The organism is Mycolicibacterium sediminis, assembly GCF_010731735.1.
Taxonomy (GTDB): Bacteria; Actinomycetota; Actinomycetes; order Mycobacteriales; family Mycobacteriaceae; genus Mycobacterium; species Mycobacterium sediminis.
Genome location: NZ_AP022588.1, coordinates 1816237 through 1931083, shown reverse-complemented (window position 1 = coordinate 1931083; position 114847 = coordinate 1816237). Strand labels below are relative to the sequence as shown.

Annotated in this window: 105 protein-coding genes and 1 tRNA gene (2 of these 106 running past the window's edge); 44 read left to right on the top strand and 62 right to left on the bottom strand. The window is 70.3% G+C overall.

Annotation, left to right across the window (positions count from 1 at the left end; genetic code table 11):
* A protein-coding gene (locus G6N64_RS09235; RefSeq protein WP_246231060.1) for an ArnT family glycosyltransferase crosses the window boundary here: on the top strand, positions 1-535 show its end. 1148 nt of this gene lie to the left of the window's left edge; the window shows 535 of its 1683 coding nt (coding positions 1149-1683); its start codon lies beyond the left edge, outside the window; the stop codon is at positions 533-535.
* On the opposite strand, the gene fgd is transcribed toward G6N64_RS09235, so the two are convergent.
* The gene (gene fgd / locus G6N64_RS09230) at positions 532-1542 is read right to left on the bottom strand and encodes a glucose-6-phosphate dehydrogenase (coenzyme-F420) (RefSeq protein ID WP_163796625.1); all 1011 of its coding nucleotides are present in this window, start codon (positions 1540-1542) and stop codon (positions 532-534) included. The genes G6N64_RS09235 and fgd overlap by 4 nt on opposite strands.
* A gap of 60 nt (positions 1543-1602) precedes the next feature.
* Between fgd and G6N64_RS09225 the strand changes: the two genes are divergently transcribed.
* Together G6N64_RS09225 and G6N64_RS09220 are read left to right on the top strand one after the other, a co-directional pair.
* Positions 1603-2331 (top strand): MBL fold metallo-hydrolase, encoded by a 729-nt coding sequence (locus G6N64_RS09225; protein ID WP_163796624.1) that lies wholly within the window; start codon positions 1603-1605, stop codon positions 2329-2331.
* Positions 2332-2333: 2 nt separating this feature from the next.
* On the top strand, positions 2334-3068 hold the full coding sequence (locus tag G6N64_RS09220) for a class I SAM-dependent methyltransferase (protein WP_163801545.1): 735 nt from the start codon (positions 2334-2336) through the stop codon (positions 3066-3068).
* Here G6N64_RS09220 and G6N64_RS09215 read toward each other — a convergent pair.
* The 5 genes from G6N64_RS09215 to G6N64_RS09195 are packed head-to-tail and all read right to left on the bottom strand — an operon-like array spanning position 3065 to position 6311.
* On the bottom strand, positions 3065-3358 hold the full coding sequence (locus G6N64_RS09215) for a hypothetical protein (protein WP_308206592.1): 294 nt from the start codon (positions 3356-3358) through the stop codon (positions 3065-3067). The two genes, G6N64_RS09220 and G6N64_RS09215, sit on opposite strands and share 4 nt — an antisense overlap.
* Before the next feature lie 10 nt (positions 3359-3368).
* Positions 3369-3797, bottom strand: a complete 429-nt coding sequence (locus tag G6N64_RS09210; protein ID WP_163796623.1) for an LLM class flavin-dependent oxidoreductase — start codon at positions 3795-3797, stop codon at positions 3369-3371.
* Positions 3794-4909 (bottom strand): LLM class flavin-dependent oxidoreductase, encoded by a 1116-nt coding sequence (locus tag G6N64_RS09205; protein WP_163796622.1) that lies wholly within the window; start codon positions 4907-4909, stop codon positions 3794-3796. The genes G6N64_RS09210 and G6N64_RS09205 overlap by 4 nt, the downstream gene beginning before the upstream one ends.
* Positions 4906-5823 (bottom strand): LLM class oxidoreductase, encoded by a 918-nt coding sequence (locus G6N64_RS09200; RefSeq protein WP_163796621.1) that lies wholly within the window; start codon positions 5821-5823, stop codon positions 4906-4908. The genes G6N64_RS09205 and G6N64_RS09200 overlap by 4 nt, the downstream gene beginning before the upstream one ends.
* On the bottom strand, positions 5820-6311 hold the full coding sequence (locus G6N64_RS09195) for a GNAT family N-acetyltransferase (protein ID WP_163796620.1): 492 nt from the start codon (positions 6309-6311) through the stop codon (positions 5820-5822). The genes G6N64_RS09200 and G6N64_RS09195 overlap by 4 nt, the downstream gene beginning before the upstream one ends.
* Before the next feature lie 147 nt (positions 6312-6458).
* Here G6N64_RS09195 and G6N64_RS09190 point away from each other — a divergent pair, with 147 nt between their 5' ends.
* Positions 6459-7313, top strand: coding sequence for an SDR family oxidoreductase (locus G6N64_RS09190; protein WP_163796619.1), 855 nt, complete (start codon positions 6459-6461; stop codon positions 7311-7313).
* On the opposite strand, the gene G6N64_RS09185 is transcribed toward G6N64_RS09190, so the two are convergent.
* Genes G6N64_RS09185 through G6N64_RS09160 form a run of 6 tightly spaced genes read right to left on the bottom strand, consistent with a single transcriptional unit; the run spans position 7310 to position 11242 of the window.
* Positions 7310-7702 carry a hypothetical protein gene (locus tag G6N64_RS09185; RefSeq protein ID WP_163796618.1) on the bottom strand — a complete coding sequence of 131 codons (393 nt, stop codon included), beginning with the start codon at positions 7700-7702 and terminating at the stop codon, positions 7310-7312. The two genes, G6N64_RS09190 and G6N64_RS09185, sit on opposite strands and share 4 nt — an antisense overlap.
* A 2-nt stretch (positions 7703-7704) precedes the next feature.
* The gene (locus G6N64_RS09180; RefSeq protein ID WP_163796617.1) at positions 7705-8931 is read right to left on the bottom strand and encodes an O-succinylhomoserine sulfhydrylase; all 1227 of its coding nucleotides are present in this window, start codon (positions 8929-8931) and stop codon (positions 7705-7707) included.
* Positions 8928-9341 carry a rhodanese-like domain-containing protein gene (locus tag G6N64_RS09175; protein WP_163796616.1) on the bottom strand — a complete coding sequence of 138 codons (414 nt, stop codon included), beginning with the start codon at positions 9339-9341 and terminating at the stop codon, positions 8928-8930. Before G6N64_RS09175 ends, G6N64_RS09180 begins: the two co-directional genes overlap by 4 nt.
* A gap of 19 nt (positions 9342-9360) precedes the next feature.
* Positions 9361-9822, bottom strand: coding sequence for an Rv0361 family membrane protein (locus G6N64_RS09170; protein ID WP_163796615.1), 462 nt, complete (start codon positions 9820-9822; stop codon positions 9361-9363).
* Complete coding sequence (locus tag G6N64_RS09165) at positions 9819-10898, bottom strand: ATP-grasp domain-containing protein (protein WP_163796614.1); 1080 nt, start codon at positions 10896-10898, stop codon at positions 9819-9821. Before G6N64_RS09165 ends, G6N64_RS09170 begins: the two co-directional genes overlap by 4 nt.
* A 23-nt stretch (positions 10899-10921) precedes the next feature.
* The gene (locus G6N64_RS09160; RefSeq protein ID WP_163796613.1) at positions 10922-11242 is read right to left on the bottom strand and encodes a UBP-type zinc finger domain-containing protein; all 321 of its coding nucleotides are present in this window, start codon (positions 11240-11242) and stop codon (positions 10922-10924) included.
* A 48-nt stretch (positions 11243-11290) separates the two neighbouring features.
* On the opposite strand from G6N64_RS09160, the gene G6N64_RS09155 reads away from it, so the two are divergent.
* Positions 11291-12883 carry a Na+/H+ antiporter gene (locus G6N64_RS09155; protein WP_163796612.1) on the top strand — a complete coding sequence of 531 codons (1593 nt, stop codon included), beginning with the start codon at positions 11291-11293 and terminating at the stop codon, positions 12881-12883.
* On the opposite strand, the gene G6N64_RS09150 is transcribed toward G6N64_RS09155, so the two are convergent.
* A complete protein-coding gene (locus G6N64_RS09150) occupies positions 12870-13388 on the bottom strand; it encodes a MarR family winged helix-turn-helix transcriptional regulator (protein ID WP_163796611.1) in 519 nt (172 codons plus the stop codon). The genes G6N64_RS09155 and G6N64_RS09150 overlap by 14 nt on opposite strands.
* 100 nt (positions 13389-13488) lie before the next feature.
* On the opposite strand from G6N64_RS09150, the gene G6N64_RS09145 reads away from it, so the two are divergent.
* Together G6N64_RS09145 and G6N64_RS09140 are read left to right on the top strand one after the other, a co-directional pair.
* The gene (locus tag G6N64_RS09145; protein ID WP_163796610.1) at positions 13489-15513 is read left to right on the top strand and encodes an MMPL family transporter; all 2025 of its coding nucleotides are present in this window, start codon (positions 13489-13491) and stop codon (positions 15511-15513) included.
* 9 nt (positions 15514-15522) lie between these two features.
* Complete coding sequence (locus tag G6N64_RS09140; protein WP_163796609.1) at positions 15523-16326, top strand: alpha/beta fold hydrolase; 804 nt, start codon at positions 15523-15525, stop codon at positions 16324-16326.
* On the opposite strand, the gene G6N64_RS09135 is transcribed toward G6N64_RS09140, so the two are convergent.
* Positions 16316-16594: a hypothetical protein gene (locus G6N64_RS09135; RefSeq protein WP_163794985.1), complete on the bottom strand. Its 279-nt coding sequence runs from the start codon at positions 16592-16594 to the stop codon at positions 16316-16318. The genes G6N64_RS09140 and G6N64_RS09135 overlap by 11 nt on opposite strands.
* Before the next feature lie 78 nt (positions 16595-16672).
* On the opposite strand from G6N64_RS09135, the gene G6N64_RS09130 reads away from it, so the two are divergent.
* Complete coding sequence (locus tag G6N64_RS09130) at positions 16673-17878, top strand: cytochrome P450 (protein ID WP_163796608.1); 1206 nt, start codon at positions 16673-16675, stop codon at positions 17876-17878.
* Positions 17879-17885: 7 nt separating this feature from the next.
* Positions 17886-18077: a ferredoxin gene (locus G6N64_RS09125; protein WP_163796607.1), complete on the top strand. Its 192-nt coding sequence runs from the start codon at positions 17886-17888 to the stop codon at positions 18075-18077.
* Here the strand turns inward: G6N64_RS09125 and G6N64_RS09120 are convergent.
* From G6N64_RS09120 to G6N64_RS09110, 3 genes are read right to left on the bottom strand one after another with little or no spacing between them, the layout of a single operon-like run.
* A complete protein-coding gene (locus tag G6N64_RS09120; RefSeq protein ID WP_163796606.1) occupies positions 18037-18705 on the bottom strand; it encodes a hypothetical protein in 669 nt (222 codons plus the stop codon). The two genes, G6N64_RS09125 and G6N64_RS09120, sit on opposite strands and share 41 nt — an antisense overlap.
* Before the next feature lie 18 nt (positions 18706-18723).
* The gene (locus G6N64_RS09115) at positions 18724-19347 is read right to left on the bottom strand and encodes a PaaI family thioesterase (protein ID WP_246231059.1); all 624 of its coding nucleotides are present in this window, start codon (positions 19345-19347) and stop codon (positions 18724-18726) included.
* Positions 19344-20639 (bottom strand): adenylosuccinate synthase, encoded by a 1296-nt coding sequence (locus G6N64_RS09110; RefSeq protein ID WP_163796605.1) that lies wholly within the window; start codon positions 20637-20639, stop codon positions 19344-19346. Before G6N64_RS09110 ends, G6N64_RS09115 begins: the two co-directional genes overlap by 4 nt.
* Before the next feature lie 68 nt (positions 20640-20707).
* Here G6N64_RS09110 and G6N64_RS09105 point away from each other — a divergent pair, with 68 nt between their 5' ends.
* The 3 genes from G6N64_RS09105 to G6N64_RS09095 are packed head-to-tail and all read left to right on the top strand — an operon-like array spanning position 20708 to position 23090.
* Positions 20708-21346: a peptidase M50 gene (locus G6N64_RS09105; RefSeq protein WP_163796604.1), complete on the top strand. Its 639-nt coding sequence runs from the start codon at positions 20708-20710 to the stop codon at positions 21344-21346.
* 14 nt (positions 21347-21360) lie between these two features.
* Positions 21361-22152, top strand: coding sequence for a site-2 protease family protein (locus tag G6N64_RS09100; RefSeq protein ID WP_163796603.1), 792 nt, complete (start codon positions 21361-21363; stop codon positions 22150-22152).
* Between the two features lie 44 nt (positions 22153-22196).
* Positions 22197-23090, top strand: a complete 894-nt coding sequence (locus tag G6N64_RS09095; RefSeq protein ID WP_163796602.1) for a cation diffusion facilitator family transporter — start codon at positions 22197-22199, stop codon at positions 23088-23090.
* On the opposite strand, the gene G6N64_RS09090 is transcribed toward G6N64_RS09095, so the two are convergent.
* Positions 23087-23503, bottom strand: coding sequence for a DUF3151 domain-containing protein (locus G6N64_RS09090; protein WP_163796601.1), 417 nt, complete (start codon positions 23501-23503; stop codon positions 23087-23089). The two genes, G6N64_RS09095 and G6N64_RS09090, sit on opposite strands and share 4 nt — an antisense overlap.
* A gap of 67 nt (positions 23504-23570) precedes the next feature.
* Between G6N64_RS09090 and G6N64_RS09085 the strand changes: the two genes are divergently transcribed.
* Positions 23571-24341: an Rv0361 family membrane protein gene (locus G6N64_RS09085; RefSeq protein WP_163796600.1), complete on the top strand. Its 771-nt coding sequence runs from the start codon at positions 23571-23573 to the stop codon at positions 24339-24341.
* 10 nt (positions 24342-24351) lie between these two features.
* On the opposite strand, the gene fbaA is transcribed toward G6N64_RS09085, so the two are convergent.
* From fbaA to G6N64_RS09070, 3 genes are all read right to left on the bottom strand, one after another.
* Positions 24352-25389: a class II fructose-bisphosphate aldolase gene (fbaA, locus tag G6N64_RS09080; protein ID WP_163796599.1), complete on the bottom strand. Its 1038-nt coding sequence runs from the start codon at positions 25387-25389 to the stop codon at positions 24352-24354.
* Between the two features lie 84 nt (positions 25390-25473).
* Positions 25474-25869, bottom strand: coding sequence for an ester cyclase (locus G6N64_RS09075; RefSeq protein WP_163796598.1), 396 nt, complete (start codon positions 25867-25869; stop codon positions 25474-25476).
* Positions 25869-26882, bottom strand: coding sequence for an alcohol dehydrogenase catalytic domain-containing protein (locus tag G6N64_RS09070; protein ID WP_163796597.1), 1014 nt, complete (start codon positions 26880-26882; stop codon positions 25869-25871). The genes G6N64_RS09075 and G6N64_RS09070 overlap by 1 nt, the downstream gene beginning before the upstream one ends.
* A gap of 99 nt (positions 26883-26981) precedes the next feature.
* On the opposite strand from G6N64_RS09070, the gene G6N64_RS09065 reads away from it, so the two are divergent.
* The gene (locus G6N64_RS09065; protein ID WP_163796596.1) at positions 26982-27674 is read left to right on the top strand and encodes a VTT domain-containing protein; all 693 of its coding nucleotides are present in this window, start codon (positions 26982-26984) and stop codon (positions 27672-27674) included.
* Here the strand turns inward: G6N64_RS09065 and G6N64_RS09060 are convergent.
* From G6N64_RS09060 to G6N64_RS09050, 3 genes are read right to left on the bottom strand one after another with little or no spacing between them, the layout of a single operon-like run.
* Positions 27671-28579 (bottom strand): LLM class F420-dependent oxidoreductase, encoded by a 909-nt coding sequence (locus G6N64_RS09060; RefSeq protein WP_163796595.1) that lies wholly within the window; start codon positions 28577-28579, stop codon positions 27671-27673. The two genes, G6N64_RS09065 and G6N64_RS09060, sit on opposite strands and share 4 nt — an antisense overlap.
* Before the next feature lie 19 nt (positions 28580-28598).
* Complete coding sequence (locus G6N64_RS09055; protein WP_246231218.1) at positions 28599-29624, bottom strand: NAD(P)H-dependent amine dehydrogenase family protein; 1026 nt, start codon at positions 29622-29624, stop codon at positions 28599-28601.
* A 53-nt stretch (positions 29625-29677) separates the two neighbouring features.
* Positions 29678-30715: a Rieske 2Fe-2S domain-containing protein gene (locus G6N64_RS09050; RefSeq protein WP_163796593.1), complete on the bottom strand. Its 1038-nt coding sequence runs from the start codon at positions 30713-30715 to the stop codon at positions 29678-29680.
* A 106-nt stretch (positions 30716-30821) separates the two neighbouring features.
* On the opposite strand from G6N64_RS09050, the gene G6N64_RS09045 reads away from it, so the two are divergent.
* On the top strand, positions 30822-31382 hold the full coding sequence (locus G6N64_RS09045) for a TetR/AcrR family transcriptional regulator (protein WP_163801542.1): 561 nt from the start codon (positions 30822-30824) through the stop codon (positions 31380-31382).
* Here the strand turns inward: G6N64_RS09045 and nhaA are convergent.
* From nhaA to ttfA, 7 genes are read right to left on the bottom strand one after another with little or no spacing between them, the layout of a single operon-like run.
* A complete protein-coding gene (gene nhaA, locus G6N64_RS09040) occupies positions 31374-33197 on the bottom strand; it encodes a Na+/H+ antiporter NhaA (RefSeq protein ID WP_163796592.1) in 1824 nt (607 codons plus the stop codon). The two genes, G6N64_RS09045 and nhaA, sit on opposite strands and share 9 nt — an antisense overlap.
* A complete protein-coding gene (locus G6N64_RS09035; protein WP_163796591.1) occupies positions 33194-35146 on the bottom strand; it encodes an acetoacetate--CoA ligase in 1953 nt (650 codons plus the stop codon). Before G6N64_RS09035 ends, nhaA begins: the two co-directional genes overlap by 4 nt.
* Positions 35143-36267 (bottom strand): glycoside hydrolase family 76 protein, encoded by a 1125-nt coding sequence (locus G6N64_RS09030; protein WP_163796590.1) that lies wholly within the window; start codon positions 36265-36267, stop codon positions 35143-35145. Before G6N64_RS09030 ends, G6N64_RS09035 begins: the two co-directional genes overlap by 4 nt.
* A gap of 15 nt (positions 36268-36282) precedes the next feature.
* Positions 36283-36936, bottom strand: a complete 654-nt coding sequence (locus tag G6N64_RS09025) for a TrmH family RNA methyltransferase (RefSeq protein WP_163796589.1) — start codon at positions 36934-36936, stop codon at positions 36283-36285.
* Positions 36929-37822, bottom strand: coding sequence for a putative periplasmic lipoprotein (locus G6N64_RS09020; RefSeq protein WP_163796588.1), 894 nt, complete (start codon positions 37820-37822; stop codon positions 36929-36931). Before G6N64_RS09020 ends, G6N64_RS09025 begins: the two co-directional genes overlap by 8 nt.
* Positions 37819-38595 carry an SDR family NAD(P)-dependent oxidoreductase gene (locus tag G6N64_RS09015; RefSeq protein WP_163796587.1) on the bottom strand — a complete coding sequence of 259 codons (777 nt, stop codon included), beginning with the start codon at positions 38593-38595 and terminating at the stop codon, positions 37819-37821. Before G6N64_RS09015 ends, G6N64_RS09020 begins: the two co-directional genes overlap by 4 nt.
* Positions 38596-38612: 17 nt before the next feature.
* Positions 38613-39419, bottom strand: a complete 807-nt coding sequence (gene ttfA, locus G6N64_RS09010; protein WP_163796586.1) for a trehalose monomycolate transport factor TtfA — start codon at positions 39417-39419, stop codon at positions 38613-38615.
* Between the two features lie 108 nt (positions 39420-39527).
* Here ttfA and G6N64_RS09005 point away from each other — a divergent pair, with 108 nt between their 5' ends.
* On the top strand, positions 39528-40205 hold the full coding sequence (locus G6N64_RS09005) for an SDR family NAD(P)-dependent oxidoreductase (protein WP_163796585.1): 678 nt from the start codon (positions 39528-39530) through the stop codon (positions 40203-40205).
* 87 nt (positions 40206-40292) lie between these two features.
* On the opposite strand, the gene clpB is transcribed toward G6N64_RS09005, so the two are convergent.
* Positions 40293-42839, bottom strand: a complete 2547-nt coding sequence (clpB, locus tag G6N64_RS09000; protein WP_163796584.1) for an ATP-dependent chaperone ClpB — start codon at positions 42837-42839, stop codon at positions 40293-40295.
* A gap of 136 nt (positions 42840-42975) precedes the next feature.
* Here clpB and G6N64_RS08995 point away from each other — a divergent pair, with 136 nt between their 5' ends.
* On the top strand, positions 42976-43422 hold the full coding sequence (locus G6N64_RS08995) for a nuclear transport factor 2 family protein (RefSeq protein WP_163796583.1): 447 nt from the start codon (positions 42976-42978) through the stop codon (positions 43420-43422).
* Between the two features lie 9 nt (positions 43423-43431).
* On the opposite strand, the gene G6N64_RS08990 is transcribed toward G6N64_RS08995, so the two are convergent.
* Together G6N64_RS08990 and G6N64_RS08985 are read right to left on the bottom strand one after the other, a co-directional pair.
* Positions 43432-43827 (bottom strand): hypothetical protein, encoded by a 396-nt coding sequence (locus G6N64_RS08990; RefSeq protein WP_163796582.1) that lies wholly within the window; start codon positions 43825-43827, stop codon positions 43432-43434.
* A complete protein-coding gene (locus tag G6N64_RS08985) occupies positions 43824-44255 on the bottom strand; it encodes a hypothetical protein (RefSeq protein WP_163796581.1) in 432 nt (143 codons plus the stop codon). The genes G6N64_RS08990 and G6N64_RS08985 overlap by 4 nt, the downstream gene beginning before the upstream one ends.
* 112 nt (positions 44256-44367) lie before the next feature.
* Between G6N64_RS08985 and G6N64_RS08980 the strand changes: the two genes are divergently transcribed.
* From G6N64_RS08980 to G6N64_RS08970, 3 genes are read left to right on the top strand one after another with little or no spacing between them, the layout of a single operon-like run.
* Entirely contained in the window at positions 44368-45636 is a 1269-nt protein-coding gene (locus G6N64_RS08980; RefSeq protein ID WP_163796580.1) for an EspA/EspE family type VII secretion system effector, read from the top strand.
* A gap of 17 nt (positions 45637-45653) precedes the next feature.
* Positions 45654-45968, top strand: a complete 315-nt coding sequence (locus tag G6N64_RS08975; RefSeq protein ID WP_163796579.1) for an ESX-1 secretion-associated protein — start codon at positions 45654-45656, stop codon at positions 45966-45968.
* Positions 45965-46480, top strand: a complete 516-nt coding sequence (locus G6N64_RS08970; RefSeq protein WP_246231057.1) for a hypothetical protein — start codon at positions 45965-45967, stop codon at positions 46478-46480. Before G6N64_RS08975 ends, G6N64_RS08970 begins: the two co-directional genes overlap by 4 nt.
* A gap of 6 nt (positions 46481-46486) precedes the next feature.
* Here G6N64_RS08970 and G6N64_RS08965 read toward each other — a convergent pair whose 3' ends face one another.
* The gene (locus G6N64_RS08965; protein ID WP_163796578.1) at positions 46487-47431 is read right to left on the bottom strand and encodes a putative antibiotic biosynthesis monooxygenase; all 945 of its coding nucleotides are present in this window, start codon (positions 47429-47431) and stop codon (positions 46487-46489) included.
* 19 nt (positions 47432-47450) lie between these two features.
* The gene (locus G6N64_RS08960; RefSeq protein WP_163796577.1) at positions 47451-48848 is read right to left on the bottom strand and encodes an amidohydrolase family protein; all 1398 of its coding nucleotides are present in this window, start codon (positions 48846-48848) and stop codon (positions 47451-47453) included.
* Positions 48849-49136: 288 nt separating this feature from the next.
* Here G6N64_RS08960 and G6N64_RS08955 point away from each other — a divergent pair, with 288 nt between their 5' ends.
* The 3 genes from G6N64_RS08955 to G6N64_RS08945 are packed head-to-tail and all read left to right on the top strand — an operon-like array spanning position 49137 to position 51889.
* Positions 49137-49787, top strand: a complete 651-nt coding sequence (locus G6N64_RS08955; protein WP_163796576.1) for a GAP family protein — start codon at positions 49137-49139, stop codon at positions 49785-49787.
* A gap of 15 nt (positions 49788-49802) precedes the next feature.
* Positions 49803-50969, top strand: coding sequence for an FAD-binding oxidoreductase (locus tag G6N64_RS08950; RefSeq protein WP_163796575.1), 1167 nt, complete (start codon positions 49803-49805; stop codon positions 50967-50969).
* A 17-nt stretch (positions 50970-50986) separates the two neighbouring features.
* A complete protein-coding gene (locus G6N64_RS08945) occupies positions 50987-51889 on the top strand; it encodes an aldose 1-epimerase (RefSeq protein ID WP_163796574.1) in 903 nt (300 codons plus the stop codon).
* On the opposite strand, the gene G6N64_RS08940 is transcribed toward G6N64_RS08945, so the two are convergent.
* From G6N64_RS08940 to dnaK, 4 genes are all read right to left on the bottom strand, one after another.
* Entirely contained in the window at positions 51882-52268 is a 387-nt protein-coding gene (locus G6N64_RS08940) for a heat shock protein transcriptional repressor HspR (RefSeq protein WP_163796573.1), read from the bottom strand. The two genes, G6N64_RS08945 and G6N64_RS08940, sit on opposite strands and share 8 nt — an antisense overlap.
* Positions 52268-53452, bottom strand: coding sequence for a molecular chaperone DnaJ (gene dnaJ / locus G6N64_RS08935; protein ID WP_163796572.1), 1185 nt, complete (start codon positions 53450-53452; stop codon positions 52268-52270). Before dnaJ ends, G6N64_RS08940 begins: the two co-directional genes overlap by 1 nt.
* A gap of 184 nt (positions 53453-53636) precedes the next feature.
* A complete protein-coding gene (gene grpE, locus G6N64_RS08930) occupies positions 53637-54185 on the bottom strand; it encodes a nucleotide exchange factor GrpE (protein ID WP_246231055.1) in 549 nt (182 codons plus the stop codon).
* 41 nt (positions 54186-54226) lie between these two features.
* A complete protein-coding gene (dnaK, locus tag G6N64_RS08925; RefSeq protein WP_163796570.1) occupies positions 54227-56086 on the bottom strand; it encodes a molecular chaperone DnaK in 1860 nt (619 codons plus the stop codon).
* Between the two features lie 220 nt (positions 56087-56306).
* On the opposite strand from dnaK, the gene G6N64_RS08920 reads away from it, so the two are divergent.
* Together G6N64_RS08920 and G6N64_RS08915 are read left to right on the top strand one after the other, a co-directional pair.
* Positions 56307-57149 carry an arginase family protein gene (locus G6N64_RS08920; RefSeq protein WP_163796569.1) on the top strand — a complete coding sequence of 281 codons (843 nt, stop codon included), beginning with the start codon at positions 56307-56309 and terminating at the stop codon, positions 57147-57149.
* Between the two features lie 163 nt (positions 57150-57312).
* The gene (locus G6N64_RS08915; RefSeq protein ID WP_246231054.1) at positions 57313-58737 is read left to right on the top strand and encodes an HNH endonuclease signature motif containing protein; all 1425 of its coding nucleotides are present in this window, start codon (positions 57313-57315) and stop codon (positions 58735-58737) included.
* Here the strand turns inward: G6N64_RS08915 and G6N64_RS08910 are convergent.
* Together G6N64_RS08910 and G6N64_RS08905 are read right to left on the bottom strand one after the other, a co-directional pair.
* Complete coding sequence (locus G6N64_RS08910) at positions 58734-59285, bottom strand: hypothetical protein (RefSeq protein ID WP_163796568.1); 552 nt, start codon at positions 59283-59285, stop codon at positions 58734-58736. The genes G6N64_RS08915 and G6N64_RS08910 overlap by 4 nt on opposite strands.
* 44 nt (positions 59286-59329) lie before the next feature.
* Complete coding sequence (locus tag G6N64_RS08905; RefSeq protein ID WP_163796567.1) at positions 59330-60157, bottom strand: alpha/beta hydrolase family protein; 828 nt, start codon at positions 60155-60157, stop codon at positions 59330-59332.
* Positions 60158-60243: 86 nt separating this feature from the next.
* Between G6N64_RS08905 and G6N64_RS08900 the strand changes: the two genes are divergently transcribed.
* From G6N64_RS08900 to G6N64_RS08865, 8 genes are all read left to right on the top strand, one after another.
* Entirely contained in the window at positions 60244-60786 is a 543-nt protein-coding gene (locus G6N64_RS08900) for a hypothetical protein (protein WP_163796566.1), read from the top strand.
* Positions 60787-60839: 53 nt separating this feature from the next.
* A complete protein-coding gene (locus G6N64_RS08895) occupies positions 60840-62216 on the top strand; it encodes a mycothione reductase (RefSeq protein WP_163796565.1) in 1377 nt (458 codons plus the stop codon).
* Positions 62213-63640 (top strand): glucose-6-phosphate dehydrogenase, encoded by a 1428-nt coding sequence (gene zwf / locus G6N64_RS08890; RefSeq protein WP_163796564.1) that lies wholly within the window; start codon positions 62213-62215, stop codon positions 63638-63640. The genes G6N64_RS08895 and zwf overlap by 4 nt, the downstream gene beginning before the upstream one ends.
* Positions 63630-65453, top strand: coding sequence for a glycoside hydrolase family 15 protein (locus G6N64_RS08885; RefSeq protein WP_163796563.1), 1824 nt, complete (start codon positions 63630-63632; stop codon positions 65451-65453). The genes zwf and G6N64_RS08885 overlap by 11 nt, the downstream gene beginning before the upstream one ends.
* Before the next feature lie 2 nt (positions 65454-65455).
* Positions 65456-66079, top strand: a complete 624-nt coding sequence (locus G6N64_RS08880; protein WP_163796562.1) for a TIGR03085 family metal-binding protein — start codon at positions 65456-65458, stop codon at positions 66077-66079.
* A 66-nt stretch (positions 66080-66145) separates the two neighbouring features.
* Positions 66146-67078, top strand: a complete 933-nt coding sequence (locus tag G6N64_RS08875) for an LLM class F420-dependent oxidoreductase (RefSeq protein ID WP_163796561.1) — start codon at positions 66146-66148, stop codon at positions 67076-67078.
* A gap of 39 nt (positions 67079-67117) precedes the next feature.
* Positions 67118-67567 carry a hypothetical protein gene (locus G6N64_RS08870; protein WP_163796560.1) on the top strand — a complete coding sequence of 150 codons (450 nt, stop codon included), beginning with the start codon at positions 67118-67120 and terminating at the stop codon, positions 67565-67567.
* A gap of 37 nt (positions 67568-67604) precedes the next feature.
* On the top strand, positions 67605-68162 hold the full coding sequence (locus G6N64_RS08865) for a hypothetical protein (protein ID WP_163796559.1): 558 nt from the start codon (positions 67605-67607) through the stop codon (positions 68160-68162).
* Here G6N64_RS08865 and G6N64_RS08860 read toward each other — a convergent pair.
* The 4 genes from G6N64_RS08860 to G6N64_RS08845 all read right to left on the bottom strand — a co-directional run bounded on the left by G6N64_RS08860 (position 68159) and on the right by G6N64_RS08845 (position 73476).
* Complete coding sequence (locus G6N64_RS08860) at positions 68159-69664, bottom strand: dynamin family protein (RefSeq protein ID WP_163796558.1); 1506 nt, start codon at positions 69662-69664, stop codon at positions 68159-68161. The two genes, G6N64_RS08865 and G6N64_RS08860, sit on opposite strands and share 4 nt — an antisense overlap.
* Positions 69665-69705: 41 nt before the next feature.
* Complete coding sequence (locus G6N64_RS08855; protein ID WP_163796557.1) at positions 69706-71547, bottom strand: dynamin-like GTPase family protein; 1842 nt, start codon at positions 71545-71547, stop codon at positions 69706-69708.
* Positions 71548-71633: 86 nt separating this feature from the next.
* A complete protein-coding gene (locus G6N64_RS08850) occupies positions 71634-72680 on the bottom strand; it encodes an IniB N-terminal domain-containing protein (RefSeq protein ID WP_163796556.1) in 1047 nt (348 codons plus the stop codon).
* A 268-nt stretch (positions 72681-72948) separates the two neighbouring features.
* On the bottom strand, positions 72949-73476 hold the full coding sequence (locus G6N64_RS08845; protein ID WP_163796555.1) for an Rv0340 family IniB-related protein: 528 nt from the start codon (positions 73474-73476) through the stop codon (positions 72949-72951).
* Positions 73477-73727: 251 nt separating this feature from the next.
* On the opposite strand from G6N64_RS08845, the gene G6N64_RS08840 reads away from it, so the two are divergent.
* The 4 genes from G6N64_RS08840 (at position 73728) to G6N64_RS08825 (ending at position 83003) form a co-directional block, all read left to right on the top strand.
* Positions 73728-75716 carry an Hsp70 family protein gene (locus G6N64_RS08840; RefSeq protein ID WP_163796554.1) on the top strand — a complete coding sequence of 663 codons (1989 nt, stop codon included), beginning with the start codon at positions 73728-73730 and terminating at the stop codon, positions 75714-75716.
* 10 nt (positions 75717-75726) lie between these two features.
* On the top strand, positions 75727-78213 hold the full coding sequence (gene iniR / locus G6N64_RS08835) for an isoniazid response ATPase/transcriptional regulator IniR (RefSeq protein ID WP_163796553.1): 2487 nt from the start codon (positions 75727-75729) through the stop codon (positions 78211-78213).
* Positions 78214-78533: 320 nt separating this feature from the next.
* Positions 78534-81695, top strand: a complete 3162-nt coding sequence (locus G6N64_RS08830; RefSeq protein WP_246231217.1) for a heterodisulfide reductase-related iron-sulfur binding cluster — start codon at positions 78534-78536, stop codon at positions 81693-81695.
* Positions 81696-81713: 18 nt separating this feature from the next.
* A complete protein-coding gene (locus tag G6N64_RS08825) occupies positions 81714-83003 on the top strand; it encodes a pyridoxal phosphate-dependent aminotransferase (RefSeq protein ID WP_163796551.1) in 1290 nt (429 codons plus the stop codon).
* Positions 83004-83006: 3 nt separating this feature from the next.
* Here G6N64_RS08825 and G6N64_RS30825 read toward each other — a convergent pair whose 3' ends face one another.
* Complete coding sequence (locus G6N64_RS30825; protein ID WP_163796550.1) at positions 83007-83660, bottom strand: DUF4304 domain-containing protein; 654 nt, start codon at positions 83658-83660, stop codon at positions 83007-83009.
* A gap of 147 nt (positions 83661-83807) precedes the next feature.
* Between G6N64_RS30825 and G6N64_RS08815 the strand changes: the two genes are divergently transcribed.
* Complete coding sequence (locus G6N64_RS08815; RefSeq protein ID WP_163796549.1) at positions 83808-85205, top strand: HNH endonuclease signature motif containing protein; 1398 nt, start codon at positions 83808-83810, stop codon at positions 85203-85205.
* 36 nt (positions 85206-85241) lie between these two features.
* Here G6N64_RS08815 and G6N64_RS08810 read toward each other — a convergent pair whose 3' ends face one another.
* Positions 85242-85811, bottom strand: a complete 570-nt coding sequence (locus G6N64_RS08810) for a hypothetical protein (protein WP_163796548.1) — start codon at positions 85809-85811, stop codon at positions 85242-85244.
* 104 nt (positions 85812-85915) lie between these two features.
* On the opposite strand from G6N64_RS08810, the gene G6N64_RS08805 reads away from it, so the two are divergent.
* Positions 85916-87181, top strand: a complete 1266-nt coding sequence (locus G6N64_RS08805) for a YibE/F family protein (RefSeq protein WP_163796547.1) — start codon at positions 85916-85918, stop codon at positions 87179-87181.
* Here the strand turns inward: G6N64_RS08805 and rfbA are convergent.
* The 9 genes from rfbA to G6N64_RS08760 all read right to left on the bottom strand — a co-directional run bounded on the left by rfbA (position 87135) and on the right by G6N64_RS08760 (position 96566).
* The gene (gene rfbA / locus G6N64_RS08800) at positions 87135-87998 is read right to left on the bottom strand and encodes a glucose-1-phosphate thymidylyltransferase RfbA (protein ID WP_163796546.1); all 864 of its coding nucleotides are present in this window, start codon (positions 87996-87998) and stop codon (positions 87135-87137) included. The genes G6N64_RS08805 and rfbA overlap by 47 nt on opposite strands.
* A gap of 9 nt (positions 87999-88007) precedes the next feature.
* The gene (locus G6N64_RS08795) at positions 88008-88769 is read right to left on the bottom strand and encodes a maleylpyruvate isomerase family mycothiol-dependent enzyme (protein ID WP_163796545.1); all 762 of its coding nucleotides are present in this window, start codon (positions 88767-88769) and stop codon (positions 88008-88010) included.
* Position 88770: 1 nt separating this feature from the next.
* Complete coding sequence (locus G6N64_RS08790; RefSeq protein WP_163796544.1) at positions 88771-90090, bottom strand: cytochrome P450; 1320 nt, start codon at positions 90088-90090, stop codon at positions 88771-88773.
* Positions 90087-90413, bottom strand: a complete 327-nt coding sequence (locus G6N64_RS08785; protein WP_163796543.1) for a DUF1330 domain-containing protein — start codon at positions 90411-90413, stop codon at positions 90087-90089. The genes G6N64_RS08790 and G6N64_RS08785 overlap by 4 nt, the downstream gene beginning before the upstream one ends.
* A gap of 10 nt (positions 90414-90423) precedes the next feature.
* A complete protein-coding gene (locus G6N64_RS08780; RefSeq protein WP_163796542.1) occupies positions 90424-91764 on the bottom strand; it encodes a UDP-glucose dehydrogenase family protein in 1341 nt (446 codons plus the stop codon).
* A 101-nt stretch (positions 91765-91865) separates the two neighbouring features.
* Positions 91866-93554 carry a DUF7159 family protein gene (locus G6N64_RS08775; RefSeq protein ID WP_163796541.1) on the bottom strand — a complete coding sequence of 563 codons (1689 nt, stop codon included), beginning with the start codon at positions 93552-93554 and terminating at the stop codon, positions 91866-91868.
* A gap of 192 nt (positions 93555-93746) precedes the next feature.
* Positions 93747-95063 (bottom strand): ammonium transporter, encoded by a 1317-nt coding sequence (locus G6N64_RS08770; protein ID WP_163796540.1) that lies wholly within the window; start codon positions 95061-95063, stop codon positions 93747-93749.
* 147 nt (positions 95064-95210) lie between these two features.
* Positions 95211-95780, bottom strand: a complete 570-nt coding sequence (gene dcd / locus G6N64_RS08765; protein WP_163796539.1) for a dCTP deaminase — start codon at positions 95778-95780, stop codon at positions 95211-95213.
* Positions 95781-95798: 18 nt separating this feature from the next.
* Positions 95799-96566, bottom strand: a complete 768-nt coding sequence (locus G6N64_RS08760; RefSeq protein ID WP_163796538.1) for a DUF2127 domain-containing protein — start codon at positions 96564-96566, stop codon at positions 95799-95801.
* Between the two features lie 86 nt (positions 96567-96652).
* On the opposite strand from G6N64_RS08760, the gene G6N64_RS08755 reads away from it, so the two are divergent.
* Together G6N64_RS08755 and G6N64_RS08750 are read left to right on the top strand one after the other, a co-directional pair.
* A tRNA-Gly gene (locus G6N64_RS08755) sits at positions 96653-96726 on the top strand.
* Between the two features lie 67 nt (positions 96727-96793).
* Positions 96794-98323, top strand: a complete 1530-nt coding sequence (locus G6N64_RS08750; RefSeq protein WP_163796537.1) for a serine hydrolase domain-containing protein — start codon at positions 96794-96796, stop codon at positions 98321-98323.
* A gap of 16 nt (positions 98324-98339) precedes the next feature.
* Here G6N64_RS08750 and G6N64_RS30475 read toward each other — a convergent pair whose 3' ends face one another.
* Together G6N64_RS30475 and G6N64_RS08740 are read right to left on the bottom strand one after the other, a co-directional pair.
* On the bottom strand, positions 98340-100949 hold the full coding sequence (locus G6N64_RS30475) for a LuxR family transcriptional regulator (protein ID WP_276017745.1): 2610 nt from the start codon (positions 100947-100949) through the stop codon (positions 98340-98342).
* Between the two features lie 400 nt (positions 100950-101349).
* On the bottom strand, positions 101350-101574 hold the full coding sequence (locus tag G6N64_RS08740; RefSeq protein ID WP_163796536.1) for a hypothetical protein: 225 nt from the start codon (positions 101572-101574) through the stop codon (positions 101350-101352).
* Between the two features lie 169 nt (positions 101575-101743).
* Here G6N64_RS08740 and G6N64_RS30470 point away from each other — a divergent pair, with 169 nt between their 5' ends.
* From G6N64_RS30470 to G6N64_RS08725, 3 genes are all read left to right on the top strand, one after another.
* On the top strand, positions 101744-106498 hold the full coding sequence (locus tag G6N64_RS30470; protein WP_163796535.1) for a PE family protein: 4755 nt from the start codon (positions 101744-101746) through the stop codon (positions 106496-106498).
* Positions 106499-106590: 92 nt separating this feature from the next.
* Complete coding sequence (locus G6N64_RS08730; RefSeq protein WP_163796534.1) at positions 106591-107691, top strand: ferritin-like domain-containing protein; 1101 nt, start codon at positions 106591-106593, stop codon at positions 107689-107691.
* A 266-nt stretch (positions 107692-107957) separates the two neighbouring features.
* Positions 107958-110984: a collagen-like protein gene (locus G6N64_RS08725; protein ID WP_163796533.1), complete on the top strand. Its 3027-nt coding sequence runs from the start codon at positions 107958-107960 to the stop codon at positions 110982-110984.
* Between the two features lie 9 nt (positions 110985-110993).
* Here G6N64_RS08725 and G6N64_RS08720 read toward each other — a convergent pair whose 3' ends face one another.
* The 3 genes from G6N64_RS08720 to G6N64_RS08710 all read right to left on the bottom strand — a co-directional run.
* Entirely contained in the window at positions 110994-111872 is an 879-nt protein-coding gene (locus G6N64_RS08720) for a glycoside hydrolase family 16 protein (RefSeq protein WP_163796532.1), read from the bottom strand.
* A gap of 88 nt (positions 111873-111960) precedes the next feature.
* The gene (locus G6N64_RS08715) at positions 111961-112419 is read right to left on the bottom strand and encodes a DUF5078 domain-containing protein (RefSeq protein ID WP_163801538.1); all 459 of its coding nucleotides are present in this window, start codon (positions 112417-112419) and stop codon (positions 111961-111963) included.
* Between the two features lie 32 nt (positions 112420-112451).
* Positions 112452-114847, bottom strand: the 3' portion of a protein-coding gene (locus G6N64_RS08710) for an MMPL/RND family transporter (RefSeq protein WP_163796531.1). It continues 511 nt past the right edge of the window; the window shows 2396 of its 2907 coding nt (coding positions 512-2907); its start codon lies beyond the right edge, outside the window — the gene reads right to left on this strand; its stop codon occupies positions 112452-112454.

Sequence of the window (114847 nt, the reverse complement as noted above, 5' to 3'; positions counted from 1 at the left end):
CCGGCGGCTCGGCGCCGGGCTGCTTACCGCGTCGCTGCTCGTCGGCGCACCGGTCACCGTGTACGCGATGTCCGATCAGCGAATCGGCAACCAGCAGTTGCAGTTCGGGCTCGCGTCCCTGGTCGATCCGCACGGCCGTCCGGCCGGCGAACAGTGGTACCGGCGGCTGATGGTCAACGACCGTTCGCTGGCCGACTACTTCGACCGTCGGAACCTGCCCGACGGATCGGTGCTCATGGACACGTTCAACACCTGGGGCATCTGGCTGTCGTCGGACCGCCCGCGACAATTCGTCATCACGAGCGACTACGACTTCACCGCGGTGATGAACCGGCCGTACGACTTCGGCGTGCGCTACGTCGTAGCGAGCAACCCCGCCATCAGCGACGCCGATGCACTGAACGTGCGCTATCCCAGCCTGTGGAACGACGGCGCCGGGCTCGGCACGCTGGTGCACTCCGTGTTCGGCGCCACCGGCGACGAACGCTTCCGCGTCTACCGGATCACCGGTCGGCCGGTCCCTCCGGCGAGCTAGCCCAGCTTGCGCAGGCGCGGCTCGAGGTCGCGCTGGAACAGCTCGAGGAACCGGCGCTGATCGTGGCCCGGCGCGTGGAACACGAGGTGGTTCAGACCCCAGTCGACGTAGTCCTTGACCTTCTCGACGGCCTCGTCGGGATCGGACGCCACGATCCAGCGCTTGGCGACCTGCTCGATGGGCAGCTCGTCGGCCGCCTTCTCCATCTCGAGCGGATCGTGGATGTTCGTCTTCTGCTCGGAGGTCAGCGACAACGGCGCCCAGAATCGGGTGTTCTCCAGCGCCGCCTCGGGATCGGTGTCGTAGGAGATCTTGATCTCGATCATCCGGTCGATGGCGTCGGGCGCCTTGCCCGCGGCCTCCTCGCCCTCCTTGACCGCGGGAATGAGCTTGTCCTTGTACAGCTCCTCACCCTTGCCGGAGGTGCAGATGAACCCGTCACCCGCGCGGCCGGCGTACTTGGCCACCTGCGGCCCGCCCGCGGCGATGTAGATCGGGATCCCGCCCTCGGGCACGTCGTAGATCGAGGCGCCCTTCGTCTTGTAGTACTCGCCGTCGAAGTCGACCCGGTCGCCGAGCCACAGCTCGCGCATCAGCCGCACCGACTCGCGCAGCCGCGCGTAGCGCTCCTTGAACTCCGGCCACTCCCCCTCGTAGCCGGTGGCGATCTCGTTGAGCGACTCGCCGGTGCCCACGCCGAGGAAGATCCGGTCGGGGTACAGGCAGCCCATCGTCGCGAACGCCTGCGCGATCACCGCGGGGTTGTAGCGGAACGTCGGGGTCAGCACCGAGGTGCCGAGCACCAGCCGCTTGGTCCGCTCGCCGACGGCGGTCATCCAGGCCAGCGAGAACGGCGCGTGGCCGCCCTCGTGACGCCACGGCTGGAAGTGATCACTGACCGTCGCACTGTCCATGCCGTGCGCCTCGGCCTCCACGGCCAGCTCGACGAGCTCACGCGGGGCGAACTGCTCCGCCGACGCCTTGTATCCCAATTTGAGTTCAGCCACGCTTCTTTTCTACTCCTGACGTGACCGGGATATTCCACCCGTCTCGATACACTCTCTTCCATGGCGGCCCTGACAGCCATCACCGATTCCGTGCACTTCGCCCAGACCGACCTGGTCAACTGGACGCTCGTCACCGATGGCAGTGGTGTGGTGATCATCGACGCCGGATTCCCGGGTCAACGCGACGAAGTCGTCGAGTCGGTGCGTGAACTCGGCTTCGGCATCGACGACATCCATGCGATCCTGCTGACCCATGCCCACGTCGACCACATGGGTTCGGCGATCTGGTTCGCGAAAACCCATGGCGCACCGGTGTTCTGCCATGCCGCCGAGGTGGGTCACGCGCATCGCGAGTACCTCGAGCAGGTCTCGCTGGTGGACCTCGCGCTGAAGATGTGGCAGCCCCGCTACGCGCTGTGGTCGGCGACGATCGGGCGCAAGGGCGCGCTGGTACGCGACGGCATCCCCACCACGCACGCGCTCACCGAGGAGGTCGCCGCGGCGCTGCCCGGCACCCCGATGGCGATTCCCACGCCGGGCCACACCGGCGGGCACTGCTCGTACGTGGTCGACGGGATCCTGGTCAGCGGCGACGCGATGGTCACCGGACACCCGGTGTCGACGCGCACCGGCCCACAACTGCTGCCCGGCCTGTTCAACCACGACCAGGCGGCGAGCGTGCGCAGTCTCGCCGCACTCGGCCTACTCGACACCGACGTCGTACTGCCCGGTCACGGACCGGTGTGGCGGGGTCCCATCCGCGAGGCGGCCGAGCAGGCCGCGCGGTGACGTTGCACGACGACCGCAGGCGCGCCAGTTCGTTCGGAGCGGCCGCCGCGCAATACGACCGGTTCCGCCCGACCTACCCGGAGGACCTGATCGCCGGTCTGGTCCCGGGACGGGGGTCGACGGTGCTCGACGTCGGCGCGGGGACCGGCATCGCCTCGAAGCAACTGGCCGACGCGGGCGCCGACGTGGTGGCCGTGGAACCCGATCCGGAGATGGCTGCGGTCGCCGCGGCCAAGGGCCTCACCGTGGACGTCGCGACGTTCGAGGACTGGGAGCCGGCGGGCCGGACCTTCGACCTGGTGGTCTTCGCGCAGTCGTTCCACTGGGTGGAGCCGGGGTCGGCGCTGACCAAGGTCGCCGGTCTGCTGACCGACGGTGGCCGGCTGGCGCTGCTGTGGAACCGGATCGTCCAGGTCCGCCCGTCCCTCGAGGACTTCGACGCCGCCTACGCGGGCATCGTCGACGACTGGCGCCGGCCGTCGGAGGGCATCGAGCGCTCCGAGCGGCTGAGCACGCTGCTCGACGAGGCAGGCTTCGTGAACGAGCGGCAGTCCTACGGCGAGGACCTGCACTACTCGACCGGCGACTGGATCGACATGGTCACCACCTACTCGGCCGTGCTGACGCTGGAGGCCGACGCCCGCGAGCTGCTGCGGGCCCGCCTGCGCGAGTGCATCGGTGACGGCGGCGTGGACGCGACCAACGACGCGCTCGCGGTGGTGTGCCCGCGTCGCTAGGTGAGGACCTCGATGCCCAGCAGGAAGATCGAGGTCAGGCACAGGCCGCAGGACACGGTGATCGCGGGCATCAGGATCATCGAGTCGAGTTCCACGTCGTCGAGGGCGTCCTCGGCGACCCGGCCGAACAGCACCCGCCCGACGACGTTGCCGCGCAGCGCGCGCACGGCACGTTCGACCGCCGAGGTGTTGCGGTAGCGACCCAGCAGCGCGCGGAACGCGAAGCCGCCGACGAACACCAGCACGGCGGCGAGCAGCAACAGCCACCCCACCACCAGTTGCGTCAGCACACGAAGGAATCTAGAGGCCGAGCCGCTCCTCGTCGAACACGACGGCGGGCCGCTCCCGTGGGCCGGCGGGCAGTGTCGGCATTCCGCTGACCTCGAAGTGAGGGCCGCGATGGTCGATCCGCCGGATGGTCGACGGCGCCGTCCCGTGCACCCAGCCCGACCACAGCGCCTCGACGACGGCGGCGAACTCCTCGGCGCGCCCGTGCGGCCCGCCGTGCAGCAGGACGCCGGCGCGCCCGGCCGACAGGTGGTCGAGCGTGGCGAGGCGACGGGCCACGGTGAACGGCGCCGCGGTGGCCACGTCGACCTCGATCATCAGACCGACGCGGTCGGTGACGCCGGCCAGCGCGGCAAGGGTCATCGCGTCACCCACCAGGTAGTCGACGCCGGACAGGTCGGCCACGCGGGTGGACGGGGTGACCCGCACCGCGACGCTCACCCGATGCCCCAGCGTTCGGCGATCAGTCGATGCGAGCGCAGCCGGTCGGCGTGATCGTGCGTGACGGAGGTGATCACCAGCTCGTCGGCGTCGGTGACGCGCCGCAGCGCGTCGAGCCGGTGGGCCACCTCGTCGGGATCGCCCACGAATTGCGTTGCGGTACGGTCCCGCACCGCCTCGGCCTGCTCGGGCGAGAGCGGCTCGAAGGAGTCGGGGTCGGGGTAGGGCACCGCACCGCCCTCGGCGCGGATGGCGTACACCCACCGGCCGAAGCTCGATGCGAGGTGCACCGCCGTGTCGTGGTCGTCGGCCACCAGGACGTCGGCGGACACCACGACGTAGGGCTCCGGCAGCGCCGCCGACGGCCGGAAGGCGTTCCGGTAGGCCTCGACGGCGTCGAGCGCGGTCGCCGGGGTGATGTGGTAGCTCGCCACGAACGGCAGCCCGCGACTGCCGGCGACCTCGGCGCTCTGCCCCTTGCTGCTGCCGAACACCCACGGCCGCAACGGCGCACGCTCACCGGGCACCACGTGGGTCTCGTGACCATCGGCGGTGAAGGTGCCGTCCAGCATGGCCAGGATGTCGTCGACCTGGGTGGCGAAGTCCGGCGTCTTGGCCTCGGGCTGCTGCAGGACGCCCATGCGCGCCTTGAGGACCGGGTTGCGCATCAGGGTGCGGATGTCGAACGGGGCGGGCACCACGACGCCGTCTATTTCGAGCCACTCCGTGCGCCGTGCGGGAGGCGGCGGCTTGCGGTCGTCGTTCGCCTCGCGGCGCCGTTGACCGGACCGGCCGACGCCGAGGTCGATGCGACCCGGGTGGAACGCGTCGAGGATGCCGAAGCTCTCGACCGTCGCCACCGCGGTGGTGTGGCCGAGCTGCACGGCAGCCGCACCCACGTGGATCCGCTCGGTGGCCGAGGCGATGTGTCCGATCAGCACCGCGGGCGACGACCCCGCGACCGCGACGAAGTGGTGTTCGGCGACCCAGTAGCGCGAGAACCCCCAGCGCTCGGCATGCCGGGCGAGATCGACCGTGTTGCGCAGCGCGGTCGCCGCGTCGGCGCCCTCGCTGATCGGCGAGAGGTCGAGGATGGACAACGGCACGGTCATGGCGCCCCCTGGTGGACTAGTCGCTGACGGAGGGTCTGGGACTCGGAGTAGTTCGAGCGGAATCGGCCGGCGGAGCGCAGCAGCGGCGTCACCTCGTCGACGATGAACGGCACGTCGACGACGTTCACCGACGGCCGGAGCCGGAACCCGTCGACGCCGAGCCGGTTCCACCGAAGCATCAGGTCGACGAGTTCCGCTGCATCACCGTCGAACACGTAGGCGTCCGACCGTTCGTCGAGGACGTGCGTGGACGACACGAAGACGTCGGCGTACACCCGGACGCCGCCACCCGAGTCGGCGACCTCGCCGAGGATGGTCGACACCGCACCGTCGTCACGCGGTGTCACGAACACCAGATCGGCAGCGTGCGAGGCGAACTCGTACACCCGCCGATTGTGCGCCAGCGCGGCGACGACCGGGCGCGGGCATTCGGCGCGAACCTCCGCCACGACGTCGGACGCAGGCGTGAACGGGTCCCCGGTCGACGGTGGCCTGCCGAAGAGGGCCGCCTCGTACGCGGTCGTGCTGATGCGCGGCTGCCAGCCGGACCGACCGCCCGACAGCTCGTCGAGCGCGGCGACCGCGGCGGCGATCTCCGGAGCCGGGGTGTGGGTGACCGTCGCGACCGGCACCAGTCCGAGGTGGGTGGTGGCAGTCACGACGCGCGCGGCGACGAGGAACGCGTCGGGCCGCCCGGCGAGCCACCGGGGATCGACCTCCGGCCTGCGGCGGCGCTGCGGGGTGAGTCCGTCGTCGAACGTCACGAAGTCGAGCAGCCCACGCTCCGCGGTGGCGGCGAGGCCGGCCCAGTAGCCGCCGTCGAGAACCGACGCGCCGGCCGGCGAGTGACGCCACGCCTCCGGATGCCAGCCGAGCCCCTCGAGCGCGACCGAGACCGGCAGGTGCGCGGTCACGCCAGGTCCTTGAGGAAGGCGACCGGGTAGACCTCGCCGCCGTCGGCCTCCAGCGGTTCCGCCAGCCGTCGGTACCCGGTGGCCAAGTACAGCGCCTCGGCCTCGGGCTGCTTGTCGCCGGTGGTCAGGTAGATCCGGCGGTAGCCGAGGGCGACGATCTCGGCCTCCAGCACGGCCAGCGTGGCCCGGCCGTGTCCGCGCCGCCGGTGTGCGCTGTCGGTCCAGATGCGCTTGAGTTCCGCGGTCCGGTCGTCGAACCTGCGGAACGCTCCCCCGGTGACCGGGACGCCGTCGACGTGGCCGATCACCATGCCGCCGCCGGGCGGGGCGAACTCGTCGGCCGGGTAGCCGCGCAGCCACCGGCCCACCCGTTCCACGGTGCTCCCGTAGCGGGTCGCGTACTCCACGGCCAGCTCGGCGAGCAGCGGCGCGGCCAGGGGATCGTCCTGACCGACCGCCACGAAGGTGGCCTCTCGACTGCTCGTCATCACCTCCGTTCGTACCCGCACGACGGGTCCAACGCGAGCCCGCGCGGCGCATTCCTGATCACGGACTTCCACTCGTGGTGATCCGAAGGCCGCCCCGGCCGGCGACGCACTACCGAACCAAACTTGACACGTGTAAAGTTTGGCGCCATGGACAACATCAGGGGCAAGACCATCGCGATCACCGGCGCCGCGCGAGGCATCGGCCACGCCACCGCCAAGGCCCTGCTGGGCCGCGGCGCACGGGTGGTCATCGGCGACCGCGACGTGGCGGTCCTCGAGTCGGCGGTCACCGAACTCGGCCGGTACGGACAGGTCACCGGCTACCCACTCGACGTGACCGACCGCGAGTCGTTCGAGGTGTTCCTCGACAAGGCCCGCACCGACGGCGCCGGTCACATCGACGTGCTGATCAACAACGCGGGCGTCATGCCCATCGGCCCGTTCCTCGAGCAGAGTGAGCAGTCCATCCGCTCCTCGATCGAGGTCAACTTCTACGGTGTGCTCGCCGGCTGTCAGCTGGTGCTGCCCGAGATGGTCAAGCGCCGCCGCGGCCACGTCATCAACATCGCCTCGATGTCCGGCATGATCCCCGTGCCCGGTCAGGTGGTCTACGTCGGCGCGAAGTTCGCCGTCGTCGGACTCTCCGTGGCGCTGGCCGACGAGATGGCCCCGCACGGCGTCGAGGTGTCGGTGGTCATGCCGCCGTTCACCAACACGGCGCTGGTCTCCGGCACCAAGGAGACCGCGGGCACCAAACCCGTTGAGCCCGAAGTGATCGCCGCCGCGATCCTCAAGACGCTCGACAAGCCCAAGACACAGGTGTCGGTGCCGGCGCCGCTACGGTTCACCGCCGCCGCGGCGTCCATGCTCGGCCCGCGCGGCCGCCGCTGGATGAACAGGAAGCTCGGCCTCGACAACGTGTTCCTCGAGTTCGACCAGGCCGCACGCAAGAGCTACGAGGACCGGGCGCAGGCTTCCCTCGGCGTCGTCGAGAAGAACTAGAAGCCCTGCGGGAGCGGATCTCCCGCGCGGAAGGCCTCGAGGTCCGCGAGGCCTTCCGTCAGCTCCGCCATCGTGAACTGATAGATCTCACCGTCGGGCGTCGAGCCGACCAGAATCACCTGCGGCGCAGCGGGATCGGTGACGACGACCCGGGTGACCGGCTCGATCGCCTCGTCGTCGAACTCGGCCGCCGACGGCGGGTAGACCCACGTCACGAACTCGTCGCCGGAGAACTCCTCGTCATACTCCCAGCCCCGCCTGCTGAGCAGATCGTCGAGTTCGGTGACGGCCGCCAGGTCGGCGTGCACCTCCGGCGGCATCCACCTGTCGTTGCGGGTGGACACCCGCTTCTTGCGCCGAGCCTTCTTGGCCGCCGAAGCCTTCGACACGGCTAGCCGAGCGCCCGGTCGAGGTCGGCGATGAGGTCCTCGGTGCCCTCGAGCCCGATCGAAACCCGCACCACGCCGTCACCGAGGCCGATCGCAGCACGTCCCTCCGGGCCCATCGCGCGGTGGGTGGTGGTGGCCGGGTGGGTGATCAGCGACTTGGCGTCCCCGAGGTTGTTCGAGATGTCGATGACGCGGAGCCCGTCGAGAACCTCGAAGGCGCGGGCCTTCGTTCCGCCCGTGAGTTCGAACGTGACGACCGTTCCGCCGCCGCTCATCTGGCGCTTCGCGAGGTCGTACTGCGGGTGCGACTCGAGGAACGGGTACTTCACCCAGCTCACCCCCGGGTGCCCCTCGAGGAACTCGGCGACGCGGTGGGCGGACCGGTTGGAGTAGTCGACGCGGATGGCCAGCGTCTCGAGACCCTTGAGCAGAGTCCACGCGTTGAAGGCGCTGATCGCCGGTCCGGTGTGGCGCATCAGCTTCTGCACCGGGCCGTCGATGAACTCCTCGTCACCGAGGATGGCGCCGCCGAGCACGCGGCCCTGACCGTCGATGTGCTTGGTCCCGGAGTAGATCACCACGTCGGCGCCCAGCGGGATGCCCTGCTGCAGCAGCGGAGTCGCGAAGACGTTGTCCAGCACCACCTTCGCCCCCGCCGCGTGGGCGAGGTCGCACACCGCGGCGATGTCGACGAGTGACTGCATCGGGTTCGACGGCGTCTCGAAGAAGACGGCCTGCGTCGGGACCGAGAGCGCCTCCTCCCACTGCGCGAGGTCCTCGCCGTCGACGAAGACGACCTCGACCCCCCAGCGCGGCAGGATCTCGCTGCAGACGACGAAGCACGAGCCGAACAGACTGCGCGCGGCCACCAGTCGGTCACCCGCGGCCAGCAGCGCGCCGAGCGCGGTGAAGACCGCGGCCATGCCGGTCGCCGTGGCGAAGGCGGCGGGAGCACCCTCGATCAGACGCAGACGCTCCTCGAACATCGAGATCGTGGGGTTGCCGTAGCGGGAGTAGACGTACCGGTCGATCTCGCCGGTGAACGCCTTCTCGGCATCGCCCGCCGTCTCGTAGACGTACCCCGACGTCAGGTACAGCGCCTCGGACGTCTCCTCGAAGTTGGACCGCAGCAGACCGCCGCGCACGCCGATCGTGGCCTGGCTGACGCCGTCGGGCAGGGGTGCCGGGATACGGACGGACGGCACCTGTCCCTTCTCGTCGGCGCTCACGACTGCCTCCACGGCAGCCCGACGGCCTTCCAGCCGGTGGCGCCGCGGTGCCCGTCGGGGCCGACGTCACCCTCGAACCCGTCGAGCACGTTGAACGAGGGCAGGATTCCCGCCTCGGTCGCCGCCTCGGCAGCGCCGATGGATCGGTTGCCGGAACGGCAGAGGAAGACGACGGGACGCTCACCGGGCGTCACGCCGGACGCCACCAGGTCGTCGACGAAGCCGTCGTTGTGGGTGCCGTCGGTGCGGTTCCACTCGACGTACACGACGTCCCTGTCGAGCGAGGAGGTGTCGGCCACTCCGACGAAGCGCCACTCGGCTTCGGTCCGACAGTCGACGAGCACGGCCTCGGGGTTGTCGACCAACACCTTCCACGCCTCTTCCGGCGTGATGTCTCCCGCGTAGCTCACGTTCGCGAGTCTCCCATACCTAGCTGGGGCCCGGCGAGCACACCTTCCAGGCTCCGTCCTCGCGGACCAGGGCCAGGTCGACGCTCACGGTGTCGTCCGGCGTCTTGTCGAAGTGGTAGGTCACCGAGGCGGTCGCGTCGTCGCCGGTGATCGCTACCTCGCCGATGCCGTCGACGTAGCGCTCGCCGTTCTCGGCCACCGAAGCACGCTGTCCGGCAATGACTCCCGACTCGTCGCCGTCCTGCGCGCGGCAGGTGTAGAGCCGGAAGTCGGCGTAGTCGTCGCGCTGCAGGGCGTCGTTCTGGGCGACCACCGCGCGGCCGACCTCCTGCTCCGGCGTCGGCCCTTCGTCGGACCCGGAGTTGAACACGACGATTCCGATCACCACGAGGCTGATGATTGCCAGCGCACCGAGGAACGGTGCGATCGTGGGCCGGTCGGCGGCCGGCTCCGTGGCGTCCGGATCGTCTGGCTCGGTCATGGCACCCGCAGAACGCTCGACACCCGGTGCGCCCGGTCGCGGGCCCGCACGACGTCGGGTGCCGTCGCCACCGCGACCGCCGCGCCGTCGACGAGCCGGACGTCGCTCTCGGGCACCGCCAGCGCCTCGTTCAGCATGCCGGGGGCAGCGCCGTCGCGGTCGATGACCTCGGCCGCCGCGGGCGAAATCATGATCGTGTCGATCGACAGGCCGAGGATGGCGCGGGCGTGCAGTTCGAACTGCGACAGCCGTTGCGAGCGCAGCGTCACCAGACCGACCGCCTCGGGCCGGGGGCGGACGTGCGAGAAGTAGACCTCGTCGCCCGACACCAACAGGTCGACGCCGAACAGGCCGCGTCCGCCGAGGGAGTTGACGATGCGGGCGGCGATCGAGCGGGCGGCGTCGAGTGCGGCGGGCGCCATGTGGTGCGGCTGCCACGCCTCGAGCGGCCCGCCGTCGGTGCGCCGGTGACCGATCGGCTCGCAGAAGTGCACCGCGGGGCCCGTCGGGCCGATGGTCCGCACGGTCAGCAGCGTCACCTCGTCGTCGATGTCGACGACGGTCTCCGCGATCACGCGCCCGGGTCCCCCCGCGGCGTCCGACGTGGCCAGCTGCCAGGCGGCGCCCACGTCGTCGGGCCGGGTGAGGATCGACCGGCCGCCGGCGGCGTCGCCCGCGACCGGCGAGACGACGAGTGGGAACCCCGCGTGCTCGGCCACCGCGTCGAGTTCCTCGGCCGACCCCGCGAACCAGAACGGGACGGTCGGCAGGCCGAGTTCGTCGGCCGCCAGCTTGCGCAGGCCCTCCCGGTCGAGCGAGAGGCGCGCGCTGCGGGGGGTGGGGAACACCTCGACTCCGTCGCGTTCGGCGGCGGCGATCAGCACGTCGGCGGGCACCTGCGGGGAGTCGGCCACCACGAAGTCGTGGCCGTCGTGGGACGTGTCGGCGGGGTCCACCGTCGTGACCACCGCACCCAGCCGTTCGAAGGCGAGCGCGAGGTCGCCGCCCGGCACGGCAGAGCCCAGCAGCAGCACGCTGGGTCCTCCGGCGGGCCGGCTCGCGGTCGTTTCACTCATCGCCTGTCCACCCTGCCAGACGCTCAGGACGGTCCGGAGTCGACCAGCATGTCGAGGTAGCACCACCGCCACGTCTCACCCGGCTCGACCGACCGCATGACCGCATGGTCGGTGTCGTGGAAGTGCGCGGTGGCATGCTTGTGCGGGCTCGAGTCGCAACAGGCGACGTGCCCGCACGTCAGGCACATCCGAAGGTGCGCCCAGATGGTCTCGCCCAGAACGGCGCAATCCTGGCACCGACCGGGGCTCTGCGGTTCCGGGTCGGTGCCTGCTACGGCGGCGGCGAGGTGCTCGCACGTGCTGGGCGGGGAATTCGTGTCGCGTTGCCGCGTTCTCCTCCGCATGCTGATCAGGATAGGGCGGGACGCGGCCGCCCGGGGAGGTGACGAGTCGTGAGTGCGTCGCTGCTCGCCGTTCTGGTGGTGTCGGTGCTGCTCGCCGCCATCGCCCGCCGCTACGACGTGTCCGCGCCCCTGGCGCTGGTGCTCGCCGGGCTGGCGGCGGGGACCATCCCCGGCCTGAGCGGCATCGAACTCGAGCCGGAACTGGTGCTGTTCGTGATCCTGCCGCCGCTGCTGTGGTCGGCGGGGCTGGAGAGCAGTTACGTCGCACTGCGCCGCAACGCCCGGCCGATCGGCCTGCTGGCGGTGGGCCTGCCGCTGGCCACGACGTTCGCGGTGGGGGTGGTGGCGTTCCACACCGTGCCCGAACTGACGGTCGCCGCCGCGCTGACGCTGGGCGCCATCGTCGCGCCGCCGGACGCGGTGTCCGCCGCGGCGATCGGTCGCAGGCTGGGGCTGCCGCGTCAGGTCATGACCCTGCTGGGTGGGGAGAGCCTGCTCAACGACGCGACGGCGCTGACGGCGTACAAGGTCGCGCTCGCCGCCGCGATCGGGACCGCCGCCACCTGGGGCAGCGGCCTGGGCACGTTCGCGCTGGCCGCCGCGGGCGGCGTGGCCGTCGGCGGCGCGATCGGCTGGCTCATCGACTACGTCCGGACGTGGCTCGACGACCCGCTCGTCGAGAGCGCCATCGGCCTCGTCGCGCCGTTCATCATCTACTTCGTGGCCGAGGAGGTGCACGGCTCGGGCGTGATCGCGGTGGTGGTCGCCGCGCTGCTGCTCGGGCAGCGCTCGGTGCGCGCGACCTACGCCACGCGGCTGCAGGACACTGCGGTGTGGAAGGCGGTCCAGCTGGTGCTGGAGTCGTTCGCCTTCCTGCTGATCGGGCTGCAACTGCCCACGGTCGTGTCCGAACTGGCCGGGATCCGGGCGTCGACGTTGGCGATCGCGTCGGCCGCCGTGTTGGCGACGGTGATCGGGATCCGCATCGCGTGGGTGTTCGCGTTCGCCTACCTGCCGCGCCTGCTGTCGCGCCGCATCCGCGAGGAGGAGCCGCGCCCGACGCCCGCGCAGGTCTTCGTCGTCGCGTGGGCCGGGATGCGCGGGGTGGTGTCGCTGGCCGCCGCCTTCGCGGTGCCGACGACCACGCTGAGCGGCGAGGAGTTTCCCGGCAGACCGCAGCTGGTGTTCCTCACGTTCGTCGTCGTGGTCGGCACGCTGCTGCTGCACGGGCTCACGCTGCCCTGGATCATCAAGGTCCTCGACGTGCCGAGCGACGACCTGCACCGCGACGCGCTCGAGACTGCGGCAGCGCAGACCAAGGCGGCGCGGGCCGCCGCGCAGCGGCTCGACGACATGGTCGCCGAGCAGAAACCGGGGTCTATCTCCGAGTACACGCCGAAGGTGCTGCGCGCGTGGAACGAACGCCGCAGCCAGGCCGCGTGGGAGGAACTGGGCCGCAGCGACGAGGAGATCGGGCACGAGAGCCCGGCCGCGACGTTCCGCAGGCTGCGGCTGGGCATGCTGGCGGCCGAGCGCGAGGAGTTCATCAGGCAGCGCGACGCCGGGACGATCGACGACGAGGTCCTGCGGACCGTGCTGCGGGGACTCGATCTGGAGGAGGCCGCGCTCAACCGCGACTGACGGTGTCCACCCCGATGTCGGCGGGCATCTCGGCGCGGAACGCCCGCATGCCGTCGACGAGTGCGCCGAAGACCCGGTGCGCGGCCTCGAGGTCCTCGTCGGGCACGTGCGCCATCGAGGTGTGGGTGTGGTCGGCGAGGCTCGTGAAGAATCCGCGTGCCACCTCCATGCCGTGGTCGGCGTAGCGCAGGATCACCTTGCGGCGGTCGGACGGATCGACCTCGCGGCGCAGGTGCCCGGTCTCGGTCATCCGCTCGACCAGGTACGTGATCGCGGCGCCGGACAGGCCCATCTGCCTGCGCAGGTCCCCCGCCGTCATCCGGACCTCGGCCGTCTCGGCGATCATGACGAACAGCAGAGCGCGAAACTCGTTCGGCGACAAGTCATTCTGATCGGCGAAGGAACGCGCCACCCAGTCCGATTCGGACGACAGCTCCCGCAGGTCGCCGGCGATGCGCCGTTCCAGCTCACCCCGGGACGAGCTGGGTGGCGTCGGGTCGGACATCGTGGCAATTCCTTTGGCAGAGTTGGCGCTCGAAGCATAGTGCCAGAGCCTGGGGACGCCCCGGGTTGATTTCTATTTAGAAAACTGAAATATTCGTCGGGTGAGCAGACGCACCTCCTGGGTCGTGGCCGCGATCGTCCTGCTCGGGTCCGTCGCCGCCCTCCTCCTGATCGGCAGTTCGGCGTCGGCGGAACAGTCCCCCGTCGCGGTACCGGCGACCTCGGAGTCCGCCCGTGCCGACGCCACCCGCTCGGCGTTCCCGCAGGGCGACGCCGTGCCCGCCGTCGTCATAGCCACCCGCACCGACTCCGGCGCGCTGACACCAGGCGACCTCGCAGCCGTCGACGCGGCCACGGCACGGGCGCTGACGGCGGCGGACGCGGCCCCGTCCGGGCCACCCGTCATCGTCTCCGACGATGGTCGGGCCGCGGTGGCGACCGTGCCACTGCGCGGTGACCTGTCGGGCTTCGCCCTCGGCGACGCGGTGTCGTCGATCAGGTCGGCGGTGACCGATGGACTGCCCGGGGATCTGCGGGCCGAGGTCACCGGCGGCCCGGCGTTCGGTGCGGACATCGCGGACTCGTTCAGCGGCGCCAACGTCACCCTGCTCGCCGTCACCGCGTTCGTCGTCGCGCTGCTGCTGATCGTCACGTACCGGTCGCCCGTGCTGTGGCTGGTGCCGCTGATCGTCATCGCCCTCGCCGACCGGGTCGGGTCGGTGGTCGGCGCGGCCATCGCCACCGCCGTGGGTACCAGTCCGGACGGATCGACGGGCGGCATCACCAGCGTGCTGGTGTTCGGCGCGGGCACGAACTATGCGCTGCTGCTCATCTCGCGCTACCGCGAGGAACTGGGCGGCGGAGCGGACGCTGGACTGGCGCTGCGGACGGCCCTGCGCCGTGCCGGGCCCGCCATCGTCGCGAGCAACGCGACGGTCGTGCTGGCCCTGCTGACGCTGCTGCTGGCGACGTCGCCGAGTACCCGCAGCCTCGGCGTCCAAGCGGCCGCCGGCCTCGTCGTCGCCGCCGTGTTCGTGCTGCTGGTGCTGCCACCGGCGCTGGGACTGTTCGGGATCCGGCTGTTCTGGCCGTTCGTGCCGAAGGCCGGCGCGCCACCGTTGACCACGACGGGTGCGTGGCACCGCATCGCCTCGGGCGTGGCGAGGCGTCCGGCACTGGTGTCGGCGGCGGCCGTCGCGGTCCTGCTGGCGTTGAGCGCGGGACTGCTCGCGACGCCCATCGGGTTGTCGCAGACCGAGCAGTTCCGGGTTCGGGCCGAGTCCGTCACGGGCTTCGAGACCCTGGCCGAGCACTTCCCCAGCGGCGTCACCGGACCCACCCGCGTGGTCTCGGCGACGTCCGCCGACGCCGCAGTGGCCCAGGCGATCACCGGAACCCCCGGCGTCGTCTCCGCCACCCCGAACGGCACGTCACCCTCGGGCCTGACGCAGTGGTCGGTGGTGCTCGACGCCGCGCCCGCGTCCGACGGTGCGCTAACCACGGTCGGCGCGCTGCGCGACTCGGTGCACGCCGCCGACCCCGACGCGCTGATCGGCGGACCGGACGCCACCGCCGTCGACGCGAAGGCCGCCGCGCGGCACGATCTGAGCGTCGTCGTGCCGGCGGTCCTGGTCGTGGTGCTCGCCGTGCTGTACGTCCTGCTGCGGGCGGCGCTGGCACCGCTGGTCCTGGTCGGGGTCACGGTGCTGAGCGCACTGGCCGCGCTGGGCCTCGGCGGCTGGGTAAGCGTGCACGCCTTCGGTTTTCCCGCCCTGGACAACGCGACGCCGCTGTTCGCGTTCCTGTTCCTGGTGGCGCTCGGCGTGGACTACACGATCTTCCTGGTCACCCGCGCCCGCGAGGAGACCCCAGAGCACGGCACCCGCGAGGGCATCGTGCGCGCCGTGTCGGCCACCGGTGCGGTGATCACCAGCGCGGGAATCGTTCTGGCAGCGGTGTTCTGCGTGCTGGGCGTCCTCCCGCTGATCGTGCTCACGCAGATCGGCATCATCGTCGGCCTCGGCATCCTGCTCGACACGTTCGTCGTGCGAACGGTGATCATCCCGGCGCTGTTCACGCTGATCGGTCCGCGGATCTGGTGGCCCGCGCTGAAGCCCGACCGCTAGATTCACCCCATGGACCACGTCGTCGACACCGTGCTCGGTCGCATCCGGGTTCAGACGGAGGGCACCGGCGAGGCGATCCTGTTCTGGCCCAGCCTGCTGATGACGGGCGACATGTGGGCGGCTCAGGCCGAGTACTTCGGCGGCGACCACCGCGTCGTCCTCGTCGACCCGCCGGGACACGGTGGAAGTGATTCCCTGTCAGCTCATTTCACGTTCGACGACTGCGCCCGGGTCATCGTCGACGTGCTGGACGCGCTCGGCATCGACCGCACGCACGTCGTCGGCAATTCGTGGGGCGGCATGATCGGCGGCACGTTCGCCGCCCGCCACCCCGACCGCATCGGCCGGGCCGTACTGATGAACTGCACCGCGTCACCGGCGGGCCCGTGGCAGAAAGTCGAGTACGGCGCACTGCTGCGCGCCGCGCGGGCCGTGGGCGGCATCCGGCCGCCACTGACGCGGTCGGTGCTCAAGGCCTTCCTCGGCCCCACCACGTTCGCGACGCGTCCCTCGGTGGTCGACGCCGTGCGGTCGTCGGTTCAGGCCGTCGACGTGACCTCGAGCGCGTGGGCGGTGCGCAGCGTCGTACCGCGACGACCGGACCAGCGCGGTCTGCTGGCGTCGGTGCGGACGCCGGTGCTGGTGGTGGCCGGCGCCGAGGACGCGACGTTCCCGGTCGACGAGACGCGCGCCATGGCCGACGCCATCCCGGGATCGCGGTTCGTGGTGCTGGACGGCGTCGCCCACCTCGCCGCGCTGGAGAATCCGGCGCTGGTGAACTCGCTCGTCGCGGACTTCCTCGCTAGGGGCTGACGGTCGGGCTGTGGCCCACCGACGACCGCGGCACCCTACGGGGCGGATTGTTCTGCGCGAACCCGGTGCACGTGCCCAGGTGTCCGCCGACGCAGGGCACGCCGTTCATCGTGGGAACCGGACCGCCGGACACGATGGTCGGCGCGCCGTTGTAGGCGTGGTCGTCGGTCGCCGAGGCGATCGGCGCGGCAGTCGACGCGACGAAAGACACTGCGGCGCAACCGGCTATCGCGAGCCGGGCGAGCCATCGGTGGTGGTGGGTCGTCACGGGACCTCCTTCGCGGTCACCACCGACGATACGCGGCCATTTCGGCCGCCCGGGAAATCCGTCGGTACCGTCGATGGCATGACCCATGCCCCGCCCCAACCGCCGGTGCACATGCGCCGCGACGGGTTCGACCCGACGCGCGAACTCGGCGAGATCCGCGACACCGTCGGCGTCCAGGACGTGGTGAACGCGTTCGGGATGAAGGTCTACCTGATCACCCGTCACGACGACGTGCGGGAGATGCTGTCGGACCACGAACGGTTCTCCAACGGTCGCCCGCCCGGCTTCGTCGTCCCCGGTGCGCCGCAGGCCACCGAGGAGGAGCAGGCCAGCGCCCGGGCAGGCAACCTGCTGGGCCTCGACCCGCCCGAACACCAGCGGCTCCGCCGGATGCTGACCCCGGAGTTCAACTTCCGCCGCATCAAGCGGATGGAACCCCGCATCACCCAGATCGTCACCGAGCACCTCGACGCCATGGAGCGCCGCGGCGCGCCCGCCGACCTGGTCGAGCAGTTCGCGCTGCCCATCCCGTCGCTGGTGATCTGCGAGCTGCTCGGCGTGCCGTACGAGGACCGCGCCGACTTCCAGGAGCGTTCCGGACGGCAACTGGACCTGTCGCTGCCGATGCCCGAACGGATGGAACTCGCCCGGGCGGGCCGGGAGTACATGCTCTCGCTCGTCTCGCGGGCCCGGGCGCATCCCGGTGAGGACATCCTCGGCATGCTGGTCCGCGAGCACGGCGACGAGCTGACCGACGACGAACTCGTCGGCATCGCGGGCCTGCTGCTGCTCGCCGGGCACGAGACCACCTCGAACATGCTGGGCCTCGGCACCCTGGCCCTGCTGCGGCATCCCGACCAGCTCGCCGCCGTGCGCGACGATCCCGACGCCGTCGGTCCCGCTGTCGAGGAACTGCTGCGGTGGCTGTCGATCGTGCAGACGTCCATCCCGCGGATCACCACCACCGACGTCGAGATCGGGGGTGTCGAGATCCCCGGCGGCCAGCTCGTCTTCGGCTCGCTACCCGCCGCCAACCGCGACCCCGGGTTCACGGCCTCGCCCGACACCCTCGACATCACCCGCGGCGCGCCGGGTCACCTGGCGTTCGGCCACGGCGTCCACCACTGCCTGGGTGCGCCGCTGGCCCGCATGGAGATGCGGATCGCGTGGCCCGCGCTGTTCCGCCGGTTCCCGAACCTGGCGCTCGCGGAGGACTGGGCGGACGTCGAGTTCCGCTCATTCCACTTCATCTACGGGCTACGTTCGTTGAACGTGAGGTGGTGAGGTCCAGATGAAGGTGATCGCCGACCGTGACGCGTGCATCGCGTCCGGAAACTGCATGATGGTGTCCGAGGAACTGTTCGACGCCGACGACGACGGCGTGGTGGTGGTGCGCACCGACGACGTTCCGGCGGACGAGGAGGACCACGCCCGCGAGGCCGTCACGATCTGTCCGGCGGCGGCCCTTCGGATCGCCGACTGAGGATCGTCAGGCTCACCACCAGCACCCAGATCGGGAACACCAGCGTGATCCACAGGCTGACGTCGCTGGCGATCAGCACGCTGACCGACGCGACGTAGCTGGCCACGACCAGCCAGGTGGGCATCAGCCGCGTCTTCAGCCAGATGGTCGCTAGCGACATCATGAACACCGCGGCCATCCGCAGCGCGTAGGTGTTGCTCAGGGTCGTGACCATCGTCTGCCCGAACGCCGCGAGTTCGGCCGACGGTGCGTCGTCGCCCGCACGCTTGCCTGCCGCCAGACCCTTGCCGACCGCTGCGGCGGCGAACATCATCGCCAGGAACAGCAGCCCGCTACCGAGGAACACCGAGCTGAAGAACTTGTCCTCAAGCACGCCGAAGCCGTCGCGGACCACTCCGATGAACCACAGGAACGTGATGCCGGCGAACGGCATCAGGATCGTGGCCCACCGGATCATGTCGGCGTGGCCGTCCGCCCACTGCGTGCCGTGCTCGGCGCCGTCGGGCAGCGCCAGCCGGATCAGCACGAGCACGGTACCGAAGATCAGCGCGAACAGGACGCCCGCCACGGCGGCCGCGCGCGGCGTCTTGAGGCGCTGGAGGTGCCGGTCGACGCTCTGCTCGGTCATGAGGTCAGGGTTGCACAATCAGGGCTGACCGGGCAGCAGCCGGATCATCAGGCCGTTCGCCTCGGCTAGCAGTGCGCCGTCGGGATCGCGCAGCTCGGCGTTGACGAACGCCTTGCGGCCGTCGACCTCGCGGATCCAGCCGCGCGCGGTGAGCTTGGTGTCGATCGGCGTCACCTTGCGGTAGTCGACGTGCAGGAAGCCGGTCCGGCTGATCGGGCGGCCGCCGGCGTGGATCACCATGCCGAACACCGAGTCGAACAGCAGGGGCAGCACGCCACCGTGCACGGCGTAGTTGCCGCCGACGTGGAAGCGGCTGAACGGCACGGTGAGTTCGACGCCGTCGGGCGCCATCTTCGTCACCCGGAACGGCGGCATGAGCAGGTTTCCCGCGCCCGGCATCGACGGCATCCGGCCCGCGGGCGCGGCACCCTCGTCGGCCACCGACGGCTCGAGCAGTGCGACGAGTTCGGCGACCCGCTCGGCGGCCTCGACCCACGTGTCGCTGTCCGGGTCGGCCGACACGGCGAGGTCCTGCAGGCGTCGCATCCCCGTCACGAACGGCTCGAAACCCGGTCCGGGATCGGCGGATTCGAAGACCGGGAAGCCGCCGTGCTTCTCGTATTCGGGATCCGTGTCGGTCACCGGGGAGCCAGGATGTCTCGTCGCACGATCGTCTGATCACGGCCGGGACCGACGCCGATGCACGACACGTGTGCGCCGCTGAGTTCCTCGAGGCGCAGGACGTAGTCGCGGGCCTTGGCGGGCAGGTCGTCGAACTCGCGGGCGTCGGAGATGTCCTCCCACCACCCGGGCAGTTCCTCGTAGACCGGCTCGGCGCGCGCGATGTCGCTCTGCGTCATCGGCATCTCGCTGGTGCGCTTGCCGTCGACGGTGTAGCCGACGCACACCGGCACCGTCTCCAGGCTGGACAGCACGTCGAGCTTGGTGAGGAAGTAGTCGGTGATGCCGTTGGTCCGGGTCGCGTACCGCGCGATCACCGCGTCGAACCAGCCGCAGCGGCGCGGCCGTCCGGTGGTGACGCCGACCTCGCCGCCGGTCTTCGCGAGGTAGGCGCCGTGCTCGTCGAACAGCTCGGTCGGGAACGGACCCGAGCCGACCCGCGTGGTGTACGCCTTGAGGATGCCGAGCACGGTCGTGATGCGGGTGGGCCCGATGCCGGAGCCCACCGACGCGCCACCCGCGGTCGGGTTCGACGACGTGACGAATGGATACGTGCCGTGGTCGACGTCGAGCAACGTGCCCTGCGAGCCTTCCAGCAGCACGGTCTGACCGTCCTCGAGTGCCTCGTTGAGGATCAGCCGGGCGTCGGCGATGCGGTGCTTGAACCCCTCGGCCTGTTCGAGCAGCGCGGCCACCACGTCCGCGGGCTCGAGAGCCTTGCGGTTGTAGATCTTGACCAGCACCTGGTTCTTGAACTCCAGCGCGGCCTCGATCTTCTGGGTCAGCGCGTCGGGGTCCAGCACGTCGGCGGCACGGATGCCGAGGCGCGCCACCTTGTCCTGGTAGCAGGGACCGATGCCGCGACCGGTCGTGCCGATCTTCTTGTTGCCCAAATAGCGCTCGGTGACCTTGTCGATCGCCACGTGGTACGGCATCAGCAGGTGCGCGTCGGCGGAGATCAGCAGGCGGGAGGTGTCGACGTTGCGATCCTCGAGCCCCTTCAGCTCGGCGAGCAGCACACCCGGGTCGACGACGACGCCGTTGCCGATCACGTTGGTGACGCCGGGGGTCAAGATCCCCGACGGGATGAGGTGCAGGGCGAAGTTCTCCCCTGACGGGAGCACGACCGTATGGCCGGCGTTGTTGCCGCCCTGGTAGCGGACGACCCACTGGACGCGCCCACCGAGTAGATCGGTGGCCTTTCCCTTGCCCTCGTCGCCCCACTGGGCGCCGATGAGGACGATTGCCGGCATCGCGATTCTCCTGCTTATTGTGTTGCAGCCGGTGCATGACCCTATCCCAGCTTTGACGAGGAGCCCTCGTGACCGCCCCCGACCTCGTCGTGTTGCGCTTCGGCGAGCACCGGGTGCCGCGCGGCCTGGCGGGTCTGGAGGTCCACGACGTGACCGCGCCGACCGACGTCGACGCCCCGTCTGCGGGTCGCCTGATCGTCGTCGGCGGTGACGGCGACCTGGCCACGGTGCTGACGCGGCTGCTGCGCACCGAGCGCCTCGACGTCGAGGTGGCGTACGTCCCGCGACGACGGACGGCGGCGACCCGCGCCTACGGTCTGCCCACCGGGACGCGCGCCGTGCGGGCGGCCAGGACCGGTACGGCGACGACCCTGCCGCTGATTCGCGACGACACCGGGCGGGTGCTGGTCGGCGTCGGCCTGTGGGTGGGCGAGACCGGCGACCTGCGGGGCGAGGCGGTCGTCGACGACACCACGCTGTTCGACGGGACCGTCGCCGCCGTGCGGATCGAACCGACCGGGACGATGCCGGGCCTGCGTGCGGCGGTGGCGCCCGGGCGGTTGCGGCCGCGCCGCTGGATCTCGGGCCGCGCCGCGCAGCTCGGCAGCCCCGGCGCAGTGGTGGTGCGCGACGGCGAGCCGGCGCCGAGGGCCCTGCGGCGGTCCACGTTCTACCGGCACGTGACGGGGTGGGCGGCCGTCCGGTAGGTACCTTTGCTGGAGTGAGCATTCGTCCCCTCCGGCAGTCGGTGCGGCCCAGTCCGGTCTTCCTGGCGATCGTCGCGATCACGGCCGCCGGCGGTGCGATCGCCTGGTTCGCGCCCATCGGGGCCGATGGCCGCCCGCCCGCGATCGCCTACGCCGGCGTGTTCGTCTTCGTGCTCTTCGGCTGGCTGGTGTCGCTGTGCCTGCACGAGTTCGGCCACGCCTACACCGCGTGGCGGTACGGCGACCACGACGTCGAGGTCCGCGGCTACCTGACGCTGAACCCGCTGAAGTACTCGAACCCGATGCTGTCGCTCGGCCTGCCGGTGCTGTTCATCGCGCTGGGCGGGATCGGCCTGCCGGGCGGCGCCGTGTACGTGCGCACGTCGTGGATGACGCCGCGCCAGCGCACGACGGTGAGCCTCGCGGGTCCGTTCGCCAACGTGGTGCTGGCGATCGTGCTGCTGATCGCCGTCCGCGTCCTATACGACCCCGCCCACCTGGCGTTCTGGGCGGCCGTCGCGTTCCTCGGCTTCCTGCAGGTGACGGCGGTGATCCTCAACCTGCTCCCGATCCCCGGGCTGGACGGCTACGGCGCACTCGAGCCGCACCTGGCCTACGAGACGCAGCGCAAGCTGGACCCGGTCAAGGGGTGGGGATTCCTGATCCTGCTGCTGCTGCTCATCGTGCCGACGCTCAACCAGGTCTTCTTCTCGGTCGTCTACTCGGCGTTCGACCTGTCGGGCGTCTCGAGCCAGCTGGTCGCGATCGGCAGCGCGCTGACCCGGTTCTGGTCCGCCTGGCTGTAGGGGACGCCTTGCGATATATGCGCGATTACGCATAGATTGCACGCATGGGTGCGGGACACGATCACAGTCACGGCGGCGGGGACGTCCGCGTCGGCCGGATGCTCGCCGGCGCGGCGATCCTCGCGGTCTTCTTCGTCGTCGAGCTGACCACCGCGCTGCTGATCAACTCGATCGCGCTGCTGGCCGACGCCGGACACATGCTCACCGACCTGGTGGCGATGTTCATGGGCCTGACGGCAGTGCTGCTGGCGCGGCACGGCCCCGCGTCGGCGTCACGAACCTACGGGTGGCACCGCGCCGAGGTCTTCACCGCCGTCGCCAACGCCGTCCTGCTGCTCGGCGTCGCGGGCTTCATCCTCTACGAGGCGTTCGAGCGCCTGGGTGACGCACCGGACGTGCCGGGCGTGCCGATGATCGCCGTGGCGTTGGCGGGCATGCTCGCCAACGTCGTCGTCATGCTCCTGCTGCGGTCGTCGTCGGAGAGCAGCCTCGCGGTCAAGGGCGCCTACATGGAGGTCGTCGCCGACACCGTCGGCAGCGTCGGCGTGCTGATCGCCGGCATCGTCACCGTGACCACGCAGTGGCCCTACGCCGACGTCGTCGTCGCGGTCCTGGTGGCGCTGTGGGTACTGCCACGGGCCTTCTCGCTGGCGCGCTCGGCGCTGCGGATCCTGTCCGAGTCGTCCCCGAGCCACATCGACGTCGACGAGCTACGCGGCGCGCTGGCCGCCGTGGACGGCGTCACCGGCGTGCACGACCTGCACGTGTGGACGCTGGTGCCCGGCCGCGACATGGCGACCGCGCACGTCACCTGTTCCGGGAACTCGGCCCAGGTGTTGGAGCAGACCCGCGCGGTGCTGGCGGCACGCGGCCTCGAACACGCGACCGTCCAGGTCGAGGCACCCGAGAACGCCGCCGACTGCGACGGGAACTGCTAGCGCGGGAACAGGTGGACGCGCGCTTCCGGATCGCAGTCGTCGAGCAGATCGAGGCAGCGCTGGTACTCCTCGGTCTCGCCGATGGTGTCCGCCGCCCGGGCCAGCGCCGCGACGCACCGCAGGAACCCGCGGTTGGGCTCGTGGGCGTAGGGCACCGGGCCGAAGCCCTTCCACCCGTTGCGGCGCAACTGGTCCAGCCCGCGGTGATATCCGGTGCGCGCGTAGGCGTAGGCGGTGATCGCACGGTCGTCGTCGAGGGCGTCCTCGGCGAGCGATGCCCAGGCCACCGACGCCGACGGGTGCGCGGCCGCGACGATCGCGGGGTTCTCCCCCGCGGCGAGCGCCTCCTCCGCCTCGGTGTCCCCCGGCAGCAGCACCGGGTCCGGGCCCAGCAGATCTCCCATACGCGTCATGGGCCTATTGTGCCGTGCGGGCTGGATAAGCTCGTGTCTGACCGTCGCGAAGAGGAGTGGGACGCACATGTCGAAGCCATCTGGGCCCGACGACGACCAGCAGTCGGAGGCCTTGACGGAGGTGTTCGCGCCCGCCGATCCGTCGGCCGCGACACCCGAGGGTGACGACGCGGGCACCGACCCTCGGGAACGTCGCTTCACCGCACCCTCGCCGTCCGATGCGGGCGCGACTCAGGTGATCGGGCACGTTCCCGAGCCCGCCACCGAGGTGTTCAAGGCCGCCCCCGCCTCCGACGCCGCCGCCGCGGGCGCGTTCACCGAGCCGATCGCCCATCAGGGCTCCGCCCCTGGGCCACAGGTCATTCCGGGCCGTGACGGCACCAAGGCGCCGCGCAGCCGTCGCAGCTGGGGCTGGGTCATCGCCGTGGTGCTGGTCATCGCCGCCGTGGTCGCCGTCGCCATCCTCGGCACCATCCTGCTCACCCGCGACGACGAGCCCGTCGTGTCCCAGGAGGAACTGGTCCGCTCGACGATCCAGAACTTCGACACCGCGATCCAGAAGGGCGACCTCGCGGCGCTGCGCAGCATCACGTGCGGCGACACCGCCGTCAGCTACGTCGACTACGACGACGCGCAGTGGAAGGACATCCACGCCAAGGTGGCCGCCGCCCGCCAGTACCCGGTGGTGGCCAGCGTCGACCAGGTGGTGGTCAACGGCTCGCACGCCGAGGCCAACGTGACCTCGTTCATGGCCTTCGACCCGGCCACCCGGTCGACGCGGAGCTTCGACCTCGAGTTCCGCGACGACCAGTGGAAGATCTGCCAGGCGCCGCAGTAGCTCCCGGGGCCTAGCTCCCGGAGATGCTCTTCCCGGCGCTGTGCAGGTCGTTGCAGGCCTCGACGACGCGCTCGGTCATGCCGGCCTCGGCCTTCTTGAGGTAGCTACGCGGGTCGTAGACCTTCTTGTTGCCGACCTCGCCGTCGATCTTCAGCACGCCGTCGTAGTTCGAGAACATGTGCGCGGCGAGTGGCCGGGTGAACGCGTACTGGGTGTCGGTGTCGACGTTCATCTTCACGACGCCGTAGTTCAGCGAGTCCTCGATCTCCGACTTGAGCGAGCCCGATCCGCCGTGGAAGACGAAGTCGAAGGGCTTGCTGCCCTCTGCCAGGCCGAGCTTGGCCGTCGCGACCTTCTGGCCCTGGTCGAGGACCTCGGGGCGGAGCTTGACGTTGCCCGGCTTGTAGACGCCGTGCACGTTGCCGAACGTCGCGGCCAGCAGGTACTTGCCGTGCTCGCCGTGGCCCAGCGCGTCGATGGTCTTCTCGAAGTCCTCGGGGGTGGTGTAGAGCTTGTCGTTGATCTCGGCCTCGACACCGTCCTCTTCGCCGCCGACCACGCCGATCTCGATCTCGAGGATGATCTTCGCCTCGGCCGCCAACTTCAACAGCTCCTTGGCGATCTCCAGGTTTTCGTCGATCGGCACCGCGGAGCCGTCCCACATGTGCGACTGGAACAGCGGGTCGCGGCCGTTCTTCACCCGGTCGGCGGAGATGGCGAGCAGCGGGCGCACGTAGGAGTCCAGCTTGTCCTTGGGGCAGTGGTCGGTGTGCAGGGCCACCGAGATCGGGTACTTCGCCGCGACGACGTGTGCGAACTCGGCGAGCGCGACGGCTCCGGTCACCATGTCCTTGATGCCGAGGCCCGAGCCGAATTCCGCACCGCCGGTGGAGAACTGGATGATGCCATCGCTGCCCGCGTCGGCGAAGCCCTTGATGGCGGCGTTGATGCTCTCCGAGCCGACACAGTTGATGGCCGGGAACGCGTACGCGTTCTCCTTTGCTCGGCCGAGCATCTCGGCGTAGACCTCGGGCGTGGCGATGGGCATGGCGTTGCTCCTCCTGGCGTTACGGCGTCGAGACGTGTCCATGCCAGTATCGCAAGAAGCTTCCCGCGGCGGCAGTCGGATGCGTCAGGGTGCCATCTGGGCCGCGACCGCGCGCGTGTCCAGCATCGAGGACACCGCGACGATCCGCCGGTCGCGAAACGTGTAGAACGCGTGCTCGGCGAACGTGATCGACGTCCCCGTCGGCGCGAAGCCCAGGAACGGCCGTTCCGGGGTGCACCGGAAGATCAGTCGGCATGCCACGACGTCGCCCTCGGCCACGATGCGGTCCGCGACGAACCGCAGGTCGGGGATCGTCCGCACGTCCCCCTCCAGCATCGCCCGGTAGCCGCTCAACCGGAGCGGTCGATCGTTGTGGACGACGTCGTCGTCGACGAAATCGCCGAGTGCGTCCCACCGCCGCTCGTTGAGGCAGTCGAGGTAGCGCCGGTACGCGGCGGTGAGACAACGAGTTTCGGGCACTAGACGGTGAGCACCATTCGGTAGCGGGCCTTGCCGGTGTCCATCGCCTCGTAGGCCGCGGCGGCCTCGGCCAGTGGACGCTCCTCGATCATCGCCCGCACCCCGGTCTGCAGCGCGAAGTGCATGGTCTCCTCGACGTCGCGCGACGTCCCGGACGGGTGACCGACCACCGACAGGCCGGAGTTGATCAGATCCAGCGGGCTGATGGGCAGGTTGTCGGGTGTGACGCCGATGATGACCAGTTCGCCCTCCGGGCCCAGCCCGCCGACCGTCGCCGCCATGGCGTCCGAGTTGGCCGCGGTCGCGAGCACCACCCGCGCACCGCCCAGATCCCGCAGCGCGGCGGCCGGGTCGGACGCGTTCGAGTCGACGTAGTGGTGGGCGCCCAGCTTCCTGGCGTCCTCCTCCTTGCCCGGGCCGCGGGCGATCGCGACGGTCTCGAAGCCCATCGCACGGGCGAACTGCACGCCGAGGTGTCCGAGTCCACCGACACCGAGGACCGCGACGAGGTCGCCGGCCTTGGCGCGGGTGTTGCGCAGCCCGTTGAAGGTCGTCACGCCGGCGCAACCCATCGGCGCGGCCTCGCTGAACGACAGTCCCTCGGGGATGCGGGCCAGCGCGGTCGCGGGCGCGGTGAACGACTCGGCATACCCGCCGGCGTAGCTCAGGCTGGGGATCTGCCCGCGCTCGCACTGCATGAAGTAGCCCTGCCGACAGGGGACGCACCGGTTGCAGTTGCCACCGAACCAGCCCACGGCGACGCGGTCACCGACGGCGAAGTCCTCGACGCCGTCGCCGACCTCGGCGATGGTGCCCGCCACCTCGTGGCCGGGGGTGATGGGCCACGACAAACCGGGGAAGCCGCCGTTGACGAAGGCGTGGTCGGTGCCGCACACGCCGCACGCAGCGACGGCGATGCGCACGTGATCCCGCGGCGGGGACGTGGTCTCGACGTCGGTGAGGGTCAGCGCGGCGCCGGCGGACGGGACGTGAACTGCACGGTGAGTGGCCATCAGCCGACGATAACCGTGCAGGCCCGTGCATGTATGCCTGCTGGCTGGAAGACCTCACCTGTGAGGGTGCTCGACGTTGCGCCGGTATCTTGGTCTGCCATGACCACCACCACGCTCGCGTTGCTGCCGGACTACATGGATCCGCTGAACCTCATCGGATACTTCGGCACCTGGGCGCTCGTCGGTCTGCTGGTCGTGGTGTTCGTCGAGTCCGGCGTGCTGTTCCCGATCCTGCCCGGCGACTCGCTGCTGTTCGTGGCGGGCATGTTGGCGGCCGGCCACGCCGCCCAGGACGTGGCGGCCTCGGCCAACTTCCAGCTCTGGCAGTTGCTGGTGTTCATTCCGCTGGCGGCGATCCTGGGTGGTCAGGTGGGCTACTGGATCGGCCGCAGCATCGGCACCTCGATGTTCAAGCCCAACGCGCGCTTCCTCAAGCAGAAGTACCTCGACGAGGCGCACCTCTTCTTCGAGCAGCGCGGCCCGTTCGCAATCGTCCTGGCGCGCTTCGTGCCGATCGTCCGCACGCTGGCGCCGATCACCGCGGGCGCGGCGAAGATGAACTACGGCGCGTTCGCGTTCTGGAACATCCTCGGCGCCGTCGTGTGGGGTGTCGGGCTGACGCTGCTCGGCTTCTGGCTGGGCAGCTTCGAGATCGTCCAGAAGCTCCTCGAGCCGATCTTCATCCTGATCGTGCTGCTGTCGGTGCTGCCGATCCTCATCGAGTGGCTCAAACGCCGCCGCGAGGCCCGCCGCAACGGTGCGCTGCCCGGCGAGCCCGCGCCCGAGGTCTAGACGAGGTCCATCTCGGAGGCGAGTTCGCGCAGCGCGGGCCGCGGGTCGGCCATGGGGTCGTCGCCGAGCACCTGCAGCACCACGTGGTCGGCGCCCGCATCGAGGTGCGCCTTCACCGATGCCGCCGCGGCGGGCACCGACCCCATCCCGACGATCGCCTTCGCCAGCTTGTCGGAGCCGCCGTGCACCAGGTCGGACTCCTCGAAGCCCTGCCGCAGCCAGGAGTTCCGGTAGTTGGGCAGCCCGCTGTAGACGTTGAGGTGCTGATGCGCCCACTGCAACTGCTCCTCCGGCGACCCGCCGACGGTGACGGCCTGCTCGGACACGATCCACTTGTCCGGGCCGAGGATGTCGCGGGTGACGCGCGTCTGCTCGGGCAGCACCAGGTAGGGATGGGCGCCGTCGGCGTGCGTGCCGGACAGCTCGATCATCTTCGGTCCGAGTGCGGCCAGCAGCCGCACCGGGCGGCCCGAGCCAGGCTCGATGACGTCGGGGACGGCGGCCATCTTCTCGAGGTAGTCGCGCATCGTGGCCAGCGGCTTGGCGTAGGTCTTGCCCATGCCGTGCTCGACCAGCGGGGCGTGGCTGACGCCGAGGCCGAGCATGAACCGGCGCGGGAACAAGGAACTGATCGTGCGCGCACCGGTCTCGGCGGCCGACGGGATGCGCACGTGGATGTTGGCGATGCCGGTGCCGATCACCAGTCGCTCGGTGGCGCTCAGGAAGGCCAGCGACTGCGTCAGGCACTCCTTGCCGGTAACCTCGGGGATGAAAAGCGAACCGAAGCCGAGCGATTCGATCTCCTGCGCCACCTCGATGGCGTTTGGCATCGCCCAGGTCTCGCTGGCCCACCACACGCCGATGCGGCTGGGGAAGTCGATCGGGGGACGGTTCGAGTCGGTCATGCCGTCGACTCTAGGCACCCTAGGTCTTGAAGCGACCGGCGAATCCCCGTAGTGGCACGTCCGCACTGGTCAGCAGACCCGGCGGCGCGGCGACGACGGACCTGATCACGTTGAGCGCGGGCAACCCCGTCACCGTCATGCCGATCGAGGCGAAGCTCGACGGATCGGACAGGTCCACCCCGGGCTTCGGGAAGATCATGTGCTTGTTGTAGATGCAGGGATCACCCTTGATCTGAGTGATGTAGCAGCCCTTGATGTCCCAGCTGGGATCGGTGTGTGGGGTCATCTGCCATTCCAGGTGCGTCTCGACGCGGGGGACGCCGTCGACCATGCCCTGGTACTTGAGGTAGTTGCCGCCGAGCGATCCCTTGGGCAGCGTGTACCAGCCGAGGTCGACGTCCTTGGTGCAGGCGCCGAGTTCGTAGCTGAACGTGACCTCGTCGAGCACGAGGTCGAAGCAGTCGGCCATCATCAGCACGCTGTCGGCGAAGACTCGGGTGTACTTCTCCAGCTTGCCGGGGATCGACGGGTCGTCGACGGGCAGTCCGTACCCCACCTCGATCCACGTGTCCTTGCTGTGATGGCAGGACACGTCGACGGACTCGATGGTGGTGACGTTCTCGATCTCGGCGACGTCGGCCGAGCAGGCGACCCCGAGGATCTGGTTGACGCCGGGGTTCATGCCGGTGCCGTAGAACGTGGATCCGCCGGCCGCGCAGGCCTCGGCCAGTAGCTGGGAGACCGGCTTGCCCGACGGGTGCGGGTGGTTGGTGTCGCGGTGCCACCCGGTGATCCAGTCGGCGGTGGTGACGACGTCGATGCCCGCCTCGAGGACCCGGACGTAGAGGTCCTCGTCGGGGAACACGCCGTGGAACGTCAGCACGTCGGGCTTCGCGGCGACGATCTCCTCGACCGACCCGGTGGCGACGACGCCGATCGGATCGATGCCGACGAGTTCGCCTGCGTCGCGGCCGATCTTGTCGGCCGAATAGCAGTGCAGCCCCACGAGTTCGAGGTCGGGATGCGCGCCGATGCGCTTGATCATCTCTGACCCGACGTTGCCGGTGGCGACCTGGAAGACGCGGATCGGTGTGGAAGTCACTGCTGTGGAACCCCTCTGGTGTCGAGTGCTGCCAGGTCCGCGGCGCTGCCGCCGCGGCCGTCGGGATAGAACTGCATGGCCCATCTGCGGATGGCGGTGAAGCCCTCGTACTCGGACGTCGCCAGCGCCGGCGGGTCGGAGTACCGCTGGTGACTCCAGATGTGGACGTCTTGGGCGAACTGCCGGATCACCTCGTCGCCGAACTCGGTAGCCTTCGTCTCGTGCCTCGGCTCGGACTTGCCGGGTGTGCGGCCGATGTAGACCGAGAAGCGGACGTCGGAGGTGCGCTCGTCAACCGGGGTGATCGCCGAGATGGTCCGGTTGTCGATCATCCCCCAGCTCTTGGTGACCGCGATGCCGAGTCCGCCGTTGATCGCCTCGACGCCGCTGTCGACGTCCTCGATCCGCTGTCCGTCGTCGCCCTCGAAGGTGATCGTGAAGTCCACGTAGGACACGGGTTCGGCGAAGTCATGCCGGGTGAAGACGGGGACGATGGGCGTCTGGTGCACGAACTTGAAGTGGGCGAAGTCGACGCCGTTCTCGAGCACGTACTGCGGATGCAGTTCCAGCGCTTCGCGATACAGCCGCTGCTGCGGGTAGTAGTCGGCCGCGCTGCTGCCGTCGGCGAAGCTCGCGAAGACGTCGGGTGCGTCGAAGAACGGCTCCCGCCCCTCGAGGTCGTGCCAGACGTAGATGGCCTCGTTGCGTTCGGCCACCGGGTAGGTCCGCATCCGCCTGCCGCGGTTGGGCCGGGACTCGTAGGGAATGCACGTGTTTCGGCCCTCGGCGTTCCACTGCCAGCCGTGGAACGGGCACTGGATGACCTCGCCGACGACGTGGCCGCCGAAGCCGAGGTGCGCGCCGAGGTGTTCGCAGTAGGCGTTCATCACGGCCACCCGGCCGGACTCCGAGCGCCATGCCACCATGTCCTCGCCGAAGTACGTCATCGCGTGCACGGCACCGACGGCGACCTGCTCGGACCAGGCGACCTGGAACCAGCCCGTCGGCTTCATCGAGAGTGGCGGTGGAGCCATGTGGACAAGAATCACAGAGGGTTCTACGATTCGTCAAGTGTCCGACCTTCCCGCGCCGACGAGCACTCGACGCACGAACCGGCGCGGCCAGGCCACCCGTGACGTGATGCTCGACGCCGCGCTGCGGACGTTGGCCACCGGCGATGTCGCCGCCGCTTCGGGCAACCGGATCGCCAAGGACGCCGGCGCGACGTGGGGTGCGGTGAAGTACCAGTTCGGCGACGTCGACGGGCTGTGGGCGGCCGTGTTGCGCCGCACCGCCGAGCGCCGCGGCACGATACCGTCGCAGGCCACGCCGGAAGCGCCGCTGCGCGAACGTGTCTCGGCCATCATCGACCTGCTGTTCGACGGCCTCGACGCACCGGACTCGCGCGCCATCGAGACGCTACGCGCCGCGCTCCCGCGCGACGGTGCCGAACTCGAGCGGCTCTACCCGCAGACCTCCGCCGAACTCCGGTCCTGGGGCCGCAGTTGGATCGAGGCCTGCCAGACGGCGTTCGCCGACGTCGACGTCGACCCCGAACGGGTCCGCGAGGTCGCCTCGTTCATCCCCGGTGCGATGCGCGGCCTGGTGTCCGAACGCCAACTCGGTTCGTACTACGACCTTGATCTCGCGCGGAGCGGTCTGACCAACGCGATCGTCACCTACCTGCAGCGCTCACTCTGAGGACTCCAACGCGCGGATCAGGCTCGCGGCGTCGAAGGGACCCTCGTGCCGCCTGCCGTTCACGAAGAACGTCGGCGTCGTGTTGAGGTCCATCAGTTCGGCGTCCTGCGCATCGTCCATCACCCGGTGCAGCACCCGCGGTGAGTGCAGGTCCTCGTCGAACTTCTTGACGTCGCAGCCGACTCCGTCGGCGTAGCGATAGATGTGCTCCCACTCCAGGAAGTCCTGGAACTCGAACATCTTGGCGCCCATCTCGAAGTACTTGCCCTGCAGCCCCGCCGCCTCACCGGCACGCGCGGCGTCCATCGCGTGCGGGTGGACGCGCTCCATCGGGAAGTGCCGCCACACGTAGCGCAACCGGTCGCCGAAGTACTCGCGGACCTCGTCGATCGACCCGGTGGCCCGGCTGCAGAACGGGCACTCGTAGTCGCCGTACTCGACGAGCGTGAGCGATGCGTTCGGGTTGCCGCGCAGGTGGTCTCGGTCCGGGTCGACGTCGCGAACGAGCGTGGCACCCACGGGGATCGGCGGGCTGATCCGGTCGGTGACCCGGAACCAGAGCCAGCCCAGCGCGAATGCCAGCACCGACGCCGCCAGCACGCCGACGCGGGCCTGATCCTGCTTGACCGGGTCGGTGATCGCGATGTCGACGATGAACAGCGAGATGGTGAACCCGATGCCGGACAGCGCGGCGCCGCCGACGATGCGCCGCAGCGTCAGCCCGGGGGCCAACTCGCCGACGCCGGTCGCACGGACCAGTGCCGTGGCCGCGGTGATGCCGACCAGCTTGCCGACGACCAGACCCGCGATCACGCCCCACGTCAATGGCGAGCGCAGCGCATCCGACACCGTGTCGAGGTCGAGGCGCACACCCGCGTTCGCCAGTGCGAAGATCGGCAGCACCACGAACGACACGTACGGCCCGAAGCCGGTCTGCAGCCGTTCGTTGATGGAGATCGACTCGCGCAGGGTACGGGTGGCCGCGCGGGCGTACTCGGAGTTCGGGGACTGCCGGAACGCACGGATCACCTCCGCGGCCTCCTCGACCCGCTCCCGTTCCGGGGTGAACACCGGAATGAGCAGCGCGACGGCCACTCCAGCCAGCGTCGGGTGCACGCCGCCGGAGAACAGCGCCAGCCAGAGACCGAGCGCCAGCACGAAGTAGGCGGGGCCGCGCCCGATGGGCAGCAACCGGACCGCCGCGAGTGCCGCGATCAGCGCCAGCGCGATCAGCAACGGCCAGACCCGGATCTGATCGGAGTAGAACAGCGCGATCGCGAGCAGCGCACCGACGTCGTCGACGACGGCCAGCGTCAGCAGGAAGGTGCGCAGCCGAGTCGGGTACTTGGGCCCGATGATCGCCAGCGCGCCGACGAGGAACGCGGTGTCCGTCGAGATCACCACGCCCCAGGCGCGGGCGTCGTCGCCGCTCGGGTTCAGCACCAGGAACACCACGGCGGGCAGGATCAGGCCTGCGACGGCGGCGAGCACGGGCACGGCGGCACGCGACCGGTCGGTCAGCTCACCGATCGTGAACTGGCTCTTCACCTCCAGCCCCACGATGAAGAAGAAGAACGTCATCAGGCCGTCGTTGACGAGGTGCTTGACGCTCAACTCGGCGTGCATGTCGCCCACGACGAGGCCGACGTGCATGTCCCAGAAGTCGGTGTAGCTCTGCGACCACGGGGAGTTCGCCCACGCGATCGCCAGCACGGTGAACAGCAGCAGCAACGCGGCCGCGGTGTTCTCGCCGCTGCGCGCCGCGGTGGGATCGCGCCCGAACCGGCTCGGCCTCGACTCCGCCTTCTCGCTCACGTCCGGGCGTGCCCCGCGAAGACGTCGAGGAGGTCGGGCCTGTCGACGGCGCTGGGGGTCAGCACGTCGGAGGGCTTGGCGCCCAGCAGTATCCGCTTGATCGGGATCTCCAGGCGCTTACCCGTCATGGTACGCGGGATCCCCGGGACGGCGATGACGTCGTCGGGCACGTGCCGCGGCGACGCGCCGGTCTTGATGGCGGCGACGATCTTCGCGCGCAGGTCGTCGTCGAATTCGACGCCGTCGGCGAGCGCCACGAACAGCGGCATCCAGTAGCCGCCGTCGTCGAGTTCGCAGCCGACCACCAGGCAGTCGGTGACCTCGGCCAGCCCCTCGACGGCGTTGTAGATCTCGGCGCTGCCCATCCGCACGCCCATCCGGTTGAGCGTGGCATCCGAACGGCCATGCACCACAACGGACTTGCGATCGGTGATCGTGAGCCAGTCACCGTGACACCAGACGCCCTCGTATTTGTCGAAGTAGGCGTCGTGATACTTCGCCCCACCCTCGTCGTTCCAGAAGAACACCGGCATCGACGGCATGGGCTTGGTGACGACGAGTTCGCCGGCCTCCTCGGTGACCGACGTGCCGCCGTCCGCCCAGGCCTCGATGGCCGCACCCAGGCACAGCACGTTCAGTTCGCCTGCCCGGATCGGCACCAGCGGGCATCCGCCGATGAAGGCGGTGACGACGTCGGTCCCGCCGCTCGCCGACACGATCGGGATCCGGCGGCCCAGGCCCTCCTGGATCCAGCGGTAGCCCGACGCGGGTAGCGGCGATCCGGTCGAGCCGACCGCGCGCACGGCGTCGAGCGCGAACTCCGTGCCGGGCCGCAGGTCCTCCTTGGCGCACGCCAGCCAATACCCCGCACCGGCACCCAGCACCGTGGTGCCGGTGTCCGCGGCCACCTTCCAAAGGTAGTCGGTGCGGCCATGGGTGGGACTGCCGTCGTAGGTGACGATCGTCGACCCGACGAGCAGGCCGCCGAGCAGCAGGTTCCACATCATCCAGCTGGTGCTCGACTGCCAGAAGAAACGATCCTCGGGGCCGAGGTCCAGATGCAGCGCAAGGTACTTGAGGTGTTCGAGGACCACGCCGCCGTGGCCGTGCACGATGCCCTTCGGCGTGCCGGTGGTGCCCGAGGAGAACAGCACCCACAGCGGATGCTCGAAGGGGACGGGCGTGATCTCCAGCGGCGCATCGTGTTCCAGCACCGTCGACCACGGCGTCACGTCATCCGGCGGCGTCGTGCCCAGCCGCGGCACCAGCACCGTCGCCTTGAGCGTCGGCATCTGGCCGCGGATCTCGGCGAGTTCGGCGCTGCGGTCGATGCGCTTGCCGTTGTAGAAGGATCCGTCGCTCGCGACCAGGACGCTGGGCTCGAGCTGGCCGAGCCGTGCGGTGACGCCGCCGACGGCCAGGTCCTGGTTGCAGACCGCCCACGTCGCGCCGACCGCGGCCGCCCCGAGGAACGCCACGACGGCCTCACCGACGTTGGGCAGGTAGCCGACGACGCGGTCACCGGGTCCGACGTCGTGGGACCGCAGGAACGCCGCGAACGCCGCCGTCTCCCCTCGCAGCCGCTCCCACGACCACTCCGTGACGGCGTCCTCGCCGGCCACCACCATCGCGGGCCGGTCGGCGGTCTCGTGCCGGAACACCTCGGTCGCGTAGTTGAGCGTCGCGCCCGGAAACCATTGCGCGCCAGGCATGTCCGTCGTACCCAGCGCGGTCTCGGGCGTGGACTCCGAGCGGACGTCGAAGAAGTGCCACACCGCGTCCCAGAACCAGCCCGGGTCGCGTACCGACTCCGCCCACAGCGCCTGGTAGTCGGCGAACTCGCCGCGGCCCGTCTCGGCCAGCCACGCCATGAAGCGCGTCAGGTTCGCGCCGTCGATCTCCGCCTGATCGGGTTCCCAGCTTCCCGTCAGCTCATCGGCGAGGGTCATTCGTCGGATTCCTCGTCTTCCTCGTCGCTCAGGGTGTGCGCCGCCTCCATCAGCATCCAGCCGGCCACCTGGACCGACAGGTCGCGCTCGGGGATCGCCGAGGAGTTCACCGCACCCTCGATCGACTCGGCGTCCTTGCCCGCGGCGGTGGGCACGACGGCGGCACGGTCCCAGAACGCGCCGAACAGCGGCAGTCCGTCGACCGTCTGGCGGTAGTCCCACGCCGACCGGGCGGACTTCAGCACCAGGTCCCTGGCGATGGCACGCGTCTCGGTGTCCTCGGCCGACGTCTCCGGCAGCGTCGTGGCGACCAGCGCGAGGTAGCGGGCGGTGATGCCGTGGAACAGACCGCCGTCGCCACCGCCGGCGCTCTGGATGACGCCGTCGGGCGCCATGTGCTCGCGCACCGCGGCGACGAGACGCCGCACCCGCGGGGCGTGCCGCTCGTCCTCGGTGCGTGCGGCCAGTTCGGTCTCGAGGCCGAGGACGACGCCCTGGCAGTACGTGTACTGCGCGCGGACCAGCGAGCCCGCCTTCACGCCGTCGAACACCAGGTGCGTCTCGGGGTCGATCAGCGTCTCGTCGATCCAGTCGGCCATCTGCTGGGCGCGACGCAACCTGTCGTCGTAGCGCGCCAGGAAGATGCCCGCGGGCCCGTTGGCCGGGGCGTTGAAGAACTGGTCCTGCTTGCGCCACGGGATGCCGCCGCCGTCCTCGGGCACCCAGGAGTTGAGGAACTGGTCGGCCAGCGTCGACAGCGCCTTCGGCCGCTCGACCCCTGCGAGTCGGCCCGCGCGCTCCAGCGCCAGCGCCAGCCAGGCCATGTCGTCGTAGTAGTCGTTGGTCCACTTGAGCGTGTTTCGCAGCCGGTGGCCGCGGACCTGGCGCTGGATGCGCTGCAGCCTCTCGGGCTGGGGGTCGCGCACCTGCGCGTCGACCAGGCAGTCCAGCAGGTGGGCCTGCCACCAGTAGTGCCACGTGCCGAACGACTGGTACTTGCGCTCCGACGGCCAGGCGACGACGCCGAGCTGCGTGCCCGGCAGGTGCCACACCTTCCGGAGGTGCCGCGCGGTGATGGCGGCCTCGGCGCTGGCGGCGCGGTTGGCCCAGAGCTGATCCATATCCCCGATCCTGCCTTACCAGGCTCGGCCGAGGTCGGCGTGTCGGGCGATCCACGCGTGCATGGCGATGCCCGCCGCCACCGCCGCGTTCATGCTGCGCGTCGATCCGAACTGGGCGATGGACACCGTCGCGCTGGCCCCGAGGCGTACGTCGTCGGTGATGCCGGGACCTTCCTGACCGAACACCAGCAGGCAGTCGCGCGGCAGTGCGGTGTGCTCCAGCGGCACGGCGCCCGGCACGTTGTCGACCGCGACGACGGTGAGACCGGCGTCGGCCGCGAACCGGAGCAGGTCCGCGGTGGTGTCGTGGTGGGCGAGGCGCTGGTACCGGTCGGTCACCATCGCGCCGCGCCGGTTCCACCGCCGCCGGCCCACGATGTGCACGGTGTCGACGGCGAACGCGTTGGCGGTGCGGACCACGGCGCCGATGTTGGCGTCGTTGCCGAAGTTCTCGATCGCGACGTGCAGCGGGTGACGTCGGGTGTCGATGTCGGCGATGATCGCCTCGCGCGTCCAGTACCGGTAGGCGTCGACGACGTTGCGAGTGTCGCCGTCGCGCAACAGGTCCGGGTCGTAGCGCGCGTCTTCGAGATGTGGGCTGGGCAGGTCACCCGGCCACGGGCCGACGCCCGGCGCGGTCCCCCACTCGGTGGGTCCGGCCTCAGACACTGGGCGTCGTCCACAGTGCGGCGTGCGTGCCCATCACCGACACGGTGGGGTAGAGCAGCGCCGCGTTGATCTCGCCCTGGGTGCACAGCGACGCCTTCACCGCGATCGCCTCGAGCGACGCCTCGGGGAGCACCAGCAGCGACGACCCGTACACCGAGCACGCGTAGGACAGGCCCTTCCCCGGCAGGGTGGGTGCCACCGTGACCATCAGCGGCCCACCGCGGCGGGCCGAGTCGTCGCGGTAACGTGCTGCCAGACCGGTGATCTCGAGTCCGAGCAGCATGTAGCCGTTGCCCTGGAACGCCGTCGGATCACCCAGCGCGGTGGGGTTCAGCTTCCCGCCGTCGGCACGGAACGCGTCGACGGTGGACGTCTGCAGGATCAGTCCGGTGTCGCTGTCGTTGGTGGGCGTCAACCCCACGGGGAACGACGCGGGATAGGCGACGGTGGTGCCCGCGATCCTGTCCTGCGGGGAGTACGCGTAGACGCCGCGCACCTGCGTCTGGTCGCGCAGCGGGCCCAGGCACACCGTGCCGCGCAGCGAGTCGGGCGTGGCCGTTGCGGGGGTGACGTTCAGATCGGTGACGTCGGAGCATCCGCCGATCGCGTTGGCCTCGATGGGGTGGGCGAGCGCGCCGTACAGACCGAGTCGGATGGACTCCGGCTTCGCCCGGGGCGCAGCGGGATCGGTGGGTGCGGCGTCGACGTCGACGAGGACGTAGTCACCCTCGAAGCGCAGGTTCGCCACCGACAGGTTCCAGCCGAGCGTGGCCTGGGACTCCCCCAGCGTCGCCGACTCCACGCCGTAGGGTCCGGAATCCTCCGGGCTGCCCGAGCACGCGGTGAGTACGACAATCGCGAGCAGTGCGACGAGTGCGCGCCTCACGTCCGCCCGCGGCCGCGGCCGACGACCTTGGTCAAGGAGCGCACCACGTTTCGCGGCACGATGCGCCCGCCGGTGGTGAGCACCTTGTACTGCAGACCGGGCACGATCACGACCTCGCCCTTGGCGACGTCGGCCAGGCAGTCGCGGACGACGTCGCCCACCTCGAGCCACAGGATCGACGGCGTGCCGTCCATGTCGATTCCGGCGCGCTCGTGGAACTCGGTGCGCACGAAGCCCGGGCACAGCGCGTGCACGCCGACGCCGGTGCCGTCCAAGCCGTTGGCCAGGCCCTCGGAGAAGGCGACCACCCAGGCCTTGGACGCCGAGTACGTCGACCCGCGACCGGGCAACAGGCCCGCCACGCTCGCGACGTTGATGACGGTGCCCTCGCCCTTGGCGAGCATCGGGGGCAGCGCCGCGTGGGTCAGGTACATCACCGCGGTGACGTTGACGTCGAGCTGGCCCTGCAGGACGTCGAGGTCGGCGGTCCAGAATTCACCCGACGTGCCGAATCCGGCGTTGTTGACCAGGGTTCGCACGCCCCTCGAGAGCCGCTCGGCGACGCGCGCCCGGTCCTCGGCGACGGCGAGGTCGGCGACCAGTACCTCGACCTCGGCACCGGCCTCGTCGCGCAGCTCGGCAGCGAGAGCGTCGAGTCGGCCGACGTCGCGGGCGACCAGGACGAGATCGTGGCCGTCGAGGGCGTAGCGGCGGGCGAACCCTGCGCCGAGTCCGGATGTCGGTCCGGTGATCATCGTGACGGGGCGGGACATGCCCGACAGGGTAGCGGCTAGCGCTGGTGGTGAGCCGACTGGCGGCCGTTGCGCGCGGGCGGACGCTGCTGCGTGTAGCGGCCCACGTCGGCACGCGAGGGCGGCTGGTCGGCGCGGCCCGCGGGGAGTTCGGCGGGCCGGGCCGGCGCGAAGGGCCGACTGGCGGCGGCACCGCGTCGTACGCCTTGGCCGACGGTGGCGCTCTGACCGGGCTGCGGCACGGGCGGGAGCACGCGAAGCAGGTCGTTGAACTGGCGGACCGTCAGCAGACCCTCGTCCCACTGCGCGCGGGTGCTGCCGACCGGCATGGCGACGAGCGTCCAGTTCTGCTCGTTCCACATGATCTCGGCGCAGTCCGGCGCGGCGTGCGCGAACGTGACCATGCGCCGGTCGCACGCGCGGCGGGCGGCGTCGAGGTTGGTGGAGTAGACCATCCGGGGGCCGATCGCACCGAGCAGCCACACGTCGCTCTCGCGGGGTTCCTTGATGTCCTTGAGGCGTACGTCGACGACGACGTTGGTGCCGACCTTGCGGTGCAGCGCGATGACGGTAGCGACGTCCTCGAGGTCGAAGATGAACACGGCCTCGCCGCGGATCTGCCCGAGGACCACGTTCTTGGCGGTCACGTCGCCGACCGTCGACATCACGCCGCGCTTCCAGCGCTTCACGATGTCCGACGACTCGGGCTCGTAGTCGAACCCGTGCGACTTGGCCCAGGACTTGCGGCGACGGCCCAACCCACGACGACGATCGCTGTCGACGTACAGCAGTACGGCCGCACCCACGAAACAGAGTGCGGACAGCGTGAACCAGAGAGGAACCATTGCCACCAGACTACTTGCTCTCGCCGCCGATGCCAGAACGGATACGGGTCACAACCCCGTCACGGGCGGTACGGCCATCCGGACGGCGCGGCCACCGATACTGAGGTGGTGAGCGATCTCGCCGAAAAGGCCTTTCTCGTCGTCGGCGCCAGTGGCGCGCTCGGGTCCCGGGTGGCCCGGTCGCTGGCCGAGCGCGGTGCCGCCGTGACGATCACCGGCCGGTCGGAGGACGCGCTGTCGGAACTGGGCATCGACGGTGCCCACGTCGTCGTCGCGGACCTGCGCGAACCCGACGCCGGTCGCAGCGTGGTGGCGGCCGCGGCCGAGCGGCACGGTCACCTCGACGGCGTGGTGATCGCCGCCGGCGTGGTGGCCTTCGGACCGATCGCCGACATCGACGACGACACCATCGACGACCTGGTGCTCGTCGACTTCATCGCGCCGGTGCGGATCATCCGTGCCGCGCTGCCCGTGCTGCCCGCCGGCGGGGTGATCCTCGGCATCAGCGCGGTGGTCGCGGAGAAGCCGATGGCCAACATGGCCGTGTACTCGGCGGCGAAGGCGGCCACCGCGGCGCTGTTCACGGCCGTGCGCGGCGAGGCGCGGCGCCGCAAGGTGCGCATCGTCGACGTCCGGCCGCCGCACACCGAGACCGGGCTCGCCGGCCGCGCGATCGCGGGCGACCCGCCGAAGCTGCCGACCGGCCTGGACCCCGACGCCGTCGCGACGCGAATCGTCGAGGCCCTGCTCGGCGACGAGACCGACGTCCCCAGCACCGCGTTCTAGCGCCACCCCAGAACGCGAAACTGCGGCCAGATCGCGATCCACTCGGGAATCGCGACCTGACCGCAGTCTCGGCGTACTAGGTACCGATCAGCCCAGGATCAGGCCTTCACCGTCCGGGCTGACGTTGACCGGCACGACGTCGCCGTCGTGGACCTCGCCGGCCAGCAGCAGCCGGGCCAGCTGGTCGCCGATGGCCTGCTGCACCAGTCGGCGCAGCGGGCGGGCACCGTAGAGCGGGTCGAAACCGCGCTCGCCGAGCCACCTCTTCGCCGGTAGCGACACCTCGAGGAGCAACCGGCGCTGCGCCAGCCGCTTCTGCAGCTGATCGAGCTGGATGTCGACGATCCGCACCAGCTCCTCGGGGTTGAGCCCGTCGAAGATCAGCACGTCGTCGAGACGGTTGATGAACTCCGGCTTGAACGCCGATCGCACCGCCGCCATCACCTGCTCATCGCTGCCGCCCGAACCGAGGTTGGACGTCAGGATGAGGATGGTGTTGCGGAAGTCGACCGTGCGGCCCTGACCGTCGGTCAGCCTGCCCTCGTCGAGGACCTGCAGCAGCACGTCGAAGACGTCCGGGTGGGCCTTCTCGACCTCGTCGAACAGCACCACCGAGTACGGCCGGCGACGCACCAGCTCGGTGAGCTGACCGCCCTGGTCGTAGCCGATGTAACCCGGAGGCGCACCGACGAGCCGTGCGACGGAGTGCTTTTCGCCGTACTCGCTCATGTCGATGCGGACCATCGCCCGTTCGTCGTCGAACAGGAAGTCCGCCAGCGCCTTCGCCAGCTCGGTCTTGCCGACGCCGGTGGGGCCGAGGAACAGGAACGAGCCCGTCGGACGGTTCGGGTCGGCGACGCCGGCCCGGCTGCGACGAACCGCGTCGGACACGGCGGCGACGGCCTTGCGCTGGCCGATGACGCGCTTGCCCAGCTCGTCCTCCATGCGCAGCAGCTTGGTGGTCTCGCCCTCGAGCAGCCGTCCGGCCGGGATGCCGGTCCACGCCTCCACCACCTCGGCGATGTCGTCGGGGCCGACCTCCTCCTTCAGCATGACGTTCGCCTGCGCCTGTGCCTGGGGCAGCGCGGCGTCGAGTTGCTTCTCGATCTGCGGGATCCGGCCGTACCGGAGTTCGGCGGCCTTGGCGAGGTCGCCGTCGCGCTCGGCGCGCTCCGACTCGCCGCGCAGGTGGTCGAGCTGCTCCTTGAGGTCGCGGACGACGTCGATGGCGCCCTTCTCGTTCTGCCACCGGGTGGTCAGCTCCGAGAGTTGCTCCTTCTTGTCGGCCAGCTCGGCGCGCAGCTTCTCCAGCCGTTCCTTCGACGCGGCGTCCTCCTCCTTGGCCAGTGCCATCTCCTCGATCTCGAGGCGACGGACCAGACGCTCGACCTCGTCGATCTCGACGGGGCGGGAGTCGATCTCCATGCGCAGCCGCGAGCCGGCCTCGTCGACCAGGTCGATGGCCTTGTCCGGCAGAAAGCGGCTGGTGATGTAGCGGTCGCTCAGCGTGGCGGCGGCCACCAGCGCGGAGTCCGTGATGCGGACACCGTGGTGCACCTCGTACCGCTCCTTGAGGCCGCGCAGGATGCCGACGGTGTCCTCGACGGACGGCTCGCCGACCAGCACCTGCTGGAAGCGGCGCTCCAGGGCGGCGTCCTTCTCGATGTACTTGCGGTACTCCTCGAGCGTGGTCGCACCGACCATGCGCAGCTCGCCGCGGGCCAGCATCGGCTTGATCATGTTGCCCGCGTCCATCGCGCCCTCACCGGAGGCACCGGCGCCGACGATGGTGTGCAACTCGTCGATGAACGTGATGACCTGACCGGCCGAGTTCTTGATGTCGTCGAGCACGGCCTTGAGCCGCTCCTCGAACTCACCGCGGAACTTGGCACCGGCCACCATCGAGCCCATGTCGAGCGAGACGACGGTCTTGTCGCGCAGGCTCTCCGGCACGTCGCCGGCGATGATGCGCTGGGCCAGGCCCTCGACGATCGCGGTCTTGCCGACGCCGGGCTCGCCGATCAGCACGGGGTTGTTCTTGGTGCGGCGGCTCAGGACCTGCACGACGCGACGGATCTCGTTGTCGCGGCCGATGACCGGGTCGAGCTTGCCCTCGCGGGCACGTGCGGTCAGGTCGGTGGAGTACTTCTCCAGCGCCTGATAGGTGCCCTCGGGGTCGGGGCTGGTGACGCGGGCGCTGCCGCGCACCTTGGTGAACGCCTCGCGCATGGCCTGCGGTGACGCACCGGCATTGGTCAGGAGCTTCGCGACGTCGCTGTCACCGGTGGCGAGTCCGACGAGCAGGTGCTCGGTGGAGACGTACTCGTCGTCCATCTCGGTGGCCAGATGCTGCGCCGCGGTGATCGCGGCGAGCGACTCGCGGGACAGCTGCGGTGTCGAGTTGGCGCCGCTTGCGCTGGGCAGCCGTTCGACCAGTCGCTGGACGTCGGCGCGGACCGTCGCGGGATCGACTCCGACCGCCTCGAGCAGCGGCGCGGCGATGCCGTCGTTCTGCGTCAACAGCGCCATCAACAAGTGGGCGGGCCGGATCTCCGGATTGCCTGCGGCGGTAGCCGCCTGCAACGCCGAGGTCAGCGCCGCCTGGGTCTTCGTGGTCGGGTTGAACGAGTCCACGACACCTCCAATTCTCAGCTAGGGGAAAATGCTTCTCGCTGTACACAACGCAGTCAAGGTTGAGTCTGTTCCGCTCAACTCTACCCAATTTCGCCGCTAGGTCACGGCGGCGAGTCCGATACGGGAGGCTGGACCCGTGTCCTACCCGCCCCCACCTCGGCGTCGCAACCGAATCGCCCTGATCGTGACGGGCCTGGCACTCCTCGCCGTGGTCGCGCTGGTGGTGGTCGTCGTCGTCGCGTCTCCGGGCGCGATCACCGGCACCGCCGTCCGCTCCCCCTCGGAGCAACTGACCGACGAGGAACAGATCGAGGCGTCCGTCGAGGCGTTCGAGAAGGCCTGGAACGACGGCGACTTCAGCGCCTTCGACCCCGTCCTGTGCAGCGGCGCCAAGGCGACCGACGAGTTCACCGAGGACGAGTTCCTCGAGGCGAGGGACATGGGCGGGAAATTGAACCTCACCGTCGAGTCGGTGGACGTCGACGGGGACGAGGCGACCGCGGACGTCGCCAACGAAGGCGAGAACAACCAGGACATCACGCTGGTCCGGGAGGACGGCGAGTGGAAGTGGTGCCAGTTCTGAGTGGGCCGGCTAGGTAGGACGACGCGGGGGCGCGGATTGGGCCATCGTCCGCCGGACTGCGTCCAACATGCCCTCGTAGGCGACCAGGCGTCGGTGGAGGTAGTCGCCCGGGACGCTGGGGGGCTTGGCACCGATTCGCGGCGGTCTCATGGCGGCCCGCAGGCCGGCGACCATCAGTTCGCACCGGGCCGCCTCGGCGGCGAGTTCGGCGTAGGGCGCCGCGGCGAGTCGGTCGTAGGGCCACCGCGCCCAGAAGGCCGACGAGTGCGTCAGCAGCAGGGCCGTCTTGGCGTCGCTCGAGGCCGACAGCTGCGGGGCGTACTTGCCCCCCAGGAAGAGAAGAAGCGCGATCACGGCGACGACCACCAGCCCGCCCACGAACATGTAACCGACGACGGCCGTCATCCGACCACCCGGTGTTCACGTGCGGCCGCGGCGTTGAGGGGTCCGAGCAACGTCGAGATGTACGCCCTGACGGCGTTGATCTGCCGGTCGCCCTCGGCTGCGGTGGGTCCCTGGCGTTCGGCGTTGCGGGACTCCAGTGTCAGGACCAGCTGCCAGCAGCCCTGAACCTCCGCCTCCAGCTCGGCATACCCGGCCTGCCAGACGCGGTCCCCCGGCCACCGGGCACGAAAGACCGCCGACGCCTGCGTCTGCCAGGCCACTCCAGCCTCGGACTGCTCGTCGAAGCGGCGGTTCATCCAGCGGGCGAGGACCGCGATCACCACCACCATCACCACCAGGATGATGCCCGCCGCGAGCCACTCCGCGGGGGTGCTGGGCATTCGACGCGACGACGCCAGGGGCGTGGCCGCAGTCATGATCACGGTCATCGCCATGAAGGTTAGCGGTCCCGGCCGGCGCCGCATCGCACGAGAATTCTGGTGCGCGAGCCGGTGCCGAGACGGTTCTATGCTTGTTCGAGCGCTCAGGAGGGGGACGCCCATGGGATTTGGATTGCTCGACGCGATCGGCTCCGTGTTGGCCGGCAAGGGAGTGACCGAGCACATCGTGGGTGCGGCGGGCGGTGACCCCCTCGCGATCATCGGGTTGCAGGCGGACGCCGTGGGCATCGCGCAACAGGTCTTCACCATGATGGGACCGAAGCAGCTCGCGGCCGCGGGAACCCCGATCATCGGAATGGGCCTGCTGGGCATCAACGGCATGCAACTGCTGTGCGGCCTCACCTTCGAGCAGGACCAGGGCGAGAAGTTCGCCAACGGCGCGGCGGCGATGGATCAGGTGGGCAACACCCTCGAGTCCGCGTACCCGCAGGAGTGGGACGGCGACGGGTCCACGGCCTACACCCGGCAGAACACGCTGCAGCAGAACCGCGCCGAGCAGGTGTCGCGCGCCGACGAGGTCATCCAGGGCGTCATCGCCGACGAGGCGGGCCAGGTCAAGACCACCAAGGACGTGTTGGACGTCTCGGCCACCGTGCTCACCGCGATGATCCCCGTCGTACTCGTCACCCGGCTGATTCCGCCACCGCCGATCGTCGGCATTCCCATGGCGGAGGCCATGGAGATCGGCGCCGTGGCGGGCGCGCTTCCGCCCTGCAGCATCGCGATGGGCGTCATGGCCGGCCATGCGACACAGAACGCCTCGAAGATCGCGGCCGCAGCGGCGCAGTACCAGCAGGTCGCAGCAGACGCGCACCCCACCGGCAGCACCGGCGAGTTCAACCCGGATCCGGGTACCGGCCAGCCACCGGCCACGGAGAACCCGCCGGGCTCGTACCCGCCGGGCAGCGTCCCGTCCGGCGGTGGTGGTGGCGGCGCGCCCAGTGGAGGCGGCGGCGCACCCAGCGGCGGGGGCGGCGGCGCACCCAGCGGCGGTGGCGCACCGACCCCGTCGACCACGACGCCGTCCATGCCCACGATGCCCTCCATGCCGACGATGCCCTCGGGCGGCGCGGCCGGCGGCGGTATGCCGGGCGGTGGCACCGGAGGCGGTGCACCCAGCGCCGGCGGTGCCGGAGGCGGCCTGATCTCGGCCATCGCATCGGTCGTCAACACCGCGATCCAGGCGAGCCAGCAGGCCGAGCAGCGGGAGGCCGAGAAGGAGGCCACCGAGGCGGCGAAGGAGCAGGCCTCCGGTCCCGACGCCGAGGCCGCCGGCGGCGCCACGGGACCCGCCGGGTCCGGTGAGCGCGCACCCGTCGGCCCGCCCGTCGAACGGACGCCCGGCGCCCCGACCACTCGATCGCTGTAGGCGAGGACGGATACACGATGACGGACTTGAAGGTCACCACCGCGCACGTGCGGGAACTGTCTGCGCGCCAAGGTGAGGCGGCCGCCCAGGTCGGCGCCGCGGGGTCGGCCACCGACGGAGCCACTCAGAACATGTGGATGAGCCACGGCGTGGTGTGTGCGCCGGCCAACATGGCCGTCGAGGCCGCCAGCGCTGCCCGCAAGGCCGCGTGCCAGGCCATGGCAGGGGTGTCGCAGGACCTGGACCAGAAGCTGACCACCGCCGCGCAGCGCTACGACCAGATCGATCAGGCGAGCCAGGGCAAGCTCGACGGTCAGATGCATCCCCGATGAGCGGCGACGACGATTGGGACGACGACGAGATCCCGTCATTCGATCACGTCCCCCACCTTCAGGACGACGACGACGGCTCGGCGCTCGACGCGTTCGACGGCTTCACGGGCGCCGAGGATCCTCCCGGGGCCAGCGGCGACCTGGACGCGCTGGTCGGGTCCGACGAGGAGGCCGACGAGGAGGAGATCCCGCTCATCTCGGCCACCAATCCGCCCGGGACCGTGACGGTGACCGCCTATCTCAACGGCGTCGTGCACCGGGTCGACCTCGCGCCCAGCGTCGTCAACGCCACCGAAGCTGAACTAGCAGAAGAGATTCGCGTCGTCGCCGACGTCGCGGCGAAGAAGGCGACGTCGGCGATGCACATCCTGAGCGTCGAACTGCTGGCGGCGCAGGGCATCGACCGCGACACCGCGACCGAGTTCATCAGCGAACGCATGCCGTTCGCACAGCCGGCGCAGGCCCGTGCCGCGGAGGCCGACCTGGTGGCCCGGCACGCCGACGGCAGGTAGCGCCGCTCAGGAGTAGTCCCAGTACTGCAACCACGTCACCAGCGCGAAGACCGCAAGCGTCGTGACGTATCCGGCGACCACGATCGCGACACCGCGCACGGTCACGCCCAGGCCCGCGCCGTCGACGGGATCCAGCCACCGCCGCATCGCCCGGACGGCGAACGGCATCAGCACCCACTGCAGCAGTGAGACGCTCAGCACCTGGCTGAGCCAGATGGTCAGCCACGGTCCGGCTCCGAGACCCTCGAACAGCGGGCCGACGAAGCGGGACAACAGCATCACCGTCGGGTACAGCACGAGCAGCACCAGCATCGCGGACTTCCAGCCGGGTGTCAGCCGGGTCTGCCCGTCCTCGACCCGCACGGTCGTTCCGAACGGCGTCGTCTGCGTGAACGTGGAGAAGTCGCGCTCCAACGTCGAGCGCAGGGTCGGCAGCGCGCCCTGGCGCTGCGCCGACTCCATCCACCCGGACAGCTGACGCGCGGTGCGGAACCGGATGACCGACAGCCGCTCCCCGCGGTCGTCGACTGGGAGCACGACGGTGCCCTCGTAGCCGGGGAACCGCGCGCTGATCCGAACCAGCTCGGTTTGTGCAGCGAGAAACTGCGCGTCGCGCTCGGGGGCGACGGGATGTCGGAACGCCGCCACTCCCGGCGGCGTGGCCTGCCCGTCGACCAGGACGAGGTCGGACGAGGCACGCCGGATGCCGCGGGTCTCGCCGTCGGACATCACGGTCCGGCGGGATTCGCCGTCGAGCCACGAATGCAGTTGGGTCTCCGTCGCGAAGCTGACGGCCACCGCCTGCTGCAGGTCCCCGTCCCCGCGCAGCGACGCGACGCAGTCGACGAAACCGGCGTTCCGGGCACCGTCCGCGCGCATCACGTCGACCCAGGGCCCCAGCGCCTCGGGGTCGACGGGTTCGTGCAGCACCGTCACGGCAATGGCGACCACGGCGACCTCCTGACGCCGGCTACAGCGGAGCGAGCCGACGCCCCCGAACGTAGACCTCGGCGATCGAGTTCTCGCGCAGACCCATCAGCAACGCGAACAACGTCTGGTCTCGCGCGAGGTCGGCGTCGTCGGACCGGTATGCGCTGTCCAGCAGGCCCTTCAGCGCGCCGGCCGGTTCGACGACGAGGAAGTCGGCCTCCTTGCCGGTGTCGAAGTTGCCGAAGCGGTTCTCCATGTCGAGGGCGCGGGCACCGGCGAGCGTCCCGACGAAGAGCATCTCCGCCGGATGCATCGAGACGCCGTCGTCGCCGGGCTCGGTGATGTGCTGTTTGAAGGCGTCGCCGAGGACGCGTGGGATCAGCCACTCGTCGCCGCCGCCGAAGTCGGTTCCCGAGGAGACGTTGACGCCCGAGGCGATGGTGCGCTTCCAGGGCATGGTCCCGGAGCCGAGGAACAGCTGCGAGACCGGACAGTGCGAGATCGAGGTGCCGGTCTCGGCCATCCGCTCGAGTTCGACGTCCTGGCAGTGCACGCAGTGCGCGAGGATGGTCCGCCTGCCGAGCAGGCTCTTGCCGCCCACGCGGGAGCCGGGGAGGAACTTGCCGTCGTAGGTGTCGAGGTACGAATCGACCTGGTACACCTCCTTGGTCGTGTCGACCTCGCCGGTGCCGGGCCGGTTGTTCTCGTTGAGGTGGCTGTGCACGTACACGCCGCGATCGCGCACCTCGTCGTACAGCTCGCCGAGGTTTCGCAGCGTCACAGGAGTGACCGACAGCGAGAACCGCGGGACGATCGCGACGTGCAGCAGCGCGGTGTCGACGTCGCCGGTGTCCGCGGCGTGCCACTTCTCGATCTCCTCGCGGGTGAGGCGGATGGCGTCCTCCTCCGACGTCATCAGCGGCTGCGCGGTCTCCCCGCCGACGGTCTGGATGCCGCGGCCGCTGACCACGCGCAGGCCCGCGTCCCTGGTGCGTTCGAACAGTGCGTCCTGCGCATGCGGGAACGCCGAACCGAACACCATGGCCGCCGTCGTGCCCGCCGCGATGCGGCGGTTGCAGAACTCGACCGCGGCCGCAGCCGCGAAGTCGGGATCGGCGAACTTGCTCTCCGACGGGAAGATGCAGAGGTTCAGCCACTCCAGGAGTTGGCCACCGCCGTACGAGTCGCCCGCGAAGGTCTGGGGGAAGTGGACGTGGGTGTCGACGAAGCCCGGCAGCAGGAAGCCTCCTCGGTGGTCGTGCACCGGCGCCGATCCGTGTTCGCTTGGGACCGAATCTCTTTCGCCGCAGTAGACGATCGTGCCGTCGTCATCGACGACGAGCGCTCCGTCGGCGATGGACACCAGCGCGTGGGCCGCCTCCGTCACCAGCGGAGCGCCTGCGACGTGGAAGACGTGCCCGAGATGAACCTCCGTCATGAACTCTGCTCCCTCGTTGACGGTGATGGCTGATAGGACGGCGCGGATCGTCTCGAGGCGCTCGTCGCCCCGGTCAGCAGCGCGAAGGCGGCTGCGCCGCAGACGGCGAAGAGCCAGCGCAGCGTGCTCTGATCATTCTCGGGTAGTACGCCCACCGCCGCAGTGCGGTTCGGCAAAAGCAAGCCGGCCGCGAGATTCGCCTCACCACGTCGACGGAAACATGGGTGGCCAATGTCTTCGGGTGCGCCGACACCCGGCATGCGACCATTGCTTGTTACCTTGACGGCGATGCTCCCCGCACTGATCCCCCTCGCGCTGGTGGTCGCGCTGTCACCGCTGTCGATCATCCCCGCGATCCTGGTGTTGAGCTCCCCCGCGCCCCGGCCGACGGGACTGGCGTTCCTCGCCGGGTGGCTGGTCGGTCTGGCCGTGCTGACGCAGATCTTCGTGGAGATCTCGAGCGTGCTCGGCGGCGGCCTGGACGAACCGCCGCCCTGGGCGTCGTGGGTGCGCATCGTGGCGGGCGGTGCCTTGATCGCGTTCGGGATCTACAAGTGGCTCATCCGCCGTCGGTCGGAGCACTCCCCCAGGTGGATGAGCAGCTTCGCCACGATCACACCGGCCCGGGCGATCCTCACTGCCACTGTCCTCGTCGTGATCAACCCCAAGGTGCTGTTCATGTGCGCCGCGGCCGGTCTGGCCATCGGCACCGAGGGGCTCGGACGCACGGGCGCCGCAGTCGGGGTCGCGTGCTACGTCGCGCTGGCCGCGTCCACCGTGGCGATCCCGATCCTGGCGTACGCGGTGTCCGGTGACCGGCTCGACCGGCCGCTGGACCGCCTCAAACACTGGATGGAGGCCCAGCACGCCGCCCTGGTCGCCGCCATCCTGGTCGTCCTGGGCGCGCTGGTGCTCTACAAGGGGATCCACGGCCTCTAGCTAGAATCCCCCGACGTGGGACTCGACGATCGCGACGCGCTACTGACGCTGCGGGCCGCCCTCGTCCTGGACGGCAGCCCCGGCGGGGTGATCGCCGACTTCTACGGACGCTGGTTCGCGACCGACTACTCGGTGCGCGACCTCTTCCCGCCCGACCTGGTCCGGCAGCGGCAGATGTTCGCACGGGCGCTGTCGTGGGTGCTCGGCGAGATCGCCGAGCAGCGCGCCGAGGAGCCGGTGGCCTTCCTCGCCCAGCTCGGGCGGGACCACCGCAAGTACGGCGTCGTCCAGCACCACTACGACTCCATGAGCGCCGCACTGTTCTGGGCGTTCCGGACGCACTTCCGCGACCGCTGGGACGGTGGGCTCGGCGACACCGCCCGCGACGTCGTCGACCTGATGGTCGGCGTCATGCACGGCGCGGCCGACGCCGAGAAGGGCCCGCCGTACCGCGACGCCACCGTCGTCGAGCACATCCGGGCCACCCGTGACGTCTCGATCACCCGACTACAGCTGGACCGGCCGGTGTTCTACCACCCCGGCCAGTACGTCACCGTCCAGGTGCCGCAGTGGCCGCGCCGCTGGCGGTTCCTGACCCCCTCCATACCGGCCGACCGGGGCGGCGCCATCGAGTTCCACGTCCGGTCGGTGACCGGTGGCATGGTCAGCACCGCCATCGTCGGCGAGACCAAGCCGGGCGACCGCTGGCGCCTGTCGAACCCGCACGGCGGCCTGCACGTCGACCGCAACGGCGGCGACGTGCTGATGGTCGCGGGCAGCAGCGGGCTCACGCCGCTGCGGACGATCATCATGGATCTGCAGCGCTTCGCGGTGAACCCGCGCGTCCACCTGTTCTACGGCGCCACCTACCCGTGCGACCTGTACGACCTGCACACCCTGTGGCAGATCGCGTCGACCAACCCGTGGCTGTCGGTGACGCCGGTGTCGCAGTTCGCGACCAACCCGCCGTGGGCCGTCGACTACCCGGTCGAGCCGCCGCCGCGCGGCCTGCACGTCCGGCAGACCGGGATCCTGGCCGACGTGGTGACCAGCTACGGCAACTGGGGTGACCGGCAGATCTTGATCAGCGGCGGTCCGGCGATGATCGCGGCGACGAAGGCCGCGCTCGTCGCGAAGGGTGCCGACCGCGAGCGCATCCAGCACGATCCGCCCGCCGCCTGAGCGTGTCAGAATCCGGTATGCCCGAGTTGGAATTCATCACGCTGCAGGATCCGTCGTCGTCGCTGACCGCCACGTTCGTGCCCGGCGCCGGCATGATCGGCACCTCCCTGGCCGACGACGGCGTCGAGTACCTGGGGCAGCGTCGCGGCCTGGAGGCCTACGTCACGGCGGGCAAGACGATGGGCATCCCCATCCTCTACCCGTGGGCGAACCGGTTGAGCGGCAACGAGTATCAGGTCGACGGCACGGCGGTGTCGCTCATCCCGGGCAACGGCAACGTCCGCACCGACGAGCATGGCTCGCCGATCCACGGGGTGCTCGCCGCCTACCCGGGCTGGGTGGTCACCGCCCAGTCGGCCAACGCCCTGACGGCGACGCTCGACTTCGGTGCGGATCCGACCCTGCTGGCGTCGTTCCCGTTCCCGCACGTCCTCACCCAGGAGGTCACCCTCGCCGACCGGGTGCTCCGGATCGCGACCACCGTCACGCCCACCACGTCCGCGCGGGTGCCGCTGTGCTTCGGCTACCACCCGTACCTGACGATCCCGGGCGTGCCGCGCGACGAATGGACGCTCACCACGCCGGCGATGCGCCACCTACCGGTGGACGACGTCGGCCTCCCGACCGGGAACCACGAGGCCTGGTCCGGTGGCACCACGTCGCTGGCGGGAACCACCTACGACAACGGCTTCGACGAGGTCCCGCCGGGCGCGGTGTTCACCCTCGCGGGCGGGGACCGGCGCGTCGACGTGACGTATGAAACCGGTTACCCCGCAGCGCAACTGTTCGCGCCGCCAGGGGACGCGCTCGTCGGCATCGAGCCGATGGCCGCCCCCACCGACGCACTGCGACGCGGCGACTACCGGTCGGCGGCGGAGGGGTCGCCCGAGACGGCCCGGTTCTCGATCACCGTCACCTAGCGCGCGGGCCCTTGCGCGGCTGCCAGACGACGAGCGCGGTGCTCTTGGGCACCACCGCCACGTCCCGGCGCTGTGTCGACCGCAGGCGGTCGAGTTCGGCGGCCATCTCGGACATCCGGGACTGCAGCGCCTCGACCTGATTGGTCAGCTCGATGATGCGCTTGATGCCGGCGAGGTTGACGCCCTCGTCCTGCGACAGCCGCTGCACCTCGCGGAGCAGGTCGACGTCGTGCTGCGAATAGCGCCGTCCCCCACCGGAACTGCGCTGCGGACTGACCAGGCCGAGCCGGTCGTAGGTCCGCAGCGTCTGGGCGTGCATGCCGGCCAGTTCGGCGGCCACTGAGATGAGGTACGTGCGGGCGTCGTTCTGCGCACTCATCACGACCCCGCCCATCCGGCCCGGGGATCGAAGCCGCTGGCCCGCTCGGCCGTCGCGTACGCCTCCAGCGCCTCGAGCGCCTCGCCCTCCAGGTTCGGAGGTACCGCGACCTTGACGGTGACCAGCAGGTCGCCGTGGCCGCCGCTGCGCTTCGGGACGCCCCTGCCACGCACGCGCAGGATGCGTCCGTCCGACGTGCCCTTCGGCACCCGGACTCCGACCTTGCCCTCGAGCGTGGGGACGGAAAGCGTTGTGCCGAGCGCCAGTTCGTGGAAGCTCACGGGAACGGTGACGACGAGGTCGTCGCCGTCGCGGCCGAACACCTTGTCGGGACGCACGTGCACGGTGACGTACAGGTCACCGGACGGCGCGCCGCGCAGACCCGCCTCGCCCTGGCCGGCCAGCCGGATGCGCTGACCGTCCTCGACGCCGGGCGGGATCCGGACGTTGATGGTCCGGGTGCGGGTGATCTTGCCTTCGCCGTGACACTCGTCGCACGGGTCGTCGATGATCGACCCGGTGCCGCGGCACTCGGTGCACGGCTCGGAGAAGCCGAACGCACCCTGGTTGCGGCTGATCACGCCGGCGCCGTTGCACGACGGGCAGACCCGCGGGCTGGTGCCGGGGCGCGCACCGCTGCCGTGGCAGTTGGTGCAGGGCGCCGGGCTGGTCAGCCGAAGCGGCATCGCCACGCCCTTGGTGGCCTCGAGGAACGACAGTTCCGTCTCGGTCTCCAGGTCGTTGCCCCGTCGTGGCCGGCTCGGCCGCGCCTGCTGGGCGCCGCGACCGAAGAGGCCGCCGAACAGGTCGCCGATGTTGGCGCCGCCGGTCTGGCCGGCCGCACCGAACAGGTCGCCGAGATTCACCTCGCCGTCGGTGCCGTATCCGCTGCCGAATCCGCCGAAGTTGCCGTCGCCCGGGGTGAACCGGCGATTGAAGCCGCCGCCGGCGAAGAGCCGACGGGTCTCGTCGTACTCCTTGCGCTTGGCGGGGTCGGTCAGCACGTCACGTGCTTCGCCGACCTCCTTGTAGAGTTCGTCGGCCGCGGTGTCACCGGGCTTGCGGTCCGGATGATTCTCCGCGAGAAGCTTCTTCGCCACCCGCTTGATCTCCGCGGTGTCGGCATCGGAGGAGACGCCGAGCACCTTGTAGAAGTCCTTCTCAACCCACTCGCGCTGGGCCATTCCGCGTCACCTCCTTAACCTGCTGCATCAGTTGTGTACCTACTCTTGATCATGAGGCCTCTCGGCCCCTGAAGCGTGCTGGTCGGCGATATCGCGCCGAGTGTCGTGCCGTCGAGCCGTGGGGCGGACGGTGGCGACATCGAACCGGGTCGCCACCGTCCACCACCGTTCGACATCCGTCGGACTAGCCGGCTTCCGATGCCGCGTCGCTGGATTCGGTGTCGTCCACCGAGTCCACGACACCAACCATCGCGTTGCGCAACACGTTGTCGCCGAGCTTGTAGCCCTGGCGCATCACCGTGCCGAGCACCGGATTCGAGCCGTCGCCCTCGTGCTGTACGGCCTCGTGCAGCGACGGATCGAACGGATCCCCCACCACACCGAAGGCGACCAGGCCGAGGCCGTCGAGCGCGGCGGCGAGCTTGTCCGCCACCGGCTTCAAGGGACCGGAGTCCAGGTCACCGTGGCTGTGGGCACGCTCGAGGTCGTCGAGCACGGGCAGCAACTGCATCACGGCAGTCACCTTCCCGCGTTCCGCGGCGACCTGCTTTTCGCGGTCCGAGCGCTTGCGGTAGTTGTCGTACTCGGCCTTGACCCGCTGCAACGTCGCCTTCAGTTCGGCTGCCTCGTCCGTCTCCGGTGCGGCGGGGGCGCCGGGTGCCGACTCCTCGGCACCCGAATCGCGCACCTCACCGGTGTCGGGATCGATTCGCCGCTTGTCAGTGATGGTCACCGGCTCGTCGAGCGGATCTCGCCCTTCGTCAGAGGAACGGGTCACTTGTTCTCCCGGGTGTCATCGTCCTCGACGACCTCGGCGTCGACGACGTTGTCGTCAGCGGAACCGGATGCCTGGCCTCCGTCAGCGCCCTGCTCGGCCTGCGTGGCCTCGTAGATCGCCTGACCGAGCGCCTGGGACTCGACGCCCAGCTTCTCCATCGCGGTCTTGATCGCCGCGATGTCGGAGCCCTCGAGCGCCGACTTGGCTTCGGCGACAGCCGAATCCACCTTGCTCAGCGTCTCCTCGGGAACCTTCGACCCACCCTCGGCCTCGCGCTGCTCCTTGACGAACTTCTCCGTCTGGTAGACCAGCGACTCGGCCTGGTTGCGGACGTCGGCTTCCTCGCGACGCTTGCGGTCGTCCTCGGCGTGCGCCTCGGCGTCCTTGATCATCCGATCGATGTCGTCCTGGGAGAGGCCGGAGCCCTCCTGGATCTTGATCGTGTTCTCCTTGCCGGTGCCCTTGTCCTTCGCCGTGACGTGCACGATGCCGTTCACGTCGATGTCGAAGGTGACCTCGATCTGCGGGACGCCGCGAGGAGCCGGCGGGATGCCGGTCAGCTCGAAGCTGCCGAGCAGCTTGTTGGCCGAGGCGATCTCGCGCTCACCCTGGAAGACCTGGATCTGCACCGACGGCTGATTGTCGTCGGCCGTGGTGAAGGTCTCCGACCGCTTGGTCGGGATGGTGGTGTTGCGCTCGATGAGCTTCGTCATCACGCCGCCCTTGGTCTCGATGCCCAGGCTCAGCGGGGTCACGTCGAGCAGCAGCACGTCCTTGACCTCACCGGCGAGCACACCGGCCTGCAGTGCGGCGCCGACGGCGACGACCTCGTCGGGGTTGACGCCCTTGTTGGGCTCCTTGCCGCCGGTCAGTTCCTTCACCAGTTCGGTGACCGCGGGCATGCGGGTGGAACCACCGACGAGCACCACGTGGTCGATCGCGCCGACCGAGATGCCGGCGTCGGCGATGACCGACTGGAACGGCTTGCGGGTGCGGTCCAGCAGGTCCTGCGTGATGCGCTGGAACTCTGCACGGGTGAGCTGCTCGTCGAGGAACAGCGGATTCTTGTCCGCGTCGACGGTGATGTAGGGCAGGTTGATCGACGTGCTCTGGCCGGAGCTGAGCTCGATCTTGGCCTTCTCGGCGGCTTCGCGGAGCCGCTGCATGGCCATCTTGTCCTTGCCCAGGTCGATGCCCGCGCTGGCGCGGAACTTGTCGACCAGCCAGTCGACGATGCGCTGGTCCCAGTCGTCGCCACCGAGGTGGTTGTCACCCGAGGTGGCGCGAACCTCGACCACGCCGCCGCCGATGTCGAGCAGCGAGACGTCGAACGTGCCGCCACCGAGGTCGAAGACGAGGATCGTCTGGTCCTTGTCGCCCTTGTCCAGGCCGTACGCCAGTGCGGCCGCGGTGGGCTCGTTGACGATGCGCTGCACCTCGAGGCCGGCGATCTGGCCGGCTTCCTTGGTGGCCTGACGCTGGGCGTCGTTGAAGTAGGCGGGGACGGTGATCACCGCGTCGGTGATGTCCTCACCGAGGTAGGCCTCGGCATCGCGCTTCAACTTCATGAGCACGCGCGCACTGATCTCCTGCGGCGTGTAGTTCTTGCCGTCGATCTCCACGGACCAGTCGGTGCCGATCTCGCGCTTCACGGAGCGGATGGTCCGGTCGACGTTGGTCACCGCCTGGTTCTTGGCGGGCTGTCCGACGAGTACCTCGCCGTTGCGCGCGAACGCGACGACCGACGGGGTGGTGCGGGAGCCCTCCGAGTTCGCGACGACGACGGGATCGCCGCCCTCGAGTACCGAGACGACGGAGTTGGTGGTCCCGAGGTCGATTCCGACCGCACGAGCCATAGTGTGTGCCTCCTGTTGTTTCCCTAACAGCGTTAGTTCATGGGTCTGAGTGGACCACGCTCAATCCTGGCCTCAGGCTGTCGCCTTGTCAACCGAGAGTTGAGCCTGTCGCGCTCAAGTGTCAGTGGGTCCAACCGGGGTGGTCCCGGATTCATTCCCCGGTTGCGGCGCCTCTTTAATTCGGGTGCGGCGAGGCCCCGCCGTCCATAACGTCGACGCCATGCTTCGTTCCGCTGAGGTCCTCGTGTTCGTCGGCCCGACCGGCGACCACAACGATCGCGGCATGTCCGGTGCGTCCGTAGTGGGCCGCGCACTGGGACGGCGACTCGACCTCGTGCCCACCGTCCTCGGGACACCGCAGCCCGCCGATTCACAGCCCTGGCAGACGGCGCTGCCGACCGCGCTACCCGGACTGCGAGACCTGCAGCGCGTGCACGCGAACGTCCTTGCCGGCGGGCGGATCCCGGTCTGCGCGCTGTCTCGCTGCGCGGCATCGCTGGCGACCTTGCCCACCATCGCAGAACGTCGCCCGGACGCCTTCGTGGTCTGGTTCGACGCGCACGCCGACCTCAACACTCCCGACACCACGACGACCGGTTACCTCGGCGGTCTCGTCCTGAGTGCGGCCATCGGATGGTGGGACAGCGGGCTCGGCGCAGGCCTGTCACCGGAGCGCGTCGTCCTGGGCGGCAGCCGCGACCTCGACCCACCAGAGCAGTCCCTCGTCGATGCGGGCACCATCGCCCTCGCCGCGGGGCCCTCGATGCACGAACTGTTGGACCTGTACGTGGGCGACCGTCCCGTCTACTTCCACCTCGACTGCGACGTCCTCGAGCCCGGCACGGTACCGACCGACTATCGCGTGCCCGGCGGACTCACCCTCGACGACCTCGCCGACGTGGCGCGACGACTGAGCCGCAACGAGATCGTCGGGATCGAGGTGGCCGAGTTCGAATCTTGGGAGTTCGAGGTGGCGGCCGACGCGGCCGACGTCACCGACTACGCGGGTCCCCTTGTCGACGCGCTCGAGCCCCTGCTGACGGTGGTGTCCCGGCCGCGTTGACCGTGTGGCGGGGGCCGGAAGCGTGCACGCGCTCTACCACCGGGCTCCGACATTCACCTACTCGATACCGGTTGCGCCACAGGGTTATCCACAGTCGCGCATTCATCCCCAGGCTCACTGAAATCGCACCCTTCGTACGGCCTCAGATGGCAGAATCAAACATGTGTTCGATGAATGGGCGGCCCTCGGCGACGCCGCACTCCTGGCGTCCATGGCCACCGAACTGCGCACCGAACGCATCGCCACCGCCCGCCGCATCCTCGCCGCCGGCACCCTCGCCATCCGCCGAGACCCCGGACCCGACGCCACCACCGCCCTCTGGACCGTCGACGACCTCGACGTCGCCATCGCCGAAGTCTCCGCCCACCTCGGCATCAGCCGCCACCGCGCCCGCACCGACATGCTCCTGGGCACCTGCCTCATCCAACGACTGCCGGAATTGGCCAACCGATTCCTCGCCGGCGACGTCGACCGCCGCATCATCGCCACCATCGACGACCGCACCCTGCTGATCCAGGACCCCGACGTCCTCGCCGCCATCGACACCAAGATCGCCGCCGCCGCCCCACACTGGAACCACCTCTCCGAGAAGAAGCTCACCGAAATCCTCGACTGGCTCGTCACCGACCTCGACCCCGACGCCCAACGCACCGCCCGCCACCGCCGCGACGACACCCACGTCACCATCCACCCCGACCGACACGGCATGGCCGACCTCACCGGCCGCCTCACCGCCGACGCCGGCCTCTGCCTCGACGCCCGCCTCACCGCCGTCGCCGCCACCGTCTGCCCCGCCGACCCCCGCACCCACCACCACCGCCGCGCCGACGCCCTCACCGCCCTCTGCGACGGACACACCCGCCTCGACTGCCAGTGCGGCACCGACACCTGCACCGCCACCGATCGCAATGGCAACGGTGGGCATCAGATCGTCATCCACGTCCTCACCGACCACACCACCCTCGACGCCACCACCAACACCCCCGCCTACATGCCCGGCCACGGACCCATCCCCGCCGACCACGTCCGCGAACTCGCCGGCTCACCGCGCACGAAGGTCCGCCCCGTCCCCCAACCCGACGACCTCGTCGCCGAGAAGGGGTACCGGCCCTCCACCGGACTCGCGGCGTTCCTGCTCTGCCGCGACCTCACCTGCCGCTGGCCCGGCTGCACCCGACCCGCCCAGAACTGCGACACCGACCACACCACCCCCTGGCCCCACGGCGCCACCCACCCGTCCAACACCAAACACCTCTGCCGCCACCACCACCTCATGAAGACCTTCTGGATCGGCACCGGCGGATGGAACGACACCCAGCACCCCGACGGCACGATCACCTTCACCAGCCCCACCGGGCTCGTCTACACCACCACCCCACTCGGAGCGATGCTGTTCCCCCACCTCGCCACCCCCACCGGCACCCCACCCAGCACCGGGCCACCACCCGACCAGACCACCGACCGCACCACCAAGGGCCTACGCATGCCCACACGCCCACGCACCCGCGCCCAACAACGCCAACGCCGCATCACCACCGAACGCGACACCAACATCGCCCACCGACTCGCCAACCCACCACCCTTCTAGGGCAGATCGATGTACGTCAGCCCGAATCCGTTGGGCGATACGGTGAAACCCTTGCCGGTCTGGTCGTCTCGGCAGGACACCACGGAAACCTGTGTCTTGCAGGTAAATCCGCCGGTCTGCAGGACGGTGCCGGCGGGTAGCGTCCGCGGGGTGCCGGCCGACTCCCAGATCGGTCGGCCGAGCGAGAGGAATCCGGCGTCGGCGCTCTCCATAACGGCGATGACGTTCGGCCGCGACGGGTCTCCGCCGGGATCGGGAGCCTGCGCCGGCGGCATGTTCTGGAATCGCAACGGGCCTTCGTCCGGGTTGAGCGCACACGCGGCGCGGTTCCCGTTCGACGGATAGTCAGCGATGACGCAGACCCACGTCGACGAGGGTGTGAGGAAACCCCACTGCGGATACCGGGAATCGGGCGAGGCGTACTCCGCCGGGTTCGCGAAGGTGGGCGGACTCGGACTCGGGGCGGCCGACGGAGGATCGGCCGGCTCGCCGCAGCCACTCGCCAGCACAACCACACCTACCGCCGCGACCGTCCAGAATCCGCCCATGCCACCGGTTGTACTCGCTAGGGCCGCCGCACGTTCGGCGCCCATCACGTCCGCTGGTGCAGCGCCTCGACGCACAGGTCCCACGCCTGGGTGCCGACGGTGATGGGGTCGAAGTGGTCGCCGTCGAACGTCCGCAGTTCCGACCGGTCGCCGGCCCGCACGGCTGCGGCGACGAAGCGTTCGGACTGGTCGATCGGCACGTTGGCGTCGCGTGTGCCGTGCACCGCGACGGTCGGGACGCCCAGTGGCAGCCGCGCGAATGGCGACGCCTGCGCGTACGCCTCCGGTCGCTGCGACGGCGAGCCGCCGAGGAACGCGTCGACGGCTCCCGCCCCCAAACCATCCGCTGAACCACGGACCAGGTCGAGCACCCCGGCCTGCAGCACGGCGCCCGTCATCGTCACGCGTCCGCCGCGCCGGGCCGCCAACCACCCGGCGAGCTGACCTCCCGCCGAATGACCGAGCCCGACAACGTGATTCAGATCCAACCCGTCGGCACGGTCGGCGAGACCGTCGAGAGCGGCGGCAACGTCGTCACCGGTCTGCGGCCAGCCGCCTCCGCTGCCGACTCGGCGATACTCCACGTTGAGCGCGGCGAACCCGCGACCGGCCAGGTCGGCCGCGAGGGGCCGACCCAGCTCGGCGCCGTAGCTCGACGTCCAGTACCCGCCGTGCACGACGACCACGACCGGCGCCGCGGCCACGCCCTCGGGCAGCGTCAGCTCGGCGTACTGGCTGGGGTCGTCACCGTAGGAGAAGCGCATGGGCTCATCCTCCCCACGCTCCGGCGGCGCCGCGGTGGCACACGCCGTGGCGACGCCGGCCAGAGTGCCCAGGACGGCCATCGCGCGGCGTCGTGTCAGGTGGGCCATGCCGCCATGCTCCCTCGTGCAACACGGCTTCATAACAACGCCAGTCACGCGTTTCCCACGGGTAACACCGTGGGTACCGTTCACAGGTGACCACACGGGCGATTGCAGCGAGTGTCCTCGCCGTGGCCGCGCTCCTAGCGGGCTGCTCGTCCACCACCGACGGCGACCCCAGACCCAACGCGGCCGACCCGACCGAACCGACGTTCCCGACGACGAAGCCGTCGCGCTCGAGCCCCACGTTGCCGCCACCGCCCAGTACCCCGACGCCGACAGCCGCACCGCCCCGCGCCGCCGAGGTGTTGCCCGCACAGAACGGCTACGTCTTCATCGAGACCAAGTCCGGCCAGACGCGCTGCCAGCTCAGCGAGGCCGAGGTCGCTTGCGAAGCGCAGTTCACCAATCCCCCGACCGTGGGCGGCAGCCCCGCCAACGGCGTCCGCCTGACCGCGAACGGCGACGAGGAGTGGGTGGTCGGCAACCTCGGCGACATCCCCGTCGTCACCCTCGACTACCGGCCGTACTCGGCGGTGGGCTGGACCATCGACGCCAGCGAGGCCGGGACACGGTTCGTCAACGTCGCCACGGGCCGGGGCATGTTCGTCGCGATCGAGGCCGTCGACGTCTTCTGACCGTAATCCCTAGCCGGTTTAAACACTCCGACCCGCAGGGAAGCCCCGTCGACGTGCATCACGACGTCCTCATCATCGGCTCCGGGTCCGGCAACTCGGTCATCAACGACTCGTTCGCCGACCTGAGCGTGGGCATCGTCGAGGAACGGCGGGCAGGCGGGACCTGCCTCAACTTCGGCTGCATCCCGTCGAAGATGCTGGTCTACGCCGCGGACGTGCACGACACGGTCGGCGCGGCCGACCGCTACGACGTCGACGCAGAACTCGGGGGCCTGCGCTGGGCCGACCTGCGCGATCGCGTGTTCACCCAGACCGATGCCCGTTCCGACGAGGGGCGCAAGGGTCGCGAGGACAGCGAGAACGTCACCTTCTACTCCGGCCACGCCGAGTTCACCGGCCCCCGCGCCATCCGCGTCCGCGACGTGGACGGCAACGTCACCGAGGTCACGGCCGACCAGATCGTGCTGGCCAACGGCGGCCGGCCCGAGGTTCCGCCCGTCGTGGCGGACTCGGGACTTCCCTATGAGACGTCGGATACCGTGATGCGCATCGACGACGCGCCGCGACACCTCGCCATCCTGGGCGGCGGGTACATCGCCGCCGAGCTGGCCCACGTCTTCGCCGCAGCCGGCAGTCGGATCACCATCATCGAGAAGTCCGACCGTCTCCTCGGCGGACCGCAGGACGACGAGTTGCGGCGCACGTACACCGACCTCGTGCGCGACCAGTACGACCTTCGCCTGGGGGCCAAGCTGACCGCGCTCGACGGTGAGCCCGGCGCGCTGCGCATCACGCTCGACGACGGCAGCACCATCGAGGCCGACGTGCTGCTGGTCGCCGCGGGCCGCAGGCCGAACAGCGACCGGCTCGAACTGGACAAGGCCGGCGTCGACGTCCGCGACGACGGCCGTGTGGTGGTCGACGAGTTCGGCCGCACGACCGCCGACGGCGTGTTCGCCCTCGGCGACGTGTGCACGCCGATCCCGCTCAAGCACGTCGCCAACCGCGAGGCGGAGGTGGTCTCGCACAACCTGCTGCACCCCGACCAGATGCGCGAGTTCGACCACGATCTGGTGCCGTCCGCGGTGTTCACCGACCCCCAGATGGCCTCGGTGGGCCTGACCGAACAGAAGTGCCGCGACTCCCACCCCGACTACCTGGTGGGCCGCAAGGACTATGGCGAGACCGCCTACGGGTGGGCGCTGCGGGACGACTCCGGGTTCTGCAAGGTGCTCGTCGACGGCGACTCGCACCGCATCCTCGGCGCGCACGTCCTGGGACCGCAGGCCGCCACGCTCATCCAGATCTTCGTCGTCGCGATGAAGTTCGGCATCCGCGCCGACGACCTTGCCCACCAACCGTTCTGGATCCATCCGGCGCTCACCGAGGTCGTCGAGAATGCCCTGCTCAGTGTCAAGGAGGCCGCATGACCAACACCAGCGATCCCAATCCCACCGTCTTCGTCCTGTTCGGTGCGACCGGAGACCTCGCCAAGCGCAAGCTCTTTCCCGGCCTGTACCGCCTCGCCGCGGCGGGCCGCATGCCGAGCGACTTCGCGATCATCGGGTCCGGCCGCCACTCCCCGGGGACCGACGACGAGTTCCGGGAGAAGATCGCCGACGGCCTGAAGGACGGGATCGACGACATCGACGAGAAGGTGCTGCAGGATCTGATGCAGCGCTTGTCCTTTCAGACCTCGGACGCCGACGACGGTAGCGACCTCGCGGAGGCCGTCCGCCAGAAGCGGTCCGATCTGGGGGCGGACGCCCGCACGCTGATCTACCTGTCCGTGCCGCCGACCGCCATGCAGGGCATGATCGGCATGCTCGGCCGCGAGAACATGACCGAGGGCGCGCGTCTGGTGGTGGAGAAGCCGTTCGGGACCGACCTGGACTCGTCGCGGAAACTCGACGCCGTCCTCAAGGAGGTCGTGAACGAGGATCAGGTCTATCGGATCGACCACTTCCTCGGCAAGGAGGCGGTGCAGAACATCCTGGCGCTGCGGTTCGCGAACGGTTTGATCGAACCCGCTTGGAACCGCGACCATCTCGTCTCGATCGAGATCGACGTGCCCGAGACACTCACCATCGAGGGCCGCGGCAGCTTTTATGAGTCGACCGGATGCTTTCGCGACATGATCACCACGCACCTGTGCCAGGTGCTGGGCTTCGTCGCGATGGAGGCACCCGTCCACCTCGACGCCACGTCGCTGCGCAACGAGAAGTCGAAGGTGTTCCAGGCGATGCGGCCGCTCGATCCCAAGCGGGTGGTGTTCGGCCAGTACGAGGGCTACCTCGACGAGGAGGGCGTCGACGACGACTCGACGGTGGAGACCTACGTCGCACTCGAGGCATTCGTGGACAACGAACGCTGGCAGGGCGTTCCGTTCTACCTGCGCACCGGCAAGGCACTCGCCGCCACCCGTCGCACCGTCACGCTGACGTTCCGCAGCCCGCCCGCAGGCCGGTTCGCGAACGGCGACGGCACCGAGGAGCACGCACCGAACCAACTGGTCCTCGAACTCAACGACACGCCCGCCTTCGAGGTCGACATGCTGGCCAAGCGTCCCGGACCGACGCTGGAGCTGATGACGTCCACCCTGCGTCACGACGCCTCGGAGGACGACCCCGACGACGAGCCGCTGGAGGCCTACGAACGGCTGCTGCTCGACGTGATGCGCGGCGATCAGACACTGTTCACCCGCGCCGACGAGGTCGACAGGCTGTGGCAGATCTGCCAGCCGGTACTGGACGACTCACCGAAGGCACTGCCCTACCCCCAGGGGTCCTGGGGCCCCGACGAGGCGCTGCGTCTGCCAGGGCCGCGGGGATGGCGGCTGCCCGATGACCGGTGAGTGGCCGGCCATCTCCGATCACGGGTTGATCGGAGACCTCCGCACCAGCGCGCTGGTTGGAACCGATGGCACCATCGACTGGTTCTGCGCGCCCCGGTTCGACTCACCGAGCGTCTTCGGCGCCATCCTCGACCCGGAGAAGGGCGGCGCGTGGCGCCTCGCACCGACGTGTGAGGTGTCGCGGACGCAGCAGTTCTACTTCCCCGACACCGCCGTGCTCATCACGCGGTTCCTCACCGCCGACGGCGTCGCCGAGGTGCACGACTTCATGCCCGTCCTCGGCGCAGGCGACCCCGAACACCGGCAGCGCCTGGTCCGGCGGGTCAGCGGCGTGCGCGGCACGATCAGGATCCGGACGAGCGTCGACGCCCGGCCCGACTATGCCCGCCAGCAGTGCCGTGCGGAGGAGACCGGCGACGGCGTCCTGATCACCGGCGACGGCGTACGGCTGGGCTTCGTCGCGTCGACGGATCTGACGATCGAGGAGGGCGCCGACAACACCACCGTCAGCGCCGAGGTCGAACTGAACGAGGGGGACACCGCGCTGTTCGTCCTCGAGATCCTCGGGGCCGACGACCAACCGTCCTGCAACGCCATGGACATGACCGATGCGCTGCTCGACTCCACCACGACGTTCTGGCGGCAGTGGCTGCGCAAGTCGCGCTACCGGGGTCGGTGGCGCGAGATGGTGCACCGGTCGGCGATCACGCTGAAGCTGCTCACCCACGAACCGACCGGCGCCATCATCGCCGCGCCCACCACCAGTTTGCCCGAATACGTTGGGGGCAGCCGCAACTGGGACTACCGCTACGTGTGGGTGCGTGACGCCGGATTCGTGCTGTACGCCCTGCTGCGGCTCGGCTTCACCGAGGAGGCGAACGCGTTCATCGGATGGCTGTCCGAGCGCATCGGCCGGGAACGCCGAGAGGACCACGACCTCGGTCCGCTGCGGGTGCTCTACGACATCGACGGGAACGTGCCGAAGGACGAGTACGAACTCGACCACCTCCGCGGCTACCGCGACTCGCGCCCGGTGCGCGTCGGCAACGCGGCCGTCGACCAACTCCAACTCGACATCTACGGCGAGCTGATCGACTCGGTGTACCTGTTCAACAAGTACGGGCCCGGCCTCAGCGACGACGCGTGGCACGACGTCACCGACATCGTCAGCTGGGTGATGGAGAACTGGGAGCGCGAGGACGCGGGCATGTGGGAGGTGCGCGGCGAGACCCGGTCGTACACGACGTCGCGGCTGATGTGCTGGGTCGCGCTCGAACGGACGATCCGCGTCGCCCGCCAGCGCGGCCTGCCCGGTCCGATCGCCGAGTGGTCGAAGGTCCGCGACGACATCTACGAGCGGATCATGTCGGAGTGCTGGGACCCCGAGCAGAAGTCGTTCACCCAGACCGCGGGTGGTTCCGAACTCGACGCCGGGGTACTGCTCATGCCGATGGTCAAGTTCCTCTCCCCCGCCGACCCGAAGTTCCTCTCGACGCTCGACGCGATCGAGGAGAACCTGGTCACCGACACCCTGGTGTTCCGGTACACGCCGGAGTCGGACGGTCTCGACGGCGAGGAGGGCACCTTCTCGCTCTGCTCGTTCTGGTACGTCGAGGCGCTCACCCGCGCGGGCCGCCTCGAGGACGCGCAGCTGGCGCTGGAGAAGATGTTCACCTACGCCAACCACGTCGGCCTCTACGCCGAACAGGTCAGCGCCACCGGCGATCAGGTCGGGAACTTCCCGCAGGCCTTCACGCACTTCGCACTCATCAGCGCCGCGATCAACCTCGATCGCGCTCTCGACAGGGGATGAACATGTCAGTAGCTCAAGCCGAACGCGCCGGACTGGTCGCCGCCATGCGCGAGGTCGGACCGGACGCTCCGACCCTGTGCGGGGACTGGACGGCGCGAGACCTCGCCGCCCACCTCGTGATCCGCGAGCGCCGACTCGACGCCGCACCGGGCATCCTCGTCCCCAAGCTCGCCGGGTACACCGAGCGCGTCCAGGATCAGGTGGCCGCCGAGAACGACTGGAACGTCCTGCTCGACAAGGTCGCGTCCGGCCCGCCGACGCTGTCGCCGTTCAAGCTGCTCGACCCGCTCGTCAACGTCTCGGAGATGTTCATCCACCACGAGGACGTGCGACGTGCCGGGGCCGAGTGGGAGCCCCGCGTCCTCGACGAGGCGACCACCACGGCACTGACCCGCCAGGTGTCGCTGATGTCGCGCCTGATGCTGTCGAAGGTGCCCGCGCGCGTCACCCTGCGCACCCCGGAGGGCAAGACGCTGGCCACCACCGGCAGCGGACCGTCCGTCGTGGTGACGGGTGACCCCGGCGAGCTGTTGCTGTTCGTGTCGGGTCGCGACCAGACCAAGGTGGAGATCACCGGCGACGACGACGCGGTGCGTGCGGTCCGCGAGGGTCGCGGCGGGCTGTAGGCGAAGCGACTAGGGAATAGGCTCCGGCGGGCAGGAGCGAAGCGACTAGGGAATAGGCTCAGCGACATGGACTTCCGGGTATTCGTCGAACCGCAGCAGGGTGCCACCTACGCCGACCAGTTGGCCGTGGCTCGAGCCGCCGAGTCGCTGGGCTACTCCGCCTTCTTCCGGTCGGACCACTACCTCGCGATGAGCGGCGACGGGCTGCCCGGGCCCACCGACTCCTGGGTGACGCTCGGCGGCATCGCGCGCGAGACGTCGACCATCCGGCTGGGCACGATGGTCACCTCGGCCACCTTCCGCCATCCCGGCGTGCTGGCCATCTCGGTGGCGCAGGTCGACGAGATGAGCGGTGGCCGTGTCGAACTCGGCCTCGGCGCCGGCTGGTTCGAGGCCGAGCACGAGGCCTATGCGATCCCGTTCCCGCCGCTCGGCGAGCGCTTCGACCGCCTCGGCGAGCAGCTCGAGATCCTCACCGGGATGTGGAACACCCCGGCGGGCCAGACCTATGACTTCGCCGGCACGCACTACACCGTCAAGGACTCGCCGGCCCTGCCCAAGCCGACGCAGTCGCCCCACCCGCCGATCGTCATCGGTGGCGGCGGACCCAAGCGGACACCCGCACTGACGGCCAAGTACGCCACCGAGTTCAACATCCCGTTCGTCGCCCTCGACGTCCTGACGAAGCAGTTCGAGCGCGTCGCGGCGGCGGTCGCCGACGCGGGCCGCGCGGCGGATTCGCTGACGTACTCGGCGGCGTTCGTGCTGTGCGCGGGCCGCGACGACGCCGAGGTCGCACGTCGCGCCGCCACGATCGGCCGCGAGGTGGACGAACTGCGGGAGAACTCGCCGCTGGCGGGCACCGCGGCCCAGATCGTGGACCGGCTGGCACCGTTCATCGAGGCCGGGGTCCAGCGGGTGTACCTGCAGACCCTCGACATGTCCGACCTCGATCACCTCGACTACTTCGCCTCCGAGGTCGTCCGCCAACTCGCCTGACCGGGCACCGGTAGGGCGGCCGCGGCTACTATCAGCGCCGTGACCGGCGGCAGGGGTGACGAGCCCGACGACCCGCGCGAGCCCGCGTGGCACGAGCGCACGTCGACGCTGCTCGGCGCGAGCGTCGGGGCCGTCGCGGTGCTCGGCGTCCTGTACCTGCTGATCTCGTCCCTGCTGACCGGATCCGACGACCCCGATCCCGCGGGCCAGTACTTCCTCGAGCCGACGGCGACGACGTCGCGCTTCTCCACGTCCGGCTCCGAGTCGACCACCACCACCCAGACGATCACCAGCACCAGCCCGCCGGCCACCACCGACATCAACGATCCGAATGCGCCGACGTCGACCACGTCGGGCACCGAGACGACCGACTCCGACTTCGGCGACACCCCGACGTCCCGATCGTCGCGGAGCACGACCGGCGAGGACGGTCCGACGTCGCGTCGGCCGCGCTTCAACGAGACCAGGACGCTCTACCCGCGTCCCTAGGCCGTCGGCGCCGCGGCACGCCCTAACATCGATGCACATGACACGCGGCGGACCTCCAGGCGACGACTACTCGGACGGCGACCCCACCGTCTACGGGCCCAACTACGGCGACCAGGGCTATCAGACCGGTGGCTATCAGGGCAGCAGCGACCCGACGCGGCAGTTCGCGCCCGAGCCCCCGCTGCCACCCGAGACACCCTGGTACCGCAAGCCCGCCGCACTGGTCGGACTGGGCGCGGTCATCGCGCTGATCGTCGCCGCGATCGCCTACGTGGCCATCAACATGGCGTCGGACGACTCGGCCCCCTCCGATGCCACCACCACCACCTCGGCGACGTCGAGTGCCGCCGTGGCCCCCGCACCCTCCGGCACGGTGACCGTCACCCAGTCACCGAGCGGCACCGGCGAGACCACCGCCCCCACCACGACGACCACCACGGAGTCGACGACCACAACCACGACCACGACCCCGTCGACCACCACCACCACGACGACGACCACGCCGCCGAGCACGAGTACGAGCACCAGCACGGTGACGGAGACCTCGACGCAGACGGTGACGCAGACGACCGCCGCGCCGCCCCCGACGCCCTAGCGGTTGCGGGCCGAGTAGTCGGCGACGAGCGCCTCGGCACTGCGCACCGCGGCCCGGCACGCCCGGGTGGTGAAGGGGTCGTTGAGCGGATGGTCGGCGCGTCGGCGCCACCGCTGGGCGGCGGCGAACGCTGCGCGCGGCCCGTCGTAGGGGGTGTCGGGTCCGAGACCGAGCCGGCTCGCGGCGTCGGTCCCCGAGCCGCCGATGATGCGTCGCAGAGACGCCATCTCGTCGGGGTTGAGCGTCGTCTCCCGCGACCGCAGCGCGCTGAGCAGCCGCAGCTCCTCGAACGCGTGCGTGTCCGCCAGCAGTGGGTCGATGTCGGCGAGGATGTAGGGCGTCGCGTAGATGGGGTGCGCCTCCACGAAGCGCCGCAGCGACACCAGCGCGGTGTGCGCCTTGAGCAGGTCCGACCGCTGGGCGAACTGCTGATCGATGACGTCGCGCAGCGCGATCAGACCGCTGCGCTCCAGGAGTTCGTCGGCCAGGGCCACCGAGTCACCGATCCCCGCGCGCAGCACGGCGATCGAGATGCGGATCCCGAACATCCCGAACCGCTCGAGCAGCGCCGCGCGGGTGGGGGCGTCGACGGGTAGGTCCAGGTCGGCGCGCACGAACCTGTCGACCGAGAGCATGGCCTTCGTCAGCTCGGCGGCGTCGACCGCGGCGAGCTTCTCCAGTGCGACGAACTCGCTCTGACGCAGCGTGCGGGCGGTCAGGGCGAGCAGCCCGGACACCGGGACGACGGCCTGACAGATCCCGGTCTTGTCCATCTCGGCGGTGAACCGCGTCGCGACGTCCTTGGCCGACAGCATCGCGTCGATGCGTCCGGCGCCGATCTCGTCGGCCCGCGAGGCGACGCCGATGACGCCCAACGCACCCGACGATCCGCCGACCAGCGTGCCGATCTGCTTGAGCAGTGCGATGTCGGCGGCGTTGAGCGTGCGGAGCAGGAACACCACGGCGTCGACGCGGGGAACGCCGTCCTCGGGGACGAGGAGGCGCAGCGTCCGCTCGGAGACGTCCCGGTTCAGCGACGACGTACCCGGCGTGTCGATGATCGTGGCGTCGATGAGTTCGGCGGCGGGCCACTCGACGTCGAGGTCGACGACGTCGCCCGGGTCGACGGTGGCGAAGTCGAACGTCAGGCCCCGGTGCTTGGCGGGGTCCCACGCCTCGCGGGCGATCGGGACGTTGGTGCGGCGCCCACCGCGGTGGTTGGCGGTCACCTTGGGGGTCGGACCGTGCCGGAACCACGTGACGATGCGGGTCGCCTCCGTGGCGTCGGTGGGCGCGATGTCCTCGCCCACCAGCGCGTTGACCAGTGTCGACTTGCCCGCCTTCAACGTGCCGGCCAGCGCGATACGGATGGGCTGGTTGAGCCGACGGCCGATCCAGTCCAGCTCGTGGTGGACGTCCGCGCGCTGCTGGTACGCCGGGTCGGAACGGTAGGCCGCGACGGTTCCGCCCAGGATCGCGCGCACCCGGTCACTCGTGCTCATCTCGCGCTACCCGAACTCATCGGGAAACCAGCTTAGGCGGGTCAGGTCTTGGCGGGTTCGCCGCTGGTGGCGATGCTGGTCGCGTGCGCGATCACCTGCCGCAGGATGTTCTGCTGGCGCTCGAGTTCGGCCACCCGGGTGTTCCGCTCGTTCTCCTCGAGCTTGGCCGACGCGAGGGTGGCCTGCAGCGACTCCTGCAGCGAGCGGGTGGTCTGGTTGGCGATCTCGCGGTAGTGGTCGCGTAGCTGACGCTGCACGCCCTTGAGGCGGTCGCGGGACTCCTTGCTCACGACGAACGACACGTCGTCGACGAAGCGGCGCAGGTTGGTCTTCGCCTCGTTGCGCACGCGCATCATCCGGTTCTCCATGTCCTCCTTGTAGGCCTTGCGGCCCAGCAGCAGGCCCGCGCCCAGGGACAGCGGGTTGAACATGCCCAGACCCGCGAACGACGTCAGCATGCCGAACATCAGCACGCCGCCGTAGGACCCGCGCATCCCGGTGACCACCTTGTGTCCGGCCTTGATCGGCTTGGCCTCGAGGCCGGCGAGGGACCTGAACTCGCCGAAGCCGGCGCCCATCTCGCGGGCGTCGACGTGCGGCATCTCGACCGCGCCCAGGCCCGCCTCCTCGAAGGTGCGGGCCACCTCCTGCGCGAGCGCCTCCGCGCGCTGGTAGGCCCAGACGAAGTTGTCGCCGACGGCCGTCGCGATCGCGCTCTCCAACTCGCCACCGATCTCGGCCCAATGGTGGGTGGGGTCGCACCCGTCGATCGTCTGCTCGGTGTGCTGGGTGATGGCGCGGAACCGGGCGCGCAGGTCGTGGTCGACGTCGGCGGTCAGGTCGGAGATGCCGTCGTTGAGCACCTGCTGCCACAACGCGGTGTGCGCGAGCGCGTCCTGGGCGTCCTGCTTGCGACGTTCGAGGTCGGCGGTCAGCCGCTCACGCTCGCCGGGGTCGTTGATGGACGACAGTTCGGTCTCCACCGCCAGGCTGAGATGCTCTGCAGCGGAACGCACCTCGGCGAGTACCTGGTCGCGGATCCGGTCGTTCTCGCGGGTCAGCACGCGCTCGTTGAGGAACTTCACCACGGCCGGGAAGTTGGACTCCTCGTTGAGTTCCTTGTCGTTGAGCTGAATGGCGTGGCTGCGCAGGACCGCCGAGACCGGCGTGACGGACGTCGAGACGCCGGCGCGCCGGAGGTGGTCGGTGTTGGCGGCGACGATCTCCCGCCAGTGCGGGTACAGGTCGATCTTGGTCGCGAGAACCGTTGCCAGCGGGCAGATCTCGAGTGCCTGCCGCATGAACGTCATCTCGGGTTCGGTGAACTCCTGGCTGGTGTCGCTCACCATGAGCATCGCGTCGGCGTCCGGCAGCAGACCCAGGGTGGCCGACAGGTGCGGCTGTCCGTGACCGCCCACGCCAGGGGTGTCGACGAACGCGAGTCCGTTCTTCAGAAGCGGACTCGGGGCGGTGACCTCCACGCGCAGCACCTCGCGGCCGCGGGCCTGCGGGGCGCGGCGCAGGTCGGTCTGCACCTCCGACGGCGGGATCTCGACGACCTCGGGTTCCTCGCCGTCGCCGCGCGACACGATCAGCCGCGCGGACGCCTGCTCGCCGTAGGAGACCACGGTCGCCAGGGCGGTGGTCTCGTCGTCGCCGACGCGGGCGACGGGGACGTTGAGCAGCGAGTTGAGCAGTTGGCTCTTGCCCTGCTTGAGCTGGCCGGCGATGACGACGCGGATCTGCGGGTCGCTGATCCGCTCCTTGGCCTGTTGCAACCGGGCCACCAGGTCGCCGCGGTCCTTGGCACCCGCGATCGCGACGGCGTGGTCGATGAGTTCGACGATCACCTTGACCTTGCGCGGGTCGTTCGGTTGCGTCATGGCCTCATCCTCCCTGGTCTGTCGGTAACGGTCGGCACGCGAACTGGCGGGGACCGGTGTCGGTCCCCGCCAGCTCTGGTGCGCGATCAGAAGGCGTCGAACTCCGTCGCGTTGTGCGATGCCAGATCGGTGTCGTTGTGCGACGCGATGTCGGTCGAGTTGCCCGAGCCGACGGCGCTGGTGAAGCTGTGGTCGTCGACCGTGGTGTCGGTGTCGGTGTGGTTCGACACCGAGTTGTCGACGTGCGTGTTCACCGAGCTGTCGCTCGAGTTGTGGCTGCCCAGATCGCCACCGGCGGTGGTCTGGTTGCCGCCGACGACGCTGCTGGTGCTGTGCGAGCTGGTGTCGGTGACGATGATCGACCCACCGCTGCCGCCGCTGCCGGCGTTGGCGTCGTTACCGCCGTTGCCGAGCCCGATGCCGAGCAGGCTGCCACCGCCACTGGAGCTGGCGCCGCCGCCGTGGCCGCCGGACATGTCGTTGTCCTTGATGACGGTGCCCTCGTTGCCGGTGATGATGTCGCCACCGGAGTGCTGCGAGTTGTCGTGCACCGCAGTGTCGTTGCCCGCGCCGATCGTGACGGGCGAGTTGCCGTCGGCGGAGATGATGCCGGTGTTGGCGTTGTTGTCGTCGCCGACCACGTTGCCGTTGCCCTTGACGCTGGTGGTGTCGATGTCACCGGCGGTGCCGGTGTTGACGACGGCCCCGTCGGTAGCGGTGTTCGACGTCTTGTCGCCGAGGGTGATGTCGCCGAAGCCGAGGTTGAACGCGCCGTTCTGGGCGTTCGCACCCGCACCCTGGTCGGGGCTCGCGATGTCGTTGTTGCTCGCCAGGTCGGTGTTGTTGCGGCTCGCGAACTCCGTCTGCGTCTGCGGCGCGAAGCTGGTCTGCGGCGAGAACGGCGACGCGATGCTGTGGTAGTCGGCAACCGCGCGCTGCAGACCGTAGACCGGGTCACCGCCGCCGAGCGCCAGTCCCGCGGGAGCGGCGGTGGCTGCCACCGAGGCGAACTGCGCGGCGCTGACGTTCGGCAGGCCGGCTGCGCGCATCGCGCCGTCCGGATCGGCGATGAAGGACGCCGCGGTGGCCGGGCTGCGGAAGAGGTCGAGGATGTAGTCGATCAGGTTGGTCATCGAAGTGCCTTTCGGTTGGTGTTCTCGGTCTGGGTGTCTGGTCGTCGGCGTGCCGGCGAACTGATGACCAATTTATGGACCGCGGCGGTCCCCGGGAACGGGGCCGAAACCCCTGCCTCCACAGTGCCATGGTGGGGTGCCCCAGGGGTGTGCGTTAGGGGATTAGGGGATGCACGGGGGGATGTCTCGACACCGTCTCTGAACTGCTCCGATACGACAACAGCGCGGCCATTTCTGGCCGCGCTGCTGGACGTTGCTGGGGGTGGGATCAGGTGTAGAGGTCGAATCCCGGGGTGTCGAGGTGGGGGTCGTCCGTCGGCTGATGCAGGTGGTCGAAGCCGCCGAGGTCGTCGGCCGGCAACGCCTCGTCGAGCGCCACGCCGTGGATGACCGGCGCATCCAGCGCCCAGGCGGGGTCGTCGTCGTTGGCGATCGAATGCAGCCCGTCGTCACCGGTGTCGACCACGGTGGAGGCGACGTCGTCGTGGCGACCCACGAGGTCGGTGATCACCGGGTCGTGCACTTCCGGGACCGGCAGGTGGTCGAAGGCGTCGAACGCCGCGGTCGCCGCACCGCTGGACCACACGTTGCCGCCGTCGCCGAAGACGTCGACCCCGGTCGCGGGCGCCGCCGAGATGGACTCGGTGACGACGGGGATGAGACCGTTCACGTCGGCGGTCGTCACGCCGGTGAGATGTGCGTCGGCGATGGCCTGCGCGGGATCCGCGGCGTACCGGGACGCCACGTCGGGGTCTCGCACCACCGACATCACGAAGTCGAGCAGCGAGTTCGCCACGGCACCTGCCTCCTCATCCAGCCATCACGGACGTATTGCTGTGAACGATATCGCCGCAGGCGGGAGCGGGAATCGGTGCCGAACCCACCGCTGCCCACCCGCCATTAGGGGATGACGCATTAGGGGGTCCGACGCGGTAGGGGGATCAGCGCCCCCGCCCCATACCGGCGGCTAAGGTGAGTGCTGGTCGCAGCGCACGAGCGACAGTCGACCGCGACCCTCCCTCGACACGCACAAAGGTCTCCGCATAGATGAGCGCTCTCGGATTGTCGGTAGGAACCACCAACCTGGTCGCCGCCGTGGTCGGCCGGCCGCCGGTGGTGCGACGGTCGATGCTGGCCCTGTTCAACGGGCGTCCTCCGGAGGTCGGTGACCAGTTCGGTCCGGACCAGCCGTCGCTCGTCCTCACCGGCTTCGTGGAACGCGTGGGCGACCCCGTTCCGATGGTCGCGGCGGACGGCTCGTCCCATCGTGGCGAGATCGTCCTGGTCGAGGCGCTCGACGCGCTGGCACGCCTGGCCGGCGGCGGAGCTCCGGTGACCATCACCGTCCCGGCCTACTGGGGTCCCGGCACGGTCGGCGCCCTGCGAAATGCGTTGCGCAACAAGCCGAGCCTGTCCCCCAACGGCGTCCCCCCGACGCTGGTCCCCGACGCGACGGCCGCGCTGGCGGCGCTCCGCGTGACACCGGGTCTGCCGAACGACGGCGTCGTGGTCCTGACAGACTTCGGCGGCAGCGGGACCAGCCTCACCCTGGCGGACGCGCGGGCCGGAATGACCGTCATCGGCGACACCGTGCGCTACCCCGAGTTCTCCGGTGACCTCGTCGACCAGTCGCTGCTGAACCACGTGATCGCCGGTGTGGCCGACGCGGGCAACTCCGATCCCGCGGGCACCGCGGCGGTCGGCTCGCTCACCCGCCTGCGCGACGAGTGCAGGCAGGGCAAGGAGCGGCTGTCGGCGGAGACCGCAGCCGTGATCCCGGTGGCACTGCCCGGCTTCGACTCCGACGTCCGCGTCACCCGGCCCGAACTGGAACGCCTCGTCGACCAGCCGCTGTCGGGCCTGCTGACCCTCATCGAGGAGTCGTTGCAGCGCTATCGGATTCCGCTCGCCGCCGTCACGGCCGTCGCGACCATCGGCGGCGGGGCCGCCATCCCGCTGGTCACGCAGCGGCTCTCGGAACGGCTGCGCGCGCCGGTCGTCACGACGCCGCAACCCGGCGTCGTCAGCGCGGCGGGCGCAGCGGTCCTGGCGTCCGGCGCACTCACCGACTCCGACCCGGACGCCACCGGTCTGGCACCGGTCGCCGACGACGCCGCGACCGGACTCGCACCCACGATGGGGTGGGCGGCAGGCTCGGCCGGAGCGCTCGGCGCCGCCGGGCTCGCCGGTGCTGCCGGCGCGTCCGCGGCACCCCCCACCCAGGCCGCCCCCAGCGCCGCCGACACCTCGGCCGCAGACTCCCTGGCGTGGTCGCAGGACGAGCCCGGCACCGGTGAACCGCTCCCGTACGAGGGTGCCGAGTACGACTACGACACACCGGGAGGCACCCCGACCGACGCACGTCCCGACATGGCCTTCGCCCGCGACGAGGCCGAGGAGGATCCCGATTCCGCACCCCTGGCCTGGTACAAGCGACCACCCCTGCTGTTCGGCGCGGCCGCCGCGGCCGCGCTGCTGGCGGTCGGCGGCCTGGCGGTCACGCTGACGGGCACCTCCACCGACTCGACGCCGGTCACCGAGAACGTCACCATCACGCGGACGGGCGAGAACGGCCTGGTCACCACCACGGTCGTGCCGTCCTCCGAGGTCTCGAACATCCCGCCGGGCCCGCTGACGACGTCGCCACCCACCACGACCTCGGCGGGTCCGTCGTCGAGTTCCTCGTCGACGACCACCACCACGTCGCCGACCACGACCACCACCACGACGACCACGACCACCACGACGACGACCACGACCACGACCACGACGCCGCCCACCACGACGACGACGCAGCCGACGACCACCACACCGCCGCCGACCACCACGACCCCGCCTCCGACGACGACCCAGGCGCCGCCGACGACGACGCGGGCACCCATCACCACGACCGTCGTGCCCGACGTCATCACACCCGAGCCCGCCACGGTCACGACGATTCCGACCGAGCCCGCGCCGGTGCCCGTCACCGCCAGCGTTCCCGCGCCCGAGGTGATCCCGCTGACCGAGGTCCCCGTAATCCCCGTCGTTCCGTGACCGTAGTCCCGTGACCACCGTGGACGTCGCCGCGACGGTGGCGGCGTCTCCCACCGAGTCCCGCCGCATCCTGGTGTCCGGTGGACTCGGATCCGGGAAGACGACTGCGCTGGCCGCCGTTCGGGACGTGCTCCACTCGGCAGGCATCCCGGTCCTCGCGCGACCGCCGCGGGCCGGCGACCCTTCGGGTGCCGCGATCGTGGTCGACGACGCCCACCTGCTCGGTGGAGCCGACCTCTCGAAACTCACTGCGACGGTGTCGGATTCGTCGGCCACGGTGATCGTCGCGGCGGAACCGCTGACCGGAGTCCCGGAACTCACCGAACTCACCACTGCCCTCGCCCGGGAAGCGCCGGCCGTCAGACTGGGCCCGCTCGGTGCGACCGAGATCGCCAGCGCTGCAACGGCAATACTCGGGTCGGCGCCACCCGCCGAGATGGTCCGGTCGGTGGCGACGGCCACGGCGGGCCTGCCGTTCCTGGTGCACGCCGCGGTGGCCGCCGCCGCATCCCCGGACGGCGAGTCCCCGGGCGCCGCGATCTCGTCGGCCACGCGGACCGCACTCGTCGACCGACTGCGCCGCATCGACCAACCCGTCCTCGACGCCCTGCTGATCTCGTCGCTCAGTCCCGAACTGGGGCCCGACGACGTGGCGGGCGCACTGCACCTCGACGCAGCGGTGGCACGCGACCTGGTCGACCGGGCGCGCGCCACGGGGTTGATCGCGCCGTCGCTCACACCCACCTTCCTGCGCACGCTGCACCGGTGCCTCGCCCAGGTCTGCGGCGCGATCCGGCATCACGACATCGAGGTAAACCTGCTCAGGGTCCAAATCGACAACGCCACCTTGACAACGGATCTCGGACTCCGTCTCGCCGAGCACGGACTACGGGACCCTCTGCTCGCCGACGCGCTGACCGACCTCGCCGAACGCCACCGCGACCACCCCGTCCGAGCCGTCCGGCTGTACCGGGCCGCCACCGAGGTCGGCGGCACCGCGCGCAGCACCCGGCTCGCCGATGCCCTGGCCGCAACGGGTGACTGCGCCACGGCCCGTGGCCTGACCGACGACCTGCTCGGCTCCGAGGACCCCGCCGAGCGCGCGGCCGCGGTCCGCATCGCAGGCAGCGTCGCCGCGCACGACGGTGCGACGGCCGAGGCCGCCGAGCTGTTCGGTTGGCTGGGAACGCATCCGGACCCCCTGGTCAGTTCCGCCGGGGTCGTCGTCGCGGTCGGCGCCGGCGACGTGGCCGTCGCACGCACCCTCGCCGGATCGGAGGGCACCGGCCCGCCCACGTCGACGGCGCGCGCCGCACGCCGCCTGTCCGACGGACTGCTCGCCACCCTCGACCAGCCGTACGCGACCGCGATGGCGACCATGTCCCAGTCGGTCACCGAGGGCCGAACCTGGTCCGGCGTCGCACCCGACACGTCCGCCGCACTCGTCGCGCTGACCGCCATGCACGGCGGCGACCCGGGACGCGCCCGCAGCGTCCTGACCCGCGCGCTCGCCGTCCCCGGTGACGACGCCGCGTTCACCGCCCATCGACACCGGCTGCTGCTGGGGTGGCTGCGGATGCAGGACGGCCAGCTCGCCGCCGCGAGCGCGGACGTCGCCGCCGCCGACCTGCACCGCCGCGACCACCTCTGGGCGGCCGCGCTGCAGACCGCCATCGCTCGGCGCAGCGGAGACGGCGGAGCGGTTCAGAAGCACTGGTACGCGGCGATGGACGTACTCGACGAGTACTCCGTCGACCTCTACTGCCTGCTGCCGCTCGGCGAACTCTGGGTGGCCGCCGCGCGCATCCAGCAGGTCGAGCGGATCGGACCCGCCGTGACGAGGGCGTTCGAACTGCTCGGCGCCCTGGGCGATCCGCCGCTGTGGTCGGTTCCGCTGCGGTGGGCGGGCGTGCACGCGGGCATCCTCGCGAACTCGCCGGACGCCGTGGCACCGCACGGCGCGGCGCTCACCGCGGCCGCCGCCGGCAGTGCGTTCGCGCGGTCACTGGCACTGGCCGGCCGCACGTGGCTGCGCGTGCTGGCCAGCCAGGTCGACGTCGACGAGGTGACCGTTGCCGCCCGGGGCCTCGCCAGGTTCGGACTCACCTGGGACGCCACCCGCCTCGCCAGCCAGGCCGCCCTGCAGACCCCGGACGGCCGGACGTCGGCGGCGATGCTGCAACTCGCCCGCGACCTCAAGGTGTCGGTGTCCCCCCAGGAGGCGGCGGACCGGCCGTCGACGCCCATCGCGGCGGGCTCGCAGAGCGGTGGCGCCGCGTCGTCCATGCCGAACTGGTCACGACTGTCCGACCGCGAGCGCGAAGTCGCCGAACTGGTCCTGCAGGGCATGCCCTACCGGGACATCGGCAGTCAGTTGCTGATCTCGGCGAAGACCGTCGAACACCACGTCGCGAGGATCCGCCGCAGGCTCGGCGCCGAGTCCCGCTCCGAGCTAATTTCGATGCTGCGCGCCATCCTCGGTAGCCCCGCGCCGTAGGGGTGTGATCATCGCCACTCCCGCGGACCCGGAGGCCCCGGGCCCGGTGGGGCGGCGGGTTCGATTCAGTTCGGCGCGGCCGCCGACCTCGATCACCTAGTTCACCTGCAGATACCGGTCACTGCCGAGCAAGGCGGCGCCGTCCGGGAGGGTCGACCAACCAACTGGCTAGTTAGGTCAGCCTTCATGGCGTTGTTTATGCACTGGATGCAACTATGAGCAGGCATCTAGCATTAAGTTACCGCCCAGTAATACAGCCCGGCGGTGGCTTGGATCTCGGGAGGCACGTGGTGGACGAGCACACCCTGGTTTTGATCACGATGGGTATCGGCGTCTTGGCGACCATCGTCGTCGGCCTCCTTGCCGTCAAACGCGTCCTGTGGCTGACGAAGCTCATCCGCTCGGGCCAGACGACGCTCGACGAGGGCGGCCGGAAGAACGACCTCAAGGACCGCATCACCACGCAGTTCAAGGAGGTCTTCGCCCAGACCCGTCTGCTTCGCTGGTCCATCCCCGGCATCGCGCACTTCTTCACGATGTGGGGCTTCTTCGTCCTCGGCTCCGTGTACCTCGAGGCGTTCGGCGTCCTGTTCTACCCGCGCTTCGCCATCCCGATCGTCGGGCACTGGAACGTGCTGGGCTTCCTGCAGGACTTCTTCGCCCTCGCCGTGCTGTTCGGCATCATCGCCTTCGCCATCATCCGGTTGCGCTCCGAGCCGAAGGAGTACGGCCGCGACTCGCGGTTCTACGGCTCCCACACCGGCGGCGCCTGGCTGATCCTCTTCATGATCTTCAACGTCATCTGGACGTACGCGCTGTTCCGTGGCGCCGCCGTGGCGACCGAGAACCTGCCCTACGGCTGGGGCGCCTTCTTCTCGCACGGCATGGGAGCAATCCTGTCGCCGCTCGGTGAGACGCCCAACCTGATCATCGAGCGCGTCGCGCTGCTGCTGCACATCGGCGTCATGCTGATCTTCCTGTTGATCGTGTTGCACTCCAAGCACCTTCACATCGGTCTGGCCCCGATCAACGTCACGTTCAAGCGCCTGCCCGACGGCATGGGCCCGCTGCTGCCGATGGAGTCGAACGGCAAGTACATCGACTTCGAGGATCCCGACGAGGATGCGGTGTTCGGTCGCGGCAAGATCGAGGACTTCACCTGGAAGGGCTACCTCGACATGACCACGTGTACCGAGTGTGGCCGCTGCCAGTCGCAGTGCCCCGCCTGGAACACCGGAAAGCCGTTGTCGCCCAAGCTCCTCATCATGAACCTGCGCGACCACCTGTTCGCGAAGGCGCCGTACATCCTCGGCGACAAGGAGTCCCCGCTCGAGAACACCCCCGAGGGTGGCCTCGGCGAGAACCTCAAGGGCGAGAAGAAGCACGACGAGCACGCCCACGTGCCCGAGTCGGGATTCGAGCGCATCCTCGGCTCCGGCCCCGACCAGGCGACCCGGCCGCTCGTCGGCACCCTCGAGGAGGGTGGCGTCATCGACCCCGACGTGCTGTGGTCGTGCACCACCTGCGGCGCCTGCGTCGAGCAGTGCCCCGTCGACATCGAGCACATCGACCACATCGTCGACATGCGTCGCTACCAGGTCATGGTTGCCTCGGAGTTCCCCGCCGAACTCAGCGGCCTGTTCAAGAACCTCGAGACCAAGGGCAACCCGTGGGGGCAGAGCGCCCGCGACCGCACCGCCTGGATCAACGAGGTCGACTTCGACGTCCCGGTCTACGGCGAGGACGTCGACTCGTTCGACGGCTTCGAGTACCTCTTCTACGTCGGCTGCGCCGGTGCCTTCGAGGACCGCGCCAAGAAGACCACCAAGGCCGTCGCCGAGCTGCTCGCCGCCGCCGACGTGAAGTTCCTGGTGCTGGGATCCGCGGAGAGCTGCAACGGCGACTCCGCCCGCCGGTCGGGCAACGAGTTCCTGTTCCAGCAGCTCGCGCAGCAGAACAAGGCCACCATCGACGAGCTGTTCGAGGGCGTCGAGACCGTCGACCGCAAGATCGTCGTCACGTGCCCGCACTGCTTCAACACCATCGGCCGCGAGTACCAGCAGCTCGGCAGCAACTACACGGTGCTGCACCACACACAGCTGCTCAACCGGCTGGTGCGCGACAAGAAGCTGGTGCCCGTCAGCCCCGTCAGCCAGGACGTCACCTACCACGACCCCTGCTACCTGGGCCGCCACAACAAGGAGTACGAGGCTCCGCGTGAGCTGATCGGTGCCTCCGGCGCCAAGCTCACCGAGATGCCCCGCCACGCCGACCGCGGCCTGTGCTGCGGTGCGGGCGGCGCGCGGATGTGGATGGAAGAGCACATCGGCAAGCGCGTCAACCACGAACGCGTGGAAGAGGCGCTCAACACCGACGCCACCAAGATCGCCACGGGCTGCCCCTTCTGCCGCGTGATGATGACCGACGGCGTGGGCGACCGCGCCGAGGCCATCGGCAAGAAGGAGGTCGAGGTCCTCGACGTCGCGCAGCTGCTGCTGGGCGCGCTCGACAAGGACGCGATCTCGCTGCCCGAGAAGGGCGCCGGGGCCAAGTGGTACGCCGAGCGCGCCGACGAGCGGGCAGCCAAGGCCGCCGCCTCTGCGCCCGCCGAGATCAAGGCGTCCGAGATCGAGGACGAGCCCGGCGACGTGCCGGCCGCCGAGGCGACGCCGCTGTCCGAGTCCGAGGTCGGGACGTCGGCCGACACCGCGGCCGCCGCACCCGCGAAGGGCGGACTGGGCCTGGCCGGTGGCATCAAGAAGCCGGGCGCGAAGGCTGGGGCGTCTGCTCCTGCTGCCGCTCCTGCCGAGACCGCTGCACCCGCCAAGGGTGGACTCGGACTCGCCGGTGGCATCAAGAAGCCGGGCGCCAAGGCTGGGGCGGCGGCTCCGGCGTCGGCTCCCGCGGACGCTCCTACCGAGACCGCCGCACCCGCCAAGGGAGGACTCGGACTCGCCGGGGGCATCAAGAAGCCCGGCGCGAAGAAGGCCGCAGCACCTTCCCCTGCCGCGTCGGCACCCGCTGACGCCCCCGCCGAGGCCGCGCCCGCTGCACCTACTGCCAAGGGTGGACTCGGACTGGCGGGCGGCATCAAGAAGCCGGGCGCCAAGAAGGCCGCGGCACCTGCTCCCGCCGCGTCGTCGTCTGTTGACGCTCCGGCCCCTGAGGCTCCGGCCGAGGCGCCGGCCGCTCCCGAGGAGGCCGCAGCACCCAAGCCCGCGGCCGCCAAGGGTGGACTGGGACTGGCGGGCGGCATCAAGAAGCCGGGCGCCAAGAAGCCGGCCGCACCGGCACCCGCGGCTTCTCCGATGCCTGAGCCGTCGCCCGAGCCCGAGCCCGAGCCGAAAGCCGAAGAGCCGCAGCCGTCGTCGAACGGCGACTCCGCACCCGCTGCCGAGTCCGCGCCTGAGCCTGCTCAGCCGCAGGTCGAGGTCAAGGGCCTCGGGTTGGCTCCCGGCATCCGCAAGCCCGGGAAGAAGTAGCCGCAACGGGGTTATTCGGTGGACGGCGATGAGACGATGAAGGACGTGAGCACCCAACAGCTTCCGTGGCACGCGGGCAACCAGCCGCGGCAGCGTACCTTCACGCAGTCGTCCAAGCTGCAGGACGTCCTGTACGAGATCCGTGGTCCGGTACACGACCACGCCGCCCGGCTCGAGGCCGAGGGGCACCGGATCCTCAAGCTGAACATCGGCAACCCGGCGCCGTTCGGCTTCGAGGCGCCCGACGTGATCATGCGCGACATGATCCAGGCGCTGCCGAATGCCCAGGGCTACTCGGACTCCAAGGGCATTCAGGCGGCGCGGCGCGCGGTGTTCACCCGCTACGAATTGGTCGAGGGCTTCCCACGTTTCGACGTCGACGACGTGTTCCTCGGCAACGGCGTCTCCGAACTGATCACGATGACCCTGCAGGCGCTGCTGGACAACGGCGACCAGGTGCTGATCCCGGCACCCGACTACCCGCTGTGGACGGCGTCCACGTCGCTGGCGGGCGGCACCCCGGTGCACTACATCTGCGACGAGACGCAGGGGTGGCAGCCCGACATCGCCGACCTCGAGTCGAAGATCACCGAGCGCACCAAGGCGCTGGTCGTCATCAACCCGAACAACCCCACCGGCGCGGTGTACGGCCGGGAGATCCTCCAGCAGATGGTCGAGTTGGCCCGCAAGCATCAGCTGCTGCTGCTGGCCGACGAGATCTACGACAAGATCCTCTACGACGACGCCAAGCACATCAGCCTCGCGACGCTCGCCCCCGACCTCCTCACGCTGACGTTCAACGGCCTGTCGAAGGCGTACCGCGTCGCGGGTTACCGGTCGGGCTGGCTGGTCATCACCGGCCCGAAGGAGCACGCGTCGAGCTTCCTGGAGGGCATCAGCCTGCTCGCCAACATGCGGCTGTGCCCGAACGTGCCTGCGCAGCACGCGATTCAGGTGGCGCTCGGCGGTCATCAGAGCATCGACGACCTCGTCCTGCCCGGCGGCCGCCTGCTCGAGCAGCGCGACGTGGCGTGGAACAAGCTCAACGACATCCCCGGGGTGTCGTGCGTGAAGCCCGAGGGCGCGCTCTACGCGTTCCCGCGGCTGGACCCCGAGGTGCACGACATCCACGACGACGAGCAACTGGTCCTGGACCTGCTGCTGCAGGAGAAGATCCTCGTCACGCAGGGCACCGGCTTCAACTGGCCCGCGCCCGACCACCTCCGGATCGTCACGCTGCCGTGGGCTCGCGACCTGGCCAACGCCATCGACCGGCTCGGCAACTTCCTGGCGTCCTACCGCCAGTAGGGCTCAAGCGACCAGCGGGTCCAGTAGCCCAAGCCCCAGCAACGTCGCAGTGTGCTTACCCGTGACCTCGCTGATCCGACGGTTGAAGTTGACCCACCGGTCCTGATGTCCGAACCTGTCCCGCAACACTCCGACGTAGCCGGCCAAGGTGTCGACGTCGGCGATCGCCGCGAGATAGCAGCACGTCTCCTCGTAGTGGTGCAGGTAGTTGTACGTCACCGCGTACTGCACCAGCGCCGTGGTTGACGCGTACTCCTCGATCACGGCTATTACTTCCTCGAGACCGTCGCACAAGGCGGCCGCGAAATCGATCAGGTCCGTGTTGCGGTCGAAGCGAACCTCGTACGGGAGGTCGGGCACGATCGACTCCCAGCGACGGTCCAGGAGTGGCACTGAACGTGGCCCCTTCCACGCCGCATCGACTTGCCTTGAGCCGACCCCGACGTTGATGAAGGATCCGTGGGATCGAGTGACGCCGTTGTGCCAGTTCTCCTGGAACCCCACTACGTCGTACAAGTCGCCTCTGTCGCGCCGAAACTCGAGTCCATCCCGCATGAAGCCGAGCCCACGCAGGAACGGCTCGACACCTTGCGACAGCACGAAGTCGAACTCCCTCTGCAGCGGTGACGGTTTGTCGTTGGCCGCAATTCGACCCATTGTCTTCCTCCCCAAGCCAAACGGAACTATCGATCAAAGACTAGATCGGACAGCCGATTTCGATCAGATTCATCCCCAGTCGCGATTTCATCCACAGGTCACGGAGAACTCCTACCGATGGAACACGTGTTCGAATAAAATGAGGACATGACCGCAGCCCGCTCCTTCCTCTTCGCCGATGCGGCGCGGGACCGAGTGCGCGCGGACCTCGACGCCATCGACGCCGCCCTCGACCGGCTACGGGAAACGTCGACCGACATGGTGGGCAACTCCTTTCGCGTGGAACTGACCGAACGCCTCGAACACCACCACCGCGTCACCCGCGGCCTGACCTACCGCATGTTCGCCGAGATGGCCGACCCGCCCGACGGTGCCGGCCACCTCCCCGGCGGCCCCGGTGTGCGGCTGCGCGACGCCCTGGCCACCCGACTGCGACTGGTCCCCAGGGAAGTCACCCGCCGCTTCAAGGTCGCCGCCCGCATCACCCCCAGCCGGTCGATCACCGGCGCCATCATCGCTCCAGAACTGCCCGTCCTGGCCGAGGCCGTGGAATCCGGCGCCGTCGGCGAGGACCACATCACCGAGGTCTGCAAAGCCCTCGACGCCCTCCCTCCGATCGCCGCCCACGAGAAGGCCACCATCGAAGCCACCCTCGTCGGCCACGCCCGCACCCAGGACGCCGACTTCGTCGCCGACGTCGGCAAGCGCATCGCCGACACCATCAACCCCGACGGCCTCTTCGACGACGCCCATCGCAAACGGCAGCGCGGCTTCACCATCCACACACAGGGTCCCGACGGCATGAGCAGGTGCAGCGGCAACCTCGACCCCGAGACCCGCGCCCTGGTGGAGGCGACCGTCGCCGCGGTCCGGCCCGGCCACCACGTCCCCGACGCAGGTGCAGACGTCGTCGACGGCGCCACCGACACCCGCACCGGCGCTCAACGCATGCACGACGCCCTGAAACTCGGACTGCGCGCCGGCATCGGGTCCGGATCCCTGGGCACTCACCGCGGCATCCCCGTCACCGTCATCGCGACGACGACCGTCGCCGACCTCGACCAGGCCGCCCACGCCATGACCGACCCCGACGTCCCCATGCCGCGCCCGGCCCGCACCGGCGGCGGCTCCTCATTGCCGATGCGTGACCTGATCCGCCTGGCCGCCAACGCCGTCCACTACCTAGCAGTATTCGACGACCACTCCGACCGGCCGATCTACCTGGCCCGCAGCAAGCGCATCGCCACCGCAGACCAACGCATCGTCTGCCACGCCCGCGACCAGGGCTGCACGAGACCCGGCTGCACCCGCCCGGGATACCAGTGCGAAGTTCACCACGCCCCCGACTGGAGTGCCGGTGGTACCACCGACGCCGACAGCCTCTACTTCGCCTGCGGACCCGACCACACCCTCGTCACCCGCGGACACGCCACCACCACCGTCACCGACGACGGCCGCCTCGCCTGGTCCATCGGCGGCGCACCACCAACCGTCAACCCCCTCCAACGCGACGCCGACCTCCACCCCAGGCCCAGCCACCGGTAACCACCCCAGGCCTCGGCCCTGCGCATCACGCAGGGCCTAGAGCCCGTTGTCGGCCAGCCCGCACATCCACCAGTCGTCGCCCAGATCGACCGGGTCGGCGCAGAGCGACCCGTACAGGTCGACACCCACGGGCGACCCACCCGGGCTGTACAGGTAGCCGCCGGCGTCGTCGGGAATCCCGGCCCACTGGGGGAAGAACCGGCCGTCGGAGCCCTCCTCACCCAAACTCGACACCTTCCCGGTCACCGTGAGGAACCGCAGCGGCAGGGGCAGCGGTGCGCCGTAGTAACTGGGGCCGGGGGCCGTCCCGAGCGCGAGGTCGAACAGCGGCCGGTGCACCTGGAAGTACGCCCCCGAGGCGACGCGCCATCCGGGATTCACCAGCACGGTGAGCACCACGATCACCGGCACCACCAGCACCCACGCCGACCACCGCCGCCCCACGAGCACTGCGACGACGACCGCTACGGCGCCGCCGCCGTAGAGCAGCGCCATGGCCGGGACCAGCAGCAGGTCGAGAAACCACAACGACGGCCTCGCGCAGTGCCACGCGAAACCGACCGCCCAGCACGCCAGACCGATCCACGGCAGGGCTCGTCTCCGCACCCGGACGACTATGCCGACACCAGACGGCCCGGGCGACGTTCCAAGCGAATCCTCACGAGACCTCCACGAGGTCCTCACGCGGCGGCCACCTCTACCCTGTCCGGGTGGCCCACTTGCATTCCCATTCGCACTCGCCGAGCGGCCCCGCACCCCTCGGCCCGACGGCCGCCAAGATCGTCGTCGGCCTGCTCGTCGTCATCGGCCTCGCCGCGATCGTGGGCGCCGCGGTCCTATGGCCGAGCCAGCAGAAGGTCGACATCCCGCTGCCCTTCCAGAACGCCGCGGGCGGTGCCGTCACCACCGAGGCGGGACGCGTGCTGTCGACGGGGATCGCCGACTGCGGCAGCCCGTCGGCGGGCGCGGTGCTGACCAGCGCGCCCACCATGGCGCCCTCCGGCGGCGGCGAGTGCATCCAGTCACTGATCGGCATCGACTCCGGCCCCAACACGGGCGCCAGGACGCTGCTCGAGTTCAGCGGCGGCCCCGGACAACCGCAACTGGCCGCCGACGACGACGTCCGGCTCAGCAGGCAGGTCGACCAGAACGGCGTCACCACCTACGCGTTCTACGACTTCGAGCGGTCGTGGGCCCTGGTCGCGCTGGCCGCCGTCTTCGCCATCGTGGTGGTCGCCGTCGCCCGGTGGCGCGGCCTGCGCGCAATGATCGGCATCGTCATCGCCTTCCTGGTCCTGGTGATGTTCCTGCTGCCCGCACTACGCGACGGCGCTCCGACCATCCCGGTGTCCCTCGTCGCGTCGGCAGCCATCCTGTACGCCGTCATCTACCTCGCGCACGGCGTCAGCCTGCGCACCAGCGCCGCGCTGCTCGGCACACTGGCGTCGCTGCTGCTGGCCGCGGGGTTATCCTGGGGCGCAATTGAACTCGCCCACCTGACCGGGCTGTCGGAGGACCAGAACAACGAGGTCGCCGCGTATCTGGGCAACGTGTCGATCACCGGGCTCCTGCTGGCCGGCTTCATCATCGGCTCCCTCGGCGTGCTGAACGACGTCACCGTGACACAGGCGTCCACCGCGTTCGAACTGGCCGAGCAGGGCGCCTCGCGCACCGCGGTGTTCATCGGCGCGATGCGCGTCGGCCGCGACCACATCGCGAGCACCGTCTACACGCTGGTGCTCGCCTACGCGGGCAGCGCGCTGCCACTGCTGCTGCTGTTCAGCGTGGCGAACCGGTCGCTGGGCGACGTGCTCACCAGCGAGAGCGTCGCCATCGAGATCGCCCGCTCCGCGGTCGGCGGCATCGCCCTGGCGCTGTCGGTGCCCCTCACCACGGGCATCGCCGCCATTCTCGCGACGCCCCAGGCGGTCAGCGGTCCAGCAAGCCCAGCAGGTACTCGCCGTAACCCGACTTGACCAGGCGGCCCGCACGCTCGGCCAACTGGCCGTCGTCGATGAAGCCGACGCGCCAGGCGATCTCCTCCGGTACGCCGATCTTCAGGCCCTGCCTGCGCTCGATCGTCCGTACGAAGTCGCTCGCATCGAGCAGCGAGTCGAAGGTCCCGGTGTCGAGCCACGCGGTCCCGCGGGCCAGCACCTCCACCGACAGCCTGCCCTCCTCGAGGTAGCGTTGATTCACCTCGGTGATCTCGAATTCGCCACGCGCAGAGGGCCGCAACGCCTTCGCAATCTCGATGACGTCGTTGTCGTAGAAGTAGAGTCCCGGCACCGCGTAGTTGGACTTCGGGGTCGCGGGCTTCTCCTCCAGCGACAGCGCGACGCCGTCGGCGTCGAAGTCGACCACGCCGTAGTCCGACGGGTTGGCCACCCAGTACGCGAAGATGGCGCCACCGGCGACCCCCTGGAACCTCTTCAGGCTCGTACCCAGCCCAGGGCCGTAGAAGATGTTGTCGCCCAACACCAGTGCGACGGAGTCGGCCCCGATGTGGTCGGCGCCGATCACGAACGCCTGGGCCAGACCGTTCGGCTCGTCCTGCACCGCATAGCTGATGTCGACGCCGAACTCGCTGCCGTCACCTAGTGCCCGCCGGAACCCGGGCGCATCCGCCGCCGTCGTGATGACCTGGATGTCCCGGATGCCCGCGAGCATGAGCGTCGACAGCGGGTAGTAGATCATCGGTTTGTCGTACACCGGCACCAGCTGCTTGCTGACCCCCATCGTGATGGGATACAGCCGCGTTCCGGAGCCTCCGGCCAGGATGATTCCCCGCATGGGAGGAGCCTAGAACGGCGTGCGGTCCAACCACTCCTCCCACACCACCGGATCGCCCAACACCTCGATGCCGGCGTCGGCGGTACTGCGACGACGCGAGAGCGCGAGCATCAGGTCGACGGCCCGTCCGCGTACGGCCACCTCGCCCTTGGTGTGGTCGTGCGACCAGGTGACGCCGTCCTCGTCGTGCACGACGGTCCACTCCCCCGTCGGCCCGAGACCCTCGTCGGTGGCGTGCAGGTGCAGCGTCAGCCCGCGCCGTAGCGGCGGCGCGTGCCGGTCGGCCCCCATCGTCGCCAGGTCGATCCACTCGGTGACGGCGTCGGCGGCGAGTTCGGGCGATATGACGAAGTCCCGGCCGAGCGCCAGTTCGGCGTCGGCCCGGTGCACGGTGACCTCGTGGACGCGGCGACGCACCCACCAGCCCGCGGGCTTCGGGCCGTGGAACGTCCACACCCGCGCGTCGCCGCCGACGCGGTCTATCGCGTCGATGACCTGCTGCGCGCCGGCATTGAGCCAGTCGATCGCGGCGTCGGGATCCTCGGGCGGCTTTCCGTCGCGGACCTCGCGCGGATCGAGTGCGTCGCGTCGGCGCTCGGCGATGATCTGCGCGGACCAACGCTCACCCCGCCCCACGTGTTTGAACAGCTGGTACAGGCTCCAGCCCGGGCAGGTCGGCACGGGCACCTCGTCCCACGTCGTCGGGTCGACGCCGCGGACGACCTCGCCGAATGCTGCGGTTTCCTCGATCAGGGCTGCGCGAAAATCCACCCTAGGAACGTACCGCCGGACGCGTCTGACGAAGGGTTATCGGCAAGGTCGCCCAGCCACGCAGGACGCGGGTGTCGCGTCGGCTGCCACCGCCCGCCAGCGTGGCGTGCGGGTACCGCTCGAAGAACGTGCGCAGGCCGACCTCCCCCTCGGCGCGGGCGAGCGCGGCACCCAGGCAGAAGTGCCTGCCACCGGAGAACGACAGGTGCTTGCCAGAGTTGTCGCGGGTGATGTCGAAGCGGTGCGGATCGGGGAACACCTCGGGGTCGCGATTCGCGCCGGCGAGGTAGAGGACGACGAGTTCACCGGCCCGGACGGTCCGGCCCGCCAGTTCCGTGTCGACGCGGGCGATGCGCGCGGACAGCTGAACGGGCGACTCGAGCCGCAGGATCTCCTCGACCGCGGCCGGCCAGCGATCGGGCTCCTCGAGCAGCAGCGCGAGCTGGTCGGGATGCTCCAGCAGGATCCTGATGCCGTTGCCGAGCAGGTTGACCGTCGTCTCGAACCCCGCCGCGAGGACCAGCCCGGCGGTGGCGAGCAGTTCCTCGTCGTTGAGCCGGGTGCCCTCGTCACTGGCGTCGATGAGCTGGCTCATCAGGTCCTCGCCGGGCGACGTGCGCAGCCGTCCGATGTGCTCGGTGAGCCAGGTGTTGAAGCCGTCCAGACCCTTCTCGACGCGGAGGTACTGCGGCCACGCCAGCCCGACGTCCAGGCTGGGGGCGGCGAGTTCACCGAACTCGAGGATCTTGGGCCGGTCGTGGTCGGGCACCCCGATGATGTCGCCGATGACCGTGACGGGCAGCTGTGAGCAGTAGTGCTCGACGATGTCGACCGTCTCACCGGAGTGTCCGTCCAGCTCGTCGATCAGTGCCGTCGCCGCCTCCTGCACGCGTTCCCGCAGTGCCGCAACGGCTCTGGTGGTGAAGACCGACGAGACGGTCTTGCGGTAGCGGGTGTGCTCGGGCGGCTCGACCGACAGCAGCGACGGAGGCAGCAGCGGATGCAGGCGTCCCTTGACGCCGGTGCGCTGCTCCAGCCAGCCGAGTGGGCCGGGCAGGTTCCTGCCGATCTCCGTCACCGAGAAGTCGTCCGACCGCAACAGCTGGTGGGCGATCGCGTGATCGGAGGTGAGCCACGCGGCGCGGCCGCGGACGATCCTGCCGCTCGCCCTCAGCTCGTCGGCGAACTTGCCGGGATCGGACCGCACGGCGGGATCGGAGATGAGCCGGCCCTGGGGATCGCCGCGCCGCGCGCCGAAGGACGCGAGGCCGCGAATGACGCCGTGCAGGGCGAACCAGTGCACACGCTGTCGAATGGTCATGATTCGAGCTTAAGCACGGGCCGCAGGTCGTCCAACCGGTCGAACAGCTGCCACACGTAGGACGAGGTGCCGTTCTCCCGGTGGGCGTGCAGATCGGCCAGGCCGGGGTCGTCGCAGTAGCCGTCGAAGGCGGCCCTGTCGGGCCACTCGACCAGGATCAGCACCTGCCTCGGCGCGACCTCGCCGACCACGTTCTCGGCGAACTTGCCCAGCGCCACCACCCGGCCGCCGTATCGGGCGACCTCGGTGACCGAGCGCCTCGAGTAGGCCAGGTACTCGTCGCGATCGGCGACGTCGAAGAGGTTCAGTGCGTAGACCGTCACCGGACCCACGTTACGACGCGACGGCCTCCGGGACCCGGCGGCCGAGCGCGTGCACCCGCCAGCCCGCGGCCTGCCACCTGGCGACGTCGAGGCAGTTGCGGCCGTCGACCACCACCTTGGCGCGCACCGTCTCCGCCAGCCGGTGCGGATCGAGGTCGACGAACTCCTGCCACTCGGTGAGCACCAGCACCGCGTCGGCACGCTCGCACGCCTCCACGACCGACGTGGAGTAGTTGAGCGTCGGGAACATCCGCTGCGAGTTCTCCATCGCCTTCGGGTCGTAGACGTTCACGCCCGCGCCGTTGAGTTGAAGCAGGCCCGCCACGTTCAATGCGGGCGAATCGCGGACGTCGTCGGACTCCGGCTTGAACGCCGCGCCGAGCACGGCGACGTTGGCGCCGAGCAGAGAGCCGCCGCAGGCCTGGGTGGCCAGCTCGACCATCCGGACTCGCCGCCGCATGTTGATGCTGTCGACCTCGCGCAGGAAGGTCAGCGCGTGGTTGGCGCCCAGTTCGCCGGCGCGGGCCATGAAGGCCCGGATGTCCTTCGGTAGGCAGCCGCCGCCGAAACCCAAGCCGGCGTTGAGAAAACGCCGCCCGATGCGCGGGTCGTAGCCCAGCGCGTCGGCGAGCAGCGTCACGTCGGCGTCGGCGGCCTCGCACACCTCGCTGATCGCGTTGATGAACGAGATCTTGGTGGCCAGGAACGCGTTCGCGGACACCTTGACCAGCTCGGCGGTCTGCAGGTCGGTCACCAGGAACGGCACCTCGTCGGCGAGCAGCGGGGCGTACATCTCGCGGATCGCCGCCTCGGCGCGCACCGAGTCGCGCTGGACGCCCAGCACGATGCGGTCGGGGTGCAGGGTGTCGTGCACGGCGAACCCCTCGCGCAGGAACTCGGGGTTCCAGGCGATCTCGACGTCGACGCCGTCGGGGGCGATCGCCCGTGCCCGTGCCACGAGGTCGGCCGCGGTGCCCACCGGGACCGTCGACTTCCCCACGATCACCGCGGAGCGGCGTAGCCGCGGCACCAGATCGTCGATCACCGCGTTGACGTGGCAGAGGTCGGCGCCGTACTCGCCCTTCTTCTGCGGGGTGCCGACGCCCAAGAAGTGGACGTCGGCGAAGTCGACGGCTTCCTCGTAGTCGGTGGTGAACCGCAGCCGTCCCGCTTCGAGGTTGTCGCGCAGCACCTTTCGCAGACCCGGCTCGTAGAACGGGATGTCACCCGACGAGAGCTTGGCGATCTTGCCCGGATCGACGTCGACGCCGATCACCTCGTGGCCGAGTTGGGCCATTCCGGCGGCGTGGGTCGCACCCAGGTATCCCGTACCGAACACTGTGCATCGCATACCGCACTGATTACCGGTGCGCGATGGACTGACCGCTACACGACGTGGAGCGTCAGGCCAACGCTGGGTGACGACTGGTGGTCACCCAGCGTCGCGTGTCGCTAGCGGCAGAAGATCAGGATGCAGTCCGAGCCACCGGAGGGGGCGCCGGACCGACCCGGTGAACCGGACCCGGATCCGCCGTCGAGGCCCGGCGAGCCACCGCCCGACCCACGGCTCGGCGAGTCGCCTCGGCCGCTGGAGCCGGAGTTGCCCTGCAACGGCCAGGGCAGCTGGGGTGCCTGCGGCTGACTCTGCTGCGGCGGCTGCTGAGGCTGCTGCTGCCACGGGGGCTGCCACGGCGGGGACTGCGGCTGCTGCTGCTGCGGCGGCTGGTAGGGCGGACGCTGCGGCCAGCCGTCGTCACCACGCGGGGGACGTTGCGGGTACTGCTGCCACGGGGGCTGCCACTGCGGACGCTGCTGCAGGGGCGGCTGCCACACCGGCGGCTGCCAGACGGGCGGCAGGATGACGGGCGCCGGGATCACGGGGGCGACGACCGGAGGCGGCGCGGGTGCGGGGGCCTCCGGGACGACGGGCGCCGGGGCCGCCGGGACGGGAGCCGGTGCCGCCTGGGGCGGTTCGACGTAGACCGTGCGCGGCGGGGCGGCGGGCGCCTCCTGGACGACGGGGATCGGCGCCTTGATGGTCTCCGGCGGCGGTGCGGGTGCGGCCGGCGGGGCCGCCTCCGGAACCGGCGGCGCGGCGGGCAGCACGGCGCTCGGGATGATGGCGGCCTGACCGGGGTCGGGACGCTGGTCGGCGGTGGGCCGGATGCTGACGGCCAGCGAGATGACCAGAGCCACCACGCCGAGGACGAAGATCGAGGTCAGCGCGCTGCCCACCAGCAGGAACGGCTTGCGCCCCTCCTCTGCGGGCCGGTCGTCGAGAGCTGGGTCGTCGAGGAGGTAGTCGTCCTCGAGGGCCGGGTCGACGTCGGAGTACGCCTCGTAGGCGGCCATCGGCGCGACGGCACCGATGGGCCGCATCTGGGTGGCGGCTGACGGATTCACACTGCCCGCCGTCGCACCGTCCGGGTCGAGCGCGTAGGCCAGGCCCGCCGTGGTGGCGTCGTAGACCGGCGCGTTGGCGGCGGCCAGCGCGGCGCCGCGCGCGAGCGCGAGACCCGACTCCTCGGGCGCGTTGACCGGGATGCCGACGAGGTCGGTGAGGTGCGCCTTGACCGCGGCGATGTCGACACCGGCGCCGACGACGAACATGCCCTGCGGCGGCGCACTCTGCGCCTCGACCGCGGCGACCATGTCGGCGAGTACGGCGAGGGCGTCAGTGCTGTGCAGGCTGCGACTGAGGACCTTGACGATGGAGCCGTCGTCGCTGCGCACGACGGACAGGGTGGCGTTGTCGCGGTCGATGAACAGCAGACCGGTGCTGTCGTATCCGACGGCGCGGCCCGCGGCCTGCGCGAGGGCGCCTGCGGCGTGCAGTTCGGAGACCAGCATGACGTCGGAGACACCGCGTGCAGCGAGGCCGTCGCGCAGAGCGGCAGCCTCGGCGCGGTCGTTCCAGGTGACGCCGATGGCGTTGAGGACGTGTCCGCCCTCGGTCGCGCTCTCCTGCGTCCCGAGTACCGCGGCGACCAGCTGGTCGGTGGCATTCGAGGTTGCTGAACCGTCACCGCTGGAGACGTCGAACGTGTCGTGGTCGACGATCGCACCGTCGCCCTTTTCACCTTCGACCAGCACCATGCGGACCGTCTTAGGTGTCAGGGACACACCCAGTACGATATCCACGAACCCCTCCAAAATGTTTGCTGCGTGTACCGCGCTTCGCTACTGACCTCTACAACACGCGTCGTCGACTACTTGTTTCATCGACGCCACCAGCGCTGTCGTTACAGAGCGCACCGTTAGCTGACCGGCATCCGCGGACACCACCGGCGGCGTGCGGTCGACCCTACTCGCGACCGACGCTCGATGCCGGGGTCAGTTCTCCTCGGCGTCCTCGGTTCGGGGCCTCTTCGGCGCGCCGAGATCACCGAACGGCCCGGGCCGCCGCGACGCCGTGTGGCCGTGCACGCCCTCGGCGTAGGCGGTTTCCGCGTGCTGGGTGAAGTCGACGCCCGTCGTCTCGTCCTCGGCGCTGACGCGGAAGCCGATCAGGCGGTCGATCAGCTTGCCGATGCCGAACGACATGCCGAAGGCGTACAGCGCGACGACCACCACGCCGAGTGCCTGCTTCCCGAGTTGGCCGAACCCTCCGCCGTACAGGAGTCCCTCGGGGCCGCCCGTCATCACCGCGGTGGCGAGGAAGCCGATGAGCAGCACGCCGACCACGCCGCCGACGAAGTGCACGCCCACCACGTCGAGCGAGTCGTCGTAGCCGAACCGGAACTTCAGTCCGATCGCGAACGAGCACACGACGCCCGCGAGGAGGCCGACGACGACGGCGCCGAGGGTGTTGACGGTGCCGCAGGACGGGGTGATCGCGACGAGTCCCGCCACCACGCCGGACGCGGCGCCGAACGTCGTCGGCCTGCCGTCACGGACCTGCTCGACGGTCAGCCAGCCGAGCATGCCCAGGCAGCCCGCGACGAGCGTGTTGAGGAAGATCGCGGCGGCCGTGCCGTTGGCGGCGAGCGCGGAGCCGGCGTTGAACCCGAACCAGCCGAACCAGAGCAACCCGACGCCCAGGAGGACGAAGGGCAGGTTGTGCGGCCGCATCGCGTCGGTCTTGAACCCGATCCGGGGGCCGAGCACCAGCGCGAGCGCCAATGCCGATGCGCCGGAGACGATCTCGACCACCAGGCCGCCCGCGTAGTCGAGTGCGCCCAGCCGGAACAGCCAGCCGCCCGGCGCCCACACCCAGTGCGCGACGACGGCGTAGACGGCCACGGTCCACACCGGGACGAAGACCACCCAGGCGGCGAACTTCGCGCGGTCGGCGATGGCGCCGCTGATGAGCGCGGCGGTGATGATCGCGAACGTCAGCTGGAACGTCGCGAACAGCAGCTCGGGAACCGACCCGTGCAGCGTGTCCGGGGCGAGGCCCGCGAGCCCGACGTGTTCGAGGGTGCCGATCAGCCCGCCGGCGCCCTCGCCGGTGAACGCGAGGGTGTAGCCGAACAGCAACCATGCCACCGTGACGAGCGGGATGGAGATGAAGCTCATCATGATCATGTTGAGCACGCCGGTGGTGCGGACCATGCCGCCGTAGAAGATCGCCAGGCCGGGAGTCATCAGCAGCACCATCGCGGTGCTGGCCAGCAGCCAGGCGGTGGCGGCGGGGTCGAGTTCTTGCATCCGGCGAGGATGTCGGCTCGGGGTTTCGGTGGCGCGGCGATCGTGTTTCGGGGATGTTTCGCGTTCCTGCGTGGCTGGCGCTGAGTCTGGGGGTTCCGTACGCGAATCAGCCGTCGCGCGTACGCGAGGCCCAGGGCCGGCGCGAGGTCAGGACTTGGCGAAGTTCAGGTACGACTTGGACGGCGTCGGACCGCGCTGCCCCTGGTACTTCGACCCCGCGGCCGAACTGCCGTACGGATGCTCGGCCGGGCTGCTGAGACGCAGCAGGCACAGCTGCCCGATCTTCATGCCCGGCCACAGCGTGATCGGCAGGTTCGCGACGTTCGACAGCTCGAGGGTGATGTGGCCGGAGAAGCCGGGGTCGATGAACCCCGCCGTCGAGTGCGTGAGAAGGCCCAGGCGGCCCAGCGACGACTTGCCCTCGAGGCGCCCGGCGAGGTCGTCGGGCAGCGTGCACCGCTCGAGGGTCGATCCGAGGACGAACTCGCCGGGATGCAGGACGAACGGCTCGTCCTCCTTCGGCTCGACCAGGCTCGTGAGGTCGTCCTGACGCAGCGACGGGTCGATGTGCGTGTACCGGGTGTTGTTGAAGACCCGGAAGAGGTTGTCCAGCCGGACGTCGACGCTGGACGGCTGGACCATGCCGTCGTCGAACGGGTCCAGGCCCAGGCGACCGGCGGTGATCTCGGCGCGGATGTCGCGGTCTGAGAGCAGCACGCGCTGAGCCTAACCGGGTCAGTGACCCGGCGCGGCGGCGCGCTCGAGGTCGAGCAGTTGCTCCCCGCGCCGCTCGGCGTCGTAGGCGGCCCGCCCGCCGCGCAGACCGAACAGCCGCTTCGAGAACAAGAGGTAGACGATGGCCGCCACGTTGATCGTGAAGGCGAGGACGCGGGTGACCGTGACACCGTTCGTCAGGTCGTAGATCTCCAGCGGGAGGAACACCGAGGTGGCGACGACAGCGAGGTACTCGCCCCAGCGCTGCTCAAGCCACAACCCGACGGCCTCGACGAGTTCGAGGAGCGCGTAGGCGGCGAGGCCGACGACGATCAGGGCGAGCGTCGAGGGTGCTGCCGCCAGGGCCTTCTCCAACGAGTGGACGACGGTCATCTGGTCGACGCGGATGCCCGAGGCCCGCAGCAAGGGAAGGTCTCGGTCGAACGCCGCCTGCAACGACACCTGCGCATTGCGGAAGGTCCACACCCCCCACGCCGCCAGGGCAAGCAGGACCGCCCGGATCAGGCGCTCCACCGCGAGGAAGCGGACGATCAGACGCTGACGCAGTGCCTTGCCGCGCACGATCTGCGGCGCCTCGTCGGGGTGGCCCGTGCCGTGGGCAGGTCCGAGCGCGAAGTCCCCGCAGCGCAGACAGCGCCACACCTCGCCGACGCCGGTGGTGCCGTGCAGACGTTTCGCGAGGGGCTCGTCGTCGGGTTCGAACGTCACGTGACCCACGAAGGCGCAGACGAGCAGTTCCCAGCGCCGGGTGCCGCGAGGTGTCGCCAAGGCGCAGGTCCTTCCCGGCGCGAGGTTTGCGCCTGACTGCGCGACTGTATGCTCACTCGCAGGATGGAGCGCTACGGACGTCCTGCGCCGATGTAGTTCAATGGCAGAACATCAGCTTCCCAAGCTGAATACGCGGGTTCGATTCCCGTCATCGGCTCCACGAATCGCCTGCTCGATGTCCACCCAACAGGGCCTTCGCGTGCTGCTCGGCGGTCTACGCTCCGCCCATGGACCCGCCCTCGTTGTCCCGACGGACGGCACTGAGCGGCGCCGTCGCGGGGGTGGCGGCCCTGACATTGCCGTCGTGCTCCACGAAACCCTCCGCCGCGCCTGCGGACAACGGGGCCTCGTCGGACGTCGGTGCGGCGTTCGCGGAACTCGACGCCAAGATCGAAGCGGGCATGGAGGCCTACGGCATACCCGGCGTCGCGGCCGCCGTCTGGGCCGGCGGCGAGGAACACGTCAAGGGCTACGGGGTCACCAACGTCGACCACCCGACCCCCGTCGACGGCGACACGATCTTCCGGATCGGCTCCACCACCAAGACGTTCACCGGCACGGCGATGATGCGACTGGTGGAACGGGGCAAGGTGGATCTCGACGCACCAGTGCGTCGCTACCTGCCCGACTTCGACGTGGCCGACCCCACTGTCGGCGCTGTCGTAACGGTTCGCCAGCTCCTCAACCACACCTCGGGCTGGCTGGGCGAGGACGTGCAGGACTTCGGGCGCGGCGACGACGCGATCGCCCGTTACGTGGCCTCGATGACGCGGTTGCCGCAGCTGACCGCACCGGGAACCGTCTTCGCCTACAACAACGCAGGTTTGGTGGTGGCAGGGCGGATCGTCGAGGTCGTCACGGGATCGACCTACGAGGCCGCGATGCAGAACCTGGTGCTCGATCCCCTGCAGCTCGGCTCCACCCACTACTTCACCGACGACATCATCGGGCTGAACGTGGCGGCACCGCACGCCGTCGTCGACCGCAAGCCGGTAGTCGAGACCGGCTACTGGGCCGTTCCGCGCAGTATCAACCCAACCGGTGGCTTGACGTCGAGTGCACGGGATCAGTTGCGCTACGCTCGTTTTCATCTCGGTGACGGAACCGCGCCGAATGGATCCCGACTCCTGAGCCCGCAGTCATTGCAGGCGATGCGTTCCAATCCGGGCGCAGGCGGCACGCTGCTCGTCGAACTCACCGGCATGGGTGTGACCTGGGTGCTGCGGCCCTCCGCCGAGAACGTCACGATCGTCCAGCACGGCGGAACTTGGCCGGGTCAGCTGTCGGGTTTCCTCGTGGTGCCCGAGCGCAACTTCGCCATGACGGTGCTGACCAACTCCGACGGCGGATCCAAACTGCTCCCCGACCTCTTCGGCGACGACTGGGCGCTGCGCCGCTTCGCCGGGCTCGGCAATCTGCCCGCGGAGCCTCGGCGCTTGAGCGCAGTCGATCTCGCACCATTCACGGGTCGATACGTCGCCGAGGCCATCGATCCATCCGGAACGCTCGAGCAGATGATCATCGAATTCCGTGCGAGCGACGGCCAACTCGACGGCACCACGGTCACCGCCGACGCCAACGGACGCCCAGACGAGAAGTCCCGAGCCCGCATGGGCCTCGCCTTCTACCGGCGGGACTACGGCCTCAATCTCGGACCCGACAACAAGCCCGTGCACTCGCGGTCCGACTTCGTGCGCGGTCCGGATGGTGCCATAGCGTGGTTCCGCAGTCGTGGCCGTCTCTACCGGCGCCAGTAGCGCCATTCACCGAATCTCAGCTCACCGCACCGCGCACGACGTCCGAGAGCCCGGCGCGCCCCGTCACTCCTGCCTTGGTACATGCCCGGTAGACGTGACTCTCGACGGTGCGGACCGACAGTGAGACCGCCTCTGCGATGTCGCGATTGGACATGCCCTGCGCAACGAGGACGGCAACTTCGCGTTCCCTGTTCGTGAACGGTGGGCCGAACGCGGCCGCCGTGATCGCCGGGCTCGACGCACCACCGCACTCCGCGGCCAGGCGGTGCGACCGGGCCGCCGCGGTCATCGCGCTACCGATGCGTCCGGCACGGCGATGAGACGTGGCAGCCTGTCCCGCGGCGTCGGCTGCGGCCAGGACGTCGCCCATCGCACCGAACTCCTTCGACACCGCGTCGAGTTCACCCCCGTCGTCGGCACCGAGCGCGGTGGCGTATCGCAGAGCGACCACCACACGCGGCCCCTCCACCACCTCGGCCAGGTCCGCGAGCCGGTCGACCGCACCGGTGTCGTCGAACTGGACGGCGGTCTGCAAGCACCACACCTCTCGCGCGAATTGGCCGTGTTCGCAAGCGAAATCAGCGGCGCTGCGTGCCAGTTCCCGCGCTTCGGTGAGACGCTGGCGAGCGGCAGCCAGCCATGCCTCGGTCAACAGCTCGGTCGACCCCACGAACTCATATGCCGGATGCCGGTGGTCCCGAGCGATCTGCAGCGCGGATTCCGCGGCCACGGCGTCACCGGTGCGGGCCGATGCCTGGGCGCGCAACAGATGAAAGCGGTGAAAGCTGTTCGCGGCATAGAAGCTGTTGTCTGCGTCGGTGCCGTCGCCACCCAACCGGGCCGGCAGATGAATGAGCGCCCCACCGAGGTCGCCCGCGGCGAGACGAGCCATACCGAGAATCGCCGCCGCGACGATCGTCGCATCCTGCGGCTCGCCCTCCTGGGCGAGCACGTGGCGCTGCGCCACCTCGACGGCTTCGCCGATCCTGCCTGCCGCCGCGAGCGCGAAGGCGTGGAACTCGTACAGCGGTAGGCGAAGTAGCTTCAGGTCGTCGTTCGATGCGATCACTCGCGCGGATTCCTCCGCCTTCGCCAGTGCCGCCTGCGTCTGTCCGAGTTCCCCGTACGCCATCGACTCGGCGCTCAGGCCCATCGTGGCCCCGTAGTGATCGAGTTGCGCATAGTCGATCTTCGCCGCCACCTCGAGCACCTCGGCGGGTCTGGCTGCCAGCGCCAGCTGGTTGGCCCGGAACACCATCAGGTGATGACGCCGGGGCCCATCTGCCGTCGCGAGAGCATCGTCGATCACGCGCCACGATCCCTCCGGAGAACGCTTCGCCCACAACAGGTTCGACGCCCTCATGATCACGTCGTTGACGAAGGCCGCCTGGGACGGGCCGTCGTCGCCGGAGTCGTCGAGCACCTCCAGCGCACGTTCGCCCTTCTGCCTCATCAACAGACTGAAGGCCAGGGGTGCACGTGAGTGGGCACCGGCTCCCGCTGCTGCGGCGGCGGAGTAGAGCCGCTCCGCGGTCGCGAAGTCGAGCAGTGCGGTCGCCGCAGTGGCGGCCGCCATCAACACGTCCGGCTCCGGTGGCAGGTCCGACTCGAGCCACAGCAACCCGCGCTTGAGTACCCATGCATTGCCGTCGGCGTCCTTCATGGCCTGCGCGACGACGCCACGGAGGCGTCGCAGCCGGGTCTGGCCGCAGCGCTTGAGCCGCACCTCGGCGTACATGGGATGCCCGATCTGGACCTCACCGTCGCTCATCCGCACCAGCTCGCGCTGTTCGGCGATCTCGATGGCACCGTTTGAGGCGCACAGCCGCAACGAATTGGAGTCGATCGGGTTCGCGACGGAGACGAGGTCCACGACGTCACGTACCTCGTCGGGTATCGCTCCGATCTGAGCATCGACGAGGTCGGCCAGGGACTCCGAGAGCGCTGCGCCAGCCTGCCACCGCACCGCCCCGTCGAGAACCGCCATGCGCTGGGACCGGAACTCCTGGTCCACCAGGTGACGGAGGAACAGCACGTTGCCGCGGGTGAGCTGCCAGAGTCGTTCGACGCAGTGCGGATCCGGCGGCGCGGCGAAGGCCGCCGCCACCAGGCGGTTCAGGTCGTCGCGTGCCAACGGCTCCACGTCGCGGCGCGGCACCAACCCGTCCTTCCACAGTGCGCTGACCGCGGCGGGCGCCGTCGCGCCGGTTCGGACGGTGAGGATGACCTTCGCCGTCTCGGCCTGGACGAGGTGGTGGACCACCATCGCGGAGAGGTCGTCGAGCAGGTGGGCGTCGTCGACGAGGAGCAGCAGTCGGTTGGACTCCGTGGAGTCGATCAATGCCTCGGCGACCCGGCGCGCCAGCGCCGACGGCGACCCGTCCGCTCCGTCCACCCACACCGCGAACACACCGAGCGGGATGGAAAGACTGGTACTCGTGGCGAACGCAGTACGTATCGTCCAGCCCAGTTCGGCGGCGGAGCGGACGGCGTCGCGTGCGAGCCGTGACTTGCCGACGCCGGGCTTGCCGGCGAGGGCCACGCCTCGCACCGACTCGTGGGCGAGGAGCCGATTGACTTCCCGTATCTCGTCGTCGCGGCCGATCAACGGCCAGTGATCGAGCATGCACCGAGGTTAGCCGAACGGCCGTGCGCCCACGACTCTTGCAGCGAAGACGAAGATCGATTTCCGCCCTGACCACGTCGACGCGAGACCGCTCACGGCAACCATGCAGTAGTTAACCCGTTGACGATCGCGAAATATACGTAGTCGCCTCCGCAACCAGATGACTGCCGCGAGCCCGACAATCCTCGGGGCGAGCACCTCGCCTACCCAGCCGAGTTGGCGGTGGGTGTCGATGGCCAGTGCCGTCCACGGCCCGTCCGATTCACGAACGATGAGGACGACCAGGCATGAACGCCGCTGTGTCACGAGGATTCCGACGTACCCGCCGACACTCCCCCATCAGCAGTATCGCCACCTTCCCCCTAGCGGCCGAACACCCGTCGACCGGCAGCTACGCGCGTTACGTCGGACGGGTGGGCGCTCTGGCGATCGCCCTCGGCGCCGGTGCGCTCATCGTGGCCGTGCCGACGGTGGCCCTCGCCGACCCGACCAGCTCGCCGGGCACTGCGGATACGAGTGGCGCGGCATCCCCCGGCGCGCCGGGTGCGTCCTCCCCGACGAGCGGAACCACCTCGGAGCGCAGCACGCCGTCGGAGGGCCTGTCGGGCGCCTCGGACGACACCACGACCACGGGCGTGGGTCAGGACAAGGGGGGTTTGCAAGGGCTTGCGCGCACCCCCGGGTCGGGGTCCCAAAGTGATCGACCGGCCACTTCACGCACTCGTGATCGCGCGGCGACAGAGGAAGCCACCTCGCCGACGCCTCGATTGGCTCTCGACGGACTGGCGACGGGCGTGTCGCTTCCCGCCGCGGCGTCGCCTCCCACCACGGCGTCGGATACCGGCACGACGTCCATCACGCCTCCCGACGCACGCACCGGCGGATCGCGCTCGGACGCGACGGCTGCGCTGACCCCCACGGTGAACTCGGCACCCGCAGCGAGCCCGTCTGACGTGCGGTCGCTCATCCGCCTGCCTGACGTGTTCACGGCCTTCATCGGCAACGGCACCGCCGAGCGTCCCGACGCCGGGCTGCTGATCGGCAACGGGTATGCCGGTGGAACAGGGCAGAACGGTGGCCGCGGTGGGCTCCTGCTCGGCAGCGGTGGCGCAGGCGGTTCGGGTGGCGCGGGCATCAACGGTGGCGCCGGCGGCAGCGGTGGCGCGGCCGGCTTCTTCGGCAACGGTGGAGCCGGTGGCGCCGGGGTGACGGGCGCCAACGGCGGCAGCGGCGGTTCCGCCGGACTCTTCGGCAACGGTGGAGCCGGCGGCAATGGCGGCAGCGGCGGCCGGGGTGCGGATGGCGGCGACGGCACCAGCCCCGGTCAGACCGGTGGTGCGGGCGAGACGGGCGGCGCCGGTGGCCGCGGCGGAAACGGCGGTGCCGCAGGGTTCTTCATAGGCAGCGGCGGTGCCGGCGGGCTCGGCGGCTCGGGTGGCCAAGGTGGCCACGGCGGGGTCGGCGTCGACGGCAGGTCGGCCATGACGGCGGGCGGCAGTGGCCAGGACGGCGGCGACGGAGGTGCGGGCGGTCTCGGCGGAGGCGGCGGTGCCGGTGGAACGGGCGGTCAGGGACCTGCGCTGCTGGGCTTCCTCGGGATCTTCGGGACGGCGGGTCGAGACGCCGACGGCGGCGCAGGCGGCAGTGGCGGCGATGCGGGGACCTCCGGCGACGGCGGCAACGGGGCGGATGGCGACGACGCCACCGCCGACGGTGGTGCGGGCGGTGACGGTGGCGATCCCGGCGCGGTGGGACGCGGCGGCGCAGGCGGCGCCGCGGGTGGCGAGAGCGGCCGGGCCGGTGTCACGGGCCGGATCGGCGCGGCGGTCACCAGTGGTGGTGACGGCGGCGACGGCGGCAACGGGTTCACCCGGACCGTCGTGGGCAGCGGGCCCGGCGGCAGGGGTGGCAAGGGCGGCGACGGAGGGACGGTCGGCAACGGCGGCACCGGCGGTGACGGTGGTGATGGCGCGGAAGGCCCCGATGGCGTCGACGGCGTCAAGCCCGGCGACAGTGGCACCGACGGCACGGCGGGCGGCGCGGGTGGCGCAGCGGGTGCCGGTGGCGCGGGCGGCGCGATCTCCGGCGACGGCGGTTCGGGCGGCCTCGGTGGCGACGGCGGCAGGGGCGGCAGGGGCGGAGTCGGTGTCGACGGCGCCGACGCGACCGCATCCGGAATCGATGGCGGCGCAGGCGGTTTCGGTGGCGACGGCGGATCGGGTGGCGTCGGTGGTACGGGTGGCGCGGGCGGCGCGTCGGCCACGGGTGTCGTGGGCGTCAACGGCAGTGGCGGCGGGGGCGGCAGGGGCGGCAACGCCGGCGCTCCCGGCGACGGCGGGGACGGGTTCGACGGTGACGCGACCAACGCCGACGGCAGCGACGGGGGACGTGGCGGCGACGCCGGGGCGATCGGCGCCGGCGGCCTCGGTGGTGCGGCGGGTACCGGCGGCAGTGGCGGCAGCGGCGGAGTGAGCGGTCCGAACGGCGTCGGGGTGACCAACCGCGGCAAGGGCGGGGCGGGCGGCGACGGCTTCACCCGGTCCGTCGTCGGCAGCGGCGCCGGCGGAGATGGCGGGGCCGGCGGGGATGGCGGCAACGTGGGCGACGGCGGCGCCGGCGGGAACGGTGCTGACGGCGCGGCGGGCTCGGCCGGCGAGAACGCCCTGACGCCGGGCGAGACGGGCGGCGTCGGCATGGATGGCGGCGCAGGGGGTGACGGAGGCGCGGGCGGAAACGGCGGCGCGATCTCTGGAGTCGGCGGAGCCGGCGGAAACGGCGGCACCGGTAACACCGGCGGGCGCGGCGGCACCGGAGCCACCGGCGCAGACGGCGACGTCGCCGGTGACGATGGCGACGAGGGCGGCGACGGCGGTGCCGGCGGCACAGGCGGTGCGGGCGGCAACGGGGGCGTCGGCGGGTCCGGCACCACCGCCGGCACCACCGGCACGGGTGGAAACGGCGGACAGGGCGGCAGCGCCGGCACTGCCGGCGACGGCGGGGACGGCGCCGATGGCGACGCGACCACCGTCGACGGAGGAGACGGCGGCGACGGCGGCGACCCCGGCGCAATCGGAGGCGGCGGCACGGGTGGGAGCGGCAGCAGCACGGGCCTCACCGGAGCCGACGGCGTCACCGTCACCTCCGGCGGCAACGGCGGCACGGGCGGCGACGGCTTCAGTAAGACCGAACTCGGCAGCGGCGCAGGCGGATCCGGCGGTCAGGGCGGCGACGGCGGCGCGGTCGGCAAGGGCGGCGGAGGCGGTCAGGGCGGCGACGGCGCAGACGGCACCCGCGGTGTCGACGCCCTCATCGCGGGTGACGACGGTGAGACCGGAGGCTCCGGAGGCTCCGGCGGCGCGGGTGGCAGCGGTGGCGACGGCGGCAAGGGCGGCGCGGTCTCCGGTGACGGCGGTGCAGCCGGCGACGGAGGTACCGGCGGCACGGGCGGCACTGGCGGCACTGGGGCCCAGGGCGCGGTCGGGGCCGGTGAAGACGGCGGCGATGGCGGCGGCGGCGGCACCGGCGGCAATGCCGGCAGCGGCGGCACGGGCGGCACCGCGCAGAACGGCACCGCAGGTACGGACGGGCTCACGGGGACGAACGGGAGCGGTGGCGACGGGGGCATCGGCGGTAAGGGTGGCAGGGGCGAGACGGGCCAGACCACGCTCGTCGTGGCGGGAACGGGGGGTACCGGCGGTAAGGGCGGCGCAGGCGGAGCCACGGGTACCGGCGGCACCGGCGGCACCGTCGGCGACGGAGGAACCGGCGGCCAGGGCGGCGACGGCGGCACGGGCCGCGATGGTGCGAGCCAGACCTCCGAGCAGGGCGGCCAAGGCGGTGCCGGCGGCACCGGCGGCCAGGGCGGCGTGACCGCTGGTGGCATCAACGGCAGCGGCGGCAAGGGCGGCACCGGCGGCCGGGGCGGGATCGGCGGCAACAACGACGTCAATCCCCCCATCCCGGTCGATGGTGGCGTCGGCGGCACCGGCGGCACCGGTGGTATGGGCGGGGCGATCGGCTCGGGAGGCACGGGTGGTCTCGGTGGCGGCGCGGGCACTGGCGGCCAAGGCGGAAGCGGCGGCCGCGGCAGCTACGCCGTCGGCAACGAGAGCGCTGGCGGAACGGGCGGTGCAGGCGGGCAGGGCGGCAGCGGCGGCAGGGGGCTCGACGCAACCGGACCGGGCACCACGTATGCGGGCGGTGCGGGTGGCGCGGGCGGCAGCGGCGGCCAGGGCGGCGACCAGCTACTCGGCGGAGACGACGGGCTCAACGGCAATGGCGGAGAAGGCGGCCTCGGTGGAGCAGGCGGCCAGGGCGGCGCGGGCTACAGCGGACCCGCCACCAACACGCCCAGCACGGGCGGCAGTGGCGGAACCGGCGGCGACGGCGGCAGAGGCGGTGCGACCGGCAACGGAGGCAACGTCGGGACGGTCGGCGGCGGCGGAGATGGGGGCACCGGCGGACAGGGCGGGACGGGTGGGACGGGTGGACCGAACCCGTTCGGCACCGGCGGAACGGGTGGCACCGGCGGCTCCGGCGGTGCCGGCTCGACCATCGGCGACGGCGGCGACGGAGGCCAGGGCGGTACCGGCAGCAGCAGTGTGCCCGGCGGCGGCCGCGGCGGCGACGGAGGCCTAGCGGGGTCCGGCGCGGCCTACGGCGACGGCGGCGCTGGCGGCACGGGTGGTAGCGCCATCAACGGCGGAGGCGGCTTCGGCGGCGACGGAGGCAACGGCGGCGACTCCGGGGCGGGCGGCCGCAACGGCAGCAGCGGCGCCGGTGGCCGCGGTGGCGACGGGCTCAACGGCGGGCGCGGCGGCGACGGCGGCCAGGCCGGCACCGGAGGCACCTTGAGCAGCGTCATCGGTGGGTTCGGAGGCGACGGCGGCAACAGCGTCGGAGGCCCGGGCAACGGCGGGGACGGCGGTGCGAGTGGTACCGGCGACCAGAACGAACAGGGTGGTCGCGGGGGCAACGGTGGTTCCGGAACCCGCGGCGCCGACGGCAGCCAGTACCTCGACGGCAAGGCCGGTGGCGCGGGCGGTCGCGGTGGCAACGGCGGCTCCGCCAGCGGCGGCAGCATCACCAACACCGGCGGGCAGGGCGGCACCGGCGGCTCCGGCGGCACGGGCGGCAACGGCGGCTTCGGGAAGCCCGGCTTCGGTGACACGCCGGCCGGTGACGGTGGCGCCGGCGGCACCGGCGGCCAGGGCGGACTGGGCGGCGACGCCAGTGGCGGCTTCACGAGCCAGAGCGGCAACGGCGGCATCGGCGGCACCGGCGGCCTGGGCGGAAACGGGGGCAACGTCGAGAACAATCCGAGCGTGGGCGGCGGCGGAGGCCGTGGCGGTGCCGGCGGTGCGGGAGGTGACGCCGGTGCCGGCGAGGCGCCTGCCGGTGGTTACGGCGGCAACGGCGGTCAGGGCGGGCGCAATCCGTCGCTACCGGCGTCGGGCCAGCAGGGCGGCCTGGGCGACCCGAGCGTTGGCGGCGCCGGCGGTAGCGGCGGTGGCGGCGGGGCCGGGGTACCGGCAAACCTGTTCGGGTAACACGGCGGACCGCTCGAGCGCGGGGCTTGACGGTACGCAGCAGCTCGGCGCACTGTGATAGGCGTCACACCACGCTGGGTAGAGAGGCCGTCATGACCACCAGGGAGAAGTACACCGACGTGCCCACGCCGTACTCGTGGGAGGTCCCCAGCGTCGGCGACGCCCGCTTCACGTGGGAGTACGACGACGGCCGCGCCCGCCTCCTGTCCCTCTATCAGAAGGGCAAGGACAAGCAGTGGGATGCTGAGTCGCGCATCGACTGGACCCTCGACGTCGACCCGATGAACCCGATCGGCGTGCCCGACGAGTTCCACCCGCTCTTCGGCAGCCCCGCCTGGGAGTCCGCCGACGAGAAGCGGCGCTCCGAGATGCGCCAGCACAACCAGGCCTGGAACTTCTCGCAGTTCCTCCACGGCGAGCAGGGCGCGATGGTCTGCGCGGCGAAGATCGTCGAAGTCGTCCCGGACATGGATGCGAAGTTCTATGCCGCCACCCAGACCATGGACGAGGCTCGGCACGTGGAAGCCTTCTCCCGGTTCCTGCAGGAGAAGATCGGCCTGGTCTACCCGGTCAATAAGAATTTGAGCGCACTGTTGGCGGACACCCTGGGAGACTCCCGCTGGGACATGCCCTATCTCGGCATGCAGGTCCTGATCGAGGGCCTCGCGCTCGCCGCCTTCGGGGTGCAGCGCGACCTGGCGCCCGAGGGCTCGCTGGCCAAGCAGCTGCTCGCGTACGTCATGCAGGACGAAGCCCGACACGTAGCGTTCGGCCGAATCTCGTTGAAGGACTACTACTCCGAGCTGACCGACAAGGAGCGCGGTGAGCGGGAGGAGTTCGTCGTCGACGCCTGCTACCTCGTGCGGGACCGGTTCCGCGGCGAGGAGGTCTTCGAAACCCTCGGCCTGAACGTCAAGGAGTGCGCCGAGTGGGTCGATACGTCCCCGTTGATGATCCAGTTCCGCTCACACCTGTTCAGCCGCATCGTGCCGATCGTCAAGGACATCGGACTGTGGGGCGACAAGGTCCAGAAGGCCTTCGCGGACATGAGCGTTCTGGACATGGGCGGCTTCGACATCGATGCGCTGATGAAGGCCGACGAGGACCAGGCCGACGCCGTGGACGAGGCTCGTGCCGAGATGGCGGTCCGCGCCGTCGAGGTCGACCAGGCAATTGCCGCCGGGACCGACTGACCCGGCGTCGGGGGGCACCGGGCCACCCTTCGGACTGGGACGTTTGACGCTCGGGCCAATTTGCCGTGAACATCCGCGTACATCTTTCTATTTCTGATTGCAACATGTTTACTGTGTCCACGACCTGTGGGGTGTTCAGCTGGTAGCGCCCGAACTCAGGTGAGTTCGGGATCTACCCTCGAGGGGCTTCAGTGGGCGCGCGACGGCACGGATCGGCAGTTGTGGCAGAACGGACTTCGAGCAGAAGGGCTGCCAGCCGCAAATACGTGGCGACGTCCGCGGGTCGGGCGGCCATCGCCGCTGCGTTCTCCGCCGGGATGTTGTCCACCGGGATCGGTGCCGGACTCGCGTTTGCCACACCGGACCCGTCCGGTGACGTGAGCGCGCAGTGCGTGGGCGCGTGGTGCCCGCCGTCGATCGCCGCTCCCACCGGCAGTCTGATCGGCGGCGGTGCGACCCCGACGGCGCTGCTCGCCGCTCGGCCGACACCGATCGTCACCCTCGTGTCCGTCTTCGTCGGCAACGGCGCCGACGCCGCGGCTGACTGCGTCGGCAGCGCCTGCAACGGCGGCCGGGGCGGCATCTTCTTCGGCAACGGCGGCGCCGGCGCCCACGGCGGACGCGGCGGTGACGCCGGGCTGTTCGGCAACGGCGGCCGCGGCGGCAACGCGGACGCGTCCGGGCGCAACGGGGGCGACGGCGGACGTGGCGGTGTCTTCATCGGCAGCGGCGGAGACGGCGGACGCGGCGCCACGGGTGCACTCGGAACCACGACCGAACGCGCCGGCAGCGACGGCGGCAGCGGTGGCACGGGCAGCTCGGGTGGTCGGGGAGGCGCCGCGGGACTGTTTCTCGGCAACGGCGGCGCCGGCGGCCGTGGCGGCTCGGGCGGCGCGGGCGGCAACGGGGCCGACGGCATCGAGGGTCGGGACGCGACGGCTGCGGGAACGGACGGAACGGCCGGGCAGCGCGGCGGCAACGGTGGCGCTGGAGGTGCCGGAGGATCGGGCGGCGCGGGCGGGTCGTCGGGGCTGTTCGGTTCGGCGGGCCTGTCCGGAGCCCTGGGCGCCGGCGGCGCGGGTGGCAGCGGCGGCAGGGGTGGCAACGGCGGCAGCGGCGTCGGTGGTGTCGACGGCGCTGCCGTCACCGCGGACGGCGCGAGTGGCAACGACGGTCAGTCGGGCGGCCGGGGTGGCGCGGGCGGCGCGGGCGGCAACGCCGGGGCCGGCGGGTCGGGGTCGACCGTGGGCGCGGCCGGCGCGAACGGAAACGGCGGCAGCGGCGGAGACGGCAGCGATGGTGGCGACGGCAGCGACGGCGTCGGCGGCCGCGCCGGAGACCCCGGACGCAACGGCGTCGGGTCCGGAGACGGTGGCTCGGACGGCCTGCGGGGCCAGGACGGCGGCCGGGGCGGGAACGGCGGCGCAGCGGGCCTCGCAGGCGCAGGCGGGGCGGCCGGTACGGGCGGAACCGGCGGCACCAGCGGCCGGGCCGGCGTCGACGGCCTGCAGGGCGTCGGGGGGGACGGTGGCAACGGCGGTGCCGGCGGCAACGGCGGAAACGGCGTGGCGGGCGTGGTCGGCAAGCCCGTCACCACGCCGGGCGCCGACGGCCTGTCCGGCGAGGACGGTGGCGCGGGCGGCACGGGCGGCGCGGGCGGCAACGCAGGGGCCGGTGGCACGGGTAGGACCGTCGGGCTCGCCGGGATCAACGGCAACGGCGGCAATGGTGGCAACGGGTCCAACGGGGGCAAGGGCGGTGACGGCGCCGACGGTGCCGACGGCGACCCCGGAAGGCCAGGCGTCGCACCCGGGGAGAACGGACGAACAGGCGGCGCCGGACAGGACGGCGGCAAGGGCGGCGCCGGTGGCGCAGCGGGACTGGCCGGGGCCGGCGGAGCGAAGGGCACGGGCGGCAGGGGCGGCTCCGACGGCGCGGCAGGCGCGGTGAACGGCGTCCGCGGCGCTGGCGGCGACGGTGGCAATGGGGGCACCGGGGGCGTGGGCGGCACCGGCGCCCAGGGGGCGACGGGGACGACGGGAACCGGCGGCACGACGCTCGCTCCGTCGGGCACCGGCGGCACCGGTCTGACCGGAGGCATGGGCGGCATGGGCGGCGCAGGCGGCAACGCCGGTGCAGCAGGCGAGGGGCTCACACCCGGAACGGCAGGTGCCAACGGCAACGGCGGAAAGGGTGGGAGCGGCGGCACCGGGGGTACCGGCGGTGTCGGTGGCGCCGGCGCCACCGGGGATAGGGGGGGTCCCGGCGGCGACCTGGACGGACGAAATGGGATCGAAGGCGGCCAGGGCGGTACCGGGGGCACCGGAGGCGCTGCGGGTCTGGGCGGATCGGCCGGCACCGGCGGATCCGGTGGTGCCGTCGGCCTGGGTGGCAATCAGGGTGTCGGTGGCACCGGCGGTGGCGGCGGCACCGGCGGAGCGGGCGGTGCCGGCGCCAGTAGCAACACCCGGCCGGGCGACGGCGGCGACGGCGCCAACGGCGGACTCGGTGGTCAGGGCGGTGCAGGTCTGACCACCGGTGCCGCGGGCGCCAATGGCGCTGACGGAGACGGCGGAGCGGGGGCCGAGGGGTACGTCTTCTTCTCGGTCGACCCCAACGCGACGGGCGGTCCCGGTGGCAACGGCGGCTCGAGCCGGGGCGGAAAAGGCGGCGCCGGCGGAGCCGGCGGCCGGGTCTCGAGCAACGGGGGCAACGCCGTGGGGGGAGCCGGCGGGCGTGGCGGGTTCAGCGTCAACGGCGTTGGCGGGGTCGGCGGTATCGGCGGTGAATCATTCGTCACCGGCGGGACGGGCAGTGCGACCGGCGGAATGGGCGGCACCGGCGGTGGCAGCGCTGCCGGCACCGGCGGCACGGGCGGCGCTGGCGGTAGTTCGTTCACCGTTGGCGGGTTGGGCACGTCCACCGGCGGTAAGGGCGGTACCGGCGGCGCGAGTACCACTGGCGACGGGGGCGCCGGTGGTAGAGGCGGCGAAGCGAACATCAGCTCCTCATCCATCGGCCCGGCTACGGGCGGCGCAGGCGGTACGGGCGGAAACAGCGTGAACGGCAACGGTGGCCGCGGCGGCGCGGGCGGCAATGCCCTGGACACCAGTCGGAGTTCCCCGGCACCACTCACGGGTGGCAAGGGCGGCACGGGCGGCAACAGCCAGACCGGCACCGGTGGCAACGGGGGCAATGGAGGCTTTGCCGCCGGTGGGAACGGCAGCAAGAAGACCGGCGGCGCCGGTGGACTGGGCGGTACCCCGGGCGGACAGACCGGGGTCAACGGCTGAGAGCGCCGACTAGAAGACGCGGATCCAGTCGATCAGCATCTCGGCCGGGTAGGTGCCGCCGGCGGGTTCGCGTCCACCGGAGCCACCGACGGCGATGTTGAAGATCGGCGCCATCGTGTAGCCGGGGTCGTTGAACGGCCAGTCCGGGAGCGCATTGGCCTGAACCGTGAAGAACGGCTCCATGCCCGGCTGGTAGTCCTTCCAGAAGTACATGCCCTCGGGCTTCCACGTCATGCGCCACGTGTGCCAGTCGCCGTCGACGGGGTGCTTGTCGGTCTCGAACTGAGTGCCGTCCAGCAGTGCGTGCACGGTGGTGCCCGACGGCCAGTCCCGGTTGCCGTACCACTCGACGAGGTCGACCTCGCCACCGCGGACGGGGTCGTCGTTCAGCAGCCAGAACGCCGGCCAGGCACCGTCGGTGAGGCAGTTGAGCTTGAGCCGGGCCTCCCAGGTCGTGCCGACGCCGCCGCGCCAGTTGCCGACGATCTTCGCGCCGGCGTACTTCTCCTGGATGGTCGTGCCCGGGCCGCGGGTGGCCCGGATGACCAGGTTGCCCTTGCCGTCCTGGAACACGTGCTCCTGGTCGGTAACGTACCGGCCCATGTTGAAGGGCTTGTCCCACTCGACGGGGTTCCGGATGGTCTCGCGGGCCGGGACGATGAACCAGGCCGCCGGGTCCGGCGGCGAACCGGCGGGCCCGTTGAACTCGTCGGCGAACAGGAACGTCGGCGCGGGCGGTGTGGCCGCCGGCGCGGCGGGACCGCCGGGTCCTGGGGGTGGTCCTGGAGGCGCGTCACCGATGACCGGTTCGGCACCGGCCTTGGCGAGCGGCAGCGCGGCAGCCGCCACGCCGAACCCCAGCATCAACATTGCGCTACGACGATCCATGCTTGGCACCCGTAGACCGTAAACGGTCACGGCCCGATTGTGCGAGCCCGAGCAACCATGTCGCGCAGGCGGGATGGCCGGACGAGCGTCAGCGGGCAACCGGCCAGTCCCAGACCGACATGTCACCGGCCGGGTAGTTCATGCAGACGTCGGTGGCCTTCGCGACGACGCCCTTGTTGTTGAAGAACACCTTCGCCCAGTTGCCCCACCGCGTCGCGACCTGCTCGTAGTACACGTTGGTGGCGGTGTCCTCGGAGTACTGGCGACGCGCGGCGGCGCTCAGGGAGAAGAACCAATGGATGCGGTCCTCCGCCATCTGTTGGACGTCGGCTGGCCGGTTGCTCTTGTCGATCATGTACCGCTCGAAGTACACGGGACTGGTGTCGCGCGCCGCCTGCAGGTACTGCTCGGTGTCGCAGGCGGTGACGATGATCCGGTGCGGGATCGGGAAGTCGTCGGTCGAGTCGGCGGCCGCCGGGTTCGCCCCGGCGACACCCAGACCCGCCAGCGTCGACGCGACGAGAACGCCCTGGACGACCTTCTTCATCGGGTTCACGACGGTTCCTCTCCTCGGTCCGATCACCTGTCCGACTCCCTGCCGTCGGCCACCGCGGGCTCGGGCTCGAGCAGGCGGCGGACGTTGGCGCGCGAGCCGTAGGGCTGCAGCATCCGGCTGGCCGGACGCGGCCGGATGTTGAGGGGCCACCAGAACCAGCGGCCGAGCAGAGCCGCGATCGAGGGCGTCATGAACGACCGCACGATCAGGGTGTCGAACACCAGGCCCATGGCGATCGTCGTGCCGATCTGCCCGAGGACCACCAGGTCGCTGAAGACGAACGACGCCATGGTGGCGGCGAACACCAGGCCCGCGGCGGTGACGACCGCACCGGTGCCGCCCATGGCGCGGATGATGCCGGTGTTCAGGCCGGCACCGATCTCCTCCTTGAACCGGGATATCAGCAGCAGGTTGTAGTCGGCGCCCACCGCCAGCAGCAGGATGATCGCCAGCGCAGGCACGATCCAGAACAGCTCGATCCCGAAGATGTACTGCCACACCAAGACCGAGAGTCCCAACGACGCGCCCAGGGACAGGACCACGGTGCCGACGATCACGACCGCCGCGACGAAGCTGCGGGTGATGAAGATCATGATCAGCAGGATCAGCGCGATGGCGGCCAGCGCGGCGATCATCAGGTCGTAGGTGGACCCCTCCTGGATGTCCTTGTACGTCGAGGCCGTACCCGCCACGTAGATCTTCGCGTCGGACAGCGGCGTGGCCTTGATCGCGTCGAACGCGGAGTCACGCAGTGCGTCGATGTGCGAGATGCCCTCGGGCGTGGCGGGATTGCCCTCGTGGGTGATCGTCATGCGCGCCGCCTTGCCGTCCGGTGACATGAACAGCTTGAGACCACGCTTGAAGTCGGCGTTGTCGAACGCCTCGGGCGGCAGGTAGAAGGAGTCGTCGTTCTTGGCGTCGTCGAACGCCTTGCCGAGGGCGGTCGCGTTCTGCAGCGCCTCCTGGCTCTGCGCGTTGGTGCCACCGGTGGTGGCGTAGTTCGACTGCAGCAGGTCCCTGTTGGCCTTCTGCACGTCGATCTGCGGCGGGATCAACGACACCAGTTGCGGCTGAAGCGCATTCAGCTTGTCCAGGCTGGCGGTGATCTTGCCGAACTGGTCGCTCAGCTCGGAGATGCCGTCGAGCGAGTCGAAGACCGAGCGGAGCGCCGCGCACGACGGGATGTCGTAGCAGTGCGGCTCCCAGTAGAAGTAGTTGCGCAGCGGCCGGAAGAAGTCGTCGAAGTTGGCGAGGTTGTCCCGCACCTCGTTGATGGTCTTGACGGTGTCGTGGAACGCCTGCACCTGTTCGTCGGTCGCGTCGGCACTGGCCTGCTGCAGCTTCAGTTGCTGCTCGAGGATGTTGATGGATCGACTCGTCTGATCGACCTGGCTCAGGATGTCGCGAGCCCTGTCCTCCTGATAGCTCAGGTTCATAATCTGGCCGGCACTCTGGGCGCTGATCTGAAACGGTATGGAGCTGTGCGTGATCGGGGTGCCGAGCGGCCTGGTGATCGACTGCACCAGCGCGATGCCGGGGGTGTGCAGCACGGCCTTGGCGACGCGTTCCAGGATCAGCATGTCCGACGGATTTCGCATGTCGTGATCGGACTCGATCATCAGCAGCTCCGGGTTCAGCCGGGCCTCGGAGAAGTGCCGTTCCGCGGCCGTGTAGCCGACGTTGGACGGCGCGGTGTCGGGCAGGTAGGGGCGGCCGTCGTAGCTGATCTTCGCCCCGGGGAGCGCGATGACGCCGATGGCCGCGATCGCCAGCGACACGACGAGGATCGGGCCGGGCCACCGCACGATGGCGGTGCCGACGCGCCGCCATCCGGTGGCACGCACCTTGCGCTTGGGTTCGAGCAGTCCGAAGGTGCTGGCGAGTACGACCACCGCGGGACCGAGGGTCAGGGCCGCTATCAGCGTCACCAGCACGCCCAGGGCCGCAGGCACGCCGAGGGTCTGGAAGTACGGCAGCCGGGTGAAGTAGAGGCATGCCACCGCGCCGACGATCGTCAGGCCGGAGCCGACGATGACGTGGACGGTCCCCCGGAACATGTCGTAGTACGACTCGTCGCGCTCCATGCCCCGGTTGCGGGCCTCCTGGTACCGGCCCACCAGGAAGATGGCGTAGTCGGTGCCCGCCGCGATCGCCAGCAGCGTCAGCAGATTCGTGGCGTACGTCGAGAGGCCGATGATGCCCGTGTGACCGAGCACCGCCACGATGCCGCGGGCCGCCATCAGCTCGACGGCCACCACGAGCAGCATGATGAACATCGTGACCACCGACCGATAGACGATCAGCAGCATCACCGCGATGACGAGGAACGTGATGGCGGTAACGAGATGGGTGCCCTCGTTGCCCACCTCGAAGTTGTCGGTGATCGTCGGCGCTGCGCCCGTCACGTAGGCCTTCACCC

Bases quoted from the DNA above. Each gene is read 5' to 3' on its own strand.
- G6N64_RS09225 (WP_163796624.1), top strand. From the start codon at position 1,603: ATGGCGGCCCTGACAGCCATCACCGATTCCGTGCACTTCGCCCAGACC.
- G6N64_RS09205 (WP_163796622.1), bottom strand. From the start codon at position 4,909: ATGACCGTGCCGTTGTCCATCCTCGACCTCTCGCCGATCAGCGAGGGC.
- G6N64_RS09195 (WP_163796620.1), bottom strand. From the start codon at position 6,311: ATGACGAGCAGTCGAGAGGCCACCTTCGTGGCGGTCGGTCAGGACGAT.
- G6N64_RS09190 (WP_163796619.1), top strand. From the start codon at position 6,459: ATGGACAACATCAGGGGCAAGACCATCGCGATCACCGGCGCCGCGCGA.
- G6N64_RS09170 (WP_163796615.1), bottom strand. From the start codon at position 9,822: ATGACCGAGCCAGACGATCCGGACGCCACGGAGCCGGCCGCCGACCGG.
- G6N64_RS09165 (WP_163796614.1), bottom strand. From the start codon at position 10,898: ATGAGTGAAACGACCGCGAGCCGGCCCGCCGGAGGACCCAGCGTGCTG.
- G6N64_RS09160 (WP_163796613.1), bottom strand. From the start codon at position 11,242: ATGCGGAGGAGAACGCGGCAACGCGACACGAATTCCCCGCCCAGCACG.
- G6N64_RS09150 (WP_163796611.1), bottom strand. From the start codon at position 13,388: ATGTCCGACCCGACGCCACCCAGCTCGTCCCGGGGTGAGCTGGAACGG.
- G6N64_RS09140 (WP_163796609.1), top strand. From the start codon at position 15,523: ATGGACCACGTCGTCGACACCGTGCTCGGTCGCATCCGGGTTCAGACG.
- G6N64_RS09130 (WP_163796608.1), top strand. From the start codon at position 16,673: ATGACCCATGCCCCGCCCCAACCGCCGGTGCACATGCGCCGCGACGGG.
- G6N64_RS09125 (WP_163796607.1), top strand. From the start codon at position 17,886: ATGAAGGTGATCGCCGACCGTGACGCGTGCATCGCGTCCGGAAACTGC.
- G6N64_RS09120 (WP_163796606.1), bottom strand. From the start codon at position 18,705: ATGACCGAGCAGAGCGTCGACCGGCACCTCCAGCGCCTCAAGACGCCG.
- G6N64_RS09110 (WP_163796605.1), bottom strand. From the start codon at position 20,639: ATGCCGGCAATCGTCCTCATCGGCGCCCAGTGGGGCGACGAGGGCAAG.
- G6N64_RS09095 (WP_163796602.1), top strand. From the start codon at position 22,197: ATGGGTGCGGGACACGATCACAGTCACGGCGGCGGGGACGTCCGCGTC.
- G6N64_RS09090 (WP_163796601.1), bottom strand. From the start codon at position 23,503: ATGACGCGTATGGGAGATCTGCTGGGCCCGGACCCGGTGCTGCTGCCG.
- G6N64_RS09085 (WP_163796600.1), top strand. From the start codon at position 23,571: ATGTCGAAGCCATCTGGGCCCGACGACGACCAGCAGTCGGAGGCCTTG.
- fbaA (WP_163796599.1), bottom strand. From the start codon at position 25,389: ATGCCCATCGCCACGCCCGAGGTCTACGCCGAGATGCTCGGCCGAGCA.
- G6N64_RS09070 (WP_163796597.1), bottom strand. From the start codon at position 26,882: ATGGCCACTCACCGTGCAGTTCACGTCCCGTCCGCCGGCGCCGCGCTG.
- G6N64_RS09065 (WP_163796596.1), top strand. From the start codon at position 26,982: ATGACCACCACCACGCTCGCGTTGCTGCCGGACTACATGGATCCGCTG.
- G6N64_RS09060 (WP_163796595.1), bottom strand. From the start codon at position 28,579: ATGACCGACTCGAACCGTCCCCCGATCGACTTCCCCAGCCGCATCGGC.
- G6N64_RS09055 (WP_246231218.1), bottom strand. From the start codon at position 29,624: ATGATCAAGCGCATCGGCGCGCATCCCGACCTCGAACTCGTGGGGCTG.
- G6N64_RS09050 (WP_163796593.1), bottom strand. From the start codon at position 30,715: ATGGCTCCACCGCCACTCTCGATGAAGCCGACGGGCTGGTTCCAGGTC.
- G6N64_RS09045 (WP_163801542.1), top strand. From the start codon at position 30,822: ATGCTCGACGCCGCGCTGCGGACGTTGGCCACCGGCGATGTCGCCGCC.
- G6N64_RS09035 (WP_163796591.1), bottom strand. From the start codon at position 35,146: ATGACCCTCGCCGATGAGCTGACGGGAAGCTGGGAACCCGATCAGGCG.
- G6N64_RS09030 (WP_163796590.1), bottom strand. From the start codon at position 36,267: ATGGATCAGCTCTGGGCCAACCGCGCCGCCAGCGCCGAGGCCGCCATC.
- G6N64_RS09015 (WP_163796587.1), bottom strand. From the start codon at position 38,595: ATGTCCCGCCCCGTCACGATGATCACCGGACCGACATCCGGACTCGGC.
- ttfA (WP_163796586.1), bottom strand. From the start codon at position 39,419: ATGGTTCCTCTCTGGTTCACGCTGTCCGCACTCTGTTTCGTGGGTGCG.
- G6N64_RS08990 (WP_163796582.1), bottom strand. From the start codon at position 43,827: ATGACGGCCGTCGTCGGTTACATGTTCGTGGGCGGGCTGGTGGTCGTC.
- G6N64_RS08985 (WP_163796581.1), bottom strand. From the start codon at position 44,255: ATGACCGTGATCATGACTGCGGCCACGCCCCTGGCGTCGTCGCGTCGA.
- G6N64_RS08980 (WP_163796580.1), top strand. From the start codon at position 44,368: ATGGGATTTGGATTGCTCGACGCGATCGGCTCCGTGTTGGCCGGCAAG.
- G6N64_RS08975 (WP_163796579.1), top strand. From the start codon at position 45,654: ATGACGGACTTGAAGGTCACCACCGCGCACGTGCGGGAACTGTCTGCG.
- G6N64_RS08970 (WP_246231057.1), top strand. From the start codon at position 45,965: ATGAGCGGCGACGACGATTGGGACGACGACGAGATCCCGTCATTCGAT.
- G6N64_RS08960 (WP_163796577.1), bottom strand. From the start codon at position 48,848: ATGACGGAGGTTCATCTCGGGCACGTCTTCCACGTCGCAGGCGCTCCG.
- G6N64_RS08955 (WP_163796576.1), top strand. From the start codon at position 49,137: ATGCTCCCCGCACTGATCCCCCTCGCGCTGGTGGTCGCGCTGTCACCG.
- G6N64_RS08945 (WP_163796574.1), top strand. From the start codon at position 50,987: ATGCCCGAGTTGGAATTCATCACGCTGCAGGATCCGTCGTCGTCGCTG.
- G6N64_RS08940 (WP_163796573.1), bottom strand. From the start codon at position 52,268: ATGAGTGCGCAGAACGACGCCCGCACGTACCTCATCTCAGTGGCCGCC.
- dnaJ (WP_163796572.1), bottom strand. From the start codon at position 53,452: ATGGCCCAGCGCGAGTGGGTTGAGAAGGACTTCTACAAGGTGCTCGGC.
- dnaK (WP_163796570.1), bottom strand. From the start codon at position 56,086: ATGGCTCGTGCGGTCGGAATCGACCTCGGGACCACCAACTCCGTCGTC.
- G6N64_RS08920 (WP_163796569.1), top strand. From the start codon at position 56,307: ATGCTTCGTTCCGCTGAGGTCCTCGTGTTCGTCGGCCCGACCGGCGAC.
- G6N64_RS08910 (WP_163796568.1), bottom strand. From the start codon at position 59,285: ATGGGCGGATTCTGGACGGTCGCGGCGGTAGGTGTGGTTGTGCTGGCG.
- G6N64_RS08905 (WP_163796567.1), bottom strand. From the start codon at position 60,157: ATGGCCCACCTGACACGACGCCGCGCGATGGCCGTCCTGGGCACTCTG.
- zwf (WP_163796564.1), top strand. From the start codon at position 62,213: ATGACCAACACCAGCGATCCCAATCCCACCGTCTTCGTCCTGTTCGGT.
- G6N64_RS08885 (WP_163796563.1), top strand. From the start codon at position 63,630: ATGACCGGTGAGTGGCCGGCCATCTCCGATCACGGGTTGATCGGAGAC.
- G6N64_RS08880 (WP_163796562.1), top strand. From the start codon at position 65,456: ATGTCAGTAGCTCAAGCCGAACGCGCCGGACTGGTCGCCGCCATGCGC.
- G6N64_RS08875 (WP_163796561.1), top strand. From the start codon at position 66,146: ATGGACTTCCGGGTATTCGTCGAACCGCAGCAGGGTGCCACCTACGCC.
- G6N64_RS08865 (WP_163796559.1), top strand. From the start codon at position 67,605: ATGACACGCGGCGGACCTCCAGGCGACGACTACTCGGACGGCGACCCC.
- G6N64_RS08860 (WP_163796558.1), bottom strand. From the start codon at position 69,664: ATGAGCACGAGTGACCGGGTGCGCGCGATCCTGGGCGGAACCGTCGCG.
- G6N64_RS08855 (WP_163796557.1), bottom strand. From the start codon at position 71,547: ATGACGCAACCGAACGACCCGCGCAAGGTCAAGGTGATCGTCGAACTC.
- G6N64_RS08850 (WP_163796556.1), bottom strand. From the start codon at position 72,680: ATGACCAACCTGATCGACTACATCCTCGACCTCTTCCGCAGCCCGGCC.
- G6N64_RS08840 (WP_163796554.1), top strand. From the start codon at position 73,728: ATGAGCGCTCTCGGATTGTCGGTAGGAACCACCAACCTGGTCGCCGCC.
- G6N64_RS08830 (WP_246231217.1), top strand. From the start codon at position 78,534: ATGGGTATCGGCGTCTTGGCGACCATCGTCGTCGGCCTCCTTGCCGTC.
- G6N64_RS30825 (WP_163796550.1), bottom strand. From the start codon at position 83,660: ATGGGTCGAATTGCGGCCAACGACAAACCGTCACCGCTGCAGAGGGAG.
- G6N64_RS08815 (WP_163796549.1), top strand. From the start codon at position 83,808: ATGACCGCAGCCCGCTCCTTCCTCTTCGCCGATGCGGCGCGGGACCGA.
- rfbA (WP_163796546.1), bottom strand. From the start codon at position 87,998: ATGCGGGGAATCATCCTGGCCGGAGGCTCCGGAACGCGGCTGTATCCC.
- G6N64_RS08790 (WP_163796544.1), bottom strand. From the start codon at position 90,090: ATGACCATTCGACAGCGTGTGCACTGGTTCGCCCTGCACGGCGTCATT.
- G6N64_RS08780 (WP_163796542.1), bottom strand. From the start codon at position 91,764: ATGCGATGCACAGTGTTCGGTACGGGATACCTGGGTGCGACCCACGCC.
- G6N64_RS08770 (WP_163796540.1), bottom strand. From the start codon at position 95,063: ATGCAAGAACTCGACCCCGCCGCCACCGCCTGGCTGCTGGCCAGCACC.
- G6N64_RS08750 (WP_163796537.1), top strand. From the start codon at position 96,794: ATGGACCCGCCCTCGTTGTCCCGACGGACGGCACTGAGCGGCGCCGTC.
- G6N64_RS30475 (WP_276017745.1), bottom strand. From the start codon at position 100,949: ATGCTCGATCACTGGCCGTTGATCGGCCGCGACGACGAGATACGGGAA.
- G6N64_RS08730 (WP_163796534.1), top strand. From the start codon at position 106,591: ATGACCACCAGGGAGAAGTACACCGACGTGCCCACGCCGTACTCGTGG.
- G6N64_RS08720 (WP_163796532.1), bottom strand. From the start codon at position 111,872: ATGGATCGTCGTAGCGCAATGTTGATGCTGGGGTTCGGCGTGGCGGCT.
- G6N64_RS08715 (WP_163801538.1), bottom strand. From the start codon at position 112,419: ATGAAGAAGGTCGTCCAGGGCGTTCTCGTCGCGTCGACGCTGGCGGGT.